General features: G+C 52.7%; 104 protein-coding genes and 1 riboswitch. Of the genes, 89 read left to right on the top strand and 15 right to left on the bottom strand.

Annotated elements, in window-relative coordinates:
- Positions 1-60: 60 nt before the first annotated feature.
- The 5 genes from PT964_RS00520 (at position 61) to PT964_RS00500 (ending at position 4,646) form a co-directional block, all read left to right on the top strand.
- Positions 61-351, top strand: coding sequence for a hypothetical protein (locus PT964_RS00520; RefSeq protein ID WP_274361345.1), 291 nt, complete (start codon positions 61-63; stop codon positions 349-351).
- A 106-nt stretch (positions 352-457) separates the two neighbouring features.
- Positions 458-1,492 (top strand): LacI family DNA-binding transcriptional regulator, encoded by a 1,035-nt coding sequence (locus PT964_RS00515; RefSeq protein ID WP_274361344.1) that lies wholly within the window; start codon positions 458-460, stop codon positions 1,490-1,492.
- Positions 1,493-1,530: 38 nt separating this feature from the next.
- Complete coding sequence (locus PT964_RS00510; protein ID WP_274361343.1) at positions 1,531-2,691, top strand: Gfo/Idh/MocA family protein; 1,161 nt, start codon at positions 1,531-1,533, stop codon at positions 2,689-2,691.
- Between the two features lie 63 nt (positions 2,692-2,754).
- Positions 2,755-3,474: a ThuA domain-containing protein gene (locus PT964_RS00505; RefSeq protein ID WP_274361342.1), complete on the top strand. Its 720-nt coding sequence runs from the start codon at positions 2,755-2,757 to the stop codon at positions 3,472-3,474.
- A 71-nt stretch (positions 3,475-3,545) separates the two neighbouring features.
- The gene (locus PT964_RS00500) at positions 3,546-4,646 is read left to right on the top strand and encodes a Gfo/Idh/MocA family protein (protein ID WP_274361341.1); all 1,101 of its coding nucleotides are present in this window, start codon (positions 3,546-3,548) and stop codon (positions 4,644-4,646) included.
- A gap of 876 nt (positions 4,647-5,522) precedes the next feature.
- Here the strand turns inward: PT964_RS00500 and spoVB are convergent.
- Positions 5,523-7,064, bottom strand: coding sequence for a stage V sporulation protein B (spoVB, locus tag PT964_RS00495; protein ID WP_274361340.1), 1,542 nt, complete (start codon positions 7,062-7,064; stop codon positions 5,523-5,525).
- 153 nt (positions 7,065-7,217) lie between these two features.
- Here spoVB and csaA point away from each other — a divergent pair, with 153 nt between their 5' ends.
- The 3 genes from csaA (at position 7,218) to PT964_RS00480 (ending at position 9,887) form a co-directional block, all read left to right on the top strand.
- Complete coding sequence (gene csaA / locus PT964_RS00490; RefSeq protein ID WP_274361339.1) at positions 7,218-7,547, top strand: chaperone CsaA; 330 nt, start codon at positions 7,218-7,220, stop codon at positions 7,545-7,547.
- A 143-nt stretch (positions 7,548-7,690) separates the two neighbouring features.
- Positions 7,691-9,514, top strand: a complete 1,824-nt coding sequence (gene htpG, locus PT964_RS00485; RefSeq protein WP_274361338.1) for a molecular chaperone HtpG — start codon at positions 7,691-7,693, stop codon at positions 9,512-9,514.
- 94 nt (positions 9,515-9,608) lie between these two features.
- Positions 9,609-9,887, top strand: coding sequence for a DUF2277 domain-containing protein (locus PT964_RS00480; RefSeq protein WP_274361337.1), 279 nt, complete (start codon positions 9,609-9,611; stop codon positions 9,885-9,887).
- A gap of 62 nt (positions 9,888-9,949) precedes the next feature.
- Here PT964_RS00480 and PT964_RS00475 read toward each other — a convergent pair whose 3' ends face one another.
- The 4 genes from PT964_RS00475 to PT964_RS00460 all read right to left on the bottom strand — a co-directional run bounded on the left by PT964_RS00475 (position 9,950) and on the right by PT964_RS00460 (position 13,639).
- On the bottom strand, positions 9,950-10,237 hold the full coding sequence (locus tag PT964_RS00475; protein WP_274361336.1) for a hypothetical protein: 288 nt from the start codon (positions 10,235-10,237) through the stop codon (positions 9,950-9,952).
- A 333-nt stretch (positions 10,238-10,570) separates the two neighbouring features.
- The gene (locus PT964_RS00470) at positions 10,571-11,542 is read right to left on the bottom strand and encodes an ABC transporter permease (RefSeq protein ID WP_274361335.1); all 972 of its coding nucleotides are present in this window, start codon (positions 11,540-11,542) and stop codon (positions 10,571-10,573) included.
- Complete coding sequence (locus tag PT964_RS00465; protein WP_274361334.1) at positions 11,535-12,482, bottom strand: ABC transporter ATP-binding protein; 948 nt, start codon at positions 12,480-12,482, stop codon at positions 11,535-11,537. The genes PT964_RS00470 and PT964_RS00465 overlap by 8 nt, the downstream gene beginning before the upstream one ends.
- 2 nt (positions 12,483-12,484) lie before the next feature.
- The gene (locus PT964_RS00460; RefSeq protein ID WP_274361333.1) at positions 12,485-13,639 is read right to left on the bottom strand and encodes a COG1470 family protein; all 1,155 of its coding nucleotides are present in this window, start codon (positions 13,637-13,639) and stop codon (positions 12,485-12,487) included.
- Between the two features lie 186 nt (positions 13,640-13,825).
- Here PT964_RS00460 and PT964_RS00455 point away from each other — a divergent pair, with 186 nt between their 5' ends.
- Positions 13,826-14,383, top strand: coding sequence for an RNA polymerase sigma factor (locus tag PT964_RS00455; protein ID WP_425262647.1), 558 nt, complete (start codon positions 13,826-13,828; stop codon positions 14,381-14,383).
- A gap of 36 nt (positions 14,384-14,419) precedes the next feature.
- Here PT964_RS00455 and safA read toward each other — a convergent pair whose 3' ends face one another.
- Complete coding sequence (gene safA, locus PT964_RS00450) at positions 14,420-15,037, bottom strand: SafA/ExsA family spore coat assembly protein (RefSeq protein WP_274361331.1); 618 nt, start codon at positions 15,035-15,037, stop codon at positions 14,420-14,422.
- A 5-nt stretch (positions 15,038-15,042) separates the two neighbouring features.
- Positions 15,043-15,178, bottom strand: a riboswitch (cyclic di-AMP (ydaO/yuaA leader).
- 156 nt (positions 15,179-15,334) lie between these two features.
- Between safA and PT964_RS00445 the strand changes: the two genes are divergently transcribed.
- The 6 genes from PT964_RS00445 to PT964_RS00420 all read left to right on the top strand — a co-directional run bounded on the left by PT964_RS00445 (position 15,335) and on the right by PT964_RS00420 (position 21,429).
- Positions 15,335-15,793, top strand: coding sequence for a hypothetical protein (locus tag PT964_RS00445; RefSeq protein WP_274361330.1), 459 nt, complete (start codon positions 15,335-15,337; stop codon positions 15,791-15,793).
- Positions 15,794-15,898: 105 nt separating this feature from the next.
- The gene (locus PT964_RS00440; protein WP_274361329.1) at positions 15,899-16,102 is read left to right on the top strand and encodes a hypothetical protein; all 204 of its coding nucleotides are present in this window, start codon (positions 15,899-15,901) and stop codon (positions 16,100-16,102) included.
- A gap of 98 nt (positions 16,103-16,200) precedes the next feature.
- Positions 16,201-17,829, top strand: coding sequence for an S-layer homology domain-containing protein (locus PT964_RS00435; RefSeq protein ID WP_274361328.1), 1,629 nt, complete (start codon positions 16,201-16,203; stop codon positions 17,827-17,829).
- A gap of 122 nt (positions 17,830-17,951) precedes the next feature.
- Entirely contained in the window at positions 17,952-19,703 is a 1,752-nt protein-coding gene (locus PT964_RS00430; RefSeq protein ID WP_274361327.1) for a stalk domain-containing protein, read from the top strand.
- 119 nt (positions 19,704-19,822) lie between these two features.
- On the top strand, positions 19,823-20,341 hold the full coding sequence (locus PT964_RS00425) for a hypothetical protein (RefSeq protein ID WP_274361326.1): 519 nt from the start codon (positions 19,823-19,825) through the stop codon (positions 20,339-20,341).
- A 239-nt stretch (positions 20,342-20,580) separates the two neighbouring features.
- Positions 20,581-21,429, top strand: a complete 849-nt coding sequence (locus PT964_RS00420) for a formylglycine-generating enzyme family protein (protein ID WP_482194164.1) — start codon at positions 20,581-20,583, stop codon at positions 21,427-21,429.
- A gap of 3 nt (positions 21,430-21,432) precedes the next feature.
- Here the strand turns inward: PT964_RS00420 and PT964_RS00415 are convergent, their stop codons facing one another.
- Entirely contained in the window at positions 21,433-22,557 is a 1,125-nt protein-coding gene (locus PT964_RS00415; RefSeq protein WP_274361325.1) for a Gfo/Idh/MocA family protein, read from the bottom strand.
- 230 nt (positions 22,558-22,787) lie between these two features.
- Between PT964_RS00415 and infC the strand changes: the two genes are divergently transcribed.
- The 3 genes from infC (at position 22,788) to PT964_RS00400 (ending at position 25,719) form a co-directional block, all read left to right on the top strand.
- Entirely contained in the window at positions 22,788-23,261 is a 474-nt protein-coding gene (gene infC, locus PT964_RS00410; RefSeq protein WP_274361324.1) for a translation initiation factor IF-3, read from the top strand.
- A 32-nt stretch (positions 23,262-23,293) separates the two neighbouring features.
- Positions 23,294-23,587 (top strand): Rieske (2Fe-2S) protein, encoded by a 294-nt coding sequence (locus tag PT964_RS00405; RefSeq protein WP_274361323.1) that lies wholly within the window; start codon positions 23,294-23,296, stop codon positions 23,585-23,587.
- A gap of 98 nt (positions 23,588-23,685) precedes the next feature.
- Complete coding sequence (locus PT964_RS00400) at positions 23,686-25,719, top strand: hypothetical protein (RefSeq protein ID WP_274361322.1); 2,034 nt, start codon at positions 23,686-23,688, stop codon at positions 25,717-25,719.
- Between the two features lie 65 nt (positions 25,720-25,784).
- On the opposite strand, the gene PT964_RS00395 is transcribed toward PT964_RS00400, so the two are convergent.
- Positions 25,785-27,659 (bottom strand): beta-L-arabinofuranosidase domain-containing protein, encoded by a 1,875-nt coding sequence (locus tag PT964_RS00395; RefSeq protein ID WP_274361321.1) that lies wholly within the window; start codon positions 27,657-27,659, stop codon positions 25,785-25,787.
- Positions 27,660-27,788: 129 nt separating this feature from the next.
- On the opposite strand from PT964_RS00395, the gene PT964_RS00390 reads away from it, so the two are divergent.
- The 10 genes from PT964_RS00390 to PT964_RS00345 all read left to right on the top strand — a co-directional run bounded on the left by PT964_RS00390 (position 27,789) and on the right by PT964_RS00345 (position 36,328).
- The gene (locus PT964_RS00390; protein ID WP_274361320.1) at positions 27,789-28,643 is read left to right on the top strand and encodes a helix-turn-helix domain-containing protein; all 855 of its coding nucleotides are present in this window, start codon (positions 27,789-27,791) and stop codon (positions 28,641-28,643) included.
- Positions 28,644-29,420: 777 nt separating this feature from the next.
- The gene (gene tnpB, locus PT964_RS00385; RefSeq protein ID WP_425262645.1) at positions 29,421-30,518 is read left to right on the top strand and encodes an IS200/IS605 family element RNA-guided endonuclease TnpB; all 1,098 of its coding nucleotides are present in this window, start codon (positions 29,421-29,423) and stop codon (positions 30,516-30,518) included.
- A 157-nt stretch (positions 30,519-30,675) separates the two neighbouring features.
- Positions 30,676-31,662 (top strand): LacI family DNA-binding transcriptional regulator, encoded by a 987-nt coding sequence (locus tag PT964_RS00380; protein WP_274361319.1) that lies wholly within the window; start codon positions 30,676-30,678, stop codon positions 31,660-31,662.
- Positions 31,663-31,769: 107 nt separating this feature from the next.
- Positions 31,770-32,369, top strand: a complete 600-nt coding sequence (locus tag PT964_RS00375) for a KpsF/GutQ family sugar-phosphate isomerase (RefSeq protein ID WP_274361318.1) — start codon at positions 31,770-31,772, stop codon at positions 32,367-32,369.
- Positions 32,370-32,400: 31 nt separating this feature from the next.
- Positions 32,401-33,327, top strand: a complete 927-nt coding sequence (rbsK, locus tag PT964_RS00370; RefSeq protein ID WP_274361317.1) for a ribokinase — start codon at positions 32,401-32,403, stop codon at positions 33,325-33,327.
- 24 nt (positions 33,328-33,351) lie between these two features.
- Positions 33,352-33,522 carry a hypothetical protein gene (locus PT964_RS00365; protein WP_274361316.1) on the top strand — a complete coding sequence of 57 codons (171 nt, stop codon included), beginning with the start codon at positions 33,352-33,354 and terminating at the stop codon, positions 33,520-33,522.
- Between the two features lie 23 nt (positions 33,523-33,545).
- On the top strand, positions 33,546-33,914 hold the full coding sequence (locus PT964_RS00360; RefSeq protein ID WP_274361315.1) for a hypothetical protein: 369 nt from the start codon (positions 33,546-33,548) through the stop codon (positions 33,912-33,914).
- Between the two features lie 20 nt (positions 33,915-33,934).
- Positions 33,935-34,927, top strand: a complete 993-nt coding sequence (locus PT964_RS00355; RefSeq protein ID WP_274361314.1) for a zinc-dependent alcohol dehydrogenase family protein — start codon at positions 33,935-33,937, stop codon at positions 34,925-34,927.
- 12 nt (positions 34,928-34,939) lie between these two features.
- Positions 34,940-36,022, top strand: a complete 1,083-nt coding sequence (locus PT964_RS00350) for a glycoside hydrolase family 172 protein (protein WP_274361313.1) — start codon at positions 34,940-34,942, stop codon at positions 36,020-36,022.
- A 210-nt stretch (positions 36,023-36,232) separates the two neighbouring features.
- Complete coding sequence (locus PT964_RS00345) at positions 36,233-36,328, top strand: putative holin-like toxin (protein ID WP_337994999.1); 96 nt, start codon at positions 36,233-36,235, stop codon at positions 36,326-36,328.
- Between the two features lie 206 nt (positions 36,329-36,534).
- Here PT964_RS00345 and PT964_RS00340 read toward each other — a convergent pair whose 3' ends face one another.
- The gene (locus PT964_RS00340) at positions 36,535-37,437 is read right to left on the bottom strand and encodes an aldo/keto reductase (protein WP_274361312.1); all 903 of its coding nucleotides are present in this window, start codon (positions 37,435-37,437) and stop codon (positions 36,535-36,537) included.
- Positions 37,438-37,720: 283 nt separating this feature from the next.
- On the opposite strand from PT964_RS00340, the gene PT964_RS00335 reads away from it, so the two are divergent.
- From PT964_RS00335 to PT964_RS00315, 5 genes are all read left to right on the top strand, one after another.
- A complete protein-coding gene (locus tag PT964_RS00335; protein ID WP_274361311.1) occupies positions 37,721-39,481 on the top strand; it encodes an ABC transporter ATP-binding protein in 1,761 nt (586 codons plus the stop codon).
- Entirely contained in the window at positions 39,478-41,154 is a 1,677-nt protein-coding gene (locus PT964_RS00330; RefSeq protein ID WP_274361310.1) for an ABC transporter ATP-binding protein, read from the top strand. Before PT964_RS00335 ends, PT964_RS00330 begins: the two co-directional genes overlap by 4 nt.
- Before the next feature lie 45 nt (positions 41,155-41,199).
- Positions 41,200-41,925 (top strand): EcsC family protein, encoded by a 726-nt coding sequence (locus PT964_RS00325; RefSeq protein ID WP_274361628.1) that lies wholly within the window; start codon positions 41,200-41,202, stop codon positions 41,923-41,925.
- Between the two features lie 80 nt (positions 41,926-42,005).
- A complete protein-coding gene (locus PT964_RS00320) occupies positions 42,006-42,533 on the top strand; it encodes a hypothetical protein (RefSeq protein ID WP_274361309.1) in 528 nt (175 codons plus the stop codon).
- A 79-nt stretch (positions 42,534-42,612) separates the two neighbouring features.
- The gene (locus tag PT964_RS00315) at positions 42,613-42,870 is read left to right on the top strand and encodes a YqkE family protein (RefSeq protein ID WP_274361308.1); all 258 of its coding nucleotides are present in this window, start codon (positions 42,613-42,615) and stop codon (positions 42,868-42,870) included.
- 24 nt (positions 42,871-42,894) lie between these two features.
- Here the strand turns inward: PT964_RS00315 and PT964_RS00310 are convergent, their stop codons facing one another.
- Positions 42,895-43,734 (bottom strand): LysR family transcriptional regulator, encoded by an 840-nt coding sequence (locus PT964_RS00310; protein ID WP_274361307.1) that lies wholly within the window; start codon positions 43,732-43,734, stop codon positions 42,895-42,897.
- Positions 43,735-43,855: 121 nt separating this feature from the next.
- On the opposite strand from PT964_RS00310, the gene PT964_RS00305 reads away from it, so the two are divergent.
- Positions 43,856-44,413: a DJ-1/PfpI family protein gene (locus tag PT964_RS00305; protein WP_274361627.1), complete on the top strand. Its 558-nt coding sequence runs from the start codon at positions 43,856-43,858 to the stop codon at positions 44,411-44,413.
- 4 nt (positions 44,414-44,417) lie between these two features.
- Here the strand turns inward: PT964_RS00305 and PT964_RS00300 are convergent, their stop codons facing one another.
- Together PT964_RS00300 and PT964_RS00295 are read right to left on the bottom strand one after the other, a co-directional pair.
- Complete coding sequence (locus PT964_RS00300) at positions 44,418-45,575, bottom strand: glycoside hydrolase family 5 protein (RefSeq protein WP_274361306.1); 1,158 nt, start codon at positions 45,573-45,575, stop codon at positions 44,418-44,420.
- Between the two features lie 6 nt (positions 45,576-45,581).
- Entirely contained in the window at positions 45,582-46,952 is a 1,371-nt protein-coding gene (locus tag PT964_RS00295) for a glycosyl hydrolase (RefSeq protein ID WP_274361305.1), read from the bottom strand.
- Positions 46,953-47,211: 259 nt separating this feature from the next.
- Between PT964_RS00295 and PT964_RS00290 the strand changes: the two genes are divergently transcribed.
- The 19 genes from PT964_RS00290 to PT964_RS00200 all read left to right on the top strand — a co-directional run bounded on the left by PT964_RS00290 (position 47,212) and on the right by PT964_RS00200 (position 73,607).
- Entirely contained in the window at positions 47,212-49,572 is a 2,361-nt protein-coding gene (locus tag PT964_RS00290; protein ID WP_274361304.1) for a glycosyl hydrolase, read from the top strand.
- Positions 49,569-49,865, top strand: coding sequence for an FIMAH domain-containing protein (locus tag PT964_RS00285; RefSeq protein WP_274361303.1), 297 nt, complete (start codon positions 49,569-49,571; stop codon positions 49,863-49,865). The genes PT964_RS00290 and PT964_RS00285 overlap by 4 nt, the downstream gene beginning before the upstream one ends.
- Positions 49,866-49,955: 90 nt before the next feature.
- Complete coding sequence (locus PT964_RS00280; protein ID WP_274361302.1) at positions 49,956-51,014, top strand: LacI family DNA-binding transcriptional regulator; 1,059 nt, start codon at positions 49,956-49,958, stop codon at positions 51,012-51,014.
- 253 nt (positions 51,015-51,267) lie between these two features.
- Entirely contained in the window at positions 51,268-52,302 is a 1,035-nt protein-coding gene (locus PT964_RS00275; protein WP_274361301.1) for an efflux RND transporter periplasmic adaptor subunit, read from the top strand.
- A gap of 28 nt (positions 52,303-52,330) precedes the next feature.
- Positions 52,331-55,213 carry an ABC transporter permease gene (locus PT964_RS00270; protein ID WP_274361300.1) on the top strand — a complete coding sequence of 961 codons (2,883 nt, stop codon included), beginning with the start codon at positions 52,331-52,333 and terminating at the stop codon, positions 55,211-55,213.
- A gap of 9 nt (positions 55,214-55,222) precedes the next feature.
- The gene (locus PT964_RS00265) at positions 55,223-56,119 is read left to right on the top strand and encodes an ATP-binding cassette domain-containing protein (protein ID WP_274361299.1); all 897 of its coding nucleotides are present in this window, start codon (positions 55,223-55,225) and stop codon (positions 56,117-56,119) included.
- 15 nt (positions 56,120-56,134) lie between these two features.
- Complete coding sequence (locus PT964_RS00260; protein ID WP_274361298.1) at positions 56,135-57,160, top strand: substrate-binding domain-containing protein; 1,026 nt, start codon at positions 56,135-56,137, stop codon at positions 57,158-57,160.
- A gap of 388 nt (positions 57,161-57,548) precedes the next feature.
- On the top strand, positions 57,549-58,925 hold the full coding sequence (locus PT964_RS00255) for an ABC transporter substrate-binding protein (RefSeq protein ID WP_274361297.1): 1,377 nt from the start codon (positions 57,549-57,551) through the stop codon (positions 58,923-58,925).
- 276 nt (positions 58,926-59,201) lie between these two features.
- Positions 59,202-62,126 (top strand): extracellular solute-binding protein, encoded by a 2,925-nt coding sequence (locus PT964_RS00250; RefSeq protein ID WP_425262644.1) that lies wholly within the window; start codon positions 59,202-59,204, stop codon positions 62,124-62,126.
- A 61-nt stretch (positions 62,127-62,187) separates the two neighbouring features.
- Entirely contained in the window at positions 62,188-63,111 is a 924-nt protein-coding gene (locus PT964_RS00245) for a carbohydrate ABC transporter permease (protein WP_274361625.1), read from the top strand.
- Positions 63,112-63,113: 2 nt separating this feature from the next.
- Positions 63,114-63,980, top strand: a complete 867-nt coding sequence (locus PT964_RS00240; RefSeq protein ID WP_274361296.1) for a carbohydrate ABC transporter permease — start codon at positions 63,114-63,116, stop codon at positions 63,978-63,980.
- 14 nt (positions 63,981-63,994) lie between these two features.
- Complete coding sequence (locus PT964_RS00235; RefSeq protein WP_274361295.1) at positions 63,995-65,455, top strand: NHL repeat-containing protein; 1,461 nt, start codon at positions 63,995-63,997, stop codon at positions 65,453-65,455.
- A complete protein-coding gene (locus PT964_RS00230; RefSeq protein ID WP_274361294.1) occupies positions 65,445-66,065 on the top strand; it encodes a Yip1 family protein in 621 nt (206 codons plus the stop codon). Before PT964_RS00235 ends, PT964_RS00230 begins: the two co-directional genes overlap by 11 nt.
- Before the next feature lie 14 nt (positions 66,066-66,079).
- Positions 66,080-68,656, top strand: coding sequence for a DUF5696 domain-containing protein (locus PT964_RS00225; RefSeq protein ID WP_274361293.1), 2,577 nt, complete (start codon positions 66,080-66,082; stop codon positions 68,654-68,656).
- Positions 68,653-69,555, top strand: coding sequence for a carbohydrate ABC transporter permease (locus PT964_RS00220; protein ID WP_274361292.1), 903 nt, complete (start codon positions 68,653-68,655; stop codon positions 69,553-69,555). Before PT964_RS00225 ends, PT964_RS00220 begins: the two co-directional genes overlap by 4 nt.
- 25 nt (positions 69,556-69,580) lie before the next feature.
- Complete coding sequence (locus tag PT964_RS00215) at positions 69,581-70,582, top strand: carbohydrate ABC transporter permease (protein ID WP_274361291.1); 1,002 nt, start codon at positions 69,581-69,583, stop codon at positions 70,580-70,582.
- A 19-nt stretch (positions 70,583-70,601) separates the two neighbouring features.
- Complete coding sequence (locus PT964_RS00210; RefSeq protein WP_274361290.1) at positions 70,602-71,651, top strand: glycosyl hydrolase; 1,050 nt, start codon at positions 70,602-70,604, stop codon at positions 71,649-71,651.
- Between the two features lie 15 nt (positions 71,652-71,666).
- The gene (locus PT964_RS00205) at positions 71,667-72,614 is read left to right on the top strand and encodes a hypothetical protein (RefSeq protein ID WP_274361289.1); all 948 of its coding nucleotides are present in this window, start codon (positions 71,667-71,669) and stop codon (positions 72,612-72,614) included.
- Between the two features lie 18 nt (positions 72,615-72,632).
- Positions 72,633-73,607 carry a glycoside hydrolase family 113 gene (locus PT964_RS00200; protein WP_274361288.1) on the top strand — a complete coding sequence of 325 codons (975 nt, stop codon included), beginning with the start codon at positions 72,633-72,635 and terminating at the stop codon, positions 73,605-73,607.
- Between the two features lie 69 nt (positions 73,608-73,676).
- Here PT964_RS00200 and PT964_RS00195 read toward each other — a convergent pair whose 3' ends face one another.
- A complete protein-coding gene (locus tag PT964_RS00195; protein ID WP_274361287.1) occupies positions 73,677-75,029 on the bottom strand; it encodes a multi antimicrobial extrusion protein MatE in 1,353 nt (450 codons plus the stop codon).
- Positions 75,030-75,465: 436 nt separating this feature from the next.
- Here PT964_RS00195 and PT964_RS00190 point away from each other — a divergent pair, with 436 nt between their 5' ends.
- Genes PT964_RS00190 through PT964_RS00170 form a run of 5 tightly spaced genes read left to right on the top strand, consistent with a single transcriptional unit; the run spans position 75,466 to position 79,432 of the window.
- A complete protein-coding gene (locus PT964_RS00190) occupies positions 75,466-76,497 on the top strand; it encodes a sulfate ABC transporter substrate-binding protein (RefSeq protein WP_425262643.1) in 1,032 nt (343 codons plus the stop codon).
- Positions 76,498-76,540: 43 nt separating this feature from the next.
- Complete coding sequence (cysT, locus tag PT964_RS00185) at positions 76,541-77,362, top strand: sulfate ABC transporter permease subunit CysT (protein ID WP_425262642.1); 822 nt, start codon at positions 76,541-76,543, stop codon at positions 77,360-77,362.
- Complete coding sequence (gene cysW, locus PT964_RS00180; RefSeq protein WP_274361284.1) at positions 77,359-78,171, top strand: sulfate ABC transporter permease subunit CysW; 813 nt, start codon at positions 77,359-77,361, stop codon at positions 78,169-78,171. The genes cysT and cysW overlap by 4 nt, the downstream gene beginning before the upstream one ends.
- A 6-nt stretch (positions 78,172-78,177) precedes the next feature.
- Complete coding sequence (locus PT964_RS00175) at positions 78,178-79,239, top strand: sulfate/molybdate ABC transporter ATP-binding protein (protein WP_274361283.1); 1,062 nt, start codon at positions 78,178-78,180, stop codon at positions 79,237-79,239.
- Between the two features lie 16 nt (positions 79,240-79,255).
- Complete coding sequence (locus tag PT964_RS00170) at positions 79,256-79,432, top strand: YezD family protein (RefSeq protein ID WP_274361282.1); 177 nt, start codon at positions 79,256-79,258, stop codon at positions 79,430-79,432.
- Between the two features lie 256 nt (positions 79,433-79,688).
- Here the strand turns inward: PT964_RS00170 and PT964_RS00165 are convergent, their stop codons facing one another.
- Complete coding sequence (locus PT964_RS00165) at positions 79,689-80,528, bottom strand: alpha/beta hydrolase family protein (RefSeq protein ID WP_274361281.1); 840 nt, start codon at positions 80,526-80,528, stop codon at positions 79,689-79,691.
- Between the two features lie 249 nt (positions 80,529-80,777).
- On the opposite strand from PT964_RS00165, the gene PT964_RS00160 reads away from it, so the two are divergent.
- From PT964_RS00160 to PT964_RS00040, 25 genes are all read left to right on the top strand, one after another.
- Positions 80,778-81,764, top strand: a complete 987-nt coding sequence (locus PT964_RS00160) for a zinc-dependent alcohol dehydrogenase (RefSeq protein WP_274361280.1) — start codon at positions 80,778-80,780, stop codon at positions 81,762-81,764.
- Positions 81,765-81,866: 102 nt separating this feature from the next.
- Complete coding sequence (locus tag PT964_RS00155; protein WP_274361279.1) at positions 81,867-82,748, top strand: sugar phosphate isomerase/epimerase family protein; 882 nt, start codon at positions 81,867-81,869, stop codon at positions 82,746-82,748.
- Between the two features lie 67 nt (positions 82,749-82,815).
- A complete protein-coding gene (locus PT964_RS00150) occupies positions 82,816-85,779 on the top strand; it encodes an extracellular solute-binding protein (protein ID WP_274361278.1) in 2,964 nt (987 codons plus the stop codon).
- A gap of 11 nt (positions 85,780-85,790) precedes the next feature.
- The gene (locus tag PT964_RS00145; RefSeq protein WP_274361277.1) at positions 85,791-86,744 is read left to right on the top strand and encodes a carbohydrate ABC transporter permease; all 954 of its coding nucleotides are present in this window, start codon (positions 85,791-85,793) and stop codon (positions 86,742-86,744) included.
- A 5-nt stretch (positions 86,745-86,749) separates the two neighbouring features.
- A complete protein-coding gene (locus tag PT964_RS00140; protein ID WP_274361276.1) occupies positions 86,750-87,631 on the top strand; it encodes a carbohydrate ABC transporter permease in 882 nt (293 codons plus the stop codon).
- A gap of 10 nt (positions 87,632-87,641) precedes the next feature.
- Positions 87,642-89,120, top strand: coding sequence for a hypothetical protein (locus tag PT964_RS00135; RefSeq protein ID WP_274361275.1), 1,479 nt, complete (start codon positions 87,642-87,644; stop codon positions 89,118-89,120).
- On the top strand, positions 89,117-89,731 hold the full coding sequence (locus PT964_RS00130; RefSeq protein ID WP_274361274.1) for a YIP1 family protein: 615 nt from the start codon (positions 89,117-89,119) through the stop codon (positions 89,729-89,731). The genes PT964_RS00135 and PT964_RS00130 overlap by 4 nt, the downstream gene beginning before the upstream one ends.
- A gap of 9 nt (positions 89,732-89,740) precedes the next feature.
- Positions 89,741-91,993: a DUF5696 domain-containing protein gene (locus tag PT964_RS00125; protein ID WP_274361273.1), complete on the top strand. Its 2,253-nt coding sequence runs from the start codon at positions 89,741-89,743 to the stop codon at positions 91,991-91,993.
- Positions 91,990-92,871 (top strand): carbohydrate ABC transporter permease, encoded by an 882-nt coding sequence (locus PT964_RS00120; RefSeq protein ID WP_274361272.1) that lies wholly within the window; start codon positions 91,990-91,992, stop codon positions 92,869-92,871. The genes PT964_RS00125 and PT964_RS00120 overlap by 4 nt, the downstream gene beginning before the upstream one ends.
- A 6-nt stretch (positions 92,872-92,877) precedes the next feature.
- On the top strand, positions 92,878-93,879 hold the full coding sequence (locus PT964_RS00115; RefSeq protein WP_274361271.1) for a carbohydrate ABC transporter permease: 1,002 nt from the start codon (positions 92,878-92,880) through the stop codon (positions 93,877-93,879).
- A 124-nt stretch (positions 93,880-94,003) separates the two neighbouring features.
- Positions 94,004-95,440 carry an ABC transporter substrate-binding protein gene (locus tag PT964_RS00110; RefSeq protein ID WP_274361270.1) on the top strand — a complete coding sequence of 479 codons (1,437 nt, stop codon included), beginning with the start codon at positions 94,004-94,006 and terminating at the stop codon, positions 95,438-95,440.
- Positions 95,441-96,014: 574 nt separating this feature from the next.
- Complete coding sequence (locus PT964_RS00105; protein WP_274361624.1) at positions 96,015-97,061, top strand: Gfo/Idh/MocA family protein; 1,047 nt, start codon at positions 96,015-96,017, stop codon at positions 97,059-97,061.
- Positions 97,051-97,950 (top strand): phytanoyl-CoA dioxygenase family protein, encoded by a 900-nt coding sequence (locus tag PT964_RS00100; protein ID WP_274361269.1) that lies wholly within the window; start codon positions 97,051-97,053, stop codon positions 97,948-97,950. The genes PT964_RS00105 and PT964_RS00100 overlap by 11 nt, the downstream gene beginning before the upstream one ends.
- A gap of 24 nt (positions 97,951-97,974) precedes the next feature.
- Positions 97,975-99,018 carry a LacI family DNA-binding transcriptional regulator gene (locus PT964_RS00095; protein WP_274361268.1) on the top strand — a complete coding sequence of 348 codons (1,044 nt, stop codon included), beginning with the start codon at positions 97,975-97,977 and terminating at the stop codon, positions 99,016-99,018.
- 44 nt (positions 99,019-99,062) lie between these two features.
- Positions 99,063-100,145, top strand: coding sequence for a Gfo/Idh/MocA family protein (locus PT964_RS00090; protein WP_274361267.1), 1,083 nt, complete (start codon positions 99,063-99,065; stop codon positions 100,143-100,145).
- A gap of 37 nt (positions 100,146-100,182) precedes the next feature.
- The gene (locus PT964_RS00085; protein WP_274361266.1) at positions 100,183-100,914 is read left to right on the top strand and encodes a phytanoyl-CoA dioxygenase family protein; all 732 of its coding nucleotides are present in this window, start codon (positions 100,183-100,185) and stop codon (positions 100,912-100,914) included.
- A complete protein-coding gene (locus PT964_RS00080) occupies positions 100,886-102,940 on the top strand; it encodes an alpha-amylase family glycosyl hydrolase (RefSeq protein ID WP_274361265.1) in 2,055 nt (684 codons plus the stop codon). Before PT964_RS00085 ends, PT964_RS00080 begins: the two co-directional genes overlap by 29 nt.
- 58 nt (positions 102,941-102,998) lie before the next feature.
- Positions 102,999-103,958 (top strand): acetylxylan esterase, encoded by a 960-nt coding sequence (locus tag PT964_RS00075; protein WP_274361264.1) that lies wholly within the window; start codon positions 102,999-103,001, stop codon positions 103,956-103,958.
- A 178-nt stretch (positions 103,959-104,136) separates the two neighbouring features.
- Positions 104,137-104,961, top strand: a complete 825-nt coding sequence (locus tag PT964_RS00070; RefSeq protein WP_274361263.1) for an alpha/beta hydrolase — start codon at positions 104,137-104,139, stop codon at positions 104,959-104,961.
- A gap of 103 nt (positions 104,962-105,064) precedes the next feature.
- Positions 105,065-105,997 (top strand): DUF3895 domain-containing protein, encoded by a 933-nt coding sequence (locus tag PT964_RS00065; RefSeq protein WP_274361623.1) that lies wholly within the window; start codon positions 105,065-105,067, stop codon positions 105,995-105,997.
- A gap of 10 nt (positions 105,998-106,007) precedes the next feature.
- On the top strand, positions 106,008-106,715 hold the full coding sequence (locus PT964_RS00060) for a 2-phosphosulfolactate phosphatase (protein WP_274361262.1): 708 nt from the start codon (positions 106,008-106,010) through the stop codon (positions 106,713-106,715).
- 99 nt (positions 106,716-106,814) lie between these two features.
- On the top strand, positions 106,815-107,063 hold the full coding sequence (locus PT964_RS00055) for a hypothetical protein (protein WP_337994997.1): 249 nt from the start codon (positions 106,815-106,817) through the stop codon (positions 107,061-107,063).
- A gap of 236 nt (positions 107,064-107,299) precedes the next feature.
- Positions 107,300-107,551 carry a universal stress protein gene (locus tag PT964_RS00050; protein ID WP_274361621.1) on the top strand — a complete coding sequence of 84 codons (252 nt, stop codon included), beginning with the start codon at positions 107,300-107,302 and terminating at the stop codon, positions 107,549-107,551.
- Positions 107,552-107,564: 13 nt separating this feature from the next.
- Positions 107,565-108,545, top strand: a complete 981-nt coding sequence (mreB, locus tag PT964_RS00045; protein ID WP_274361261.1) for a rod shape-determining protein — start codon at positions 107,565-107,567, stop codon at positions 108,543-108,545.
- Between the two features lie 169 nt (positions 108,546-108,714).
- The gene (locus PT964_RS00040; protein ID WP_274361260.1) at positions 108,715-110,238 is read left to right on the top strand and encodes a sigma-70 family RNA polymerase sigma factor; all 1,524 of its coding nucleotides are present in this window, start codon (positions 108,715-108,717) and stop codon (positions 110,236-110,238) included.
- Positions 110,239-110,257: 19 nt separating this feature from the next.
- Here PT964_RS00040 and PT964_RS00035 read toward each other — a convergent pair whose 3' ends face one another.
- Positions 110,258-111,301 carry an LLM class flavin-dependent oxidoreductase gene (locus tag PT964_RS00035; RefSeq protein ID WP_274361620.1) on the bottom strand — a complete coding sequence of 348 codons (1,044 nt, stop codon included), beginning with the start codon at positions 111,299-111,301 and terminating at the stop codon, positions 110,258-110,260.
- Positions 111,302-111,476: 175 nt separating this feature from the next.
- Here PT964_RS00035 and PT964_RS00030 point away from each other — a divergent pair, with 175 nt between their 5' ends.
- The 6 genes from PT964_RS00030 (at position 111,477) to PT964_RS00005 (ending at position 115,099) form a co-directional block, all read left to right on the top strand.
- Entirely contained in the window at positions 111,477-112,592 is a 1,116-nt protein-coding gene (locus tag PT964_RS00030) for a glycoside hydrolase family 172 protein (protein WP_274361259.1), read from the top strand.
- A 92-nt stretch (positions 112,593-112,684) separates the two neighbouring features.
- Entirely contained in the window at positions 112,685-113,086 is a 402-nt protein-coding gene (locus PT964_RS00025) for an NUDIX hydrolase (protein WP_274361258.1), read from the top strand.
- 112 nt (positions 113,087-113,198) lie between these two features.
- On the top strand, positions 113,199-113,624 hold the full coding sequence (locus PT964_RS00020; RefSeq protein ID WP_274361257.1) for a DMT family transporter: 426 nt from the start codon (positions 113,199-113,201) through the stop codon (positions 113,622-113,624).
- Between the two features lie 30 nt (positions 113,625-113,654).
- Entirely contained in the window at positions 113,655-114,353 is a 699-nt protein-coding gene (locus PT964_RS00015; RefSeq protein ID WP_274361256.1) for a Crp/Fnr family transcriptional regulator, read from the top strand.
- A gap of 35 nt (positions 114,354-114,388) precedes the next feature.
- On the top strand, positions 114,389-114,871 hold the full coding sequence (locus PT964_RS00010; RefSeq protein WP_274361255.1) for a DMT family transporter: 483 nt from the start codon (positions 114,389-114,391) through the stop codon (positions 114,869-114,871).
- Between the two features lie 132 nt (positions 114,872-115,003).
- On the top strand, positions 115,004-115,099 hold the full coding sequence (locus tag PT964_RS00005) for a putative holin-like toxin (protein WP_337994996.1): 96 nt from the start codon (positions 115,004-115,006) through the stop codon (positions 115,097-115,099).
- Positions 115,100-115,343: the final 244 nt, after the last annotated feature.

Raw genomic sequence — 115,343 nt, 5'->3', positions numbered from 1 at the left:
CTGTTGAATGGGAGTGGAGTGATTTTCAAATCGTGAAATGAGCTTCGGAGGTATGGCGACATGATAAACGGCCGATTGAAGATCACGGCTTTATCGTTTATTTATGACGAGAAAGAGCGTACGGTACAAAATTTGAAAAGCGGGACGATCAGTAAAGAGAACGCCATCGGAAGCATCGGCACGCTATACCAGATTGCGTCCCATCTGAAGGATGCCGAAACGATGAGCAAGCTCAGCAGTCTTATTTCTTTAATCCGAAGTAAGGAGCACTTCGGCGGATTTTTCGATCCGTATTTTGAGAGGGTATCGGAGGAGGAGGAGGTAGGGAAACCGTCCGGTGCGGTCGGATGAGATACGCTGTCCTTTTTTTCATTTGTTTTCCTTGACACATCTATTTACGGTATGAGACGATGTACGCGTGTACATAGTAAGCGTTTACAGGAAAGTAGGTAGAATCATGGCGACCCGCAAGGAAGTGGCCGAGCTCGCCGGCGTGTCGGAAGCGACCGTTTCCCGGGTGCTGAACGGGGTTGGGCCGATCAAGGAAACGACCCGTCAGCGCGTCATGGCCGCAGCCAAACAATTAAACTATCATCTGAATGCGGTCGCGGCCAGCTTTGCCAGAGGGAAGAGCGGGAATATCGGCGTAGTGCTGCCGTTCGTCCCGAAGGTCCATTTGTTTTCGACCTACTACTTCTCGGAGCTGCTCAGCGGCGTCGGAGAGATCGTCCGAACGAGCGGGTACGGTTTGCTGCTGTTGTTTCGCGACCCGGCGGTCCCGTTCGACTACGTGTCGCTGTTTCGGACGCACCGGATCGACGCATGCATCATTCTCGGAGCGAGCTCGCTGCCCGCGGAAACGGAATCCGTCCGTCGCCTGGCACAGGAAGGCCTTCCGTTCTGCGTCATCGACCAGCATTTCGAAGATCCCGGAGTTAGCATCGTATCCGCGGATCACGCGGCCGGCGCCCGCGACGCCGTCGCTCACCTGCTTTCCCTCGGGTACGAAAGAATCGGTTTTTTGAACGGCTCGCCGCAATATTCCGGCAGCAGCAACCGGTTCGACGGGTACAAGCGCGCGCTGTTCGAAGCGGGCGTGCCGCTGGACGAATCGATTGTGTTCGAAGGGAATTACAGCAGTACGAGCGGTTACCGGCTGACCGAGCAAGTGCTCGCGAGCCGCGGACGTCTCGATGCGGTCTTTGCAGCGAACGACCGGATGGCGATCGGGCTCATGCAGGGGCTGAGGGAACGCGGGCTGTCGCCGCCATCCGACATGCCGATCGTCGGCTGCGACGATTCCGACGCATCGCGCCTTTCCGATCCGCCGCTTACGACCGTACATGTTCCGTTTTTTCAGATGGGTAGCTTGGCTGTCGAACGGCTGCTGAAGCAGCTGGCGGAAGGTACGAGAAAGTTTTCAGTCTTTCATGAGCAACTGGCAACCAGACTTATCGTTCGAAGGTCTTGCGGTGCGATTCGTACCGAATGAGACGAATGATTTTCATTAATCTGGGGAGGGAAGGTTTCATGAAGCAAGTGAATGTCGGTATGGTAGGTTATAAGTTTATGGGCAAGGCGCACAGCCAAGCGTACAAAGAAGCGCCGATGTTTTTCCCGAAAGCGCCCAAGCCCGTGATGAGAGCGATCTGCGGACGCGACCCTGAGGGCGTAGAACAAGCCGCATCGCAGTTCGGCTGGGAGACCAGCGTAACGGATTGGAGCGAATTGGTGAACCGGAGCGATATCGATTTGATCGACATTAACGCTCCGTCGAACGTACATAAAGAAATTGCGATTGCCGCCGCCAAGGCGGGCAAACATATATTTTGCGAAAAGCCGCTCGCGCTGACGTTGGCGGATTCCCGCGAAATGCTGGATGCGGCGGAGAGGGCGGGAGTCAAACATATGGTAGGCTTCAACTACCGGTTTGCGCCCGCCGTGCAATTAGCCAAAAAGCTGGTGGACGAAGGGCGGCTCGGAACGATTTATCATTTCCGCGCCTGGTTTTTGCAGGATTGGATTATCGACCCGGAGTTTCCGCTCGTATGGCGGCTCGATAAAACGATCGCCGGCTCCGGCTCGCACGGGGATCTCGGGGCCCATCTCATCGATTTGGCCCATTTCTTGGTCGGCGACATGAAGGAAGTGATCGGCATGAGCGAAACGTTCATTAAAGAGCGTCCGGTGCCGAGCTCGATGACGGGACTGAGCGCGAAGGGCAGCAAAGACGCGCCGCTCGGACCGGTGACGGTTGACGACGCGACGTTGTTTATGACGCGATTTGCGAACGGCGCGCTCGGCAGCTTTGAGGCGACCCGCTTTGCGATGGGGCACCGCTGCACGAATTCGTTCGAAATTAACGGAAGCAAAGGTTCCGTGAAGTTTGATTTCGAGCGGATGAACGAGCTTCAAGTGTATTTCGGCGACGATGCCGACGACGTCCAAGGCTTCCGGCGCGTGCTCGCCACCGATCCGGCGCATGCGTACTTGGACGCTTGGTGGCCTCCGGGTCATACGATCGGATACGGGCAGACGTTTACGCATGAGGTCGTGGAGATGTTGAACGCAATCGCCGAAGACCGGCAGCCGGTGCCGAACTTCCATGACGGCGTCAAGTGTCAGGCGGTATTGGAAGCGGTGGACCGCTCCATTGAAGAGCGCCGCTGGGTCGGAATCGACGAGATGTAAGCAATTGTTTCGAATTGCATTGATTTTACGCGATATGCGTCGTACGGAAGGAGATTCAATCCATTGAAAAAAGCGTTGATCGTATGGGGCGGATGGCTTGGGCACCAGCCTAAAGAGGTTGCGGAAATATTCCGCGAGGTGCTTGAGAACGAAGATTTTGAGGTTGAGGTGTCCGACACGCTGGAAGCGTTCGCAGACGCCGACAAGCTGATGGGTCTTGATTTGATCGTTCCGATTTGGACGATGGACCGGATCGATCAGAAGCTTGTCAACAACGTGTCCGCGGCTGTCCAGAGCGGAGTAGGTCTCGCCGGCTGCCACGGGGGCATGTGCGATGCTTTCCGCGACAACGTCGACTGGCAGTTTATGACCGGGGGCAACTGGGTCGCCCACCCCGGCAACGACGGCACGGAGTACATTGTGAACATCGCAAACTCGTCCAGCCCGCTCGTGGCGGAAATGGAAGACTTCGCAGTAAAGTCCGAACAGTATTATTTGCACGTCGACCCGGCGGTCGAGGTGCTTGCGACGACCCGGTTCCCGACCGTACCGGGGCCGCATTCTCTGAACAAAGCCGTCGACATGCCGGTGGCGTGGACGAAGCGATGGGGCGTAGGGCGCGTTTATTACAATTCGCTCGGCCACCAGGCTGACATTATCGAAATGCCCGTCGTGAAGGAAATGATGCGCAGAGGCTTTCTTTGGTGCGCGGAGGGCAAGGCGCTCGCGCAAGGCATGAAGCAGGAGCAGGCGTATACCGGCATGGCGGATAGCCAGGTTTAGCAAAAGCGAAAGCAAAAGCGAAAGCAAAAGCAAAAGCAAAAGCAAAAGCAAAAGCGAAGGCGTGGAAACCTATGGAAAAAATTAGAGCGGGAATTATCGGTACCGGCAATATTAGCGGGATTTATTTTAAGAACGGCAAGCTGTTTGAATCGATGGAGGTCGTCGCCTGCGCCGACATCGACGTCGAGCGGGCGGTTGCGAAGGGGGAGGAGAATGGCGTGCGGGGCTGCTCCGTCGACGAGCTGCTTGGCGCCCCCGACATTCAGATGGTGATCAACCTGACGATTCCCCAGGCGCATGCGGACGTAAACTTGAAGGTGCTGGAGGCAGGCAAGCACGCTTACGTTGAAAAGCCGTTTGCGGTTGCACGGGAGGATGCGCAGAAGGTGCTCGAGCTGGCAGCGCGCAAGGGGCTTCGTGTCGGCGGCGCGCCGGACACATTCTTGGGCGGCGGCATTCAAACCTGCATCAAGCTGATCGAGGACGGCTGGATCGGAACGCCGATCGGCGCCACGGCCTTTATGGTGTGCGGCGGGCACGAAAGCTGGCACCCGGCGCCGGAGTTTTATTATCAAGTCGGCGGCGGTCCGATGTTCGATATGGGTCCGTACTACTTAACGGCGCTCGTCGCCATGCTTGGTCCGATCCGCAGAGTTACCGGGTCTGCGGCCGTTTCGTTCCCGGAGCGGACGATTACGAGCAAGCCCAAGTACGGGCAGAAGGTGAAAGTGGAAGTGCCGACGCATGTTGCAGGCATCATGGATTTCGAAAGCGGAGCGGTCGGCACGATCTTGACGAGCTTCGACGTTCGCGGCGGCTCGATGCTGCCTCGCATTGAAGTATACGGCAGCCACGGCACCATCCTGGTACCGGACCCGAACGGCTTCGGCGGGGCGGTTCAGGTATGGCGGGCAGGCGCGCAGCAATGGTCGTCCATCCCGTTAACGCACGGGTATGTCGAGAACGCGCGCGGCGTAGGTGCGGCCGATATGGCCAAGGCGATCTTAACGGGCCGCAAGCACCGCGCCAGCGGCGAGCTCGCCTACCATGTGCTGGAGGCGATGCACGGCTTCCACGACGCTTCGGAGCAAGGTGCTCATTATACGATGAAGAGCACCTGCGAGAAGCCGGAGCCGCTTCCGCTCGGACTGGCGGACTACAGTTTGGATTAAAGCGGAAAAGGGCAGGGTGTCCCCTTTGAGGGCAGCCGCCCTTTTGTGTTTGCTGGAGGGAGCGTTCCCGTAGCGAAACTATGTTCCGTAGCAAAGCGTCGGTGGTCGCCATTGCATCTTGCAGCGGAACTTTGTTCCGTAACCGAGCGGTGGATGCTACCTTTGCTCGGTGCAGCGGAACTTCGTTCCGTTGCAGAGCGGTGGAGGCTGCCTTTGCTCCGTGCAGCGGAACTTCGTTCCGTTGCAGAGCCGCTGCGGCCGCTTTTGCTCCGTGCAGCGGAACTTTGTTCCGTTCCAGAGCCGCTGCAGTCGCTTTTACTCCGTGAAGCGGAACAAGGTTCCGTTGAAGGTAACTAATTTGTTGGGTGAGGTATTGCAGCGGAATAAAGTTCCGTTCGAGGTGGTCAGTCACGCGGTGCGGAAGAGAGCAACGGAACAGGTTCCGTTGGAGGCAGCTAGTTTGTCGGTGTGGGGTACTGCAGCGGATTATAGTTCCGTTCGAGGTGGTCGATCATGCGGTACGGAAGAGACGGCTAGGTTTCGTATTTTTATACTCATGGCAAATGGAGAAACTCCCCTTGCTCGAGTCAAAATCACGGTCGAGAGGCAGAGCAACTGGAGAAACTCCACCTACTCAAGTCGAAACCGCGGTTGAGAGGCAGAGCAAATGAAGAAACTCCCATTACACGAGTCAAAACTGCGGTCGAGAGGCAGAGCAACTGGAGAAACTCCACCTACTCAAGTTGAAATCACGGTCGAGAGGCAGAGCAAATGGACAAACTCCCATTACTCAAGTCGAAACCGCGGTTGAGAGGCAGAGCAAATGGAGAAACTCCCATTGCTCAGTTCAAAACCGCGGTCTTACGCCTAGCAACGTTACCGCTGCGCAAGCATATGCTTCATCTGGCTGCGCTTGATCGTATTCGTCGCCAGCAGCGCGACGCAATAGACGATCAACGCCACGCTGATCGTGCCAAGCACGCACCATACGAGCGCAAAGCCCGAGCTTTGCATATAAGAGAAAGTGTAGTGACCGAACAGCCACATGCACCCTCCGCAAAACACCACCTTCACCATTTGCCGAATATCCAAATACAGACCGATTACGCTCGATACGGAGAAGAAATGCAGCATTGCCAGCAGTCCGATCCCGAAGCCGATCCCGACCGCAACGCCGTATATGCCGAACTCTGTGCCGAGAATAATGATGGCCGCCGCCTTCGCCAAGGTTGCTATCATAAAGTTCCACATCGCGGGCTTCGCTTTGCCGAGGCCGAGCAATATCGCGTACAGCGGATCGTCGAAATAGTTCAAGAAAAAGATCGGTGCCAGCAGCTTCAGCAGCGGTCCCGCCTCAGGCGCGTTGTAAATTAACGTCGTTAACGGCGTGGCCAGCATAAATAAAATGACCGTGCACGGCGTGCCGATCATGAGCGAAATCTGCATCGCCAAATCGATTCGCTGATGGATCAATCGGCCGTTGCGGTTCGCTCTAGCTTCGCTGATCGCAGGAATGAGCGCCGTCGTCAGCGAATGGGTGACGAAGCTCGGGAAAAACAACAGCGGAAACGCGTACCCGGCCAGCATGCCGAATTGCTTTGTCGCCACGGCGGTCGCCATTCCGTATACCGCCAAGCTTTTCGTGACGAGCATCGGTTGAAAAGCGCTATATATCGAATGGATAAACCCGTTGCCTGTCGTCGGCAGCCCGATATGCATCAGCTCAAAGAACGTTTGCTTGCCTTGACTAAGCTGGCTGAGGAATCTCCGTTTCGTCCGCTCGCTCGTTCGATACATTCGAAACTTCAAGAGCAGATACAGCAACCCGGCCGCCTCGCCCGCGACCGATCCGACCATGGCCCCCGCTGCGGCATATTCCAATCCGTACGGCAGCAGCAGCTGAATCAGCACCATAACTATGGTTACCTGCACCGCATTTTCGATAATATCGGAAAAGGCGATGGAACGCATATTTTGCTTCCCGCGGAAATACCCTTTCAAAACCGCGGACACCGCCACGACCGGTGCAATCGGAATGAGCGCGAGCATAGCGTAATAGGCTCGTTCGTCCGTCAGAAACAGCTTCGCCCACGTTTCGGCTCCCCAATAAGCAGCCGTCGTTAAAATTACGCTTAACGTGCCGGTCGCGGCAAGCGATACATAAAGGATCTTTTTTACTTTCGCTTGATCGTCCCTTACGTCCGCTTCCGCCACAAGCTTGGAGATGGCCACCGGCAGACCCAGCTGCGTGATCGTAATAATCAACGGGATCAAGGGATACGCCATCATCATTAAACCGATGCCTTCGGCTCCGAGCAGCCGGGCCAATACGATGCCGTTCAAAAAGCCTAACAATCGAGTAATCAACGCCGCCGAGGTCAATAAAACCGTTCCCCGAATAAATGACTGCTTCTGCATTGGCCTTTCCTCTCCATTAATCAAGTTGAATTGTATAAATATATTCATCTTGCGGACAGACATGCGAACAAGCAGGTAAACGTCACAATTGCGAAGAATGATAACGTGTGGCGACAGCTCCAAATAAGAACAAAATCAGGGGGAATATACGGTATGGCGACAATAGAAGATTTTGAAAAGCTCGATATTCGAATCGGAACGATTGTGAGGGCGGTGCCTTTCCCGGAAGCGCGCAAGCCTGCGATCAAGCTCGAAATCGATTTCGGCCCGCTCGGAATGAAACAAAGCTCCGCGCAAATTACGAAACGGTATGAGCCGGAGGCTTTGATCGGTAAGCAGGTTGTTGCCGTTGTAAACTTCCCGCCGAGACGAATTGCCGGGTTTGTATCCGAGGTGCTGGTGCTCGGCGGAACTCCGGACGAAGGAGACGTAGTGCTGCTTGCGCCGGAGGAATCCGTTCCCGACGGCACGCCGGTTGCCTGAGGAAGAATGCAGTATCGGCATTTTCTTATGAGAAATATTGACACTCGAAAAAAGAATATGTAAAAATAAGTATTAGCACTCTTGCAATTAGAGTGCTAATACCTTTTGAGCTATGGATTTACATACGAAAGGGGAAGCCGTTCATGGCAAAAAAACAGTTCAAAGCCGAATCCAAGCGACTGCTGGAAATGATGATCAACTCGATTTACACACAGAAGGAAATTTTTTTGCGGGAGCTTATCTCCAACGCCAGCGACGCGATCGATAAAATTTACTACAAAGCGTTAACCGACGATTCTCTCGTATTCAACAAAGAAGACTATTATATCCGGGTGACGTCCGATAAGGAAGCGAGGACGCTCACGATTGCGGACACCGGCATCGGCATGACGAGGGAAGAGCTCGAGAACAACCTCGGCGTCATCGCGAAGAGCGGTTCTCTTGCCTTTAAGAAGGAGAACGAGGCGAAGGACGGGTACAACATTATCGGCCAGTTCGGCGTCGGGTTTTACTCGGCCTTCATGGTGGCGGATAAAGTAACGGTCACCAGCAAAGCGCTGGGCAGCGACGAAGCGTTCAGATGGGAATCGTCCGGTGCAGACGGGTATACGATTGAGCCGGGCCATAAAGATTCGGTAGGGACGGAGATTGTTCTTACAATCAAGCAAAATACCGAGGATGAGCATTACGACGAGTATCTAGAAGAGTACCGGCTGAAAGCGATCATCAAGAAGTATTCGGACTTCATCCGGTATCCGATCAAGATGGGCGACCAAACCGTCAACAGCATGATCCCGATTTGGCGGAAAAACAAGAACGAGCTGAAGCCCGAGGATTACGAAAATTTCTACACGGAGAAGCGATACGGGTTCGACAAACCGCTGAAGCACATCCATATTAGCGCCGACGGCGCCGTGGTGTATAACGCGATTCTTTTTATCCCCGAGCATACGCCTTTCGACTATTACACCAAGGAATACGAAAAAGGCTTGGAGCTTTACTCCAATGGCGTGCTTATAATGGATAAATGCGCGGATTTGCTTCCCGACTACTTCAGTTTTGTCAAAGGCATGGTCGATTCCGAGGACTTGTCTCTCAACATCTCGAGAGAAATGCTGCAGCACGACCGGCAGCTGAAGCTGATTGCGAAAAACATTAAAAATAAAATCAAAAGCCAGTTGGAAGGCTTGTTGAAGGATGAGCGCGAAAAGTACGAAAAGTTTTATCAATCGTTCGGCAGACAGCTCAAATATGGGGTATACAGCGACTTCGGGACGAATAAAGACGTACTGCAGGATTTGCTGTTGTTCTATTCCTCCAAAGAGAAAAAGCCGGTAACGCTCGAAGAATACGTCTCCAGAATGCCGGAGGAGCAAAAATATATTTATTACGCCGCAGGGGAATCGATAGAACGAATCGAGAAGCTTCCGCAGACGGAGCTTGTAGCCGATAAGGGGTATGAGATTCTTTACTTTACGGATGAAATCGACGAATTCGCCGTGAAGGTGCTGATGAGCTACAAGGATAAGGAGTTCAAATCGGTATCGAGCGGCGACCTCGGGATCGAGGCGGACGCAAACGAAAAAGCGCAAACGGAAGAGAATGAAAATAAGGATCTCTTCGCGCATATGGAGCAAGTGCTCTCCGGCAAGGTGAAAAGCGTGAAAGCGTCCAAGCGCTTGAAAACCCACCCGGTATGCTTGTCCGCCGAAGGGGACATATCGATCGAGATGGAGAAGGTGCTCCGAGCGATGCCCGCCGGAGGCGAAGGCGTGTCGGCGGATAAGGTGCTGGAGATCAACACCGGACATCAAGTGTTCCAATCGCTGAAGGACGCTTATCAGAACGATAAGTCGAAGCTGGAGCTGTATACGAAGCTTCTTTACAACCAAGCGCTGTTGATCGAAGGGCTGCCGATTGAAGACCCGGTTGAATTTACGAACGATATGTGTAAAGTAATGGTATAACGAAACGAACCCACTATATCCGACGGCCAATAACCCGCCCTTCGCAAAGTTTGCATGCAGGCGGGTTATTGTATACTGTCCAAAGGAGAGCGCTATGTGCCGAAATATTAAAACGTTGTTTAACTTCGATCCGCCGGCGACCGACGATGAAATTATGGCCGCGTCGCTGCAATTCGTAAGAAAAATTTCTGGCTTCAACACGCCTTCCAAAGCGAATGAAGAGGCGTTCCTTCGCGCCGTGGACGAGGTGGCCGCCGTGGCGAAGCATTTGCTCGATTCGCTAGTAACGAACGCGGAGCCCCGCAACCGCGAGGTTGAAATCGAACGGGCGCGCGCCCGCAACGCGAAACGATTCGGCACGGATAACGGATGATCCCCTGATAAAAAACGGCCGATTTCCGAGGAAACCGGCCGCGAATAGCTACAGCGTCCCGTTTATAGTTTCGCTTTAATGCCGTATAGATAGTGAACCACCGCACCGGCTGCGCCTACATAGTAAAGAACCGTCAAGACCAAGTTTGTAGGATCGACAGGCGCCATATTTACAAGAAGGTAAAGAGGGAAAACGTGGTATAAAACATTTTGCAAAAATCCCAAGATCGGTCTGTGAAGCGAACTGAGACTGTTTGTTTTTACTAGGGCAAGAGCGAGATCGATAACCATTACGCCGAGAACGGCCCACATCGCGTAGGACATCCAATCGGAGGAAAGCTCAAAGGTCATTTATCATCTCACCTCCATATTTCTTCCTTACGTTATTCTATGTTCCAATCCAACGGTTGTACCATGACGGCCATGCCTATTTTTATCCGGGTTACCGGACCGGATGAATCCTCCAATAATAGGAAATGCTATTATCGTTGAAAGGATGATGAAGATGATTACGTGCGAACATTGCGGAAAAAAGACCGGGTATGGACCTGTCGGAGAAAGCTGGATTTGCGAGGATTGCAGAATGGAACCGCTGGAGGAAGATGAACCGGAGGCGGAACAATAATAAAGAGAGCAAACAAAAATCCCGCTGCCTTTGCAAAGAAAGGCGCAGGATTTTTTTCGTTATCTGGATCGGATTTCCTGCCTCATGAACACCATATAGGTGATCGCGAAGCAGATGACGGTGGCGGCGACCAAACAAGTAATTTGCGGCCATACCAGCAGCAGGCTTTGAGTGACCGGCAGCGGGCCGGGAATGGCTCCCAATACTTGCTCCGTTGTTAAAAAAGAGCTTAAAGTTCTGATTGACGGCATCAGCAGCGTCGTGGTGGCTTCGCTGAACAATTGGCTGGGCGAAAGCCGGTTGAGGAAGCTGATGAACTGGCTGTGCCATAGGATGGCTGCGGTGCCTGCCGACTCGCCGGGTTTTGTGCCGCTTGCGATCAAATTAATAATGAGCGAGAAGAAAATGCTGAAGAACAGCCAGACCGCAATGCCGCCGAGTGCCGAAGTAGCCGGCTGGCGAAACCGAACGGAAAACAAAATCGATAAATTTAACCAAAACGCGACGTAGCAAACGGTTAACACCCAGAACGCCAGCATCCGGATAAATTCCTCCGGAGTCGGAGGGATGCCGAGCATCAGCAAACCGAGTCCCATGATCAGAAGCATTAGCGCGCCGAACATGACCGAAATAACGATCAATCCGGCCGTAAACTTCGCGTTCAACAAGTAGTCTCGATGAATCGGCTGGGACATAATCCGGCTGAGGGTGCCTTTGCTCCGCTCCGAATTGACCGCATCGAAGCCCAAGCCGATGCCGAGCAGCGGACCGAGAAAGCTTACGAACGTAATAAAGGACGGGAGCGGCGTGCCCGAGCTCGAAACGGTAAACAGCTTCAGAAAGAAGAACGCGGTATCCGCATCGTCGGAGCCGGCCGCGCCCCGGATCGCCATTAGCGCGGAATATAACGAACCGAGACACGTCAATGCGATGATGGCGAGCAGTATGATAAAACGCCAGCTTCTGACGTGGTCGCCGATTTCTTTCACTACGATGGTCCAAAACGGATGCACGAGTTTCGACTCACGCATGAGATTCACCGCCTTCGAAGTACCGGTGATAAATTTCGTCCAAGCCGTACGATTTCTTATGCAAGGAATGCAGTTCGGCTCCGCTGTCGATTACGCACTTTGCAAGCTTGCCGGAAATATCGTGCTTGCACTGGAGGCGAATATTCTCCGCATCGGAGTGCAGACGGATCACTCCGTCTAGAGCATGCAGCTCATCCAACAGTTTGTCGGTGACGGGAGCCGCCGAAAGCTCGATCGAGATCGGCTCATCCTTGAATAAGCTTTCCGACAGCTCGGCGACGGTTCCTACCGCAACAAGCTTTCCTTTGACGAACAGTCCGACCCGATCGCAAATTTCCTGCACTTGATGCAGATGATGCGAGGAGAGCAAGACGGTAATATGAAGCTCGGTGCTCAGCCTGCGAATCAGCTCCAGCAGTTCGGAAACGCCCTTCGGGTCGATCCCGAGCGTCGGTTCGTCAAGAATAATGACCTCGGGGTCCTTGATCAGGACATCCGCGAGACCGAGCCGCTGCCGCATCCCGCGGGAATAAGCGCCGGCTCTTTTTTCGGCGTCATCCTTCAAGCCGACACGCTCCAGCAGTTCAAGCGCCTTGCTTCTCGCTTCCGATTCGGGGATCCGGTTCAGCTTGGCGGTGAAAATCAAGTTTTCCAAGCCGCTCAAATCTTCGTAAAAGCCGACGTCGTCGGGCAAATAACCGACTCTGCGCTTCACCTGAATCGGCTGGCGCGTAGAATCGATGCCGCATACCTGCACGCTGCCCGAGTAAGGCTCCGTCAGGCCGAGCATCATGAGAATCGTCGTCGATTTGCCGGCTCCGTTCGGTCCGAGAAGACCGAATACTTCCCCGCGGTTGATCGTAAGCGTCAATCGATCGACTGCCGTGAAATCGCCGTATTTTTTCGTGACGCTCTTCAGCTCGATAATGGGCTCGCTCATCATTAGCGCCTCCCGTATTTGCGGAACAGATAATAGATGCCCCCAAACACGCACACAATGATGAGAATGCCAAGCCATCCCCACAAAATCGATGTTTTCACGGCAATTCTAAAGTCTGCGCTGGAGGAAACCTCCGGGGTTCTTGCAGTAATGCTAGTTACATAGTCGCCGGGAATCGCTTTGTCGCTTGCCTTCAGCGTAGCGGTCACCTTGCCGGTTTGACCCGGTTCGATCGAGTCGATCGTCTTTTTATCGAACGTCACTTCCCAACCGATCGGAGCCGTATAATCAAGCGCTACGTCTTTCAAAGCGGTGGTTCCCGTATTGCGCACTTCCAGCTCCACTTTCGTTTTCCCTCCGGCATTCACATCCGCGCTAAGCAGCCCTTTAGGCGTCGTCAACTGCATTGCGTATTTGCCGGTAATGACAACCTCCAGCTCCGTCTCGGCGGAGGTGGAGCCCGCATTCGCCTTAATCGGAATCGTATAGGTTCCTTCCGTAATTCCTTCCGGCGGCGTAATGTCGACATTGACCGATTGCGTTGAGTTCGGTTCGACACTGGCCGAAGTAGCCTGCGTGCCGCCGACCTTAAATACGACGTCCCAACCGCGTTCCGCCTCCGAAGTCAGCGCATACAATTGTTTTTCGCCGGTTCGGTTGCGAAGATCAAGCCGATAATTGAAATTGGAATCGGCGTTTCCTTCCATATTCGGCTGGTCAACCGTCAATTCGCTTTTGTACGTGCCGGTTTCCGAAACATTGACGGTTAACGGCAAAGACGCAAGGCTGCCGGCTTCAACGGTGAAGCGGTATTCGCCCTTCTGCACCTGCAGCGGCACGTCAACCTCGATTTGCAATGACTGCGTTTCTCCGCCCTTCACGGAAAGCTCCTTCACTTCCCAAGACCCCGCAGTAATTTTATATTCCCAATCCGCGGGGAGACCCGATACGCGAATCGGGGCGCTTTGCATTTGGCCGGTGTTGTTCAGCATGTCGATCGAGTAATTGATCGTTTCTCCCGGCGGGACGGAAATATGTTTGTAAGGCGTAAACAGTGTAATTTCCCCCGCGGCGCTCGCCGGCGTCCAAGCAAGCGACGCAGTCCCGAGCAACAAAATAAGCATGATGCAAACCGTCTTTTTCCATGTACTCGACATGAATAACCCCTCCTGTTTTTTATTTCATCTTGGTTACGAACGGGAGGGTGAAATAGATTTATAACCGAGATTAAAGGAACATAAAAATTCGCTTAATAGAAGCTTAAAATGGCCGAAAACGCTTTTTTAATCAACTCATTTCTGATAAAAAAGGAGGTGAAAACAATACTGCAGAGGTGGATGAAAGTGATCAAGCGTGACGAATTGGAGCCTCTCGAACCGAATGCCGGCGGGTCTCTTTCTGCGTTCGAAAGCTTTTATGCAATCTACTCGGACTTCGTTTATCGCATTGCATTGCGCCTCACCTCCAATCGGGCGGAAGCGGAAGACATTTGTCAGGATGTCTTCATGGAGGCGCTGGAGAAGATGGATCAGTTCGATCCGGGGCGGGGCAGTGTCGAAGCTTGGCTTGCGGTGAAGACGAAATCCCGCTGCCTTGACCGTCTCCGGCGTAAGCGGCGGATTCGGATGGAGCAGCTTGAACATTATTATGAACTGCCGGCCGCCCTTTACGAGCCGGTGGAAGATACGGTCGCCTCCCAATTGATACGGGAGAGGCTGCATCAAGCGATTATGAGCATTCCCGCTCCTCAGAGGCAAGCGGTGTACGGATCGTATTTCGAGGAGCGGACTCATCGGGAGCTGGCCGAGCGGCTAAATCGGCCGGTCGGTTCGGTCAAATCGCTTATTCGGTACGGCCTTCGAAACATTCGGCGGCAAATGGCGAGCCATGAAACAGGATAAAAAAAATCCGGGGAATTCCCCCGGATTTTTTGCATGTTATCTAGCTATAAACTCTTGAACCCAAACGCCGTTGTAGTGGCTGACACCGATCGTCGTATAGTTCGGGCTTAAAATATTTTGACGGTGACCGGAGCTGTTCATCCAAGCGTTCATCACTTCTTGGGGCGTGCGCTGTCCTTTAGCAATGTTTTCGCCCGCGTACGTATAACGGATTCCATACAGGTTCATCATATTGAATGGGGAACCGTACGACGGAGACGTGTGGCTGAAATAATTGTTGTTGTACATGTCCTTCGCTTTATCGAGCGCCATCACGGACAGCGCGCTATCTTGCGCGAGCGGCTTTAATCCCGCTTTGGCCCGTTCTTGATTTACGAGCGTGACGACTTGGCTTGCGTAGGACGAAGTTGCTGTAGTAACGCCGGTAGTCGGAATGTTTATACGTAAACCCGGCCAAATGTTGCTCGGGTTAGAAATTTGCGGGTTCGCCTTAATGAGCGAAGAGAGGCTGACTCCGTACTTTTGGGAAATTTTCCACATCGTATCGTTATAAGATACGGTGTACGATGTCGCAGCGGACGCAGCCGTGGCACCTGCCAGCATGCTGACGGCAAGAGCTCCGATCAAAACAGACTTCTTAAACGTGAACCGCATGAAATATCTCTCCTTTATACGGCCTGCGAGGTTAGCTGACGGATTCGGGTCAAAGAGCAATCACCCGGCCGCTTTCGCGGCTTCACCCCAAAAATAATGTTTTCCCCCGCGCTTTTGTCAAAGCTTCGGCCTTTATTTTTTAACGTGAATCATTGTAACACTTAAAGTTTGATAGGGGGCAATGTAATGTTTGCCATGCGTACTAGGTTCGTAGAAATCAGTGAAAAAGATGGAAAAAAAGAAAGGGAAATGGTATAAGATAGGTAATAGTTTGATAGAGGCTTACGGAGGTGCGGCATGGAAAATTTTGTGAATGAAAATCAGTCGGTCCATGAGAGAAACCGTATGATCCTTAAAGACATCGAAGGCGAAGTCGTGAAACATATTTCTTTGCATGTCGAGCCTCCGGAAATCCATACCGCATTTTTGCATTTTGAAGGCTTTGTGCTTGAAGTATACTGCTCGATCGGCTCAGACTTGCTTACCTTGGAAATTGCGCCAAGAATACAAGACGAGATCGTTACGATCGCCTACGAGCCTTTGCATATATTTGAAGGCCGGCAAATCATTCAGGCGAGAACGATCGGAGAGCCGATGAACGGTTACGGATTCGAGTTAAGCTTCAAGGGGATGCTGGACAGGACGCTGCTCCTGCAGTCCGTATACGCCGGACATAAACCGGACGGATATGAGGATTGTTTGCGCATAGGCATCGGCCATTATTCGTTTCATATCGACGGGAGCGCCGCGCATTAGAAAGCATGGCGACTTCCTAGCCTTACACCATCTAACGCAAACCTTCATACCTTAGCAGTAACAGTGACGAACTGTTTGCCTAGGGAGAGGTAGGTGGGAGGGGATATGGCAGGCAAAAAAATACGAAGCAGAGACGTCCCGGCACATAATAAAAATCAGCTATATATGAAAATCGTAACCTCGGATACGTGCAGCGTGTGCAAACAGCAGTGTGCCAGAGGCATCCGGTATATGGAGCAGATGGAGCAGCCGGGAGCGGTCGGGAACGGAGTGCCGTGCATTTTGACGGCTTATAAGATGCATTCCTAGCAATAGCTAAGAAGAGGGTGTCCTAAGGGCATCCTCTTTTGCTATAATTAGTAATTAGTGTTTGCGAATCGAACAAATAGAGAGAGAGGAGCTATATGATGAAAAAGATTGCAATCGCAGGGGCGCTGCTGCTTCTGTTTTTCACCCATGCGACAGGTGCGTTTGCCTATCAATCTCGTTTAACGCCCTTTAAAGATGTGCCGCAGGGGAATTGGTCGGAAGAAAGCATCTACCTCCTGACCGCCGTCGGGGTGCTTTCGGGGTATCCCGACGGTACGCTGCGCCCGGATGCGTGGGTGTCCAGAGACGCTTTGATTAAGATGCTGACCGTATCGATGAATTTGGAAGCGTCGCCGGACGGCAAGCCGCCGATTCGGGATGTGGCTGAAACCGGCTGGGCGTATCCGTACGTTTCCGCAGCCTATCAGTACGGAATTATCGATAAGTTAATAGAAAACGACAAATTTTATCCGGCACAAACTATGACTCGCGAGGAAGTCGCCGTCGTGGCGGGGAGTTACTTGCTCAAGCAGCTTTCGCAGGAGGAGCAAGCGCAATGGATCGACGGCTGGGAGCAAGCGCAAAGCGGCGGGATGTTCGCCGATCATTCCTCCGTCAGGGAAGAGGTGCTGCCGCTCGTATACTTGACGAAGAAGCACGGGATCATGCAAGGCGACGCGGACGGCAAGCTCAGACCGAAGGAGCCGGTTTCCCGCAAAGAAGCGGCGGCCATCATTCGCAGGCTGATCGATACGAGAACCGAAGGGACCGATTTGGCGGTCAGCGGCTTTTACGCGTTTGACTCCTACCGAAACCTCGGTAGAACGGAGCTGCTGGACCAAATGATCACCGGTTGGTCGCACCTCGAATATAACGGCAGCGGCGCGGCCGAGGTCAATATGCAAACGACGGAATTCAAGCTTCCGTCCGCAGGCTGGGAAGAAGTGATCGAGACGGCTGACCGGCATAACGTCGAAAAGCTGCTCATGGTGTATTACGCGGACAACGACCTCGGATTATTTTTGCAGGATGAGCCGGCCATCGATTCGTTCCTGCGGTCGCTTTCCGCCGTCATGGACGATTCGCGCTTCGGATATTCCGGCGTGCTGATCGACTTTGAAGGGCTGAAAGAAGCGGAACGGAGCGGTGATTTCGTTCGGCTGCTGGAGAAAGTCAAGCAAACGGTCGGGGAACGCAAGCTGTCGGTCGCCGTGCAGCCGTCGTTCTGGTATAAAGGCTACGATTACAATCAGATCGGCGCCCTTGCCGACGAAGTCGTTCTGATGGCACACGATTTTACGGATTGGAAGAGCATGCTGCCTTCGGCGCCGCTGCCGCTCGTCGGCGAAACGGTTGCGGAAGCGGTGAAGCTCATACCGAAGGAAAAAATCATACTCGGCATCTCCAAGCAGGCCAATCAATGGATTCAATCCGCAGACGGAGCGGTAAAAACCGCGGGTCCGTCTCCCGATCTGGTCGAACAAAGGCTGTCGATGCCGGGGACGGAATCGTCATTCGCTTATCCGTATTTCTTAAACCGAATTACGTACACGGACGACGCGGCGAATCGGCACACGATATGGTACGAAGACTCGGAAAGCATTCGAATGAAGCTTTGGCTCGCGAAATATTTCGGCTTGAAGGGCGTTTCGCTCTGGAGGATGGGCACCGTTACGGAACAAGATTGGAGCATGATGAAAGAGGCAGTTGGAAATCCCGGTCAATGATCGGGATTTTTTTGTACGAATTGTTGCGCAAAAATTTTTCCTTAAAAATGTAAAACTTTTCCGCCGCCCCCTGCGTCTAAGTTCATGGTGTCAAAATAAAGAGGAGAGAGGAACCTTCAACAATGGCAATGAGAGCACAAAGGGTATGGATTTCGGCAGTATTGGCCGCAGCATTACTGATTTCATCGGTTTCGGGAGCGAGCGCCGCCGTTATCGGAACAACCGCGCACGTCATTCTGTATTTGGACAGCACGGATGCGTATGTGAACAACCAGCCCGTAACGCTGGAGGTTCCGGCCAAGGTGAAGGACGGGAGAACGTATCTTCCGGCCAAATTTTTGGGCGATTCTTTGGGGTTTGTAGTGGATTGGATTGCCGAAACCCGAACTGTCGTCATGGAGACGAAAAATTCGTACATCGAAATTAATCAGCAGGACAAACGTATTTTCGAGAACGGCACCGAAATTCCGTTCGATCAGTACGCCTGGTTTGTGGACGGGAAGCTGCTCGTTCAAATGGGCTGGATCGCGGACGCGATGGGAGCGAAATATCAATATTACGGAAACGAAAAAAAGGTTGAAATATCGTATTTGCAAATGCCGGTCGGAGGCGACAATTTGAATCCGTCAAAGCCGGTCGCGAAATATACGTTCCTGAAGCCGTCTTACCGAATCGGCGAGCCGGTGGAAACGATCGACCTGAGCTACGATCCCGACGGAGAAGGCTTGACCAAGAGCTGGAGCGGACTAAAGCCGGCGTACTTCCAAGCGGGAACGTACGAAGTGACCCTTACCGTAACGGATCGGAGCCAAAATGTCAGCGATCCGTTCAAGAAAACGATCACGATCACCGATGAGCTGTTTTTAACGGAGCAGGAGTATCCTTTTTATTATCAAAATACCGCCTCCTCGTTCACGACGAACCTGGATTTGCTGGCGCTGCCGCAGCTGCAAAATACGATTCGATATGACAGCAGCCGCAAGCTGCTTGTCAGCGACAGCCCGGAGCTGATTACGGAGACGGGAATTTTGTATCAAGATACTGTGAACGGCAAAGGCAGGCTGTATGCCAACCATCAAAACTTGATGGAGGAGAACGTCACGTTCGCCATTTTTGCGACGAATAATTCGGATCGGGACGTAAAAATCACGACGACGAATAAAGGCGAAGTAAATCCGTCGCCGCTGGCGAATTTAATGGGCCATATTGCCAGCGTAGATTTTTTGCTGGACGAAGATCCCGACGATTACCATACGGTAAAAGCGCATGATACGATCGTATACAAAATGTTCCCGCAATTTTTGCCGTCATTCGGCGTGAACACCTTCTACGATTTGGAGACGGACGGGGAGCTGACGTTCTCGTTCGTAGCGATGGGGAAGGACGATTCGCTGGAGACGTTCGAGCAAGGCGGTTATAACCGCTTGCCGTATGTCGATCATGTAAGAGGCACGTTCCCGACGTCGGACGTATACATCGACGGTAACGGAGGCGGAGCGCCGTTACTTGCGCCGGTTCGGCTATCCATAGGCGATGAACTGCTTGAGCCGTTCATCAAAGGTTATGACGTGTTCGAACAAAAAGAAGCGGTAAACAAAGGGAATTACGGGGTTACCTATCATTTTTCCATCCAAAATCCGGGCAAGATGGCAGTGCTGCTTCGTCCGAGAGGCGGAATTTTTAAAGGTCCGGTAAAGATCAACGGCCAACTCATTTTGGCCCCCGTCTCCGGAACGTTGTCCAAAGCTAGCGGCGTCTACCTGCTTAAGCGTACGACAGGAGAGGATGATCGATTGGATATCGAATTTACGCCGCCTGCAGGTTCGAATTTGCCGGTCGATTTGATCCTTTACCCGCTGAAGAGCTTGAAATAATTTCCCGACTTTAGTCCAGTTCCTTGCATATCGCAGGTCAGGGGACAACGATAAGCCGTTGCGTTATTCTATAATTACAAATTTTGTGAAGAATAACAGAAACGGCGGAGGAAATTTCTATGAAAAAGCAAACAGTATTCGGAGCGCTTCTCATTCTTTTGGGAGCATACCTATTCTTGAATCGGGGCGTGTCCATTGATGCGGGGACGATTATCGGACATATGTGGCCTACGATGTTTTTGCTGCCGCTCGGCGTGTTTTTCCACTGGATGTATTTCTCGGTAACGGACCGTAAAGGCGTCGGACTGCTCGTACCCGGCGGGATTGTTTTTACGGTGGGCGTCGTGTGTCAGATCGCCACCTGGTTCGACAGCTGGGGCTATATGTGGCCGGGCTTTATTATGGCGGTGGCAGTCGGATTGTTTGAGCTGTATTGGTTCGGCGGCAGACAAAAGGGCCTGCTCATTCCGATCGCGATTTTGTCCGTGCTTTCCGCGATGTTTTTTGCGGTCTTCTCGATCGGAGCGATATTCGGCAGCTTGTTCAATTCCCCGGTCGCGGCGATTATCCTGGTAGCGGCCGGATTGGCGGTGCTGTTGTTCGGCAACAAGAGCAAGGGCAACAAAGATTTTATGTAGTATGGAGAAAGAGGCTGACTCTGCAAGCGGGAAAAATCTGCATGCGGCGACAGCCTCTTTTTTGCTGAATCTAATAGGAGAGGGAGAAATGTTTATAGTATAATGAACAATTAATAACTTGTGAGAAAGGTGAGCTGATTTTGTCCGATGAATTGAAGTCATGCTGTTCGGCAGGCAGAAGCGAAATAACCGGGAGGAATGCCGAGTCGTCCTTATCTTCGGAAGGCGTCATTCCGAAGATGGTGTACATACCGGGCGGCGAATTTATTATGGGCACGGACAGCGCCGAAGGCTTCCCGTCGGACGGGGAAGGGCCGCCGCGCCAAGTAACTGTCGACTCGTTCTATATGTCGCCGTATGCGGTGACGAATGCCGAATTTAAAGCTTTTGTCGATGCGACCGGTTACGTGACAGAGGCGGAGCGATTCGGCTGGTCGTATGTTTTTCATCTGTTCGTATCCGAAACGGTAAGCGGCGCCGTCGAGCAAGTACCGCAAAGCACGCCATGGTGGTATGTCGTACGCGGAGCATATTGGGCAAAGCCGGAAGGACCGGACAGCGGCATTGCGGACCGTATGGACCATCCCGTCGTTCATATTTCTTGGAACGATGCGGCCGCTTTTTGCCGGTGGAGCGGAACGCGGCTCCCGACGGAAGCGGAGTGGGAATACGCCGCCAGAGGCGGGCTTGAACGGAAGCGGTACCCGTGGGGAGATTTGCTTAAACCGGACGGCAAGCACCGCTGCAACATATGGCAAGGAAAGTTTCCGGTCAAAAACCACGCCTCCGACGGATACCAGGGTACGGCTCCGGTTCGCGCCTATGAGCCGAACGGCTACGGTTTATACAATATGTCGGGCAACGTATGGGAATGGTGCGAGGATTGGTTTACGCCGCAATACCATACGGCGACGCCGTCGGTAAACCCGAAATTTGACAGACCTACCGGCGTCCGGTCTATGAGAGGCGGCTCCTATTTGTGCCACGATTCCTATTGCAACCGGTATCGCGTTGCCGCCCGAAATAAAAATACGCCCGACAGCTCCTCGGGAAATTGCGGCTTCCGAGTCGCTGCCGACCGTATTTGAATGCTAGAGCCGAACGGCCGTTGATTTGGACATGGCCGTAATTTCCTCGGCCGTCACTTCCCGATCGAGCGCGTTCGATAAATATATGCCTTCGCTGATCAGCATCGTTTGCAGCGCAATGTCCGCGGTCGGCAGCAGCTCGACCCGGCCTTGCAGCGCGGCGATCCAGTGATGCTGGGAGGAGTCGTACGCGTCCGTATTTTCCCTCAGCTGGTGCCAGCGATAATTCGCGGCGTTTAAATCGAACGTGGCGTCCATATCCATGTCGCTTACATTCGTATGGAAGCTGAACGGGGTTTGCACTCCGTTCGCATTGCCGGAAAGGCGAATGCCGCCTTTGCTGCCCGCTATGCTGCTTCCCTCGAAGCCGTTCAAATGGATCGCCCACGCTTCGATAATATCCAGCGTCAGCCCGTGCTCGAACCGGACAAAGCCGACGCCGAGCTCTTCAACGTCAAAGCCGGAAATTTCCCGCCGCGCCGCGTCCATATCGACCTCTTGATACGTTTTTCCCGTGACGCTTTTTACTTTCGGCAGGTCGAGCAAATACAGCAGCTGAGATATCCGGTAGACGCCCATATCGAACATCGCGCCTCCTCCGGCGGTCGACTTTCGGTTGAAATCCTTCGTCCCGTAGCCGTCGACGAACGGGCGTCCGCGCCGCCTGTGACCGGTGGATCGTGCATGATACGGCTTTCCGAGCCGGCCGTCATCGATCAAAGCTTTCGCGGCTTTCGTTTCCAACGTGTAAAGGTAGCCCAGCTGAATATGAAGCTTGTTGCCGGTTTCCTTGGCCGCATCCAGCATCGTTTTCCCGTCATGGTACGAGCCTGCGATCGGCTTTTCGCAATACACATGCTTGCCGGCTTCAAGCGCTGCAATCGTGAACGGCGCATGGAGATTGTTGTGAAGGCACACATCGACCGCATCGAGATCGTCGCGCTTCAGCATCTCCCGGAAATCCGTGTATGTATGCGGGATGTTGTACTTTTCGGCGGCAAGCTTGAGCTCCTGCTCGTTCAAATCGCAAGCCGCCACCACCTCGGCGCCGTCGATTTTCGAATACTTTTCCAGATGGTCTTTGCCGATAATGCCGACCCCGATGATGCCGATTCGTATTTTGTTCATGTTCCCTTCCCTCCGTTATATTTGAATGTAAGCGCTTCATGTGCTGTAAGTATATAATATGTCTATTTGCGCTCTATTAAAATAAGAAAAACCGAAAAACGGCACGATTTGCCAAATATTTTTTACACGGTGCTGCCGGAAGTCTATGACTGAGCAAGCGCATTGTGCTTACCGCTCTCGAAAGGTAATATGAGTTCATCACGGGAAAATGAAGGAACAGGTGCATAGCGATGATCATGAATGAGAAAATCAAAGCGTCCGAGGTATGGCTTACAGGTGTGGACGGCGAGGACTTGGGCGTCGTGCCGACGAAAGAAGCGCTGGCGATGGCCAAACAGCTAAAGGTGGATCTCGTCTGCACGTCGTTAATGAGCAGCCCGCCGCCGTGCAAGCTGATCGGCGCAGGGGCGGCCAAGGATGAGAAGAGACAGGCGGATAAGAAAAGCAGGCAGCCGAAGCTGAAGGAGATCCGGTTGACCCCGCAGATCGAAGAACACGACTACGAAACCAAAAAGCTTCAAGCCGAACGCATTCTTGCATCCGGGGACGCGGTGCAGCTCGTCGTGAAGGTTCAAGGAAAAGAGGGGGCGAAGGCGAAGGAGCTGCTTGAGCGCTTGGTGAAGGAGCTGAGCGGCGCCGGCCGCAAGCAATCCGGCATTCAGCTAAGCGGCAAGCAAGCGGCGGTTCAGCTTGACCCGATATAAAAGATACTTTCGCTTAAGGAGATGGAGAGAGGATGAACGAGGTTGTCATCGGAACGGAGCGGCAATTCGAACAGCTGCCTGCCGAGGTGCAAATTGAACGCGGCTACTATTATTTGATTAAAGACAATGAAGACAGCTACCGGTTGGTTTCCCGCTTTTGCCCGCATGCGGGGTTCTTGGTGGAGGCGGAGGGGGACGAGTTTTATTGTCCGATGCACGGCTGGGCTTTCGATCTAAAAACAGGAGCGTGCTTGAACGTTTCCGATCGGGGACTTCGCATGTATGAGGTGTACGTTCGGGATGGCGAGCTGGTTGCTTTAATATAGAGGATAGAAGTTTTGTTTTTGCCTACTAGACATGGCGAGCTCAAACCAATACGATATAGGTAAACGATTACACATCAACTGTTGGACGGGGTGGCGCTGTGGGAGAGCGAGCGATATTTCTGGATGAAGAGCTTCAATCATTTGCCAAAAGGATTTCCTGCGGAAGCATCGGTCCGGCTGGGGCGAAGGCGGAATGTCAGCGGTTACATAAAAATATGTGGAAAGTGTCTTTGACGTTCGAGCTGGATCGACCGGCAGAGCAGGACGACTGGAGGGTGGAGCTGGAGCCTGCGTTTGTGCCGACGTTTCATTGGGCGCCGCACTTGACGCCGACGGACGATCACATCATCGATCAGCACAGCTTTCGTTCGCCGGCTTTAATCGCGAAAGACGATCGACAGCTGCTGATTTTGATTCCGGATTTGGATGTCATGCTCGGCGGCACACCGGTTCGGTGGTATTTGGATCTTGACGCTTCAAAGAACGTAATGACGCTCGGGATGAGCGAATACGAAGTAAAGGAACATGTCCTATATCGAAGAAAACCGGGAGCGGCATACCCGGCGGGCGACGTGCGCGTCGGGTTTTATCTCATGGCGTATGACGATGCGCAGACGCTGAAAAATCCTTGGCGGCCGGTGTTATCTTTCCTTTGGGAACGATGGGGGTCGCCGCTGTTTCGCAGCGGCGCGCCGCTGGATGTGCCTTTTATGAATTTGGTGAGGCACACGTACCGCTGGGCGTTCGAGACTTGGGGCGAGGCCGTGTGGCAGCAATTTAAACTGGACGGCAAAGAGGTCGGCGCGGCCGCCTTCATCGTGAACGTGACGCAAAGTCCGAACTACCCCGGGCTTGTGAACGAGCGGGAGTTTCGTTCGATATGGAACCAAGCGTGGTTCAGCTCGCTGCGCTCCGCTCACGGGATATTCCGGTACGGCTTGGAAACGAACGATCAGGCCATACTCCGCAGAGCGGCGCTCACGAAAGAGCTTGCGTTAGCCGCTCCGCAACGAGACGGGATATTTCCGACGGTGATCGCAACGGAGATGGAATCCATAACGGTCGACGGCACGACGGTGAACCGCTCCAAAGGATGGGAAACCGCCTTCTGGGGAAATTCCAACCGGAATCCGGCGCGTCCGTGGCAATCCGTCAAAGGCGCTCCGTACCATGTGCTCGATATGAGCTGGACCGCGCTATGGATGCTTCGGTGGTACGAGGAGCTGGAGAGGGACGAAAGATTGCTGGATTACGCTTGCCGCTATGCCGACGCGTTAATCCGGCTTCAGGACGACAAGGGGTATTTTCCGGCATGGCTCGATTACGACACGCTTCGGCCGCTCGGCATACTGGACGACTCTCCGGAAACCGCGGTTTCCGTAACGTTCCTGCTTAAGCTTTCAAGCTTAAAGGGCGGTTCTAATCCGTATAAAGCCGCGTCATTACGGGCGGCGGACATTCTCATCGATGAGATCGTCCTTACGGGCCGCTGGGAAGATTTCGAAACGTACTGGTCGTGCTCGGCGTACGGCAATACGGAATATGTCGGCCGCAAGTTTGCGCGCAACAATATGTACAAGCAATGCAACTTCTCGGTGTTCTGGTGCGCCGAAGCGTTCCTTGCGTGCTTCCGGGAAACCGGGGAGAACAAGTACTTATCGGCCGGCGAGCGCTGCATGGACGAACTTCTGATGTCGCAAGCCTCCTGGCAGCCGCCGTACATTCATGTGAACGCGCTGGGCGGCTTCGGCGTCATGAATTGCGACGGGGAATGGAACGACGCACGCCAAAGCTTGTTTGCGGAAATCATTTTGGAGTATGGAAAAGAGCTGAACCGGACCGAATATATCGAGCGCGGGCTCGCCGCGCTGCGCTGCGCGTTCGTCATGATGTACTGCCCGGAAAACCCGCGAACGAAAGAGCAGTGGGAGAAGGCGCATCCGTTCTTTAACGAAAAGGACTACGGCTTTATGATGGAAAATTACGGCCACTCGGGAGAGGTAAACGACGAAGGGCTCGGGATCGGCGAGTTTACGATATTCGATTGGGGCAACGGCGCAGCGGCGGAAAGCTATTTGCGGATCAAAGCCCATCATAGGGAGCTGCTTGCACGGTACGGGATGCAGTCATAGCGAAAATAGCTTCGGCGGAACTTCAGCAGTTCCGCCGGAGCTTTAATTAAGTTGCTTCGTTAAACTTAAACCAAAGGCATTTCCGTCAAACGCAAATTCGTGCAGCCGTAAGGGATCAGCGTCAATTGCTCCTCTTCCTCCGATACCCACTGCATGCGCGGGGCGGGTGCGGCGCAGCCGTTCACGAGCTCCCAGTCGACTTTCCGGCCCTTGACCCGCGCGACGATCGGTGCGCCTTCGGGCGAGAACACCCCGCGATCCCCGACCGGCCGTTCCTCGAACATAATATCCTTCTCCGGCTCGTCTTTACGAATTGCCAGCCCGTAATTCCACGGCGTCGTCGGGTATATCTCATAATCGCAATGCGGATGCTCGCGCCCCGGAACGTCGCAATTCGTCTGCTCCCAGCGTTCGCCGATCGGCAAAGAATAGACGAGCGGACCGCGCGTGACGGCCGCGAGTGCGTTCGGACGCGGAATGACGGCCGTCTTCATCGGGAGACGAAGCGTAAACGACGTCGTTCCGCTCCACAGGTTCGTAATCCGGTGGTAGCCCCCCGGCGTTACCGGAACTTGCCGGCCCCCGACGATCAGAACGGCCTCCTCGGTCGTCCACTCCGGAATGCGCAGCGACAATGTAAATTCGACCTCGCGATCCGTCTCCACCGTAAACTGAAGCGTCTCTCTGAACGGATACAGCGTATCCAGCGCCGCGCGCACACGCGCGCCGTTGATTTCCGTGGTCGCCTCGCACGGAGCGTAGACGGCCGCCGCAAGCCCGTCCTCGCTGCGGAGGAAGGTCGAAAGCGCGAGCTTCGGCCAAGGCTGGCTTAAGTTTGCGGTACAGCAGCCGAAATTCGGCTCCAAGCCGAACAGGTGGGACTCGCCGCTATTCGTATTGAAAATAGGCTCCTGCTGACGGCTGCACTGCACTTGATTAATTTGCTGATCGTATTGATGGCTCCACATATCGGGGCTGAACGTCGCCGGCAAAGCATTGTAAGCTATTTTTTCCAAGCGGTCGCCCCAAGAAGCCTGATCGGTGTATTCCATCAGATGCTCGAGGGAATACATATATTCCGCGACGGCGCAAAGCTCCGTCCCTTGAACGGGGCTGGTACCCGCCAAACATTCATCCCCGGTAAACACGCCCGTCACCATTCCGTGGTATCGGTCCAGCAGCTCCACCATAGCCTTCGCGCTGTCCAGATGCTCCTGCTCGCCCGTCATACGCCAAAGCAGCGCGCCGGACTTAAGCATCATCGCATTATTGACGACGTGGCTCATAAAGCTCCAGCGCCCTTTGCCGTCCGGCTTGCGATAAGGCCAATGTTTAAAAAACGAAATCCAGTCGAAGCCTTGCGCTTGTAGCTTCGAGGCGAGGTGGAGCAGCCATTCGCCGCCGGTCCGCTCGTACAGCCACCAAATCGGAATCAATGCCTCGAACCATCGGAACTGTCCCCAGTTAAACAGCGACGTTCCGTCGATATGGCGGTCAAGGGCAATGAATCCCTTTCTGACAACCTCTTCAATTCTGTCATCGCCGGTCGCTTCATAATAAACGACGAGCACTTTCAGCACGAGAATATGCGCCCACATATCGTATTGGTGTCTGGGCCCGGTGTCGGGACAAATCCATCCGTCCTCGCCCTGATGCTCGATCATATAGTCTATGTAACGCTGAGCGCGCTTTTTTAAATCGGGGTCATCGAGCAGCCATGCCAAAGGAATGAAGCCGTCCAGCCAGTAAGGAACTCTTTCCCAGCCTTCTGCGGCTCCTCCGATCCAGCGGCTGTCTTTAATATCCGGCCAAAACCGGTCGAGGTTTCCGGACAGCCCGGCAGCCTGCGTCTTTAATTGCTCCAAGAGCCAACCGCGCGGTTTGATTTCGTTCACCGTCATATGTCTGAACAAAGGGGAGCGGAGCTTGGTCTGTATCATGAGCACGCAACCTTTCTTTTTTTGGATACAAGTTTTATTTACACAATTCATCGTATCAGCTATTCTTTAGGGTAATCCACTGCAAGGTGAGACAAAAACATTGCAAATTTACGACTGTTGGAGGCGCTTATGTTCGAACGTTCACCGGAAGCCGTCCTCATGACCGTTCCGCCGTGGCCGACTTATCTGATCAGCAATTTTCGGCAATTTGAGCCGAACGAACGGCATATCACCCGTATTAGCTCGGATTACGTGCTGCTTTTCATGCTTGAAAATACATTGCATTTTACCGAAGCGGGGACGGATGTAGAATTGAGGGCCGGAGAGTGGTACATTCAGGTGCCCGGCTTGCGGCAGGAAGGCGGAAAGGGGAGTCCTGCGCCTTTTTATTATTACATTCACTTTTCCGCCGCTTCCGTTCCCTATACCCCGGAGCAACTTTCTTCCGATGCGGAAGGAGAATCGGCGAACGATCGGACCAACCGGCTTGTGCTGCCGGTTCGCGGCCGCTTCGAGCCGAACCGCATGCGTCCGTGGCTAGACAGGCTGGATGAAGTGTCGAAACGTAGACCGACCGATTTCCTGGGGGCGCAGAGCGTATTTCTTGATTTGCTGAGTCGGATTTCCTCGGCGGAGCTGTCTTCCGAGATGCCTTCCCGTCGGATCGCCCATGAAATTATCGGCTACTTGTCGGCGAATTACAATCGTCATCTGAACGGGAATCAGCTGTCGTCGCATTTTCACTATTCCTACGATTACATCCAGCGCCTTCTCAAAAAATATTTCAACGTCACGCCCGGTCAATACATTCAAGAGTACCGCGTGAAAAGAGCGCAGGAATTGCTGGAAAACTCGGATTTGTCGATACCGGCGATCGCGGCGGAGGTCGGCTATAACGATGAAACCGTGTTTTATAAAGCGTTTCGGAAGCTGACAGGGGATGCGCCCGGAGTATGGAGGAGAAAAAAACGAGGACTTATGTAATTAAATGTAATATCGTTTACACATAAACGTTCAAAAGGAGGGGAATTATGGAGCGGGAACTTTTCAAAATAGGGGCGCTCAATTCAACCGCACATCGATCGGCCATCGGTCTTTGAGTCAGTGCTCCGAGTAGTAGGATGTGCCGATGTGTAAAACAGGGATATTTTTTAGAATCACTTTACCGTTAAAGTGAATGTTAAACACGCTTTGCGCATTTAAACCCAGTAATGGTGTGTTATCGTTTACACAAAATTAAGCGCTTATATGTTACCGTTTTCATTTTACCGTAGGCTCTCCCATTAATGCGACTTGGAGTTTCTGGCGCCGCATGTACATGACCTGAAAGTATTGGTGCGTTCGCTCGGTCAAAAACGTATATGCAGCAGGTCGTTCATATGTATGTTGATCCTTATCGTGAAGCCATCCCTTTGGAATCATTTGTTATCATTTTAGAGGAATATGGAAGGGCATAAATTAGTTAATGAACTTGTTGAAGCTTGTATAAATGCTTTTGAAACCAATGGACTGTTGGAAATTGAAAGGTCATTTATTCAGAGAATTATTAAGCTTTATATTAGGCTACCGACAATTCAAGAAGAATAATATTGGGGAAATGAATTTTGTTTAGTGAAACTGGACTTCTCCGATTGGCAGACATATAATTTATCATGAAAAAGCCGAGAATACTCCTACTCAATAGGTGGGGGATGAATCAGTGGTTTTGGGTGTATAAAGCGAACATATGTGCTATAATAACCATATCCTTCAAGAAAGGGGTTGTGTCGCATCATTCATCACAAAGCGTTTCGCTTTCGTTTGTATCCTACCAAAGCTCAAGAATTGCTATTTCGTAAAACGCTTGGCTGTACGCGTTTTGTGTTCAACAACTTTCTTGCTCATTGGAACGAAAGCTATGAAGCCACAGGCAAGGGCTTGTCTTATAACGCTTGTGCGACACAACTGCCTTCATTAAAAAAATCCCTGCCTTGGTTGAAAGAAGTGGACAGTATCGCGCTTCAAAGCGCAGTGCGTCATCTGGCAGACAGCTTTGATCGTTTCTTTCGAAAGCAGAATGATGCGCCACGCTTCAAGTGCAAACGGAATCCGGTGCAAAGCTTCACCACACGATTTACCAATGGCAACATTGCTGTCGAAGGCAACCGTTTACAACTTCCCAAAGCAGGCATGGTGAAGTTTGGAAAATCCCGCCATGTCGAAGGGCGCATCCTCTCTGCCTCGGTGCGGCTCGCGCCAAGTGGAAAATGGTTTGTTGTGCTTACTTGCGAAGTAGATATTGCGCCCCTTCCTGCAATCAATCGCGACATTGGCATTGATGTCGGTATTTCCTCGCTTGCCGTTAGTTCGGACGGTGAAGTGATTGAAAATCCCAAGTCCTACGTGCGGCATGAAAGACAGCTTGCCAAATGGCAACGTCGGCTATCCCGGCGCAAACCTGGCGGACGTAATTACCAAAAAGCCAAACGACACATTGCCCGCATTCATGAGAGAATTCGTAATCGTAGGCAAGATGCATTGCATAAGCTCACAACGAAGTGGATCCGTGAAAACCAAACGATCTGCATCGAAGACTTACGCATTGCAAACATGCTTCAAAATAGAAAACTGGCAAAGCATATCGCAGACGCATCGTGGGGTGAACTTCGTCGGCAACTGGAATACAAAGCCGTATGGTACGGGCGCACAATAAAACATGTGCCGACGTTTTCGCCATCAAGTCAAATGTGCCATGTATGCGGAACTGTGAATCAGGAAGTGAGGGACTTACGCATTCGCACATGGACATGCTGCCATTGTCATACGACACATGATCGAGATTCGAATGCTTCGTACAATATTAAAGTAATGGCGGTATAGCTTGGTTACGGTGGGACACACCGTGTTCGCTTGCTAAAAAAGAGGCTATAACGCCTCTGTTCGCAAGAATCCCCCACTTCAAGACTCGAACGGGGCTATGTGGGGGAGTGTTCAATCAAATTCAAACAAGTTTGCCATTCGAGAGGATAGATCGCAGTTGAAGAAATTGACAGTGAAAGATATTGCGAAGGAGGTTGGCGTATCGACCGCGACGATTTCGCGAGTATTGAACAACAGCGGCTATGTCAGCGAGCAGGTCCGGGAGCAAGTGCTTCAGACCGTCGAAAAATTAAATTACCAGCCGAATTCGATCGCGCGAAGCTTAAAGCAGAAAAAATCGCGAAGTGTGGGCATTGTGCTGCCGGATATGACAAATCCGTATTTTATGTCGATTGCGAGACAAATCCGCAGAAAACTGTTAACCGCAGGATACCACTTGCTCTTTATGGATTCCGAGGAGGATCCTGTTAAAGAGAAGGAAGCCTTGGATTTCTTAATGGAGAAACGGGTCGAAGCGCTGGTCGTTGCGGGAACGGGGGCCAATAAAGAGAAACTGGAAGCCGTTCATGCGTCAGGCATTCATGTCGTGCTCATCGACCGGATGATTAAAGGCTTGAAAGTCGATGTCGTCGCGGAAGACAGCCGCACCGTGTCCGAGGAAGCCGTTGCCTATTTACTAGAGAAAGGGCACCGCCATATCGGCATTATTAGCGGTCCTAGAGACGTCGTTACGGCACGGGACAGATATGAAGGGGCTGTCGCCGCATTCGACAAGCTGGGTGTTGCGGTTGATCCCCGCTATGTATATGAAGGGGATTTTTCCAGACGTTCCGGCATGGAAGCCATCAAATATTTGATGCAGCAGTCGCCGTGTCCTACCGCTATATTTTCGGCCAATAACGAGATGTCGTACGGATTGTATCTCGGCTTACACGAGCTTGGAGTCAGGACGGATCATATTGAAGTGTTGTCCTTCGGCGATTTGGAATTTTCTCCGCTGTTCCAAAATAAACTGTCTGTAATCAAACAAAATCCGGAACAAATCGGAGACGCCGCAGGAGAGCTTGTGCTGAAGCGATTGGAACAATCGGTAAAAGAATATGAAACAAGAATGTTTACGCCTCAGCTTGTGCCGAAAATCTAATTTTTTTTCGAAAAGATGTAATCGATAACATAGCAAAATTAGGGACTTTCAAGTATAATATGGAATGTGTAAACGTTAACACATATTACTTTAAAGGCGGGATTGCTATGGTAAAAGATTATGTTCGGGAATCGCTCCGAACCGAGGCGACAGCGCTCCTGGATTTAAGCAAACACATCGGAGACGAGTATGAAATGGCGATCCAGCTCATATCCGGCTGCCAAGGAAAGGTTGTCGTAACGGGAATCGGCAAATCGGGGCATATCGGCAAAAAAATCGCCGCGTCGTTATCCAGCACGGGAACGCCGTCCTTCTTCGTGCATTCGGCGGAAGCCGTTCACGGAGACAGCGGCATGATCGAAAAGCGCGACGTCGTCATCCTGTTATCCAATAGCGGCGAGACGTCGGAGGTGCTGAATGTGCTCGGCATCGTTGAAAAGATCGGCGCTGCCCGGATCGCCATTACTAGAAATTCGAAATCGTCGCTCGCCGTCCGAAGCGACGTTGCGCTCACTTACCAATACGAGAGCGAAGCGGACCATCTCGGCTTGGCTCCTACAACCAGCGCTTTGCTGCAGCTTGCGATCGGCGACGCGCTCGCGGTCGCATTGTGCCGGATGAAAGGGTTTACGAAAGAAAGCTTTTATTTATATCATCCGGGCGGCAGTTTGGGCCAACAGTTGTCCCAAAAATCAAATCTCGCATAAAATTAAAGCGCTTACCGGGAGGGGGATGGCTGTGAGCATTTTGGTAATTGGAAGCTTCATGATGGACTTGGTCGTTCGAACGGACCGTGCGCCGGCAGCCGGCGAAACGTTGATCGGCGAAAGCTTCGGAAGATTTCCAGGGGGGAAGGGAGCGAACCAAGCGGTAGCCGCCGCGCGTTTAGGCGGAGAAGTAACGATGGCCGGGAAGGTCGGGAACGACTTGTTCGGCGACGAGTTTTTTGCCGTGCTCGCGGAGAACGGCGTCGGAACGAAGCATATTTTAAGAGACGATGCGGCGTCTACCGGAGTAGGATCGATCGTGGTAGAAAAATCCGGACAAAACCGCATTATCGTCGTGCCGGGCGCCAACCTGAATTTTACGCAGGAAGAGACGGACGAACTGGAGGACGTCATTCGGCAGGCCGATCTGTTAATGATGCAATTGGAAATGGACATGTCGGTTGTAGAGCGGGCGGCGGCCATTGCCGCAAAGCATCGCGTGCCCGTCATTCTTAATCCTGCGCCGGCGGCTGCGTTAAGCGATCAACTGCTCGGCAACGTAACGTACCTTACTCCGAACGAGACCGAGCTTGCGCTGTTGTCCGGCATGAAAGTGGAATCGATCGACGATGCGAAGCTGGCGGCGTTGTCGCTCCTTGACCGCGGCGTTCACAATGTCGTCGTAACCTTGGCGGAAAAAGGCGCGCTGCTCTGCACACCGAACGGCTTCCAGCATGTGGAAGGGTTTCCGGTCGAGCCGGTGGATACGGTCGCCGCGGGCGATTCGTTCAACGGCGCGCTGGCGGTGCAGCTGGTGAACGGCGTTACACTTGCGGAAGCGGTGCGTTTTGCCAATGCGGTAGGGGCTTTGACGGTTACGAAGCAAGGAGCGATTCCGTCCTTGCCGCGGCTGGAAGAAGTAAACTCATTTATGCAAATGAGGCTAGGTTCGAATTAAGGAGGTATGGGAGGTGAACCATCAATGATTCAACTGGAGAACAGCAGATTGGTCGCAACGATCGACAAAACGAACGGGAGCATTTGCAGCATCTATGACAAAGCTAGAGAAATCGAGTTTCTTGCACAACGTCCCCGGCCGGAGGCATTTCGAGCTCGGAAGCGGGAGAGCGGACGAAGCAGCGACAGCTCATAGCCTCTCGGTTCGAAAATGTAATAATGCTCCTGCGGATTGTTCTCCACGACTCCAAGCAAGTCGAGCTGAAATGGTTTCATTACAATTGCGACAAAAACTTCAAGGAGTATAACGAAAGCGGCACGTATGCGGCGGACTCGGTTATCCATTCCGCTTGGCAGTACCGCGATGAGAGCCTTGGCTTCTTCTTTGCCAATATAACCGATGAGCCGGAAACGATCGCCGTCGAGCTCGACTTGAAGAAGTACGGACTTCCGGATCGCGGGTACAGCGTGCGCCGAATCGCCGTCGGACGTTCGAACGAGGAGCTGTTCGAAATGAAGAGCAGCGAAGCGAAGAGGCTGAACTTAAGCATTCCGGGCAAGTCGGTTGTGATCGTTGAGGTTTTATAAAAATAGGGAGGTGAAAAACGATGAAGGCGCTCGTCATTGAGAAACCGGGGCATGCAATCGTAAAAGAGGTTCCCGATCCGGTGCCGGGTCCGGGTGAGGTCGTCATCAAAGTGAGCCATGTCGGCATTTGCGGCACCGATTTTCATATCTTTGAAGGCGAATTTATTTCTCCGTACCCGATCATACCGGGCCATGAATTTTCCGGCACCGTTCACTCTGTCGGACCCGGCGTAATCGGGTTCAAAGCGGGAGACCGCGTCACGGCGGATCCGTCGTTGTTTTGCGGGGCATGCAAATATTGTCTGACGAATCGGGGCAATATGTGCGAAAACTGGGGGGCGCTGGGCAACACGGTTGACGGCAGCATGGCGGAATACGTAGCGGTTCCGGCGCGGAACGTCGTCAAGATGCCCGACGACATGCCCTTCGAAATCGGAGCTTTCGTCGAGCCGATGGCTTGCGTCGTGCATGCGATGAACCGGCTGCAGCCGAATGCGGGCAATTCCGCTATTTTGTTCGGTGCAGGAGCGATGGGACTGCAATTGGTCCAAGCTCTCGCCAGATTAGGCGCATCGAAGCTGACGGTCGTCGACGTATCGGAATCGAAGCTGGCGCTGGCGAAGTCGCTTGGGGCCACTCACACCGTGCTCAGCCGGCAGCTCGATCTCATCGAATCGGAGCGGTTCGATATTGTCGTCGATGCGACCGGCATACCGGCGGTCATTCAGAAGGCGCTATCGTTTATGGGACCGACCGCCAAATACTTGCAGTTCGGGGTAACCCCGGTCGATGCCGAGGTTCGCTTGAACCCGTTCCAATTGTATAACAAGGATTGGACGATTCTCGGCTCGATGGCGATTAACTGCACGTTTCTTCCCGCTTTCGAATGGGTGAGGGAAGGGCGCGTCGAGTTAAAGCCTCTTATTTCGAAAATCATTTCGTTGGAAGAAGCGGTTTCGTTCCTGGCCGCACCGAAGGACCCGGCATTATTTAAAGTGCAAATTAAAATATAGGAGGACTTATCAATGTACTCATTTAACGGACTGGACATGGGATTGGGCAATTTGATGCGGCTGTCGAACGCCAAAACGAGATCGATCAGCGCCGAGAACTTTACTGGGGAGAAAGGAAAAGCCGGAATGGCCACAACGGGTACCGGCGCCAATTGCGCCCGCGATCTCGGGCAAGGCTGGAAGGTATCGCCTTCGATCGAGATCGAGGCCGGCACTACGTTTACATTGGCTGAAATCGACGGCCCCGGCGCCATTCAGCATATTTGGCTCACTTGCTTCCCCGGCAGCTGGCGCCATCTCATTCTGCGCATGTATTGGGACGGGGAAGAGCAGCCTTCCGTCGAAGTGCCGATCGGGGATTTTTTCGCCAATGGCTGGTGCGAGCGAAGCAACGTCAATTCTATGCCGGTCGCCGTCAACCCGGCCGGCGGGATGAACAGCTATTGGGTGATGCCGTTCCGCAAGAAGGCGAAGATTACGGTCGAGAACCGTTTGGCGGAAAAGACGGTCTTATACTACCAAATCGATTATACCTTGACTGAGGTTCCTGAGGACGCGGCTTATTTCCACGCGCAATGGAGACGCAGCAATCCCGTTCAATATAAAGACGTTCATACGATTATTGACGGAGTGCAAGGGAAAGGCCATTACGTCGGAACGTATCTCGCATGGCAAGTAAACAACAACGGCTGGTGGGGCGAAGGCGAAATTAAGTTTTATATGGACGGCGACAAAGAGTTTCCGACGATTTGCGGTACCGGCACGGAAGATTACTTTGGCGGCGCTTGGAACTTCGAGCATCCGAAGGGCGAATACGGCACGTTCTCGACGCCGTTCCTCGGGCTCCATCAAATCATTAAGCCGGATGGCCTGTACCGCAGCCAGCAGCGCTTCGGCATGTATCGCTGGCACATTATGGATCCGATCCGGTTCGAGGAAGATTTGCGGGTGACGATTCAAGCGCTCGGCTGGCGTTCCGGGGGTCGCTACTTGCCGCTTCAGGACGATATCGCGTCCGTTGCGTATTGGTATCAATCCGAGCCGCATGCCTCGTTCAAGCCGCTGCCGGATAATGACGGGCTGGAAGTGATTTAACGGCGTTAATGAAATCCCTCGTTGACCTTTAAGCTGCGGAATCGGCTTAGGTTGGCGGGGGCTTTTTTGCGAAAAGGAGAAAACGTGAAATCGGATAATCGAAAATTAACGAACATATGTTCTTTTAATAGTAGGATAATGTTGGTATAATAGAGGAGTACAATTGAATCTTGGGTGGGTAGGTTTCCCTTCCGATAAGGAGGTGAAGCCATGGAGTTGAAGGATGCAATCACAATCATGATTTTATTTGCCGGATTTGTCGTTGCTCTTTTAACATACATCGGGAATAACTACAAGAGAAAGTAAGAACCCACCCTAAGGTTGACCGCCGAAGGTGGGTTCATTTGCCGCTGAAACTTAGAGGGGAGTAACCCATCCAAGCCGATTGTACAGCCGAGTGTTCGCAGCACTCGGCTTATTTACTTCCTATGATAACACAAAGCAAATCAGAATTGAATGAGGAATTAACCGCGAGATTCGGGTATTTATGCGATCTGCGGCCCTTTTGCAGCCTAACGATGGAGCTCGTACCGGTTCGCTTTGCTAAACCGGCGGATCGCTGCGATCTCGTCTGCTGTTAACGGCGCCGCATCCGCAGCTTTTACGTTATTCAACAGCTGCTCCAAGGAACTGGCACCGGGGATGACCGTTGCGACCGCCGGGTGCGCAAGCGAGTACCGGATCGCAAGATGTGACATGCTGCGTTCATCGCCTGCCAAGCTTTGCAGCTCATTGCGGAGGCTCTGCAGTTCTTCAAGGCTGTAGTCCAAAACCCCTTTGACCGGCTGCTTGCTTTCCGCCAAAGCGCCGCTCGCAAGCGGTCCGCGCGCGATCACGCTGACGCCATGGCTTTCAAGCAGCGGCAAAACTTCTTCCTCGGACCGGCGGTCCAGTATGCTGTACTGATTCATGACGCTGACGATCGACGAGCGCTTCACATATTCCCGGATCACATTCGGACGTATGGAGGAAATGCCGTAATAACGAATGACGCCTTCCTTTTTTAACTGTTCGAAGGCTTCAATCGTCTCATCGATAGGGTCGTCGAGCGTTCCGCCGTGAAGCTGGTACAAGTCGATATAGTCGGTTTGGAGCCTCCGCAAGCTTTCTTTGACGGCGGACAAAATGTAGCGCTTCGACGGGTCCCAAACCCACCCTTCAGTACCGGGAACCCGGCGATTGCCTACTTTTGTAGCAACGATCACGCTGCTGCGGCGGCCCGCAATCGCTTTGCCGACGAGCTCCTCGTTGCGGCCCGCATCGTACAAATCGGCCGTATCCAAAAAGTTAATCCCTTGGTCCAACGCTTTATGTATGATAGAAACGGCTTTATGTTCCTCCGTGCCGAGCGACATGCAGCCGAGTCCGATTTCGCTGACCGTCAGGTCGGACGATCCTAACCGATTTTTCTTCATAAAACCCGCCACCTTATCATCGTATAATGGTTCCATTATGGTAAATTGCCGCGCCAAAAACAAGGCGTTCGTCCGGCAAGGAAATAATGGTTGACGGATACGGCCCGAATGGATAAACTTGTAAACAGTGTTGCATTTCCAGTGAATAGAGGCTCACGTATGGTAAAATACAGCTTCCGTTTCATTAAGTTGAGGTAACGAGCGTATTGCCCAATTTCAACCTTCGCTGAAGGTTATATTGTGCTGCGTTGATTCCAATCAACAATGAGATGGAGGCTTTTCTATGCCCAAAAACAGAGCTCAGCGGGATTCGTCCGTTCTACTATTCCTCTTCCAGGCAATTAAACCTCATAAACAGTGGGCTGCCGCCGGCGCGTTCCTATCGCTTGCCTCTGCGGCAACAGCGCTGATGCTTACCTACTTTACCCAACGGCTGGTAACACAAACGATCCAAGGCGTCATACAGCCTGTAACCGTTTGGCTATTTGTGCTGCTCGTCATCGTATCCGCGCTCACCGGCGGGATATCGGGAGCGTCCTCGGGCAGATTGGGAGCGCTCGTCGGACGCGATTTGAAGCGGTCCGTCGCAGATAAGACGATGCAGGCCGAATACAGGTTCGTACGGGACATTTCCGCCGGCGATGCGGTTTCGGTCGTCAACAGCGATTGCAACCGAATATCGTCATTCGTATCGAGCGACTTGTTTTCGCTTGTAACGCAAACGTTGACCGCCATATGCGCCTTCATTTATTTGCTTACGCTTCATCCGACTGTCGGATTGCTTACGTTCGCCTATACGCCTGTCGGAATGGTTTTGGCGGGAACCATCAACCGTCGCTTGAACGCGCTCTATCCGGCATCGGCCAGGCAAAAAGGCGAAGCGCTGTCTGCCGTCGAACAGGCTTTGGCATCGCTTCCGGTCATCAAATCGTTCACGATGGAGCGGTCGATCCGAAAAAGACTCGATCTCACGTTTGAAAAGCTGTACGAAACGGACAAACGGATCAAATGGTGGGATTCGCTGCTTCAACCCGCATGCCTTTCCGTCGCAAACGCGCCTCATCTTATTTTTACGGTTGCCGGGGGCTTGTACGCTCTCTCGGGACAATTGGAGCTGGCTGTCTTTATCGCGATCGTCCAGCTGCTCGGATACATTATTCCTCCGACTGTGATGCTCCCTTTTATGATCAATAACTTGAACCAAGCCGCCGCGTCCATGAAAAGAGTCGAACGCCTTACGAACCTGCCGTCGGAAAGCGGCAACGACAATCGTATTTCAGCAGAAGCTGCAGCGAAGCCTTCCGTCGAATTTAGAAACGTATCCTTTGCGTACGATGCGGAAAACCCGGTGTTAATGGACGTATCCTTCGCCGCGGAACGTCCGGGCATAATCGCCGTCGTTGGCGGGAGCGGGAGCGGAAAAACGACGATCGGTTCGCTGCTTTCCGGTTTATTTCGCCCTGACGTAGGAAGCATTGTTTATTGCGGTCAAGACGGCGCATCGCTGAATGCCGGCGAGTTCGGAAAGCTTGTCGCCGTCATGCCGCAAGATATTTACTTGTTCTCTGCTTCTATACTCGATAACGTACGGATGGGGAAAGAGTCGGCGGAGAGAGGCGATATCGTTGCCGCTGCACGAGCAGCCGGCGTCAGCGATTTCAATTCGCACGATGAGCATGGCCTCGATACGCCGATCGGCGACGGCGGGGCTTCGCTCTCCGGCGGGCAAGCTCAGAAGCTTGCGCTCGCGCGGGTGCTTCTTAAGGATTCGCCGATCTGGTTTCTGGACGAACCGACATCGGCATTAGACGCCGCCTCTGAACAACTAACGCACGAGCTCATTCGGACGATGGCTTCGACAAAGCTGATCATGATCGCTGCGCACCGGATGTCAACGATCCGTCTTGCCGACCGGATTATTTATGTGAAGGACGGGAAGGTTGCCGCCGACGGCGCTTGGGAACAACTGACGAATAACGCCGAACTGATGAAGACGATCCGCGCGGATCGCGATTCGGAGGAAAGCGGGGTGCTGGCGGGATGAATCGATTTTTTCAATGGAACGTATTGTTAAGGAGCCTCAGCTTGATGGGGCGAAGAAAGACGATTTATTTCGGATGCTTGGGAATGGCGCTCGTCTCGACTGTGATCGGCATTGCAGCCGGTCCGATCATGAACAAACGGGTCATTAACTCTATTGAATTTGCCGACGGTTCCCTTTTTTACAGTGCGCTCGTGTTGTTGATTATAACGACCGTGCTCAGCTGGGCGGTATTTCCGGTTTCCTGCTATTTCGCCGCATGGGCCAGCAAAAAAGCGATGCTTGACGTTCGCAGCCGGTTGGCGGGACACATCGTGAAGCTGCCGTCCTCGTATTACGATACCCATGCCAAAGGGGAAACGCTTTCGCTGCTATCGAACGATCTCGATTGCTTGGAAACCGTTTATGACGGGCAGTTTTACAAAACAATGGAAAATTTCTGCGTCGGCTTCACAGGGCTCGTCATGCTGTTCGTCATCGATTGGCGGCTGGCGATCGCCGCTTCGGCATTGGGCTTCTTATCGACATGGATCGCCGGCAGGTACGGCGCGCCGATCGCCGACCTAGGCAAACGGCTGCAAGACAGTTCCGGAAAGACGACGACGGTGTTTCTGGATATTCTCAAGGGGGTTCGTACCGTCAAGCTGTTTAACCTCGGCGCGCTGATGGGGGAGAAGCTGTTTAGATCCGCAAGCATGGAAGCGGATTTGCGGATCCGGCTTTCCGATCGCCAAGCGGAAATGAACGCGATCGTCGGATTGATGAACGGTCTCTCCAGCTTCGGAATTATTATTATCGGCGCGTTCATGGTGAATGCGGGGTTGACCGATTGGGGCTCGGTCATCGTCGTATCCACACTGCAGTTCGCCACCGGCGACTTGTTCTCGCTCTTCCCGATGAGCCTTGCAAACATGCAGGCGTCGCTGTCAGGCGTGCAGCGCATCTTGCAGGTGCTGGACACTCCGGTGGAAACGATGGACGAGAGACGATACCGGTTCGTGCCGGCGGACGGAAGCGGCAATGTGCTTGAGCTGCGGAATGTTACGTTCGGTTATTCAAGAGAGGAACCGTTCCTTAAGGGCATATCGCTCAGTTTGAAGCAAGGTGAAATCACCGCGCTGACCGGCGAGAGCGGGGGAGGAAAGTCGACGCTGGTCAAGCTCATTCTCGGGCTTTATGCCCCTTCGGAAGGGGTTGTTACGCTCCAAAGCGATGAATATGAGGTAAGCGCCTCCTCATGGAGAAACCAAATTGCATATGTGCCGCAGCAGCCTTATTTATTTAGCGGGACCATAGCGGAAAATATCGCGTTCGGTTCGGAGGAAGCGGGTGCGGACGAGATCGAATCCGCCGCCAGAGCGGCCGGAATACACGAATTTCTCGCGAAGCTTCCGAACGGCTATCAAACGGTGCTTGCGGAGGATGGGAGCGATCTTTCGGGCGGGCAAAAGCAGCGGATCGCGATTGCCAGGGCGCTGCTGAAGAAGGCTGACGTGCTGCTGCTTGATGAGCTTACCGCTTCTCTTGACGGCGACAATGAAGCGTTGATTATGCAATCGATCCGCAAGCGCGTTCAAGACCGCGGCATATTGGTCGTTACGCACCGGGAAACGACCGCAAGCTTTGCGGATCGGATTTACAAATTACAATCGGGAGTGCTGACTTCCGTCCGATAAGGATGTGAATCGGTTTTGGAACCGTTGACTTTATACGAGGAGCAGATGCTGAAGCAGTTAAGACGATGGGAGAAGGAGCTGCTGAAGCCGCCAGGTTTTCTCGAAAATGCGTCGAAGGGCCTGCAAACGCGCATTAACCATATGATTCCCGAGAAGGTACACGATACGATCACAACGACGGTGAAGGGCATCTTCCAAACTGCGTTGTTCGGAGCGGAATATTTACCTAAGGGAGAACCGATGAGGGGCGCTTCATTAGCGGAGAGCGACGAGAAGGCCGAACAGCTTATTTCCGTTTACAAAAAGCTCGCTGCGGCGGAAGGAGCCGGCACGGGCGCAGGCGGCATATTGCTGGGGCTTGCCGATTTCCCGCTGCTGATCGGCATCAAGATGAAATTTTTGTTTGAGCTCGCTCAGGTGTACGGCTACTCGACCAAGGATGTAAAGGAGCGTTTGTTTATACTTCACGTATTTCAGCTCGCCTTCTCGAGCAGCGGCAAGAAGCAGGCTCTGCTTGACAAAATCAAGAGTTGGGATGTGCACATGCGCAGCGTTTCGCCGGCCGAGTCTTATGCCGACCATGTGGATTGGCAGCAGCTGCAGCAGGAGTACCGGGATACGATCGATTTCCGCAAGCTGCTTCAGCTCGTTCCCGGCATTGGCGCCGTTGTAGGCGCATGGGCGAATTACGGGCTGCTTGACGAGCTGGGAGAGGTAGGAATGAATTGCTATCGCGCAAGAAGAATCAGTGAGAAATGGGATATGCTTTAGCAGCAGAAGAAGGCGGCCATGTCTAAATATCGCGTTCTCAGGCGGATAATAGAAATAGTAAAGCAGAGGACGTGATATGTTTGTCTTACGAGCTGGACCTGATCGGCAATACCGCCCAAGGCATAAGCTATCTTGTTTATATTTCTATTAACGGGAAGAAGCTTTGCATCGGCCAACTGATTCGCCGCAGCGGTGAGCATTCGTCCCATCGCGGGACGTGGACCGCGCTAGTGAACGGAACGGAGCTCACTACGGTTATTAATGAGCATGAAGCCGTAACGAAGCTGTGGGAGACATACTGCATACAGCATCCCGACAAAACGGGGCAAAGGTTGAAGCCGATTCGGGAGTGCGCAATAGAAGAACGATTGTATCGGGTTCGGAGGAGAATTCCTAAGTTTACGGGCATGTCGGAATTCCCATCTATTGAGGCGGAGCTGAAGCTCATCCCGCTTCACCGGCGGGCTATGCTGCGAGAGGAGCTGGATGAGCTGATTTGTGATTTGCATGCGCAGCTTATGCTTTGGAGAAAGGTAAGATCCGAGTTGGATACAAAGCCGGCAATCACATTGGTTGTAAACGATAGCCGGCAACGAAACAGTCGATAAACGCCCTCCTTATATCATTATTTTCAATTAGGAAGGCTGCCTTATATTGATATAATAGTAACAGATAGAGGTGAGAAGCGTGAAAAAAAATAAGGCGAAAACCGCGCCCAAGCCTGTTCCCCAAGAAAAGGCGGCAACGCTGAAGGACCTGTTGAAACCGGAGCTGGTCGATCGATTGAAGGCTCAGGCGGATGCAATGAAGGCGGAGCAGGCGAGGAAAGAGGAAGAAAAGCGCAAACAAGCGGAAGAGGCGCGGAAAGCGGAGCAAAAGAGGCTTGAGAACGACTTCGAATATTTGCTTAACAACAGCAGCGCCGATTGGAAAAAGTTTAAATAGGAACAAGACAAAGACCCGCCGTTATTATGGCAGCGGGTCTTTGTTGTTTGATAATAAGTGATTGATCATGAGCCATAAGCTCTTTTGGATTTTTTCGGCGGGGCGGGTCAAAACAGAAATACAAACGTCCGCCAGTGTCTCCTGTGCAACGAGCAGTCCTTGCTCCAGCTCCCGCTCAATGGCGCTTCGCAGCATGACGGCAAAACCGCTGCCCGATATCGCAAGCTGTTTCGCCAACTCCGCTTGCTGCATCCTCCGAACCGCTCCTCCGAACGGAATGCGTGCCGCTAGCGCATCCGCTTCGTCATTGGTTGTAAATATCGGAAGCTCCGGACGTGCATGAGCGGTGATCGATGCGGCCAACACCCAATGATCCGTCTTATACCGAGTCACTCGGCAGCCCATATGATCGATCTCCATTCCGGCAATAAAGCCGATGTCGATTTCACCCCGTTTGACCAACGATTCCATATTCGCTTCCTCAACGATTCGGATCTCTACTTCTATGCCCGGATGAATGTCCATGAACCCGGAAATTGCCCGAACAAGCTCATATTGTCCGATTTCCTGCGGAGATCCTGCAACAATATAGCCTTTGTCGCCTTGCTTGTATTCGTTCATAGAACGGTCAAGCTGCCGGTAAAGCGAAACAATATGCTCCGCATAATGCAGGAACGTTTGACCGGCATCGGTAAGCATAACGCCTTTGGGATGAGCGGCGAAGAACGGCAAGCCGTATTGTTCTTCCAGTCTTTTGATTTGCATCGATACGGCAGGCTGGCTCATGTGCAGCCGTTTGGACGCTTCCGATATGTTGCCTGCGGAAGCTGCCTCGATAAATATTTCCAAATGTCGTACGTTCAAGCTATCATCTCGCTATAACAAAAATGTGATAGTAAATCAACGGAATATATATTGGAATTATAATGCGGAACATGCCAAAATCTCAATATCGCAAAAAAAAATAGGAGTGAGAGAGATGAGCGTGAATATAGTAATCGTTGCATTCGATGATTTTACCGATTTGGATGTGTTTATGCCTTGGGATTTGATTAGCCGGGTAAAGCGGGTGATGAAGCGGGATGACTGGAATGTAAAAATCATCGGCACAAAACCGACGCATGTATCAACTGCAGGTCTTGAAATCCCGATGCATGCCGGATTGGATGCGTTGCCTGCTGCGGATGCGGTGGTGATTTCGAGCGGGCCGGGCATTCAGCGGCTGATCGCGGACGCTGATTATTTATCGAAGCTGTCTATCAATCCGAGGCATCAGCGAATCGGTTCGATGTGTTCAGGGTCGCTGCTGCTCGGGGCCAAAGGTTTGCTGAAGGGAAAAAAAGCGACGACCTATCCGACAGCCGTCAAGCAGCTTGCTCAGTTTGGAGTGGAAGTAGTGAATGAAAGCTTCGTACTGGTAGGCAATATTGCAACAGCTGCCGGTTGCCTTGCAGCCCAGCAGCTGTCATGGTGGATTATAAAAGAGCTTGCAGGGGAAAGTGCGGCAAGGCAAGTGCTGGATTCTGTGCAGCCTGTATCTTAACCGTTTATGGCTGCTCTTCAGCCCCTCCGACTAAGGCTTGGTGCAGCCCGGCATTCCACTGCGAACGGGAACGGTCATAGACGCCGAAGCCTGCTCCGAACTCCCAATACGCCCAAGCGATTCCTCTTTTTTCCGCTTCGGTTCGCACATATTCCGTCCAGCGCACGCGCGATTCCAGATCGGCTTTGCCGTACGCGCCGAATTCCCCTAACCAGAGCGGTCGGTTATGCTCCTTGCCCCAAGAGGCAGCTCTGTCCAAATCCAGGCTTACGAACTTTTTGCCGGCCGGATTCGTTTCAGGCGGCAAGGTGTTGTACTGTCTAAACCAGCGCTTCACCCAAAGTGTTTTTTGAGCCGATTCGCTCGGCCGTACTTCCCGGTCCGGCGGCCCCGGCCAAGTGACTCCCACGGTGCCGGTTTCCGGCCCGCCCCATTCCGCGCCTTGATGCGTAAACAGAAACGGTTCGTAATAATGGAACGTTACAATGACGTTCCGTTCCTCTTCCGGGACGACTAATTTATCCAGACCTGCGATGCCGCCCCAATCGGACGTGCCGATGATTAACGTATGCTTCGAATCGATGGAGCGGATTTGTTTGATCGTTTCCGCCAGCAGCGCGTTCCATTCCTCGGAAGTCAGGTTCCCGTGCGGCTCGTTCAGCGGCTCGAAATAAACGGACATCGGGCGGGTGCCGTAACGCTCGGCGAGCTGTTTCCAAATGCTGAGGAATCTTTCCTTATGCTCGTGCGGCGACTCAAACAGCTCATCATAGTGATGAACGTTAATGACTGCATTCAAGCCTTGGGCTTCAGCCTGGTCGAGAACCCAGTCGATGCGCTGCGCAAACGTCTCGTCGATCGTATAAGGCGGTTCGGTTAAAGCGTGCGCGGACCACTTGATCGGAACGCGAATCGTGTCAAATCCGCCTTCCTTAATAATGCGAAAGTAGGATTCGTGCAGCGTGACGCCCCATTCGCCTTCCTTGGGCGCTTCCAGCGCATTGCCCAAATTTACGCCCTTGCCTAACTTTTGCAGCTGAGCAAACGGATCCGGCGCTTGTTCATCCTTTGACTTATTTTGATTCGGGCTGCAGGAAACGAGCAGAGCCGCAAACAAAATGACAGTAAAACAAGCGGCCAAAAATAAGCGGACCTTCAACATTTGAGCTCACCTCGGCAAATCCGTAAGGGTTACGGTATAAGGATGTTCATAAATACGCTTAAGCTGATTTTGGCTCGTACTGTCCGTACAGTGCTCCCCGTACCATGGCATATACCATAACCACGGCGTATGGCTTTCGATCAGCTTGCCGGGATCGGGAATCGGTCCGTTTTCCGTTAAAGCAATCGGTTTGGCGGTAATTGACGAGCAGTAATCGAAGGCACACTTTAACGGACCATAATTTCCGGGAGCGACATAAATATCCATCCCGGCAATATCGACGACATCGTCCCCGGGGTACCAATCGGGATGCGGAGCGTTCCATACCCAGATTAAATGATGGAGCTTGTGGCAGCTCGTAAATCGCTCATACATCCAGCGATATAGCTTTTTGTAAGGCTCGGGACCTTTGGCTCCCCACCAAAACCACTTGCCGTCGGCTTCGTGCAGCGGTCTCCACAAGACGGGAACCCCTTCCTGCTGAAGGCGCCGAAGCTGAACCGCGATTTCATCCATATCGGCAAGCAGCGCCTTATGTTCGTTAGATTCCGGATCGAACGCTTTCGTTAAATCAAAGTCGGTATGCTTCGTATAAAAAGATTTGTCTTCGCCGCCTGTCGGCGCATACCAATGCCAGCAAAAGGCGACGATTCCGTTATGCTTTTTGTGCCATTCGATCGCTTGCTCGACAGACCCTTTGTTTGCCTCCGTCTCCCAAATTTTATGCTCACTCGGGTTTCTAGTCTCCGTAGCGTGCGAGTAGCTGAGGAAGTCGAAGCCGCGAAGCGCCGGCAGTTTGCCGGTAACGCTCCGAATATATTCGAGCTCGGGGCCCTCCGCTGTGGCGGTGTGCTGTCCGGTTATTATTTTTTTGCCGTATATATCTTTGAAATATCGCATCAACGATCGGACTTCAGCGCCAGCTTCAGGATTGACAGGATCGAAATCCGCTCTGATCGGGGCAGGCGAAGTAGAAGGACGGAGCTTGATGCAGTCCACATCGATGTTTCCCCAGCTCTTCGCTATGGTAACCGTATGCACGCCGGCGTTGAAATACAAAGTACCGACTTCGGCGTCAATAAACCCTTCGGTTTGAGGAGAGATCAGCTCGCCGTACGCGTCTCCGTTCACGAACAGGTGGTTCCGCTTCGGTCCTTGAAGAGAGGCATGACGAACGATGAGGGCGTAGTGGCCGTCTTCGGGGATCCGAACCCGGACCTCTACTTGATCTCCGTCATTGTCGAAGGCCGTTACATATCCGCTGCCGGAATATCCCGCTAAATCGCTGGCAACGCTCGTTCCTGCGTTGATACCGTCCTCCGCTTCAAATACAAGCACTTTATCGTTATTGGCAAGCCGCAAATCACGTAAGCTCATTCGTCTTCTCCTCCGGCCGTTTCGTTTGATTTGAATATCATTATAGAAGTATGAGTGCCGGAAAGAAAGAACAATATGCTAACAGCAATTAAAAAATATTTTAGGTTTCGCTATTTTGTTAGCTATCATTTAGCTATCCCGTTGTATATGATGGAAATGGAAGCAATGACATAAATAGAAAGGAGGCAATGTAACCCGATAGACGAAATGCTTTATTAGCCTCGCAAACGTAAAGTTTTTTGGGGAGGAGTAATGAAACATGGTAGTCATAACAAAACGAAAAACGTTATTGATTGTTAGTCTGATCGTCGCCCTGATCGTGACAATGAGCTCATTCCAAGTAAGCAGAGCGGAAGGAGATCGAGCAGCGGACGTTACGGTCAATTTTGAAAACGGTTCCATTGAAGGCTGGCAAGTCGGTCAATCGGCAGGCCTTGGCTCTAATCCTCTGGAGTACAGCGAGGATTTGGCCAGAGAAGGAAATCACGGCGCCTTGAAGCTGAATGTGAAATACAAAGGCGGGGGCTGGGACGAAGCCGCTCCTAAATATGTATTATCCGGCTCTACGATGTCCGATTACAATCAAATCAGTTATGACATTTATGTACCGATCCGCTTCGACGGGGCGCTGCAGGTACAAACGATCGTCAACTGGCCGTGGAAAGAGCTCGGTTCCTTGGACCGATACTCGATAAGCGAGTATGCCGGCCGAGGCTATGAGACGAAGACGATCAACGGCACCACGTACGTTGTCATTCATAAGCAGGACGAAGTGAGCGGCAGTGGGCAGCCTGAGCTATGGATCCGGCTCGCGGGCTCCGGCAGCAATTATGACGGAGGCATTTACATAGACGATGTAGTGCTGAAGAGGGCCGATTCCGAAGGACCCCCGCCGGATCCGGAAACGCCGGCAGGAGTCGTCTATGAGGCGGAGGAAGCGGAACTGATCGGTACCGAAGTTTCTACAAGCACGCCCGGTTATACGGGAACGGGCTACGTTACAAGCTTTACCGATGACGGAGATCGGGTTCGATTCACAGTTACTGTCGCAAGCGGAGGGGCTTATCCGCTGCATGTGCGGTATGCCGCTCCTTACGGATATAAGGCAAACCATATCGTGGTTAACGGAAGCACGGCAGGAGAGCTTTCCGTCAACCAAACGGCAACGTTTAAATATGCGGCGTTCGGCAATGTTTTGTTGAACGAAGGAGCAAACACTATAGAAATCGTAAAAAACTGGGGATGGTTCGAGGTTGACCATATCGTTATCGGAGATAAGCAAGGCAGACCTCCCTTGAAGGAGGTAGCCTCAGACTTGGTCAATCCGCACGCGTCCCAAAGCTCCAAAGCGTTGATGGCTTATTTGACAGAAGCATACGGCGAAAGCATCCTATCAGGCCAGCAGACGGGAGTGCTGTCCGAACTGGGATTCATCTACAGCTTAACCGGAAAGCTTCCGGCCATTGCGGCCTTCGATCTGGACTCGAGCAACGACGAGGATGCGATACAGTGGGCCCGGTACGGAGGAATTGTTGAGTATTCGTGGCATTGGCGGGCGCCGATGGGCGGGCATGATTTCTATACTTCCAATACAACGTTCGATGTAAGCAAAGCGGTTACCCCCGGAACTCAGGAATATGAACTGATCATTCAAGACATCGATGAGATGGCGGCTAGGCTAAAGGCGCTGAGCGACGCGAACGTACCGATCTTGTGGAGACCGCTTCACGAGGCGGAGGGCGGATGGTTTTGGTGGGGGGCGAAAGGTCCCGAACCTGCTAAAGCGTTATATCGTATCCTGTTCGATCGATTGACGAACGTTCATCGGCTGGACAATTTAATTTGGGTATGGACCTCGTATACCTCGGAGCAATCGCCGCAATGGTACCCGGGCGACGATGTTGTCGACGTGATCGGAATGGATAAATATTTGTCCGAGGGGGATTACAGTCCGGTAATCGCCGATTTCGACAAGCTGGTCGACATGGCGGGCGGCAATAAGCTGGTTGCTTATTCGGAGAACGGGCCGATTCCGGATCCGGATTTGCTTCGGGATAATCAAGTCGGCTGGCGCTGGTTCAATACGTGGTCCGGCCATTTCATCATGAACGGTAAAGTGAACGAGGAGCAGCATCTGATCCGCGTTTACAATCACGACTACGTAATTACGCTCGATGAGCTGCCGTCCGCCGACATTTACGGCAGGGCGCCGGATCCGTTGCCTGCGCCGGAACCGCTGCGGACTCCCGAACCGGTTCCGGATGGATATACGTTGACTGAGGCGGAAACAGGGACGCTGCAGGGCACTTTCGTGGATACAAGCGTGAAAGGGTATTCCGGAACGGGGCATGTGACCGGCTTCGACCAAAGCGGCGATTCGCTCACGGTTTCCGTCGCGGCAACGGAGGCGGGGCCTTACAGCTTGCTCATTCGTTACGCGGCGCCTTACGGGTTCAAGAAAAATCATCTTTACGTGAACGGCGATTATCTCGGAGAGATTGACTTTGAATATACGAACCGCTTTAAGGACACGAATGCGGGAATTGTGCTGCTGAAAGAAGGCGCAATACGATCAAGCTTGAACACAGCTGGGGATATTTCGAAGTCGACGCCGTCTTGATCCGGCCGATCAATATCGACACGCTGCTCTCTCGTACGGAAGCGTATGCTGATGCCGGAAAGCTGCAAAACCCGTTGTACAAACAGTTAAGCGAATCGCTCGCTCAAGCAAAGCATCACGAACGGAATGGGAACAAAGAGCAGAGCTTGCATCATTTGCAAAAGTATTCCGAACAATTGGCGAATGCTCCGATGTCCAGATTCATAACCGTTGATGCCCAACATACGCTGCTGCAAGAGATTGAAGCTCTGTTAGCATTCCGTCATCTTTCATTGACTCCGGTAAAATATTGAATTATAGTAAGAGTGCTTGACGCCTAACAAATATGCTAACATAATTTGTGCCTTGGGTCTTGCTTTCTGACATTAATGGAGTGAACAGCGTTGGCGAAAAAAGTGACGATGCAGCAAATAGCCGACTATCTTGGAGTTTCGAAATTTGCCGTCTCCAAAGCTCTCTCGGGGAAAACCGGGGTAAGCGAAGATACTAGGGAACGAATTTATAAAGCTGCCAATGAACTGGGATACTTCTCCCAAAAACCCGGAAAACCCGAACAGATGCCGATCAAACCGAAAACAGCGTCGTCCGGAGTCATTGTCGTTCTATTTCCCGATATACGGTACCAGACGCAGGAGTCATCGTACTGGGCACCGATCGTGGAAGGAGTTACGCAAGAGCTGAAGGCTAACGGGTTGGATATGGTCGCACTAACGGAAATTAGCGGCGACAGCGCGCTAAGAATTATTAATACGGCCAATATGGACGGAATCATCAGCGTCGGTCCCGTAAGCAATACGCTGCTTGCGGAGCTCGGGCAATGGGGGATACCGATCGTATGCATCGATAATGAACCTTCCGAGGTCGAAGCGGATTGTTTATTTGTAAACAATTTCGATGCCGTTCGCCAGTTGACCGATCAGCTGATCGGCCTCGGGCACGGATCGTTCCAATTCGTCGGAGATATTCATTTTGCCAAAAGCTTTTACGACCGGTGGTTAGGATTTCGCGCCGCTTTGGATGATCACGGTATACCGTTTTCGCCCGATCAACGGCTGCTCCGGTTAACCGAAAACAGCTTCCATAGACCGGAAGAACTGGTCGAGGCAGTATCCGGGTTAATGGAGCGGAAAGAACTGCCCAGCGTGTTCGTATGCGCTTGCGATAAATATGCAATGATGACGATTGAGGCGATGCGGCAGCTTGGATTGAACGCTCCGTCAGACTGCTCGGTTACGGGATTCGACAACATTGTTGAGTCCGCGAAGGTTTCTCCGAAGCTAACGACGGTGAACGTCCCGAAGCAATGGTTAGGAATACGGGCGGTCCAAATGATGATATGGAGAACCCGCTATGAAAGAACCCCGCCGGAGAAAATATTTTTGCCTGCAGAAATCGTGTTTCGCGAATCAACGTCGCTTCCGGCAATAAAAAACAATCGCTAAGCCGTGGATAACAAACCGCGGCTTTTTTTGCGCGCTTTAATGGCTCGTACCAAACCTTTAAATAACAAAAATCACTTTTTTTATTTTTTTATTTGCTAACTGCCAATGTTTTGTTATGATATCAATTGAAAGCGTATACATTTTGCGGCCAAGCAGCGCAGTATAGCGCAAGCGCCTCTTATGGCGCATTCGCGCATTATGGATTCGGATCACTTAGACGGCCGATGACAACTTGCAATGGAGGAAGAAGCCTATGAGGCAAAAAGCGTTTCATTTGTCTTTCGGACGTGTGACCGCCCTCGGCGCGTTGATCGCCGCATGCGCCTTCTCCGGCGGCTGCAGCCTGCTCCCGGAAGAAAAAGGTCCGCTGAAACCGCCGCTCGTCAAACCGGCCCAAGCGACCGCAAGAACCGTCGATGCGAAGGTAGGGAGCATTATCCGGCAAATTTCCGGGTCCGCTTATTTCGTACCGACACGAATCAGCTATCATCCGCTTGCAGGGAGCGGGAACATCGAATCCGTCAATGTTTGGGCAGGAAATACCGTTAAGAAAGGCGATGTTCTCCTAGTGTTAAACAACGGGGATATCGATGTCGAGCTGCTTCAGCGGGAGTTGGAATACGAAAGGAAAAAGGCAGCGCTGGAGGATGCGGCAAAGCTCGGCGACGATCGTACGCTCCGGATCGCGAAGCTCGACTTCGAGCTGGCGAAGCTGCTGTTCGACAAGACGAAGGCAAAAGCGGAGAAGGCCGTTCTACGGGCACAAATCGACGGCATTGTAACGTTCGTTGCCGAGCTGAAGCCGGGCGATTGGGTGGAAGCGGGCCGGCCGTTAGTCGCGATTGCGGATCCGGAAGGTATGAGACTCGCATTGAACGCCAGCGGAAATCCGGTAATGGCGGACGTTACCGTAGGCATGGACGCGAAAATCGATTTCAAAGGGAAAACATACGAAGGAAAAGTCACTCAAACACCGAGATCGGCTCCGGCGACAGAGGATGCTCGCCTTCGCGATGAATATGCGAAGACGATTTATATTGAATTGTCCGAGCTTCCGCCGGATGCGGAGCTTGGTGCATTGGCAGATGTGGCCGTAACGGTTGCCAAACGCGAGAACGTGATCGTTCTGCCTAAACGAGGCATCCGCAGCTATTTCGGACGAACGTTCGTGCAAATTATGGATGGCGAAAAAAGAAGAGAAATCGACGTAGAAACCGGGCTTGAGAATGCGACGGAAATCGAAGTCATAAGCGGACTCGATGCCGGAATGAAAGTCATTCTTCAATAAAGCCGACGGAAAAAACGAGGGGATGCGTATGTCCGTTCTCATTATGCTGCTTCGCAAAATGGCCAAAAACCGGTGGCTTGTCGCCAGTTTGTTTACAGGCATGCTTTTTTGCATCGCATTGACCTCCAGCATGCCTATATATAAAGACGCCGTACTCCGCTATATGCTGGTGAAGGATTTGGAACGGAGCTACGCTTCGACCGGTCATCATCCCGGCGTTATCTCCGCGGATATTACGATGCGCACATCCGTCCCGGGCGAGCAGCGGAACATCGTCGAACGCTTTGAGCGATATTGGTCGAATCGTATCGTGAATTCCGGCGATTTTTTCTCCGTGTCGGATCAACGGATATATGAAACGGTTCGGTTCAATCTATCGCCTGCCGATCCGACGCGCATCAATCCGAACTACAAGAGATCCGCGAAATTCGCCATGCGTTCGGGTTTGGAAGATCACGTACGAATCGTGGACGGCCGGCTGCCGTCCGATAAGCCGGTCGACGGTGTGTATGAGGTCATGGTAACCGACAATGCATTAGTAGAGTTGAATATGCTGCTGGACCAGGAGTTCATTATTGACGATCCGTTCGTCTCCGCCGAAATCCGGATCAAGCCGGTTGCGGTCATTTCGGAGAACGATCTGTCGGACGTCTACTGGAACCGCGGCGGCATTCAGGCGGAACGAAACGCATTGTTCATAAACGAACGCTTGTTTGCGCAAGAGCTGCTGCATGACGGACCGATAACGTTAAGCAAGGTCGGAGGCCAGTTCGTTGCCGATTATACGGAGATCGATCTGCAAGCGGCGTCGAAAATGCTGTATATGAAAGCGAATATGGCTGCCGACATGCTGGGCGGATATAACTACTTGGTCAGCACATCGATCTGGATTCCCGGAGATTCGGCGATGAAGGCGTACGGGGATCGGGAACACACGCTTCGGAACTTGTTATGGTCGCTGAACGTGCCGTTATTTCTTTTAATTGCGTTTTATCTTTATATGGTGACCGGTATGCTTGTCGAGCGGCAGAAAGGCGAGATTGCGGTGCTTCGCAGCCGCGGAGCGTCGAGACGTCATGTCGTGTCCGTGTATGCTCTTGAATTCGGGCTGCTCGCGTTGGCCGCTTTTGCGGCCGGGCCTTGGCTCGGCGCCGTGTTTACACGCGTGCTCGGATCAACGAGCACGTTCATGAATTTCGTCAACCGCGGTTCGCTGCGCGTTGAGATCACCTCGGAAAGCTGGATGTACGCCCTGATCGCGGTCATCGCCTCTTGGGTGCTTAATTTGGTTCCGGTCGTTGTTGCGACGAGGGCGACGATCGTCGACCAGAAGCGGCAGAAAGCGCGGGAGATGAAACGGCCGTTCTGGCAGACGTTCGGAATCGATATCGTGCTCATTGCATTGGCGCTGTACGGTCTCTATACATACCGGCAGCGAATGACGGATTTGATCAAGCTCGGGCTTGACGGCAAGATGCTGTCTTCCGATCCGCTTTTATACGCGGTGCCTTCGCTGTTCATTCTTGGGGCGGGGCTGCTCCTGATCCGCATCTACCCGCTGTTAGTCCGTCTTGTGTATTGGATCGGACGCAGCCGGTGGTCTCCCGGGAACTATTCGACTTTATTGCTCGTAAGCCGCCGAAGCCATTTTTACCACGGAATGATGGTATTTTTCATTCTTACGATCGGTACGGGAATATACAATGCAAGCACCGCAAGGACGATCAACGGCAATATGGAGGACCAAATATGGTATTCCGGAGGGAGCGATATCGTCCTGCGGCAGCATTGGGTGAACGACGCGCCGGCTCAAGTATCCGCCCCGATGGGAGGTCCGCCGCAAAGCGGAGCCGCAACCGGCGCGGCGGATCGGATCAGTTATTTGGAGCCGCCGTTCGAGGCGATCGAATCGCTTCCGGGAGTACAAGACGCCGCTCGCGTCTTCGTCAAGGAGGATGCCGAGCTGTGGGCGGGCAATAAGAGCGCATCCGTTACACTGATGGGCATAGATACCGACGCATTCGGGCGAGCTGCTTGGATGAAAGACGGGCTGCTTCCGTATCATTTCTACGACTATCTGAATCTTATAGCGCCCGACACTCATGCGGCGCTTGTTTCTTCAACGCTTGCCAAGCAGCTTGAAGTTAAAGCGGGGGATATACTGGATATCGGCTGGGAAGGGATTCGGCCTACCAGAGTGACGGTGTTCGGCATCGTTGATTATTTCCCGACCTTTAATCCGAATCCTGCGGCGGAGACCGCAAACGAACGCCGTACGAACGTACCGCCGATGCTTGTCGTTGCCCACTTGGATACCGTTCAAAACGAGCTTGCGCTTGAGCCTTACGACGTTTGGGTAAAACTGACGTCCTACGATGCGCGACAATCGTTGTTGGATGCCGCCGCGGAACGAGGCGTCACGTTCGAACGATTCGAAGATACGTACGGGATGATCGAGGAGAGCCGGGCCGACCCGTTCCGAATGGCCATTAACGGCGTCATGAGCCTCGGGTTTATCGTATCGCTCATCGTCAGCTTTATCGGATTTCTGCTGTTCTGGATGTTATCGCTTCAAGGGCGCATGCTTCAGCTGGGCATATTCCGTGCGATGGGCGTTTCGTTCCGTCAGCTTCTCGGAATGCTGTTTCTTGAACAGCTGCTGACGACAGGAGCCGGCTTCGCTATCGGCATAGCGACGGGTCTTGCGGCAGGACGCATCTTCGTGCCGCTGTTTCAGCTCTCGTTCGACCCGGGCAAGATCGTGCCGCCGTTTGAGGTTGTATCCGACGCCGGCGATGTAACGAACCTCGCGGCCGCAGCCTTGTTCATGCTGGCGGCGGCATTGCTCCTGTTAGCTTGGCTTCTGAAGCGGATGAACGTTTATCAGGCCGTCAAACTGGGGGAGGACTGAGCTAAAGACGTGATTACGTGCGAAAATCTGGTCAAGATCTACAAAGCGGCGGACATTGAAGTCGTCGCGCTGCAGGGGCTGAATCTGATTGTCGATCGCGGGGAAATGATGGCGATTATCGGCAGCTCCGGCAGCGGGAAGTCGACTCTGCTCAATATGTTAGGAGGTCTCGATCGTCCGACCGCCGGGCAGCTCGTCATCGACGGCAAAAATATGTTGAAGATGAGCGATAAGGATTTGACGGTTTACAAGCGGGAGACGGTCGGTTTCGTTTGGCAAAATAAAGCTCGCAATTTGATCCCTTATTTAACGGCACGCGAAAATGTCGAAATTCCGATGCTGCTGCACGACAGCCGTTCGAAGCGGCTGCGCGCGCTGGAGCTGCTCGACGCCGTCGGCTTGGGACACCGTGCGGGCAATACGCTCGAGCAGCTGTCCGGCGGCGAGCAGCAGCGCGTCGCCATTGCCATCGCGCTTGCGAACCGCCCCAAGCTGCTGCTCGCGGACGAACCGACGGGGGCGCTGGATACCCGCACATCGGCCCAAATTATGGAGCTGCTAAATAAGCTGAACTCCGAGATGGGGTTAACGATCGTCATCGTTACTCACGATCTGTCGCTTGCAAAGCAAGTAAAGCGCGTTGTGTCCATCCGGGACGGAATGACATCCAGCGAGTACATTCGCATGGTTTCGGCCGATGAAGCTTCGGCGGCGGACGAACCGGATGCCGAAGAAGATACCCATATCGAATACGCAGTAATGGACAGGTCCGGCAGAATTCAAGTGCCGGAGTCGTATTTGGAAGCGGTCGGAGCCAAAGATGCGGACAAAGTGCTTCTCAGATTGGAAGAGGATCGGATCGTGCTTCTTCCGACGCAGTCGCAGATGCGAAAATCAAAACGGTAATCGAGGATGATACGCATGAGGAGAAAAGTGACCATTCAGGAGATTGCCGAGCTTGCGGGAGTTTCCAAATTTGCCGTTTCGCGAGCGTTGACCGGCAAGTCGGGCGTTAGCGCACAGACAAGAGAAATGATACTGAGAACTGCAGGTCAGTTAGGTTACTTTAGAAACAACGCGTTGGCGGGACAAGAATCGGCGGACGCCAACAGTTCCGGAACGATTGTCGTGCTGTTTCCGAACATACGGTATCAAAACAAAGAATCGATATATTGGGGACCGGTCTTCGACGGGATCTCCAACCGGCTGAACCAGATGGGGCAAGATATCATCACGTTAACCGAGCCTTCGGGAGATCACTTTTTTTCCGTGCTGAAGCCGGAAGCCATCCGTGGAATCATTACGATCGGCTACATTTCCACGCAAATATTGCTGGACATCAGAAAGCTGAACATCCCGGTCGTTATGGTCGACCATGAGGACCCGGCATTTCATTGCGATACCGTGTTCTCCGACAATTTCAACAGCATGCGGGAGATTATGGTCAAGCTGATCAGCAAGGGCTTTCGGAAATATCAATTCATCGGCAGCATTCGCGACGCGCGGAGCTTTTACGATCGGTGGCTCGCCTTCAAGACGGCTCTCGAGGAGCATGGGGTCGAGCATAACCAGGATCCGATGCTGATCGGACCGTTAGCGGACGATATGTATAAGCTCATCCCGAATGTGTCGTTAGATCCGTTGCCGGAAGTATTCGTATGCGTGAACGACTCTATTGCGTCGAACTTGATCGATGAGCTTCGCAAGCGAGGACTGGAAATTCCCGATCGCTGCGCCGTGACCGGGTTCGATAATACGATCCATACGCATCCGATTTTAGCGACGGCTAACGTCAACAAGGAAGTGATCGGGATGCGGGCCGTCGATCAATTGATTTGGCGGATCGATAACCGGAAATCTCCTTACGAGCGTAAGCAGATAAGCAGCGAAATCGTCGTTAGGGAAGAGCATACCCTTAGACTTATTGTGCAAACAGGACGGCAATGATCCGGAACATGGCAAATACTATCGGATTATTGAAGTTTTTGTCGAACATTTACGTTAGGCTAACAAACTTCGTTAAACCACCATTTGTTCATAAATTTTAGTAGATTAACGAACTAGACTTGATGATGGTTGATAACAAAATATAAAAACAAAATCATAATTTTTAGCAAAATGTAATTGACGGTGTCTATTTTTGGGTGCTATGATTGTTTTGAAATCGGCAAATGTTAGTATTTATAAACTATACAGCGGTGGTGATGCGGGCTTTTCGAGGACTTGTTAACGAAAGTTTGTAAGCGGTTTCTTGGGGGATTTGACCGGAGAGGAATCGGTTGTGAAGACAAAACCAGTCCGAAAGTCCGGTATTAAAAAAACGGGAGGTTTGGCAATGAAGAACATGAAAGTGCTTTCAATTCTTCTGATTGTGTTTATGCTTGCGCTTACAGCTTGTGCTGGAGGCGGAGGCGGCAGCAAGAATAATGCCGACGACAATGGAACGACCACCGAAACCCCTGCTGACGATTCAGGCTCCAATGTTGCGGAAGAAGAACCTCCGGCCGATGAGCCCCCGGCTATGGACCTCGGCGGACGTACGATCCGCATGGCGGCATGGTGGGATCTGAAGCCGGCAGGCAACACGGCCGGCGAGAAAGCGGCGCTTGAGAAATATGCCGAGCTGGAGAAAAAATACAACTTTAAATTCGAATTCCTTAACGTTCCGTGGGATGAGTACTGGGACAAATTTACGACTACCGTGCTTGCGGGCGAGCCTTTCGCAGACGTATTGATTTACGAATTAAAGCGGGCGATCGTACCGATTCAGCAGGGTCAGATGCTTCCGTTAAGCGAGTTCACAAAGCCGACCAGCGACATCAACAACGAACAGAGGCTCGCAAAGCCGCTGCCGGCGATCGGAGGCGTTGATTACGGCTTCACCACGCCGGGCGTCTCGGTCGTAGGACTTCACTATAACCGCGACCTGTTCAAGAAGCTGGGTCTTCCGGATCTTCAAGAGCTGTATAACAACGGCGAATGGACTTGGGAGAAATTCATGGATGTGGCAAAGCTGGCAACACGTGACACCGACAACGACGGCAAACTCGACACCTACGGCTTCGCCGGCTGGCCTGCCGACGTAGCCCGCCACTTCGCCGCCGCCAACGGAGTTTCCTTCGTGAACCCGGACACGCTGGAGGATATGTCCAACGATCCGAGAATGATCGAAGCGCTCGAGTTCGTTAACCGCCTCTTTAACGTTGAGAACGTAACGAAAGTGAAAACAGGAAACAAGATGGATTGGAACGAATCGAACACGTTTAAAGACGGCGACGTCGCCATGTTCATTACTTATGACTGGAATATCGGCGACCTAACGTTCGAACCGGGCGTCGTTCCTGTTCCGCTCGGACCATCGGGCGACCCGAAATTTACTCATGCCAGACCGGACCTCAACGGCTGGTTTATTCCGAAGGGCGTAAAAGATCCTCAAGTCGTGTATCAAATTTTTGAAGAAATGCGCGACCTGCCTCCGACGGAAGAATACATGGGCCAAGACTGGCTGGAGTCCCGTTATAAGACGGAAGAGGACATCAAGATGGCGCTCGAGCACATTAACGGAACGGGCTTGGTTGCGATCGAAGAAAGCGTGCCTGAATATCCGTTCTATACCATCATGGATGAAATTATCGTACAGAACAAATCCGTAACTGCAGCGGTAGAAGGCAATAAACAAAAAGCTGAAGCCGCAGTGGCCGGTATTAAGTAAGACTACAAGCATTGGAAGGGAAGGGGTGTACCGAGCATACCGGTGCACCCTGTCTTATTTATAACGATAAAGGTAGTTTGCAATAAAACAAAATAACAAAAAGAAAAACATATAGCCTAACATTTTTGGATAAATTATTGACTGTTGTTTGGTTCGATGTTACGATCACTTTACAAATATTTGCTCTTCATCGAGTGCCTGCGGAAATGTTTGGCGAATATTTTCAATGGCGGGTAAGCCTGCACAATTGCCGCATAGTTCTTAGGGGGGCTGACAGTGAGAACAAAAACACGGCTCAGGACATTGGCGTTATCAGCGATGAGCATTTCGATGCTTGTCGGGCTATTGGGATCCGGACCCCTGACGCGAGCCGAAAGTGAAGCAACAGTATACGAAACGGAAGCGCAAGCCGACGCGTTATTCGAAATGCTGCTGGATCGTCACGGTTATTCGGACTACATCGCCCAGTTTGAAAGCGCTTCCCCTTCTGATCATGAAATTGTTATTGACGCTTCCCGGTTTTCCGCCATGGAGGGGGATGCGTTTGAAATTGTCAGCAATTTCGAAGGAAGGGAAGGCGATTCCCTGCTGACGGGCGAGAAGGGGACTGTGGAATGGACCGTCACTGTGCCGGAAAGCGGGTTGTACCACATTTCGATGCTTTATTATCCGGTTGCCGGAAAAAGCTCAAGCATCGAACGCTCGTTGTTGATTGACGGTGAAGTGCCGTTCGAGGAAGCGGCTTACTTGCAATTCGACCGAATTTGGGACAACGAGCAGGAGGAAGTAAAACAAGATAACCGCGGCAACGACCTTCGTCCGCAGCAGGTTGAGAAACCTGCCTGGCGGGAGATGATGTTTAAAGATTATGAAGGGTATTACGAGGAACCGTTCCAATTTTACTTCACGGCCGGAACCCATAAGATTACTCTCGTATCGCAACGGGAGCCGATGGTCATCGGTCAATTGAAGCTGTTTCAATACAAGGCCCCGGAACCGTATGCAGAGACAGTAAAGCGCTATCAAGAGAAGGGGCTTAAGGAGGCGAAGGACGTATTCATTACGGTTCAGGGCGAAGACGCCGTCGCAAAGTCGTCGCCGACCTTGTATCCGCAAACCGAGCGCTCCTCGCCGGCGGTTTATCCGTACAGCCCTTCGCTTACCAAGGTGAATACGATCGGCGGCTACAACTGGCGTATTCCGGGACAATGGATCGAATGGGAGTTTGAAGTTCCCGAAACGGGCCTTTATAAAATTGCTTTTAAATCGCAGCAAAACTTTGTTAGAGGCATCTACTCGACCCGCAAGCTGACGATTGACGGCCAAGTGCCGTTCAAGGAAATGGAGCGGGTGCCGTTTACATTCAAGAACGGTTACCGTATGGATGTGATGGGCGGGGAAGAGCCGTTCTTGTTCGAATTGGAGAAAGGCAAGCACATTTTGCGGATGGAAGCGAGCCTTGGAGAATTCGCTCCGTTAATTCGCGAGGTGGAGGAAAGCTTGTTCAACCTCAACTCGATGTACCGCAAAATTTTAATGATAACCGGCGCAGCGCCGGACCAGCTCAGAGATTATCGCGTAGAGCAGCAAATTCCGAACTTGCTCGAAACGTTCGCGGCGGAGAGCAAGCGCCTTAACGCAGTGAGCGCGGAGCTTCGCAAATTGTCGGGCGGAAGCAGCGATTCGGAAGCGCTTTTAAAAACGATGGCGATTCAGCTGCAAGAGATGATCGACGAGCCTGATACGATTCCGAGACGCCTAGGTTCCTATAAGACAAATACCGGCGGTCTCGGCACTTGGCTTCTGGATGCCCGTGAGATGCCGCTGGAGATCGATGCGATATACATCGCTTCACCGGACCAAAAGCTGCCAAAGGCCGGCATGGGCTTCTTTGCGGAGCTGAAACATGAGATCGTAACCTTTTTTTACTCGTTCATTATCGATTACAACCAGATCGGCAACGTATCCGGCAATGAAAATAAACGGTCGATAACGGTATGGATCGGAAGCGGACGCGATCAGGCGAACACGCTGAAGGCGATGATCGACGAAACGTTCACGCCGGAGACAGGCATTAACGTCAATTTGAAGCTTGTACAGATGAGCACGCTGCTGCCGGCGACTCTTGCAGGGCAAGGACCCGACGTCGCGATGCAGATCGGCAACGATATTCCGGTCAACTATGCGATGCGGAACGCTGCCGCAGACCTGACCCAATTCGCCGATTTCGAGGACGTCGCCAAGCGGTTCAGGCCGAGCGCTCTCGTACCGTATACGTACGAGAAAGGCGTATACGCGTTGCCCGAGACGCAGACCTTCAACATGCTCTTTTACCGAAAGGACGTATTGAACGAATTGGGATTGACCGTCCCTAATACGTGGGACGACGTTTCCAATCTGCTCGCCATCTTGAATAAGAACCATATGGAATTCGGTTTGCCGCTCGTGATCCAGCCGTCGTACCCGGGCGAAAATATTCCTCCTAACTCGGTTTACGCCATGCTGCTCATGCAGAACGGAGGACAATTTTATCGCAACGGCGGTAAAGAATCCGATCTGGATTCCCGCATCGGCATTGAAACGTTCAAGACGTGGACCGAGTTTTACACGGATTACAAGCTGGAAAGAGAGTTCGATTTCCCGAACCGCTTCAGAACCGGACAAATGCCGATCGGAATCGCGGATTATACGGCCTATAACCAGTTGTCCGTCTTTGCTCCGGAAATTCGCGGCATGTGGGGCTTCGCTCCGGTTCCGGGCACGATGCAGCCCGACGGAACGATTCGCCGGGAAGCGCCGAGCGGCGGAAGCGGAACGCTTATGCTTAACAACGCCAAGGATAAGGAAGCTGCGTGGGAATTCATGAAATGGTGGACCGACAGTCAAACGCAGACCAAATTCGGCCGGGAGATGGAAAGCTTAATGGGAGCGGCGGCGCGCTATCCTACGGCGAATATTGAGGCGCTGGACAGCTTGCCGTGGCCTGTTACCGATTACGAAAATTTGAAAGCGCAGTTCGAATGGGTGCGAGGCATACCCGAAGTGCCGGGCGGATATTTCACAGGCCGTCATTTGAGCAACGCTTTTTATAAAGTGGTTGTGAACGCACAGACGGAGCCAAGGGAAGCGATTGTGGATTACGTTCAATACATTCAGGAAGAAATTCGCGCGAAGCGAAAAGAATTCGGCCTGCCGGAATAAAGGGAGGGAAACGCAAGTGCCTGAAGTCATTCCAAATCAACCGAACCCGGCCGCTTCAGCCTTGAAGCCCGTCGTCCGCAAGGAGACGTGGTGGGAGATAAAAAGGCAGGCCATTAAAGCAAATAAACATTCTTATGTTCTTTTGGCGCCTTATATGCTGCTGTTCGCTATGTTTACGGTGCTGCCGGTCATTATGTCGATTCTGATCAGCTTCACTTATTTCAACATGCTGGAATTCCCGAAATTTATCGGTTGGCAAAATTATTCAAGGTTGTTTCTGGAGGACGATATTTTCTTGATCGCCGTCAAGAACACCTTGTTGTTCGCCGCGATCACCGGACCGGTCAGCTATTTGGCTTGCTTTCTGTTCGCCTGGATCATCAACGATTTGCGTCCGAAGATGCGCGCATTCATGACACTTGTATTTTATGCGCCTTCCATTTCGGGAAACGTCTATTTTATATGGCAAATGATATTTTCCGGCGACAGATACGGTATCATCAACGGTTTATTGATTCGGCTTTCGATCATTCTGGAACCGATTCAGTGGCTGAAAACGGAGGCTTACATTCTAGGCATCATTATTCTCGTACAGCTGTGGTTAAGTCTCGGAACCGGATTCCTCGCGTTTATCGCCGGCTTGCAAACCGTCGATAAGACGCTGTATGAAGCGGGCGCCGTGGACGGCGTCAAAAATCGCTGGCAGGAGCTTTGGTTTATTACGCTGCCTTCGATGAAGCCGCAGCTGATGTTCGGCGCGGTCATTCAGCTGACGACGTCGTTCGCGGTGGCGGACGTATCGATCAACTTGGCCGGATTTCCGAGCGTCAACTATGCGGCTGAGACGATCGTTACGCATTTGATCGATTTCGGAACGATCCGCTTCGAGATGGGCTTCGCTTCGGCGATCGCAACCGTGCTCTTTACGATCATGGTCGGTTCGAACCTGATCATTCAACGACTTCTGCGGAGGGTGGGGGAATAGCGATGAATTTTACATTCCAGCTTCGCAAAAAACGCGTGAACCGCTCTTCCATGGGAAGCTTTTCGATGTTCGCGTTTCTGGCGTTCGTCGGCGCGTTCATGGCGCTTCCGCTCGTATATGCGATAAATGCGGCGTTCAAGCCGCTCGACGAAATATTTTTGTTTCCGCCGACGCTGTTTGTACGCAACCCTACCCTTTCCAACTTCGCGGATCTCATGACATTGCTCGGCAACTCCTGGGTACCGTTTTCGCGATACATTTTCAACACGGTATTTATTACCGGCATGGGCATACTCGGTCACGTCACCTTAGCTTCCGCGGCCGCGTTTCCGCTCGCCAAACACCACTTTCCGGGCAAGAAAATCATGTTCACGACGGTCGTCTTATCCCTCATGTTCACTCCGGCCGTCACGGCCATTCCGAACTATATGATCATGTCCTGGCTCGGCTTTATCGACACCTATTGGGCGGTGATCGTTCCTGCCTTCGCATTCCCGCTCGGACTGTACCTCATGAAGCAGTTCATGGAGCAAATTCCGGATGCGCTGCTCGAGGCGGCCAAGATCGACGGGGCTTCCGAATATCGGATATTTTGGCAGGTTGTGATGCCGAACGTGAAGCCGGCTTGGCTGACGCTGATCATTCTTCTGTTTCAATTGCTATGGGGGACCGACGGCAACGGCTTCATCTACAGCGAGCAGTTGAAGACGCTTCACTTCGCGTCAAACCAGATCATACAAGGCGGAATTGCCCGTGCCGGCGTCGGCGCCGCCGTGGCGTTAATATTAATGAGCGTGCCGATTACGCTGTTCATCTTCTCTCAAAGCCGGATCATCGAAACGATGGCTACGTCCGGCATGAAAGATTAGGGGGGGGGAGAGACGTGAAACTGAAGAAATGGCTTCTCATGATGGCGATCGTTACCGTTGCTGCGGCATCCTCCGTTCCGATCGTCTACGCCGGAGCGCCTTACGAGGCGTATACTTACAATTTTTATCGGGATGCGGTTCCGCTTCCGGCGCCGTTCTTGCCGGACCGCTCCGTATCGGGCAACGATTTGGGGGTCGGAAGCTTCAAAAATCCGAATGACATGTATGTAACGGAGGACGGGTTCATTTATATTCTCGACAGCGGCAACAATCGAATTGTCGTCACTGACGAGCAGTGGAACGTCGTCCGGACGATTACGGCCTTCAACAACAACGGCAAGGAAGATGCATTCAATAATCCCGGCGGCCTGTTCGTAACATTAAACAAGCAAATTTATGTTGCAGATACGGATAACGGCCGGATTATCGTTCTGACGAACGAAGGCGAATTTGTCAAAACGATTGAGAAACCGCAATCCGAAATATTGCCCGCCAACTTTAAGTTTGCTCCGGTCAAGCTGACGGTAGACAAAGCGGGCCGGGTGTTCGTAGTGGCGCGCGGCGTCTTCGAAGGCTTGATGCAGTTTGACGATAAGGGCTTGTTTTTAGGTTACGTCGGTACGATCAATGTGACGTCCAACTTTGCGGATCAGCTTTGGCGCCGGATTGCGACGGATGCGCAGCGCTCACAGATGCAGCTGTTTATTCCGACCGAATTTTCGAGCGTCGACATCGATCATAAGGGCTTTGTTTACTCGACCAACATCGATAAGTTCACGCAAACGCCGATCAAGCGGCTGAATCCTTCTGGCCAGGACGTCATTAAGCGGTTCGGCTATTATCCGAACATGGGCGACGTACGGTTTCGGCAGTTCGGAAACAACGCGGGCCCGTCCAAGCTAACCGATATCAAAGTGATCGGCGGCGGGATGTATACGGTGCTCGATTCGTACCGCGGACGGCTGTTTACGTATAACGACGAGGGCGAGCTTCTGTACGCTTTCGGCGGAAAGGGAACACAGCTCGGATTGTTCAATACGCCGGTTGCAGTAGAAAGAATCGGCGAAAAGCTCGCCGTTCTCGACCGGGGCAGAGGCAACGTCGTCGTGTACCGTCCGACATTGTTCGGAAAAGCGGTTCACAACGCAGTAACTCTTCATTACAACGGAAATGACGATGAAGCGGTAAAGGTTTGGAAAGAAGTGCTTCGGTTGAACTCAAACTATGACATCGCTTATCTCGGGATCGGCAGATCGCTTCTAATGGAGAAGAAAAACAAGGAAGCGATCGAATACTTCGAGCTTGGCATGCAGCGCAAATACTATTCCGTTGCGTTCAAGCGATACCGCAGAGAAGTGATGCAGGAGCACTTCGGTACATTCATGTCCACGCTGACGGTGCTGGCCGTCGCTCTTGTTGCGTTCCTTATCGCTAAGAAATGGAGAATGAGGGGGACTGCGAATCGTGAAGCCTGAGCATTATAAATTTCCGTTCCGTGTCATCCTGCATCCGTTCGACGGATTCTGGGATCTGAAGTATGAAGGAAAAGGCAAAGTAAGAATCGCCCTTATCATACTGGCGCTGCTTGTTCTGAACGTCATCCTTCAAAGGCAATTTTCAGGGTTTCTCGTAAATTTCAACGATCCGCGAAATTTAAACAGCTTGGACGACATTCAATTTACGGTCCTGCCGTTCTTCCTGTTCTGTATCGCCAATTGGTCTATAACGACACTCATGGAGGGCGAAGGCAAGTTTAAGGAAATTGTGATGGCGACCGGCTATGCGCTGCTGCCGCTCGTGATCATCAATATTCCGCTGACCTACATCAGCCGGTTTATGACGCAGGAAGAGACGGCCTTTTATTACTTGTTGAACAGCTTCGCCGGAACATGGTTCCTATTCCTGCTGTTTGTCGGCATTATGACGGTTCATCAATATACCGCAGTCAAAACCGTTATTACGCTGGGGCTTAGCGTCATAGCGATGGGAATCGTCGTATTTTTGGGAACGCTTGCATTCAGTATGGCTACCCAAATTTATTATTTCATTCTGAACATTTACCGCGAACTTATATTCCGGATGTAAAGGAGGCCGCCCACTTGAGATCACGGACAAAATGGTATGCGGCACTGGCTTTCGTACTGGTTGCCGGCATCGCTGCCTTATTGATCTACTATATAAATAAAGGCGTTCCGGCAATCCAAACGGCTTCCTACATCGAAAGGACGGCTGAGCCCGTACAGGCGACGGAGCTGACGTTTAAGCCCGATCCATCGAATGCGGTGCCGGGCATGAAGCTTGTCGCGGATAATGATGCGCTCGCTCTTTACTTCCATCCGGAAACGACCGAATTTGCCGTGATGGACAAAAAAAGCCGTAAAGTTTGGCGGAGTAACCCGGAAAACCGGAATGAAGACAGCTTGGCGTCTCCGTTCGAGAAGGAATCGCTCTCATCGCAGCTCGTCATTACGTACAGAAATTCCATGGGGACGATTTATACGTTCTCGAACTTCGCGCAAAGCATCAATCGGGGGCAGTTTCAAGCGGAGAGCATCGAGAACGGAATACGCATTACCTATACGCTCGGCGATCTGTCGCTCGGCATCGACGCTCTTCCGAAGCTGATCAGCAAGCAGCGGATGGAGGAAAAGGTGCTTAGCAAGCTGGATAAAGCAACGGCGGATTATGTAATGAACCGGTATTACCCGCTGGAATCGAACCCGGACGTTCTGGAGCGGCTCGATACGGCCGTCGAAAGAGCGCTTGTGTTGAAGAGAATGCTCCAAGCATTCGAGAACGCAGGGTATACGGAAGAGGACCTCGCGGTTGACAATGATGAGAACGGAATCGGCGGAGGGGCCGGCGGGAACAAGCCGAAATTTACGATTCCGCTTGAGCTTCGGCTGGACGGGGGCTCGCTCGTCGTTACGGTTCCCGCCGGACAAATTGAAGAGAGCCAAGGATACCGAATCCGCATGATAAGTTTACTCGGATTTTTCGGAGCGGCAGGCACGGATGAGCAAGGCTACATGCTCGTGCCTGACGGAACAGGCAGCTTGATCTATCTAAATAACGGAAAGACGGGTCAAGAGGTTTATGCGCAGCGTGTATACGGCGAAGACGAGAACGATAACAGCGGCCGGAGAGGCCAAGTAGCCGAAACGGTGCGGTTGCCGGTATTCGGTCTGAAATCCGGCGACAACGCTTGGTTCGCCGTGATCGATCAAGGCGATGCCATTGCGAGCATCAACGCGGATATTAGCGGGCGCAACAATTCTTACAACAACGTCTACCCCGGCTTTGCAATTCGCGGCGAGGATGAGCTTGAGCTTTACAAGGGCACCAAAGTGGAAGAAATTCAATTGCTCACCGACAACCGATATGAAGGAAACCTCCAAGTTCGTTACAGCTTCCTTTCCGGCAAAGAAGCGAGCTACTCGGGCATGGCTAAGCATTATCGGGAAGCACTGGAGAAACAAGGAAAGCTGAAGCCGCTTGAATCGGAAGGCGATATGCCGTTTTTCCTTAGCGTTCTCGGCGCGGTCGACAAGCGCAAAACGTTTCTCGGCGTTCCGTATAACGGCATGATTGCGATGACGTCATTCGAGGATGCCGGCAGCATCGCCGACCGTTTGAAAGCCGACGGGGTTTCCAACCTCCGCATGCGTTATGTCGGGTGGTTCAACGGCGGAATGAATCATAAAGTGCCGGACAAGGTGAAGGTAGACGGAGTGCTAGGCGGAAAGAAGGCGTTCGAAACGCTCGCCGGAAAGCTGGAGTCGATGGGAGGCAAGCTTTACCCGGACGTTGCGTTCCAGCATGTGTACCGGGATACTCTCGGCTTCTCTCCGGCAGCCGATGCCGCACGATTTGTGACCCGCGAAGAAGCGATGAGAACGCCATACAATCGCGCATTCAACTCGATGGATTACGACTTGGGCACTTATTATTTAATGTCGCCGGCGAAGCTGCCTTACTACGTGGACCGATTCATGGACCGATACAAGGGATTAGGCATTGATGCGGTTTCGCTTCGAGACTTGGGCGATCTCGTGCATGCCGACTACCGCGTCGACCGCGTCATCTTCCGTGAAACGTCCAAAGCGATCGCGGAAGAGCAATTAAAGAAGATGAAGGAGCAATACGATGATGTGCTGATTGCCGGAGGAAACTCGTATGCGCTCCCCTTTGCCGATCAGCTGGTCAACGTTCCGACCTCAACGAGCATGTTCAATATTACGGATGAGGAAGTGCCGTTCTACCAAATGGTCGTTCACGGTTATGCGGATTACGCCGGGGCGCCGATCAATTTGAATGATGAGCAAGACGTTCATGCGCATTTGCTGCGATCGATCGAGCTTGGAGCGGCGCCGCATTTCCTCTGGTCCAACGAATCGTCGGCAAAGCTGAAATTTACCCGATACGATACGATGTACTCGACCCAATACTCTTCTTGGTATGACCAGGCGGTCGATATGTACAAAAAAGTGAACGAAACGCTTTCGGGTCTTCGCAGGGTGAAAATCGAAAACCACATCCGTCATGCCAATGGCGTGGTGGAAGTGCAATATGAGAACGGAATCTCCTTGTATATCAACTATACGGACCGGCCGGTAACGGTTAACGGAACAAGAATCGATGCACAAAATTTCACGGTAGGCGGTGAAAGCCAATGAAGGTGAGAAGAATCACACTAACGCATAAAAGAGCGCTTCTCGGGTTTTCCTTTATCCTACCTTGGTTCATCGGCTTCATATTTTTGTTTGCCGCGCCGCTCGTACAGTCGATTAACTTCAGCTTAAACGAGCTGATTATTGCGCCGGGCGGGTATGAGCTGAAATTTATCGGGCTGAAAAACTTTACGGATGCCTTGTTCGTCGACGCCAACTTCAACCGAATTTTAACCGAATCCGTAACCCAGATGGCTTGGAGCGTGCCGATGATCTTATTTTTCAGCTTGTTTTCAGCTGCATTGCTGAACCAAAAGTTTAGAGGGCGGCCGCTTGCCAGAGCGATTTTCTTCCTTCCGGTAATTTTGGCTTCGGGTGCGATCGCTTCCGCAGAATCGTCGGGTTTGATCAGCATGACGGGCAGTTCCCAGGTTGCGGAGGAGCTCGGCAAGATGCAAAGCGGCTTCGACACGCTGTCGCTTGTGTTTCTATTAGACAACGCTGGCTTTCCGGGATGGTTTATCGACTACATCGTCGATGGAGTCATGCAGATTTATCAAATCATCCGGAGTTCGGGGGTTCAAATATTAATATTCCTTGCCGCGCTGCAATCGGTTCCCCAAGCGATGTATGAGGTTGCGAAGATTGAAGGAGCGACGCCGTATGAATCGTTCTGGAAAATTACGTTTCCGATGGTAAGCCCGCTCATTTTGACAAATGTCATTTACACGATTATCGATTCATTCTCCAACAGCAAAGTGACTCAAACGATTTATTCGACGGCGTTCCAGGCGCAAAACTTCGGGCTAAGCGCGGCCATGGCCTGGCTTTATACTTTAGTGGTCAGTGTGATTCTCATCGTTATCGGAGTGCTGATTTCCAGAAGAGTGTTTTACTACAACTGATAATCGTCGAAGGGAGGGATTGACCATGGAAATATCAAAAACGAAACAAAACGCAATGCTCGTTTATCGGCTGCAAAGGACAAAAAACAAATCGTTCGACTGGTTGTGGGCGATCGCCCGAGCCGTTCTAGTTATAGGGATTTCGTTCGTCATTGTATACCCGCTGCTAAATAAAATTTCCGTTGCGTTCAAAGATAAGCAAGACATCTATAACCCTACGATTTACATGGTGCCGGTCCACTTCACGCTTGAGAACTTCAAGCTGGCGATCCAGGTGCTCGATTATTGGTCGTTGCTCGGAAATACGCTGCTGTTCGTAGTCGTGATGACGCTGCTGCAAACAGCCTCCTGCGCGCTGGCCGGGTATGGGTTCGCTCGGTTTGCGTTTCCGGGCAGCAATATTTTGTTTACGCTCGTTGTTCTGACGATTCTCATTCCGATGAGCACGTTGATGGTGCCGATGTACCTGCATTTCCGCAGCTTTGACATTCTTGGCATCGTTACGCTCGTCACCGGCAAAGATGGAATCAGCCTGCTCAATACGTATTGGCCGTCCATGATTACGTCGGCAACCGCGAACGGGTTGAAGTCCGGCTTGTACATCTATATTTTCCGGCAGTTTTTCAGAGGGCTTCCGAAGGAGATCGAAGAATCGGCTCTGATCGACGGAGCAGGCGGGTATAGGACGTTCTTCAGCATTATGCTGCCGAATTCGATTCCCGCACTGATGACCGTCATGCTGTTCGCCTTCGTATGGCAGTATAACGACACGTTCTATACGTCTTTGTTCATGAGCGAAAGCGCCTTGATGTCGATCAAAATCGCTGCATTTCCCGCCAATGTCGGCCAGTATTTGCCGGGCATCCTGGGAATCGCTTCAAACCCCGAGATAAAGGCGGATCCGAACCATGTCGCCATGATTGTCGATACGGGAATATTGCTGGCAATTGCGCCGCTCATCGTCATGTACTTGTTCGTCCAGCGATACTTCGTAGAGAGCGTAGAACGTACGGGGGTAGTAGGTTAATCAAAGGAGAGACAAAGCGATGACACAACAAAAGGCGGCATGGAAAAATCGGTTTCAAGTAAAGCCGAAATTGATTAACCCGAATGCCGACGATTGCGCCAAGCGATTGATGGCTTACTTATGCGACGTGTACGGCCGGCGTATGCTGACAGGGCAGCAAATCGGCGTTCTCTCGACCCCGGAGATGGATGTGATTCGCCGCGAAACGGGCAAATACCCGGCCGTAGGCGGCTTTGATTTCATGAACGATTCTCCGTCCAGAGTCGAACGGGGAACGAAGGGAACGGATACGGAGCTGGCGCTGAAATGGTGGCGGGACGGGGGGATCGTCACCTTCTGCTGGCACTGGAACGCGCCGAAGCATTTGATCGACCGCCCGCCCGACAACGGTTGGCATCGAGGATTTTATACGAGCGCAACAACGTTTGATATCGCTAAAGCGATGGATGATCCGTCATCCGAGGAATACGGATTGCTCATCCGGGATATCGACGCGATTTCGGCTTGCTTAATCCGTCTACGGGAAGCGGGGGTGCCGGTGCTTTGGCGGCCGCTGCACGAAGCGTCCGGCGGCTGGTTTTGGTGGGGAGCGAAGGGGCCGGAGCCGTGCATCAAGCTTTGGAAGCTGATGTTTGACCGGATGACGAACGTGCATCGGCTGCATAACTTGATTTGGGTTTGGAACGGCCAGCATAAAGACTGGTATCCGGGAGACGAATTTGTCGACATCATCGGGGAAGACATCTATCCCCCCGAAAGGAATTACGGCTCGAATGTCGAGCGGTTCCGACAAGCTCTTTCCTATACAAATACGAACAAAATTATCGCATTGTCGGAAAACGGGCCGCTTCCGGATCCGGACCGATGTGTAGAGGACGGAGCGTTATGGGCGTGGAATTGCACATGGTACGGCACATTCGTGCACCGTCAAGATGAAGCGGGCCGAACCGTGCTCTCCGAGCAATATACGGAGCGTCATATGCTGCTCAAATTTTACGAGCATCCTTTCACGGTGACGCGCGACGAGCTGCCCGATCTGACGTCGTATCCTTTGCACGACATAAAGTAATGGGAGGTTATTATAGTGAATTATCGCGTATTGACGGCAGAAGACGTTGAACATTTTATCGAATACGGCTGGGTGATGCTGAAGGAGGCATTTGCGCGCGAGGACGCGTTGGCCGCCCAGGATTATTTGTGGAATAAGGTGGAGGAGAGAGGCGTTCTGCGGAACGACCCTTCCACCTGGACGCAGCCGATGGTGCAAATCAATGAAAACTACACCGACGGCCCGTTCCCGCGCTGCAACTCCAAGCGTCTCGGCGACGCGATCGAGGATTTAATCGGGCACGGCCGCTGGGCGAACCGGACGGTTTACGGCGAGACGGACACGTTAAGCGGCTTCGGGTGGTGGCCGGTCAATTTTTCGCGTGATGCAGACAAACCGTGGACCGTGCCGGTCGGCGGCTGGCATTGGGACGGCATCCACTTCCGCCATTATATCGATAGCCCCGAGCAAGGATTGCTCTGTCTTTGTCTCTTCTCCGACATCCGCCATCAAGGAGGAGGGACGTTCGTAGCGGAAGGCTCGCATAAGGTAGTCGCTAAATTTCTGGAACGGTATCCGGAAGGTTTGGAGCTTAACGAAGCGATCGGCATGCTGAACCGCGAGCATCCGTGGTTGGCGGATCTGACAGGCGCCAACAAAGAGCGCGAGGAGCTTTGCATGCCGCCGGAGGAAGCGGCCCGGTATCGAATCGATAAGTTTATGAATCGGGTAACTGTCGATGAGAACGGCTTTCGGCTTCGTGTGATCGAAACGACCGGAGAACCGGGTGACGCGATTTTGTGCCATCCGTTCCTGTATCATTCCGCCTCCCAAAATAAGCTTCGCGTACCGAGGTTCATGTGCAACCGCACGACTCCGCTGCGCGAGAAGCTTGAGCTGCGGCGGGAATCCCCCGATGAGCATTCGCCGCTTGAACGCAGCATCCGGCTTGCGCTAGGGTACGAAGCGGCGTCGTTAGCATAGAAGGGGGAACCGGATAAGATGAGGGACTTGTTTATTAAAGGGATGACGTGGGGCTGGGGAGGCAAGCGCAACGATTACCGGACGCCGGAGGCGGCGGATTCCTTGAAGAAGCTGCGGGAGATGGGCTGCGAATGGGTGGCGCTGTCGTTTTGGACGTGGCAGGATTCGGTTCATTCCACATCGATTCCGTTCGATTACGGCTATACGGTGACGGACCGCGACTTGACCGCTGCGGTGCAAGAAGCGAAGAGGCTTGGGCTCAAGGTTTGCTTGAAGCCGGTCGTGAACTCGCGGGACGGGATTTGGCGGGCGCATATCGGCTTCCCCGCGGAGGAAAGCGCCTCGCATCCGTATTGGGATCAGTGGTTCGCTTCGTATACGAACTTCCTTGTCCACTATGCGGAGCTTGCCGAGGAGCTCGGCTGCGAGATGTTTTGCGTCGGCTGCGAAATGGTGAAGACGGAGCCGCAGTCCGAGCGGTGGCGTTCTACGATTGCCCGCGTTCGGGAAGCTTTTTCCGGACCGCTGATCTATAACGCAAATCACGGGAAAGAGGAAGGCGTGGCGTGGTTCGATGCGGTGGACGTAATCGGTACGAGTGCTTATTATCCGGTCGGAAGCGTTCCCGGCGACACGGAGGAAAACATGATCGCCAAGTGGCTGCCGGTACGCGAGAAGATGGAGCGTCTCCACCGCAAATTCAACAAACCGGTCGTCTTTATGGAAATCGGCTGCCGCAGCGCGCACGGCTGCGCCACGATGCCGTGGGATTTTACGCATCGGGACCTTCCTTTCGACGAGGAGGAGCAGGTGAACTTTTACAGCTCCGTGCTTAAAGTATTCTGGGATCAGCCTTGGTTCGGAGGCTTCTTTTGGTGGGATTGGAGCGTAAAGCTGTACCCGCTGGAACAGGCCAAAACCAACCGGGGATTTGATATTTACGGGAAAAAGGCCGGGGAAATAGTGGAGCAATGGTACGCAAAGCAAGCGTAATTTAATTATATAAATTATTAATAGAATAAAAAATAAAACTAGTTAAGCGACTGCTGCCAGTCTTATTTTTTATAGTTTAATATTAATGTTATTAAGTTTTTGTTTCCTCTGCTTGTAGATGGCCGTCCAGACGATCGATAATTCCCCGGTAAAGCCCGCCGTTACGGCAAAAACGCCGATCAATCCGTTCCAATGCGGTACCGCGGCGACTAAAGAGACAAGGGTAACGATTGCGAATGAAGCGTTGGCGATTTGCGACCAAACGAAGATGTTTGTTTTTCGGAGGAGCATTAGCATGCCGTTGCCGAAGTCAAGCCAGGGCAGAACGACGGCAAGCAATAAATACGCTTTGAGCACGGCGGCTGTCGCAGTCAGCAAATTTCCCTGCAACCCAAGGATGCCGGATAATATGATCGTTTCGAGCGGAGTCCAGCTGATGACTGCCAGCAATGCAATAGGAATTACGCTGACAATCGCTTGAAATCTACGGACAAGCTCGGGCGAGCCGCTATAAAAGTTCAAGACAATTTGATGGATATAAGTGAAAAAGCTCATGACCAGGTTGAACAGACTCGATGCAACGGCGAAGGAAGCGACGGCAAGCTCGATATTCGAAGTTTTGCCCAGCAGCGCATTGACGGCGGGCTGTATCGTAACGGCGATGAATGAGGAGTACAGCAGCGGCTTATAAAAACCGAAAATATGCTTTTTGCTCGTAACCGTGTGGCGCTCCAGCCGTTCGGGCAGCTTGCGGACAAGAGATTTCCCCTCAATCGAGCTGACCAGCATTTCAATGCACATGCCCGATGCAAATATAATCGCACCGACCGACGCGCTGTTCACTTGATTCGTATGTATAAAATATTGCGATAACGCGAACATGCCGAGGAGTCGTACGGCCATGCCGATCGTGAGCCATTTCGTCCGCATATGGGTAATAATGACGCCGTGGTATAGGCAGCGCATGGCCGAAAACACGCTAACCCACATAAAGAAGCGGTACCCTTCCAAGACGGCGGGAACCTTTTCCGCCCCGATGCCGTACAAGTAGCGGAAAATGAAGTAGCCGACAGGGGTATAGCTGACGACCGCGCCGAAAGCGACGGTCGACGCGATCAGGATGTAAGTAACCCCCGACATCGCCCGAAACGACAGACGGTCTCTGACTAAAGCGGAGCACGTTTGCCTGACCAGTACGGCCGGCCGTTCCGTGAGCAGAAACAAGCTGTTTCCGATCGCATAGCTCGCAATGATCAATTCGGGATGCGCCGCCTTCGATAAGGTGGCATTGATGATGACGTGCGAGATCGTAACTAAACAGGAGGAAAGACCGAGCGGCAGGAAAAAGGCGATCAACGTCGCCATCGTACGCGACTGTCCGGTTGGCAGCTTCTCGGTTTGGCGGATCGTTTGAGCGGACATTGGCAGCTTCCTCCGGTTCGCAATCATTCATGCGTTGTTTTCATTCCATCATTGTATCATGAAATGGTCCATTATGGCGGTTTAGGCAGTTGTCACCATTTTAAACGGATGGGAATATGGTGTTTTCGTGGGCATGGAAATCCGATAAAGGAAAGGCAGTGAGCGATTTATAAGGAAAACATATAAATAATTGAAAATTTTCTTATATGCTATTGACAGTACGGGATGAAACATGGTAAAAAATGAACATAATACCCACTGAACCAATTGGAATTATGGGTATTAATAATGTCGACCGGACCACTGGAGACATAATCACGCGCCGTTCCTATGTGATTATGTTTTTTTTATACCCGCAGCAAGGAACCGCGCTTAACTAAACCTTGAGGGAGTGTAAAAGAGAATGATAAGAAGTTTCCGTCCGGTGGTCTGGTTGATGATGGCATTACTTATGGTGTTGACGGCATGCGGAACGAATGAGAAACAATCCGCTTCCGGCGCGATTTCAGCAAAGGAAGAACCGACCGCTCAATCGAAGCCTAAAGTCGAATTGTTGAATGTTTCTTATGACCCTACGAGAGAGTTGTATGCACAATTCAATGCGGCATTCGCGAAGTATTGGAAGGAGACGCAGCATCAGGAGGTCGTAATCAAACAGTCGCACGGCGGCTCCGGCAAGCAAGGCAGGGCGGTGATCGACGGTCTGAAGGCGGATGTCGTAACGTTGGCGCTCGCGTACGATATCGACGAAATCCGCAATGCGGGACTCATTGAAGAAGGATGGCAATCGGAGCTTGAAAACAACAGCTCGCCTTACACCTCTACGATTGTGTTTCTTGTCCGCAAAGGGAATCCGAAGGGGATCAAGGATTGGGACGATTTGATCAAGGACGGCGTTGAGGTGATTACGCCGAATCCGAAGACGTCGGGCGGCGCCCGCTGGAACTATTTAGCCGCTTGGGGGTACGCGCTCCGCAAAAACGGCGGCGACGAGGAGAAGGCGAAGGAGTTCGTGGCCGCACTGTTCAAAAATGTGCCCGTGCTTGATTCGGGCGCAAGAGGCTCCACCACGACATTCGTTGAGCGCGGAATCGGCGACGTATTGATTGCTTGGGAAAATGAAGCGTATTTGTCGCTAAACGAGCTCGGCAAAGACGAGTTTGAAGTCGTCGTGCCGACGATCAGCATTTTGGCGGAGCCGCCGGTTGCCGTCGTAGATAAAAATGTGGACGGAACAAGAGAGGTCGCGGAGGCGTACTTGAACTACTTGTACACGGAGGAAGGCCAGACGATCGCCGCCAAAAACTATTACCGTCCGACGTTAGCTTCGGTGGCGGAACAATTTGCCGATCAGTTTCCGGCAATCGACATGCTGACGATCGACGGCGATTTCGGCGGCTGGACGGAAGCTCAAAGCAAGCATTTCAGCGACGGAGGAATTTTTGATCAGATATATACTCCGCAATGATATGAAATGAGTAATGCTACAAAGAAAGATCGGGGTGCTCCGGTTGAATAACAAATCTACGAAGAGAGTTATACCGGGTTATAAATTATCTTTAGGCTTTACGCTGTTTTATTTGTGCTTGATCGTTCTTATTCCGCTGGCCGGCGTGTTTATCAAAAGCGCCGGTTTATCGGCGGAGCAATTTTGGGCGGCGGCCACGCATCCGCGGGTATTGGCATCATATCGTATCAGCTTCGGTACGGCGCTGGCGGCGGCGCTGATCAACAGCGTATTCGGACTGCTGCTCGCTTGGGTCATCGTCCGTTACCGTTTCCCGGGAAGGAAGATCGTGGATGCCATGGTCGATTTGCCGTTCGCGCTGCCTACCGCAGTGGCGGGCATCGCGCTTACGTCCATCTACGCCAAGAACGGGTGGATCGGATCGATTGTCGAACCGTTCGGTTTCAAAATCGCATTTACGCCTTTAGGCATTACGCTGGCGCTCATGTTCGTTGGGCTTCCGTTTATCGTTCGTACGGTGCAGCCGATTTTACAGGACTTGGAGAAAGAGATGGAGGAAGCTTCCGCGACGCTTGGAGCCGGCTCGTGGACAACGTTTCGGAAAGTGATTTTTCCGGAGCTGCTGCCCGGGTTGATTACAGGGTTTGCTCTGGCGCTGGCGCGGGGGATCGGCGAATACGGATCCGTTGTGTTTATTGCCGGCAATATGCCGATGAAGACGGAAATTGCTCCGCTGCTCATTATTACAAAGCTGGAGCAGTATCAGTTTGCCGAGGCGACGGCCATCGCGTCCGTTATGCTTGTCGTTTCATTTCTGATGCTGTTTCTCATTAATTGGCTGCAATGGAGGGTTGCGAAGCGATGACGAATGGAAAGGTTACACGGGGTTTGTTAATCACGGCCGCACTTCTGTTCTTTGCATTCATGCTTCTTCTGCCGCTCGTTACCGTCTTTGTTGAAGCGTTCAAGCAAGGGACTTCCGTGTTTGCCGCCGCCATTTCCGATCCGGATGCCTTGTCGGCTGTTAAACTGACGCTGGCCGCGGCTTCTGCGGCGGTGTTTTGCAATACGTTGTTCGGCGTGGCGGCTGCATGGGCGATCACGAAATTTCCTTTCCGATTCAAAGGCTTGCTGACAACGTTGATCGACCTACCTTTTGCCGTCTCGCCTGTCATATCCGGATTAGTGTTCGTGCTGTTGTTCGGAGCTCAAGGCTTTTTCGGACCTTGGCTTGCGGAGCGGGGGATTCAAATTATTTTTGCCGTGCCGGGTATAATTTTGGCTACGATATTCGTAACGTTTCCGTTCGTCGCCAGAGAGTTGATCCCATTGATGCAATCCCAAGGCACGCAGGAAGAGGAGGCGGCCGCAACGCTTGGGGCAAGCGGTCTGCGGATGTTCTGGAAGGTTACGCTGCCGAACATCAAGTGGGGACTCATTTACGGCATGATTTTGGCAAACGCAAGGGCGATGGGGGAATTCGGCGCCGTTTCCGTAGTATCGGGGCATATCCGGGGGCTCACAAACACACTCCCTTTGCACATTGAAATTTTATATAACGAATATCAGTTTGCCGCATCGTTTGCGGTTTCGGTTCTGCTCGTCGCCATGGCGCTAATTACATTGGCGGCGAAAAGCGTCAACGATTGGAAATATCTTGGGAAGGGGAGTTGACGGACGATGCACATCGAAGTGGAGCGCCTGACGAAACGGTTCGGCGGCTATACCGCGACCGATTTTGTCACTTTCGGCATCGAGCAAGGGAAGCTTGTCGGGGTGCTCGGGCCCAGCGGCGGCGGAAAAACGACGCTCATGCGGATGATCGCGGGCTTGGAGCAGCCGGACTCCGGGACGATCGCGATCCACGGCCATCGGATGGACGGCGTGCCGCCGCAGCGGCGAAACATCGGGTTCGTCTTTCAAAATTATGCGCTGTTCCGTCACATGACCGTGTTTGACAATATCGCCTTCGGTTTGACGGTGAAAAGAAAGAAAAAGGAGGAGATTCGCGGGCGCGTTCACGACTTGTTGGAGTTGATCGGGTTGAAAGGACTGGAAAACCGCTATCCGAGCCAATTATCCGGCGGGCAGCGGCAGCGGGTCGCATTTGCCCGCGCGATCGCCCCGCAGCCAGAGCTGCTGCTGCTTGACGAGCCGTTTGCCGCCATGGACGTAAAGGTCCGGAAGGAGCTTCGGGGATGGCTGCGGGAGATGATTAGGCGGATCGGCATTACTACATTATTTGTAACGCACGATCAAGAAGAAGCGATGGAATTGGCGGATCAAATTTTAATCATTCACGAAGGACGGCTGGAGCAATCGGGCGCGCCGATTGAAATTTTCAGGCAGCCGGCAACGCCTTTTGTGGCATCGTTCATCGGGGATTCTGCTTGGATTCGAGAGGGGACCGTCATTTACGGCTTTGAAGACGCCCTTGCCGGAGGAGGAACGGCTCTGCTTCGGCCCGATGCCGTTCGGCTTGAAAAGCCGGCGGACATCGGCCGTCTTCGGCCGTATCCTTGGATGCGGTGCGAGGCTTCGGACGTTACGTTCGGCGGAGACAAACTTAAGATTGAGCTTAGCATCGGAACGTCTACATTGTTCGGGTACTTTCCGATCGAGGAAGGGATTATTGCAAAAGGCGAACCGGTAGACGTCTATGTCGAACGGCTGTTTCGGTTCGACGAATCCGGAAGAAGCGTTGTAAACAACAAGCTGCAGCCGCAAGCTTTGACCATATAAGGGAGGAGAGAAGGTTATGGAGCATTTTGCCGAAGGTGACGACGTTTGGGTGGAAAGAATCAAGGATGCGTTGAAAAACATGAGATTCGGAAGCGTTCATATTATTGTGCATGAGGGAAACATCGTCCAAATCGAACGGACGGAGAGACGCAGATACGATACGGAACGCGAACGCAGCCAGCGGCAAAAGTAAAGCTTATGCCCGAGGGACGTTAGCACCAATATTTGGTGCTAACCCCGGGTCACCGGGCACGAGACCCGCCTCGGATGCTCTAGCTTCACCCGCTGCACTCCACCGCGCCGCATGATCGACCGCCTCGAACGGCACTTTATTCCGCTGCAGCCGCCACACTGCCAAACTAGCTGTCCCCGCCGCATGACCGACCGCCTCGATTAAAGGGTGGTGTCAGCAAGAGCATAAGAGTATTTAGTGCTACAAACCCCGCCGTCTATGTCTTCAACCAATCGACCATCCGTTCGACGGCCGCCTCGTGAACCTGCAGCGCCATGTGGTGTCCGTAACCTTCGTATCGGTGCATGGACACGTCCCGGCCGAGCTGCAGCAACCGGTCGTACATCCGCTCGCCGTGGCTGATATCGACCTGTTGATCCACCGTACCGTGCACAATGAGAACCGGACAGCGGATCCGGTCGGCCCAATAAAGCGGGGAGCGGGCTTTGTATGCTTCCGGGTTGTTGGAAGGCGTACCGCCGATGACGCGCTTCAGCATTCTTCTAAGGTCCACTCTTTCCTCGTAAGTCTTGACCAAATCGGATACGCCGCCCCAAAGAATCAATTTATGAATACCCTCGATTTCCGCCGCCGCCTTAGCCGCGTTAATCGCGCCGCGGGAAAATCCCATCACGGAAATTCGCTCCGAGTCGACAAACGGCAGGCTTCGAAGCAAATCGTAAGCAGCCCGCACATCTTGCTGCTCGGCGCCTCCGAATTCATCGCGTCCTTCGCCTCCCTCGTTGCCGCGGTAGGAGGGGGCGAATACGACATAACCTAATCCGGCGAATTGCTCCACCCAATTTTGTTTGACCATGCCTACCTTTCCGATGCCGCCTCTACAGTAAAGGAATGCAGGCAGCTTCGCACCTGCGATATCCGTGCCGGAGCGAATGGAGCAGGCCGTGAGCGAAACCGGTAGATGGGCGTCCGTATGCGCAAAGCATCTGCGAACGAGCTCGCTTACGCCGGAGCTTTGAAATATATATTCGGGCGGCAGTCCCAGGTACCCCTTAACCTTGAATCCGTCCGACAAGTAGGTGACGTGATAGATCATGACGGTCCTCTTTCAATAAAAAAATCGGTTAAAGCTACTATACCTCGATTACCGCACAATTCAAAAATCGCCTCGTAAAAATATTTTTTATTTTTCAGAATTTTCGACATTTTTCTTGGTAGCCCATTCAGTATAATGTCTGTAAATATTACGGTAAACGTTTTTACAGATGATAAATTGAATGCGCTTTCGAAACGCCGGCAAATAAGGATAAGCCTAAACGAGCTGCTTGTAAGGGGGAGAACGAGGATGAAAAGAGCTGCAATTGTTGGAGAACGATTAGCCGGATTAGTGGATGCCGAAATGCCGAAGACGCCGGAAAACGGAGTGCTGATTAAGGTGACGGTTGCACCGATGTGCGCGGAGTACAAAGGGTTTATTTCAGGGAGCAAAACGGACTGTCTCGGTCACGAAGCGGTCGGAGAAGTCGTCGAATCGAATTCGGGCATGTTCCGTTCCGGAGACCGGGTTGTGGCGATGCCGCTTACCGCTTGCGGGGAATGCGAGTTGTGCTTGACCGGCAGCTTCATTTACTGCAACAAAAACACGATGCACGACGCCGCAATGGCTCAATACATAGCAAAGCATGCGCTGCTCGTTAAGAAAATACCCGATGACATTCCCGATGAGAAAGCCGCTTTGGCACTGTGCGGGTTAGGCCCGTCGTTCGGCGCGTTCCATACGATGGGAGTGGACGCCTTCGATTCGGTGCTGATTACCGGGCTCGGGCCGGTCGGTCTCGGCGCGGTCGTCAATGCAACGTTTCGGAATGCAAGAGTCATCGCCGTAGAATCCAATCCGTACCGGGCACAGCTCGCGAAAGACATGGGCGCCGCGGCGGTATTGGACCCGAGTGATCCCGACATTTTGCGGCAAATCGCAGAGTTGTGCGGAGGAACAGGCCCTGATTACGCTCTCGATTGCTCCGGAGCGGTTTCCGCCCATCGGCTTTGCATCGATGCGGTTCGCCGTTTAGGCAAGGTGGCGTTCGTCGGCGAAAGCCACGCGGAAACGCCTGTCGTCGTTAGCAGAGATTTGCTCCGCAAAGGAATTCATTTGATCGGCTCCTGGCATTACAACACCAACGTGTACCCTGAACTGCTTCAGGTAATCCGACGCTCTTCGAATGTTGAAAAGTTAGTATCGCACGTATTCCCGATGAGCGCCATTCAAGCGGCGTTCGAAGCGGCGGCAGCCCAGCAAAGCGCTAAAATATTGCTCAAGCCTTGGGAGTAAAAATAAAAACGTTTTTACAATACGTCATAACTCACGGCTGAAGGCATATCAATGTAGTAACAAAAGAAAGGGCTTACAAATGGCGTAATAGGATTTTCCGGCATGAACCGAATAAGAGAATTCATCCGATCGGAGCTGATGATCATGATTCCAACGTTTAACCCGGTGACCCCCGGTTTCCACGTTTCGTTTGTCGATTTTTTGGATGCAGCGGCTGCAGGCGGATTTCCGGCGATCGATTATTATATTCCTCCGTTCGCGAAAGTTGCCCGGGAACAATCGGTAGAAGAGGCGAAGCAGCTGTTAACATCCAGAGGTTTGGAACTTGGCGTGTTCGGCCTTCCGGTCGAATTCCGCAAAGACGAGGAGACGTTCCAAGCGGAACTAAAGCAGTTGCCGGCGCTGGCGGAGCTTGCGCGAGAATTGGGCTCGACGCGCTGCTGCACCTGGTTGCTGCCTTCGACGGACGAACCGGTGGCGGAATATACGAGCCGGTTTATTCGCAGACTTCGCGAATGCGCCAAATTGTTGAATCATTACGATATTACATTCGGACTGGAATGGGTCGGTCCGAAAACGTCGCGGACGATGAAACACGAGTTCATTCATACGCTTCCGGGAATGTTGGAGCTTGCTGCAGCGATCGACCAGCCCAACGTCGGAGTACTTTTCGACAGCTTTCACTGGTTTACCTCGCATGCGACGATCGACGATATTTTGTCGCTGACACCCGATCAAATCGTTCTTGTACATATTAATGACGCCCCCGATAAGCCGGCCGACGAGCAAATCGACAACGAGCGGCTCCTGCCGGGAGAAGGAATCATCGACTTAACCGGAATGCTAAATGCACTAAGAACGATAGGCTATGACAGCTATGTATCGGTAGAGACATTCAGCGCGGAGCTTCCGAAGCTGGATCCGAAGACGGTGGCGGTCCGAACGAAGGCTGCGCTAGACTCCGTTTTTGCAAAGATAAACTAAAAATTTTTAATTTACAGTGAAAACGTTTTTATTTCAAACGCCAAGTTGTATACGGGAGGGTGTAAGCGTGAAGGCAGCCATTCGCAAGGCCATCGTTCGGCTGTTCGTCTTAACCGTCGTCATTGCCGCTGCAGGATATTGGTACCAATCGCGCGGATTTGACGGCGGCGTGATGGCGGACATTCCGGATTACGGGCAAATCGACGAAGAATCCGTATTGTCAAAAGACGACGTACGCTCGAAGCTCGAACCCTCCTACTACACTTATTTGGCAGCCGCAAAGACCGAAGGTGCCGCAGACACCGAAGGAATCGAAATCGTCATTCCTGCGACGAAATTTTCGAAAACCAGCGATCGGGGGGTTCGGACAGAGGCGGCATTGGGCGGCAGCACCGAAGCCTCGCTCGTACTCGAGTCGGAGGACAGCTGGGCGGAATATACCGTAGACATTCCGGTTACCGGATTTTATCAAATGGGCATGAGCTATTACGCGCTTGAAGGAAAGAGAGCCTCCGTCATCCGAAGCGTCCAAATCGACGGCGAATATCCGTTTTTTCAACTGAAAAAGATGGAATTTCAACGGATGTGGCGGGAAGCCGGGGAGCCGTGGAAGGACAATCAAGGCGACGAATACAATCCTCGCCAGGAAGAAGCGTTCGGATGGCAATACCGGGAATTCCGCGATATGGACGCCAAAGTGTCCGAGCCGTTCCGCTTTTATTTGACGGAAGGACAGCATACCGTTCGAATCAACGCCATTCGCGAGCCGGCGGCGATCGGTCGCATCGACATATTTTCTCCTGTCCGTCTTCCCGCATATTCGAAGGTTGCGGCGGAATACAAGTCAAAAGGTTATAAGGTGACGGCAGACCGCTTTATAAAGATTCAAGCGGAAAGCGCGGTGCTAAAGTCCGACCCGACGCTGCGAAGAATTCAAAACCGCGAGCCGCTTACCGAGCCTTATAACAAGAATGGCGTCTCTTTGAACGCATTCGGCGATCTTGCATGGAAAAGAGGCGGGCAATGGGCCGAATGGGAGTTCGAGGTTCCCGAAAGCGGACTGTACGAAATCGGCTTCCGCTTTGGCAGCTGGTGGCTGAACGGAATACCGGTCGAGCGCATCGTAAGCATCGACGGCCGGATTCCGTTCAAGGAGCTGAACAATGCAGCGTTCCCGTACGAGGAGAACTGGCAGGTTGAACCGCTCGGTTCCAGGGAAGACCCGTTCTTGTTCTATTTGGAGAAGGGTACCCATCGAATCCGGATGGAGGTGCAGGTAGGCTCGCTGGGCGAAGTGTTCGAGAAGGTGCAGGACGTATCCCGCAAAATGTCGCTCCTAACCCGAGAGATTATACTATATACCGGCACAAATCCCGACCCGAACCGGGATTGGGAGCTTGAGCGGCATATCCCGAATTTGATCCCTCGGCTGCACCTGATGGCGAAGTCGCTGGACGATTCGATGCAGATGCTGTACGGCATGGGTGTCGACAAATCGAGCGCGGAGCTGGGACAGCTAGGGATCGCCCGCGATCAGCTGCTCAACATGGCGGAAGACGTGAATACGATTCCGGGACGGCTGGCCTCGATGACGGATACCCAATCGTCGCTCGGCGTATGGATTTCCGCGTTAAGCCAGCAAGCGCTCGATTTGGACTATATCATCGTAAAATCGCCGGATCGGAAGTGGCCGAAAGCGGAGGCGAACCTGCTCGTCAAGCTTTGGTACACAGTAAACGATTTCCTTATTTCCTTCAAAAAGGATTACAGCAGCATCGGCAACGTTTACAAGGACAAGGACGAGAAGACGCTTGAGGTGTGGGTCGCCCGCGGACGGGATTGGGTCGAGATTATTAAACAGATGGCGGATGAGGATTTTACGCCTGAAACGGGTATCAAAGTGAACATTAACGTCATTCCGGCTCAAGCGATGAATTTGCTGATGCTCTCTACGACTTCCGGCCGTCAGCCCGATGCGGCGCTCGGAGTGGAGCCGGAAATTCCGATCGATTTCGCGATTCGTAACGCCATCGTCAAGCTGAACGACTTTCCCGACTACCCGGAGGTCGCGGCGCGCTTTCGTCCCGGCGCTCTCATTCCGTACCGGTATAACGGCGCGGATTATGCCCTTCCGGAAAACCAAAACTTCACCATGCTGTTTTATCGTACGGACATCATGAATGAGCTGGGAATCGATAAAATTCCGGATACATGGGATGAAGTGCTGGACATTATTCCGATTTTGCAGCAGAACGGCATGGATTTTTACTATCCGCACGCATCCAATGCGCCGCAGCTTGCGATCAACGAATTTTCGCCGTTCCTGTTTCAATACGGCGGCGAGTATTACCGGGACAACGGGCAGCGGTCCGCGCTCGACTCGCCGGAGGCGCTGGAAGCGGTCAAGATGTGGACCGGATTGTACACGAACTACAAGATCAATAAGGACGCGAACTTCTACAATCGCTTCCGCACCGGAGAGATGCCGATCGGCGTCGCCGATTACTCGACATATGTGCTGCTCTCGACGGCGGCGCCGGAGCTTTCCGGCTGGTGGGAAATGAAGCCGACCCCCGGGGTGCGGCAGCCCGACGGAAAAATCAACCGCTCCACGGGAGGCTCGGCGCAAACCGGGATGATTTTCAAAAATACGGGCATGGAGCGAGAAGCGTGGGAATTTCTCAAGTGGTGGACCAGCGCTGACGTGCAGGAGCGGTTCGGCAGCGAGCTGGAATCGATTATCGGCGTAGAAGCGCGGTGGAATACGGCGAACGTCGAGGCGCTGCAGCGGCTGCCGTGGCCCTCGAAGGATATCGACGCGATTATGGAGCAGTGGGAATGGTTTAAAGAGCGCGAGGTCGTGCTCGGCGGATATTATACGACACGCCATATCGCGAATATATGGAACGAAATCGTGTTGAACGGAAAAAACCGCCGCGAGGCGGTGGAGGACGGAGTCAAGGAAATCAATAACGAACTTCGCAAGAAGCGGGTAGAATTCGGGCTTCCGACCACGGCGCCCGGAGAATAGGAGGAGAGACGATGAATCAAGCTTCCGTTCAAGGAGCTGCTGCTGTCCGCCCGGCTAGGGAAAACAGGCTCAAGCTGCTGCTCAGAGCGATGTACGCTTACCGCGGATCGTATATGTTCTTGGCTCCCTTCTTGCTCTTCTTCGCCTTGTTTACGATCATCCCCGTCCTGACGTCGATGGTCTTAAGCTTCAGCTACTACAATATTTTAGAGCCGCCGCGTTGGGTCGGGCTCGGCAATTACCGGTCGTTGTTCGTCGATGACGATATATTTCTAACGGCGATCGGCAACACGCTGAAGTTCGCCGTCGTTACGGGCCCGATCGGCTACATTATGGCTTTCCTGCTAGCGTGGCTCATCAGCCAAATTCCGAACAAGTACCGTTTCCTGTATACGTTCTGTTTCTATACCCCGGCTATTACAAGCGCCGTAGCGATGACGGTCGTATGGACGTACTTGTTCTCCGGCGACCGGTACGGCTTGATCAACAAATGGCTGATCGAGCTGGGCATTCTCCATGAGCCGTGGCTGTGGCTGCAGGAGATCGACACCATCATGCCCGTCCTGATTCTCGTATCGCTGTGGATGAGCATGGGCATCGGCTTCCTCGCTTTCCTGGCCGGTTTGCAGAACGTCCCTCGCGATTTGTATGAGGCGGGAGCCATCGACGGGGTGAAATACCGTTGGCAAGAGCTGTGGTATATTACGATACCTTCCGTGAAACCGCAGCTTCTGTTCGGAGCCGTGATGCAGGTCGTATTCTCGCTGCAGGTGTTCGACGTCAGCGTTCAATTGGTCGGCATTCCAAGCCCTCTGTATGCCGGCCATACCATCATGACGCACCTGTTCGACTATGCGTTCATCCGTTTTGAAATGGGGTATGCGTCCGCGATTGCGGTCGTGCTGTTCCTGCTCATGGTCGGACTCAACCGCCTCATTTTTAAGATTCTGGGTCATAGGGAGTGAGCACGTTGGCCGCAGTCTCATCCGCAATAGTAAAAGGGGAACGGTTCGATTGGGGCGGATTGATGCTTTATTCGTTCCTTACTGTCTTGGCGCTGTTCATGCTGGCCCCGCTCGTGTACATGGTGTCGACGGCCTTTAAACCGATCTCCGAGCTGTTTCTGTTTCCGCCGAAATTTTTCGTCATGAATCCGACCTTCAAAAATTTCCAAAACCTGCTTCTCGTATCCGGCACATCGTTCGTACCTTTTACCCGCTACGCGTTCAACAGCTTTGTCGTCTCCTTCTGCATCGTAGTCGGCGGCGTCGTGATTTCGGCGATGGCAGCGTTTCCGCTCAGCAAGCATCTGGATATGCCGTTTCGCAAAGGAATTTTCAATATGATTATTCTGGCGCTTATGTTCGCTCCCCAGGTCACGCAAATTCCGCAATATTTAGTCATCAATAAACTGGGGTTAATGAATACGTACTTTGCGCTCGTCATCCCGTACTTGGCGTATCCGGTCGGATTGTTCCTCATGAAGCAGTTTTTGGATCAAATTCCGGACGCGCTGCTTGAGGCGGGAAAGATGGACGGCGCGAAGGATTGGACGATCTTCTGGAAAATCATCATGCCGCTGCTGAAGCCGGCGTGGTCGACGCTCGCGCTGTTCGTCTTCGTTGCGGCCTGGAACGATCCTTGGTCTTCTGCGGTGTATACGACGACCGAAGATATGAAAACGCTGCCTTACGCGCTGACGACGATCAACGGCGGAACGGCGAACGCGATCGCTACAGCCGGAACGTTAGGTGCTGCAAGTCTGCTGATGATCATACCGACGATCATCGTGTTCGTGGTGACGCAGAAGATGGTGCTGGAAACGATGGCGCATTCGGGAATCAAGGAATGAGGTGCCGGCCGTGAGAAACAAAAAAAACATCCGGATCGGTATGGCCGTTCTCCTGCTTCTATGCCTGCTTCCGACGACGGTCTACGCGGACAGCCCATATGAAGGTTATATATACGACAGCTTGAAAAACACGCCGCAATCGATCAACGGTTATTTGTACAAGGATTCGATCGACGGCTACGACCTTGAGAGCGGGCCGTTCAGCGAGCCGCAGGATTTGTTCGTGGCGAAGGACGACACGCTGTACATCGCGGATACCGGCAACGACCGGATCATCCGCATGAACGCAAACAAACAAGTGCTGCAGATCGTCGCCCCGGAGGAAGGGCCGGGGAAGCTGTCAACGCCGAAGGGTGTGTTCGTCACGGAGGACGGTAGCATCTTCGTCGCGGACACCGGCAATCAACGGGTCGTCCAATTCGACGGCGCCGGGCGATTCGTGAAGGAGTTCAAAAAGCCGGATTCGCCGCTGCTTGAGGCCGGGTTCAATTTTGCCCCTTCCAAGGTCGTATTCGATAAACGCGGCAATTTATTCGTTGTCAGCGAGGGCGCCCACCAAGGCTTGGTGCAGCTCCGCCCGGACGGAAGCTTCTCCGGATTTTTCGGCGCCAATCACGTCGATTTCAGCTGGACGCGGCTGCTGGTCAAATATATCGCGACGAAAGAGCAGCGGGAGCAGCTGGCGGCCGTCAGACCGCCCGAATTTTCCAACCTGTTCTTAGATGAAGAAGGGTTTATTTATACGACGACCTTCGGCATCCGGAACAATCAAATCAAGCGGCTCAGCGCGGTCGGAGTCGATATTTTGAACATCAACGAATCGCGGCGGTACGGGGATCTCCAAATGCCGATCGAGAAGTGGACCACGCTGTACGAAGCGTTCGTGGACGTCACGGTGGACCGCAACGGAATGATTACCGCCGTGGATCAAACGACCGGCAAGGCGTTCCAGTATGACCAACTGGGAAATTTATTGTTTGTTTTCGGAGGGCTCGGCAATCAGAACGGCTTGTTCGTTACGCCGGCCGCCATCGGGCAAACGTCGGACGGCACGATGTACGTCGTCGACAAAACCCGAAACCGGATCGACCGTTTCCGCACGACGCCGTTCGCGGACAAAGTGCATGAGGCCGTGAAGCTGTACGTGGATGGAAAATACGAGGAGGCGTCCGTGCCGTGGCAAGAAGTGATCCGCATGAACAGCAACTACGATCTGGCCTACAAATCGATCGGGAAAGCGCTGTTCCGGGCGGAGCGCTACGAGGAGGCAATGGTTTATTTCGAGGCCGCCAAAGCCAGGGCCGATTACTCGGAGGCGTACTTGGAGTATCGGAAAATATTTGCGAGAGAGCATTTCGAGTGGTTTTTCGCGGGAATCGTGGCGGCGTTTGCGGTTTATAAAGGCATTGCATTCCGGCTTTCCAAGCGGCGCCGTGCGGCGGCGGACCGAAGGCGCGGACTGAATGCGAAGGGGGACGCGGGGACGTGAACGTATTCCGACAGTCAAAGCACGTGCTGCTGCATCCGTTGGATTTCTTCTATGATATTCAGTTCGCCGGCAAGTCCAAGCTTATAAGCGCAGCCATCATTATCGTGCTGACGGTGGCCGCCCGGGTCGTGTCGCTGATGGCGACCGGCTTTTCCTATCAAACGCGGGAGCCTTACCAAATCTCGTTCATCATGCAAGCGGTATGGATTATCGTGCCGTGGCTTACCTGGTCGATTGCGAATTGGGGAGTCAGTACGATTATCGACGGCGAGGGCAAATTTATCGATGTGCTTACCGGCAGCGCGTTTGCGTTCGTTCCTTATGTTCTGTGCATCGTCCCGATCGCGATCATTACGAACCTGCTCAGCTTAAGAGAGAGCATGATCGTGACGATGCTGACGTGGGGAGTTTATGTATGGGTCGCTTTCCTTGTGTTTGCGAAGGTGAAGGTCATTCACGATTTCGAGCCGGGAAAGGTCGTGTGGATCACGCTCCTCACCATCGCCGGGATGTTCATCATGTGGTTTATCGGGCTTCTGTTGTTCGGATTGATCAACCAAGCTTTTACGTTCGTGATCGGTCTTTACAAGGAAATCACTTTCAGGCTATAGGGGGTAAAGATGAAAGCCTATATCGGAAGAGTTATAGGGTATGCAATCGTTGCGGCATTGACGACCGTCTTTATCCTCATTATCAGCCAGCCGCCCGCCGAACCGGAAGCAGCCAAGGAAACCGCGAAAGAGGAGGCTCCTAAGGAGCTCGATCAATTTACGGCGGAAAGCTTACAGCTGGAAAATGACCGCTTTGCCCTCCGGTTCGACGGACGATACGGGAGCGTGCATTTGACCGACAAGTCGACGGGACAAACGTGGGACAGCGTGCCCGAGCTGGATAAATCGGTGCCTCCCAACAATCAGCGGTTTATTCATTCGCCGGTATTGGTCCGTTATACGGAGGGGAAAGGAAACACACAGACATACCCCTTCAAAGAACAAGGGACGCTCAAGGCGGAGCTGATCGACGGCGGGAAGGCGATCCGCGCGGACATCGAGCTTACCCGGATCAATATTGCGTTCGCGCTAGTGTATCGGCTAAATAAAGACGGATTAGAGGTGAAGATTCCGTTCGATTCGGTCAAGGAAGGGGCCAATAAAAAGCTCGTATCGATCGAGGCGCTTCCGTTCTTCGAGGCGGCGAAGGAGACGGACGAAGGCGCGCTCGTCATACCGGACGGATCGGGCGCTTTGATCGGCTTTAAGGAGAAGCATCCGCAATATTTCGAAATCTACAGCGAATTCGTGTACGGCGGCGACCACGCTTTTCAGAAGAACGTCTATCAGAAGGTCACGGAAAATAAGCGGGAGATGCTGAGCTACGGACCGCGGGAATCGGCGGCGCTGCCTATATACGGATTGTACAAAAAGGACAAAGCGTTTCTCGCCGTGCTTCATGACGGGGAGGAGGACGCGAAAATAAACGCCACTCCGTCAGGCGTGCGTAACATTAAGCTGTATCGGGCTTCCGCGGAGTTTATATATCGAAATGACGACGTTGTGTTTCTGGGCGGCTCGGGAGAAATTCCGCTGACGAGCAGCGCTATGATTCCGGGAGACCGGACCGTCCGCTTCGTCCTCCTACAGGAGCCGAATGCGAATTACGTCGGGATGGCGACCGCTTACCGAAACTACCTCATCGAGGAGAAGGGGCTGAAGCCGGCGGCGGACCGCGAACCGACGTACCAGCTGCATGTTTTCGGCGGGGTGCTTCAGACCGAAATTATCGGACGGAAATTCGTGACGCTGACCACCTTCAAGGAAGTTAAGGAAATGATCGACCGTTTGATCGGGAAGGGCGTCCGCAAGCTCGAAGTGACGCTGGAAGGCTGGTCGGACGGCGGAGCGTTCGGAAATCAGCCCGCTCACCTGCCCGCGGACCGGCATCTGGGCGGAACGAAGGACTTGCGGCAACTAAGCGAATATGCCAAATCCATAGGCGTGCAGCTTTACGTAAGCACGAATTATGTGAAGCCGTACAAGAAAAGCGGCGCGCTGAGCAGAACGAGGGATACGATCCGCGGATTGAACAAAGAGGTGCTCGAGGTCTACAAGCCTTACGTTACGACGCGGCAGGCATCGTATGAGCTGTACTATTTGCTCAAACCCGGCCGAGTGTACGACCGGTTCGTCTCGGAGGAAGCGCCGAAGTTCGCCGATCTCGGAATTTCCGGCGTTCGGCTCGGTTATATGGGGAACACCCTGTACTCGGATCCCGGATCGAAGATAAGCGCTTACCGGAAGGATACGCTGGAGGCTTGGGTGAAGTCGATGGATTTGATGCGCGAGTCGGTCGGCCGCGCCGCCGTCGAATACGGCTTCGGATATGCGCTCGGCCATGTCGACCGCATCGACGGCATACCGCTCGAATCGAGCCATTATGTGTATGCGGATGCATCGATTCCGTTCTATCAGATCGCAATTCACGGCTTGATCCCGTATACGGCAAAGCCATCGAATTTGCGGGACGATCCGAGAACGGAAATGCTTAAGGCACTTGAATACGGCGCCTTGCCGAGCTTCGCCTTGACGTACCGCGATCCGGTGCTGCTCAAGCGGACGATGGTCGACGATTTATTCAGCTCGGAGTTTTCGAAGTGGGTCGACAGCTCCGCCGAGGAATACGCCGTATTCGAAACGATTTTGGGTCGGGTAGCGGATCAGCCGATCGTGGATCACGAGATGCTGGCCGAAGGGGTGTACAGGACGACATACGGCAACGGCGTGCAGGTTCTGGTGAACTATAACGATGCGCAAGCTGTCGCCGAAGACGAAACGATCCCGGCGTACGGATACGCCGTAAAGGGGGGAGACGAGTGAGGAAGAGCGCAAAGCTATCGATGCGGACACAACATGTGCTGGAGGGCTACTCCTTCGTACTCCTGTGGGTTATCGGCTTTCTCGTCTTTATGGCCGTCCCGCTCGGCCGGTCGCTGTATTACTCCTTTAACAAAATGACGCTCACCAAACAAGGGCTGCAGGCTACCTTCCACGGCACCAGGTACTACCGCGACGCATTCACGGTGGACGTAGATTTCGTTCCGAAGCTGATGTCTACCGTCACGACCATGGTGATCCACGTGCCGCTCATCATTATATTTGCGATGTTCAGCGCTCTGCTGCTCAACCGTCCCTTCCGCGGAAGAATGATGTTCCGCTCGATTTTCTTTCTGCCGGTCATCATTGCCTCCGGGGTCGTACTTCAGAAGCTTCTGGATCAAGGGGCCGCGACGCTGCCGATTTTCGTGCAGTACGATTTGGCGCGAATCCTCATCCAGTACGTCCCGAGCGAGGTGCTGCTGCCCTTGCTGAAGATGATGGATTCCTTAACGCTTGTGATGTGGGACTCGGGAGTGCAAATTCTCATTTTCCTGGCGGGCTTGCAGTCGATTTCCCCTCAGCTGTACGAAGCGGCCAAGTGCGACGGCGCCACGCCGTGGGAGAGCTTCTGGAAGGTAACGTTCCCGATGATTACGCCGATGATATTGGTCAACGTGCTCTTCAGCATCGTGAACTCGTTTACGAAGGTGAACAACGCCGTCATGACCTACATTTACGATATCGCCTTCAAGAAGAACGAATTCGGTTACGGGTCGGCGCTGGGCTGGATATATTTCGCAATCATTTTTCTCATTATTTTGCTGGTCATGTTTTTGTTTAAAAACATGGATAACCCGTATGCCCGGGAAGGACGGTGAGCCGTTATGCAATCGGAACCTAGAGTGCGGCATGAAGCTAAGCTTGACGCGGTTGCGGAACGGTGGAGCTCCAAGCTGGCGGCTTATGCCGATTCCCGAACGTCCCGCCGTACGAGAGAGTACGCCGGGCTTACGTTCCACTATATCGTGCTGTGCAGCCTGTCGTTCGTCTTCGTATATCCCATTCTATATATTGTGAGCCAATCGTTCATGCAGGCTCCCGACATTACGGATGCTACCGTGCAATGGATTCCGAAGGAGCTGTCGTTCGAGCATTACCGTTTCGCGTTCGACAAGATGAAGTATTGGCACAGCTTCGGAAACAGCGTCATGGCCACGGGCGGCGCAGTAATCGCGCAGCTCATCAGCTGCTCGATCGTCGGTTACGGGTTGGCCAGGTATCGCTTTCCAGGCCACAGGCTATTGCTGTTGCTCGTTTTGTTCACGTTTTTGGTCCCGCCGCAAACCATTGTCGTTCCGCTGTTCATTTTTTTCAGCGACCTGCACTGGCTCAACACGTATTGGCCGATTGTCGTGCCCGGTATATTCGGTCAAGGTCTCAGGGGCGCTTTGTTCGTTCTGATTTTCATGCAGTTTTTCCGCGGCTTGCCGCACCAATTGGAGGAGGCCGCCAGGATCGACGGCGCGGGCGCTTATCGAACCTTCTTCCAAATTATGCTTCCATTATCCGGTCCCGCGATTCTGGTCGTGTTTCTGTTTTCCACGGTATGGCACTGGAACGACATTTTCGAACCGAATTTGTATTTTATGGTCGAGTCGCATTATAACTTGCCGCAGCAGCTTGCGATCCTGGACGTACAAGGCGCCTTCCGCGTACAGCAGGCCAAGATGCTGATGGGAGCCAACATGCTCGGCTCCGTCCCGACCAGCTACAACCGGAATATGGCGGGGGCACTTATCACGATCTTGCCTCTTATGCTTCTGTACGGCTTCGCCCAACGCTATTTCATAGAAAGCGTAGAACGGACCGGCATTGCCGGCGATTAAGGAACGGTCCGTTCCGAAGGGAGCGTGGTGACTTTGAGCAAATCACAAGACATGCGGCGGTTTTGATGTTTCAAGGGTTCGCGAAGGCATTACTGAAGAAAAAAACTAAAAAAGGTGGATGTGTATGAAAAAAGCGGTATCCGTTTTACTCATTCTCACTTTCGTCCTGACCATACTGCTGGCGGGCTGCAGCGGCGGCGGCAGTCTCTCGGATTCGACGAGCGAAGACCCGTCATCTTCGGACACAACAAATAAAGATGCGACCGAACCCGAACCCGAACCGAGCGATGAAAGCGGCGATATTGCCATAAACCCGGTAGTCACCGACGACCCGAACAACTTCAAGCCGGCGCTTCCGACCGATACGAAGGGAGAGCTCACGCTATGGGTGGCGTGGCCGCTCGATTCTTGGGTCGGCATGTTCAACTCCGTCTATCCGAATGTCAAAGTCAACCTGCTGACGGTGGACCCGATCGAGGAAAAGCTCAAAACCGCTCTTGCCGCGGGTTCTGGCGCGCCGGACATCGCATTTCTTGACGGCGGATTGATGGGCAACTACAACACGGTCGAAGGGTTCGAAGATTTGCTGCAGCCTCCGTATGACGCCGGCAAATACGAGAAGTATTTCCCGCCGGCCGTATGGCAGCGTTTCATGTCGCTCGACGGCAAGCGGCTGATCAGCATTGCGACCGATACCGCTCCCGCCGTAACGTTCTACCGGCCGGACATTATGGAGGAGAACGGGTTTCCGACCGACCCGGCGGAATTCGGGCAATATATTTCCGATACGGAAAACTTCATCGGGCTTGCCAAAACATTGAAGGCGCAGGACAAATACGTCATTCAGTGGGATTCGGAGCCGCTCAGCATATACACGTTCGGCATCGGCTTCTTCAACCGGAAGCTGGAATGGCAGCGCAATAACGAGAAATTTGTTACAGGGCTCGATTTGGCGAAACGATTCAGACAAGAGAAGCTTGCTTCCAACATTAACTTCTGGGATGACGAAGGGTCGCAGGCGGTGGCCTCGGGCAAGCTGGCGATGGTATTCCTGGGCAACTGGGGCGCGGAGGAAATCAATAACAAAGCGCCGGATACGGCGGGCAAATGGCACGCGACCAACCTTCCGTTCGGAGCGTTCGGCGGTTGGGGCGGCGCATCGCTGGGCATTACGACGCAAAGCAAAAATAAAGAGATGGCGTGGGAGTTCATACGGATGATTTTGTTAAACAGCGTCTACGCCAATAAAGAAAACATTCAGTACGGCGGTACTCCCGCTTATTTGCCGGCTTACGAATTGCTCGATCAATTCGAGCAGCCGAACGAGTTTTTAGGCGGGCAAATGACCGGAAAAATGTATCAGGAGTTTATTACGAAAATTCCGGAGTCGATCAGCACGCCGCTGGACGGCAAAGCTCAAGAAATTTGGGATAAGGGCATTCAGGAAGCGATCGAGAAAAACATCGATTCCAAAACGGCGCTTCAAAACATTCAGGATGAGGTCGAAAGAGTGCTGGCGATCGACATTCAAGCTTTGAAGCAGCAAATCGGCATTGAGTAGAAGCAACCGCTGTTGGGTCCGCCGGCGGATGGGGAGCAGGGTTAGCAACGAATATTGGTGCAAAGTCGGTCCCGCCGGTGAAGATATAGCAGGGTTAGTACCAAATATTGGTGCAAAGTCCGGCTGGGCCGGCTGCCCACGGGGCGTTTGCACCAGCTTTTAGTGCTAACGCCGGGCGTCCCCGTTAACCGGTTTCCGCCGCCGGAGTTAACGGAACGAAATGTCCGCTAAACACTGCCGTACCCCTAAAAGCTGCGAATTAACGGAACAAGTTGTCCGCTAATCGCCCGAAAACCGCCAATTCCCGGCGATTCAAGCGAATTAACGGACATCCGGTTCCGCTAATGAGCCCTTTTTCCCGGTTTCGACAAAATTAGCGGACATCCGGTTCCGCTAGCGCCAAAGCGATTAGCGTCAGTACCGGAAGCAGTAGTGACCGGCGATACCGACAGCATCGGCAGTTGCCCGCATGGACATGAGAGTTTTAGGTGCAAAGTCGGTCAAACGGCGTAAATGTGGCAGGGTTAGCAACAAATATTGGTGCTAAGGAGGAATTGTAGGCTTGAACGAATCTATGGAGCAGCCTTCGAGCTGCAAAGTGCGCTGGGGCATTCTCGGCTGCGCGGACATCGCGCTGCGTTGGGTCATACCGGCGATCCAGCAATCCGAAACCGGCGTCGTCGCAGCCATCGCAAGCCGCGATCCGCGGAAAGCGGCCGATGCCGCTCAAGCGCACGGAATCCCGATTGCGGCCGCTTCCTACGAGCAACTGATCGGGCTCGAGGAAATCGATGCGGTTTACATTCCGCTGCCAAACCATCTTCACTGCGAATGGACGGTAAAGGCGGCTCAGGCCGGAAAACATGTGCTGTGCGAAAAGCCGTTGTCGTTGAACGCCGCGCAAGCGGAGGAGATGGCGGCCGCATGCCGAAAAGCGCAGGTGCATCTGGCCGAGGCGTTCATGTACCGCCATCATCCGAGATACGAATTCTTGAAAGAGACGATTCGCTCGGGCGAAATCGGCGAAATTCGCGCTTTTCACGGTTCGTTCACCTTCGACATCAGCATGCGGAAGAACGACGTCCGGTTCCGTTCCGAGTTCGGCGGGGGAGCGTTCTACGATGACGGCTGCTATCCGGTCAGCGCGGCTCGATTTTTGCTCGGGGAAGAGCCCGAAGCGGTTACCTTCCACTCGTTCCGCTCCTCCGAGCATGACGGCGTCGACATGATGAACAGCGGACTCATGGAATTTCCGAAAGGCGTCGGGGCTACGCTCCAATTCGGTATGTGGTGCGACGGGACGAACGAAATCACAATATTGGGAAGCAAAGGCAGCATCTATGTACCGTCCGCTTTCTACTATGATCCCCCGGCCGAAACGGCCGTCGTCGTGAAGTCGGGGGGCACTACGAGGGAGGAACGCTTTCCTCCGTTAAACCATTACATGATTCAAGCCGACGATTTCGGCAGGAGCGTTCTCGAGGGGCGGCAGCCGTTATTTGGCTCGGCCGATGCCGTGAACAATATGCGCGCGCTCGAGGCTTGCATCCGTTCCGCCCGCGAGCGTTCGCGCGTGCCGGTCGAAAGCTTGAGCGCGGGGAATGAGAGCCATGGGATGTAAAGTGCTGACGCAAGAGCAGGTTGAACAATTCATGGAGCTAGGCTGGTGCAGGCTGGAATCCGCTTATTCCGAGCGCGATGCGCTTGCCGCGCAAGACGTCGTATGGCAGCGGCTGGAGTCGAGAGGCGTGTTCAAAGAAGACCGCTCAACCTGGACGCAGCCGATGGTACGTATGAACGAAAATTACGATACGCCCGAATTTCGAAGGTGCAAGACGGATCGTCTGAGAGACGCCGTTGAGGATTTGATCGGCGCGGGGAGATGGGCGCTGCGGGAGAAACCGATCGGTTGGGGCTGGTGGCCGGTCAACTTTTATTCCGGTGCCGACCGGCCGTGGGATGTACCGGTCGAAGGATGGCACGTCGACGGCATTCACCACCCTCAATTCGTGGACAGCAACGAGCAAGGTCTGCTGCTTCTGTGCCTGTTTTCGGAAATTAAACCGCGCGGAGGAGGGACGCTCGTTGCGGAAGGCTCTCATAAGGTCGTTGCTAACGTGCTTGCCGATCATCCCGAAGGCTTGTCCGTCAAGGACGTCAACCGGATGACGAAGGAGCAGCCTTGGTTCGACCGTCTGACCGGCGCCGTCCCGTTGGAACCGTCTGTAAGCAGGATCGATTTCTTTATGAACAACACGTACACGGACAGCCGTCGGGGGTATTCGCTCAAAGTCGTCGAGACGACCGGTGCGCCGGGGGATGTTATTATCGGCCATCCGTTCTTATTCCATGCCGCATCCCAGAATCATTCCGGCATTCCGCGATTTATGTGCAACAATCAAGCGCCCTTGACGGACAAAATCCTTCTCGAGCGGGAGGACGGAGATTACACGCCGTTAGAAACCAGTATCCGTAACGCACTGCGCGCACACGGAACGAAGAGTGATTAAATACATTTGGGCAGGGTGTTTCGGATGAAGATCACGATAAAAGATGTAGCCAAGGAAGCGGGCGTTTCCATCGCGACCGTCTCCCGCGTTCTGAACGGGAAGGATAAAATCAAGTCTTCCACCAGACAAAAGGTAGAGAAAGTGATAGAACGGCTGAAGTTTAAGCCCGACGTCACCGCCAGAACGATGATTATGAAGCAATCCCAAACCGTCGGTCTGATCGTTCCGCAGCTGACTAACGAATACTACGCCCAGCTTGCCGAGGCGATCGAGGAGGAGCTGTGGGAGCAGGGCTACACGCTCGTTCTATGCTTGACCTCCAGCATCAACGAGAACGGCGAGCAAAAGGAATTGGCGTCCCTCGCATCGCTCGTCGATCGAAAGGTGGACGGAATTATTTACAGCTCCTCCCGCTCGGCGTCTGAAGAAACGCTTTCTTACATTAGCGGCATTGTCGATCAGGGCATCCCGGTAGTCGCCTTCGACCAGCAAATTGCCGGTATCAGTCAAGTGAGCGGCAATCATTTGAAAGGCGCCATGGATGCGGTGAAGCATTTGATCGAGCTCGGCCACACACGCATCGCCTATCTCGGAGGCCCGCTCGTCAGCCCCGAACGGGAGCTTGGCTACCGCAACATCCATACGCTGCACGGTTTGCCGGTCGACGAAGCGCTCATTCGCCGAGGAAAGCCGGGGTTTAAATTCGGCTTCGAGGCGATTGAAAGCTTGATCGGAGCGGGCGAGCGGTTTACGGCGGTGTTTTGCGGCAACGACTTGATTGCGATGGGAGCCATCCAGGCGCTGGACCATTCCGGTAGAAAGGTTCCTCAGAATATCGCGGTGGTAGGCTATGACGACATTTCGATGGCGAGTCTCTTGAAGCCGCGGTTAACGACGATGCGTCAGCCGATTCGCCGGATGGGGGCGGCGGCCGTCGAGCTTTTGCTTGAAAACATTGCAAAAAAGAAAGCCGAACATATCCCGAAGCAGCTCGTATTTTCTTCGGAGCTGATCGTCAGAGAAACATGCGGTAAAAGGCTCCATACAGAAACGATTACGAGCCGGTAGATTGTCATGAACTAAACATTCCAGGAACATAGGAGATGGAGTATATGAAACGATTGAAAATCGGTGTCATCGGTCTGGGCGAGGTAGCGCAAATCATACATCTGCCGATTTTGCGGCAGCTGTCCGACAAATTCGAGATTGCCGCGCTTTGCGACATTTCGTCGTCCCTGCTGACTGAGATGGGAGAGCAGTACGGGGTGACGAAATTGTACACGGACGCCAAAGAGCTGACTGAGCAAGAGGATCTGGACGCCGTCTTTATTCTAAACAGCGATGAGTATCATGCGGAATGCGCTTTATGGGCTGCGGCAAACGGAAAGCATATCCTCATCGAAAAGCCGATGTGCCTCACGCCTGCGGATGCGGACGCCATAATACAGGCACGCGACGCGGCGGGCATTCAAGTGATGGTCGGCTACATGAGAAGGTTCGCTCCCGCCTTCCTTCAGGGCGTGGAAGAAGTGAAGAGCCTTCCGGCGATCCGCTATGCGAAAATTCGGGACATTATCGGCCAAAATCGGCTCATTATCGAGCAATCGAGCAACGTGAGACGGTTTAACGATATTCCGAAGGAAGCGATGGAGGACCGCTGGAAGCGGGGAGCCCGGATGGTCGAGGAGGTGCTCGGAGACGCGCCGCAGCACGTGAAAAATTCGTACCGCCTTATGTGCGGGCTGAGCAGCCACGATCTGTCCGCGATGCGGGAGTTGATCGGCGTACCGAAGCGGGTCGCATCCGCGGCACACTGGAAGGACGGGTACTATATTACCGCCACGCTCGAATATGACGGCTTCTATGCCGTGTTCGAGACGGGCGTGGACGATCAGAGACGGTTCGACGCGCATATTGAAGTGTTCGGGGATACGAAAGCGATTAAAGTCCAATATGACACGCCGTACATCCGCCATTTGCCTACAACGCTGCGCATTCAGGAAACCGTCGGCGATGCGTACAACGAATCGGTCATCCGTCCGACCTTCAAAGATCCTTACACGCATGAGGTCGAATATTTCTACGAGGTTGTCGTGAACGGCAAACAGCCGAAGACAACGCCGGAGGATTACAAGGAAGATTTGAAGCTGTTCAAAATGATCGCGGACAGCCTGATGAAGCAATATGAAACGTAGAAAACGCAGTAAGCGCGAAAAAAAGGGAGGATCGGTCATGAGCGCTTTAACGCAAGCGGAAGTGAAGCAGTATGAAGAACAGGGCTATGTGCTCTATAAAAGGCAGCTGTTTTCCGAAGAGAAGCTCGCCCGGCTGACGGATATATTTGAGGAGCATCTGGCGGAGAAGGGGAGCAAGCTGTCGGATGAGCTGGACACGCCGCATTTTCGGGACGAACGGTTGCTGGAATTTCTTCTGAGCAAGGAAGCGCTTGATGTTGTGGAGGATGTAATCGGCCCGAACATCGTGCTGTGGTCGAGCCATTTTATATGCAAGGACCCATACGTCGGGCGCATAACGCCTTGGCACGAGGACTCCGCGTATTGGAACGGACGATTCAGCAGATACGACAAGATCGTCACAATTTGGCTGGCGCTGGACCGAAGCAATAAGGAGAACGGCTGCATGAGGGTCATTCCGGGCACGCATCGGAACGGCTTCTCGGATTATGAAGCCGTCGATAAGACCGTAAACACGTTTCACGCACAAGTGAAAAATATCGACGAGTCCCAAGCGGTGTACTTCGAGCTGGAAAGAGGGGAATGCTCCTTGCACGATTCGCGCATCATTCACGGCGCTACGGCGAATACGAGTCCGTATCGCCGATGCGGGTATACGATGCGTTATATTTCCGCGGATACGAAGGTGAATCCGGAGAAAAATCCAGGGTGGAAATTTTGGCTGGCCCGGGGAGAAAACATTGCCGGCAACCCTTGCGAGAATGGATAAGCAAACGATTCGTTACTTCCATGATGGGACGGAATGCGTCTTCGATCGGACGACCGGCAGGCTGCTGCGCATTGCAAACGACTACATGACGTTACCTGTCGGAGAGCTCCTGATCGACGTCGGGATCGACGGGCATTTCGTCCTCGGCCGGCTTCGGTATCATTCGCTCGATCCGCTGCATACATGGGAGACGCCGCCGATCGTCCCGCTCATCGGGCAAGAGAATGCTTGGGAATTCACGGGCTATAACGACCGGTTGGATGCGCTGCAGATGTTCTACAAGGTTTCCGATTTGGAGGTGTCCGTTCGGTATGCGGTGATTTCCGGTACGCTGGAAATCACCGCATCGATTACAAATTTGCGGAACGAGAAGCGGCTCATAAACGGCGTCGGCTTCCTGCTCCAGCTTCAATCGAACGGAGAAACGAGCTTCGATTTTCCGGGCAATGTGCCGCATCCCGTATTCCGAAGCTCCGAGCTGCAAAGCTTTCAACCGGTCGTCGCTGGTCTGGTGAATCCGGTCATTCACTCCGAATGCGCTGACGGGCATCTCAATGTGCTGTTTCTCGACGAGGAGGAAAAATGGGGCACCGGTGTGTACGCGGATGAAGCAGGCGGTCTTTGCTATGTGAATTTGGCGGGTGTAGAGAGCTATCTTGATGTGAACGAGTCGTTTTTCTGCGGTACCTTATACGTTCAGCCGCTCGGCCGGCGTGACCGCTTTGAGCCGATTCGCGATTTGTACCGGCGCAAAGGATGGAACCCGCCTGCAAACGGTCATACGGAAGGGGTGCTGTATTCCTGCCACCCGTTCGGCACGATGGATTCCGGTTTTCCAACGGCCAGAACAATGCGTGAATTTGCCGAAGATTTACCGGCACTGAAGCGGATGGGCATCGATCACGTATGGGTGCTGCCGATCTTCGAGCATCTAAGCCGCGGGGTGTACCATCCGACCGATCAGCGGATCATCGATTCGAGATACGGAACGGACGAGGATGTCGCCTTCTTCAGCCGTAAGCTGCATGATCTCGGCATGACGCTGCTGTTCGATTACGTGCCGCACGGTCCGGAGCTTGACGATCCGATCGGTATAGAGTACAGGCGCTGGGCGGCGGTCGATCGGGATGGAAAGCCGAAGATCGAATGGAACTGCTTGTCGTTCGATATGACTAATCCGGAATACCGGGAATATACGAAGGGGCTCGTGATGGAGCATGTCGACCGCTTCGATATCGACGGCAGCCGCATCGACTGCGCGATGGGCGGGCTGTCGAACTGGAATCCCGTCACCGGCAATCGGCCCAGCAGCTCCAGCGTAAGAGGCGGGGTCTCGATATCCAAAGCAATTCGGGACGGTATTGTCGCTAAAGGGAAAAAACCGATCGTCACGCCGGAAAATTTTAACCCGCTGCCGTTCTATGCGCCCTATACCGATATTTTCTATGACTTTCCGCTGTACCGCGTATTGTTCGAGCTTGAGAACGCAGATGTGACGGAGGCGGAATATGTGTTCCGTCTCACTCGCTGGCTGCACGCGGAAATGATGAGCGCGCCGGAGCGTTACTTGAAGCTGCGGTTTTTGGGCAATCACGATACCGTCACTTGGGTGTGGCAAAAAGCGCGGGCGACCGCCGTTTACGGCATGGAAAAGGCAAAAGCGCTTTGGGTGCTGATGAGCTGCATTGACGGCATCCCGATGATTTATCAAGGGGATGAGGATGCGTCGATTTATAATGGGAACGGGCCGGATTTGAGGTCGTTTTTTACGGAGTTGTTTCAGGCGCGAAAAACATGGCTCGGAAACGAATATAATGTTACGTATCTGTTCACGGGGACGCCGATCATGGCATTTACGAGAGAGCATCTTGGAAATAGGCGGTTGATCGTTGTGAATCTTTCCTCACAGAACCGGGAATGCGCACTCGATTATGCATGGGACGAAACAGTGTTCGGACAGCCTCAGCCGGAAAGCGGCAAAATTAGGTTGGACAAATATGGTTACTCCATCTTAAAATTGCTGTAAGTGTTTTCATTCCTAACGTTCTCGCAATAATCCGGCTATTTCTAGGAGGATCTGTCGAATGCCATTAGTAGATATGCCTTTAAGCGAATTGCACAAGTATCAAGGAACTAATCCGAGACCTGACGATTTCGACCGATACTGGGAGCGGGCCGTTGCCGAGATGAAACAGACGGACCCGAAGGTGGAGCTCGTTCCGAGCGAGTTTCAAGTTCCGTTCGCGGAATGCTTCGATTTGTATTTCACCGGGGTGCGAGGCGCACGAATTCACGCGAAATATGTCCGCCCGAAGCATGCGGAAGGGAAGCATCCCGCCGTGCTTCAGTTCCACGGCTATTCCGGACATTCGGGCGATTGGGCCGACAAGCTGATCTATGCGTCTTTGGGATTTTCGATTGTCGCCATGGATTGCCGCGGTCAAGGCGGAAGCTCGGAGGATACGGGCGGCGTGAAGGGAACGACGCTGAGGGGACACATTATCCGCGGACTTGACGACGATCCGGACCAGCTGCTGTTCCGGCATATGTTCCTCGATACGGCTCAACTGGCCGGCATCGTCATGGGCTTCCCCGAGGTGGATCCGGAGCGGGTCGGCGCCATGGGCGGCTCGCAAGGCGGCGGATTGACGCTTGCATGCGCCGCGCTTGAGCCTAGAATAAAACGGCTCGCGCCGAACTACCCGTTCTTGAGCGATTACAAGCGAGTTTGGGAAATGGACCTGGCGAAGGATGCATACGACGAATTGAAGGCGTTCTTCCGTTTCCATGACCCGCAGCATAAACGGGAAGAGGAGATTTTCTACAAGCTCGGATATATCGATGTTCAGCATTTGGCCGAACGAATTCGCGGCGAGGTGATGATGGGCGTAGGGCTGATGGACACGGTTTGTCCGCCTTCTACGCAGTTTGCCGCCTATAACAAAATTCAATCGGAGAAATCGCTTGAAATTTATCCGGATTACGCGCACGAATATTTACCCGGCATGAACGATAAGACGATTCAATTCATGCTGAAGTTATAAAAGGATCCCCTCTGTATTTCCGACGCTTCGGAAATCGGAGGGTTTTTTTTACGCTTACTTTCTCCAAATCGAGAATATGTCGCCGCGCCATTGACACACGATATAAAAGCGTCAATAATATATATAAAACCAAGTAAATTAGTTGGAATTAATCGCCCAAGATGGAGAGGTAGATGGTATGGAACGGCATATCCAGTTTCAATTCGGCAAAATCAATATCGCGGCGACGCTTCATTACCCCGGCGGCGAGCTGCTGGAGAGCGGCAACCCGCGCTTGCCCGTGGTCGTCGTTTGCCACGGCTTTGCGGGGAATCGGATCGGACAGGAGCGGCTGTTTGTGAAAGCGGCCAGGGAGCTCGCCGATCAAGGGTATGTGGTGCTGCGGTTTGATTATGCCGGGTGCGGAGAGAGCACGGGGGATTATGGAGCATCAGGTCTGCAGCATATGATCGACCAAACTCGTTATGTTCTGGATTACGCGCTTGATTTGGATTTCGTCGATCCGACCCGAGTGACGCTGCTCGGACACAGCCTTGGGGGGGCGGTCGCTTTGCTGACGGCCGCAAGGGACAAGCGAGTCACTTCATTGGTGCTTTGGGCTCCTTCGGCGCATCCTTTTCAAGACATCGTTCAAATTACGGGAAAAGAAGCTTACGAAGAAGCGATTACGAGGGGCTCTTCCGAATACTTGGGCTATACGCTGCATAACGCCTTTTTCGATTCGCTGTCGGAGTTTCATCCGCTGAAAGAGGCGACTCAATTTCAAGGCGATGTATTTCTGGTGCATGGAACCGCCGACACGGCCATACCGGCCGATTATAGCTTTTTGTACCAAAAGGTGTTCTGGACAAGAATTCAAGGTCAATGCGATAAAGAAATCGTGCATCAAGCGGATCATGCGTTCTCAACCAAAGGCCATGCCAAGCACGTCATAAAAGCGACGATCGATTGGCTGGAGCGGGCAAAAAACCAGAAAGACGCTTGGTTCGGTTGGGGGATATAACATTAAGCTGCCGGAGGGCGGCTTTTTTTGTTACGCTTTATTGCGAAAACATGGTAGTTTAGTAGATATAGTTTGAACGTGCGGAAGAAGAGGTGATACGGTGATGAAGCTATCGGAAGAGGAGAGAGACTTATATAAGTCGGGCTTGGACGACAGCCAACGAGTGTATTTGGAAGAAGTGATGGCGCGGGGTAGAAGAACGGTCTTTGCAAATACGATCGCCAAACAGAAGGGGCATGCGATTACAGAGAACGCCTCTTTGGAAGAGGTCGAGCGATTGATCGATTCGTGGGTTTATGAAGGGTTCATCGATGCGGGAAAAGTGGATCCGAGGCAAACTTGCGAGTGCGGACGGGCTTTGCGATATCAGCATATCGTTAAATATAAACCGACCGGCGAGTATAAAAAATTCGGGATATCGCATCTGGAGCTGCATACCGGCATCGACGCAAAAACCGCCCACCAAATCATATCCGGCTTTAGTTTGATTGACTTCGAATTGGACGAAATATTGATGAAGCTGCAGTCCGGTTGGAGCATCGGCGAGCATGTTCCTGCCATTCCAAGCGATCTGGAAATACCCGAAGATATAATGGAGCTTATTCGATTAAATCTTCCATTGTTGGACCGGCAGCTGCTGCGGCTTAAAAAAATGATCCGGAGTTGGGAGGTCGGCCGGGTGATGAAGCAATCGGGCACAAGACGGAATCAACCGCTGCAGGGCGGCGAAGACGGGGGCCAATTGCTTTTTTCATTCGAGCAGGAGACCGCAGTTGCAGAGAAGGTAGACGCGCCTGCCGCATTGACCGATGCGCAGCAAGAAGCTATACTGGGCTATCTTTATGACGGGATCGGAAGCGCAAGAGAGCTATGCGAGCTGCTCATTAAAGAGCACGGAGCATCGCCCGATAGGCTTTCGACCGGCAAGCCCGATATTTATCCTTTGGTTTGCCGATACTTAGACATGATTTGCGGCAACGGCAAAGTGAGGCTTGCGCGTAAGGATTATCAAGACCGAATATATTCGTGGATTTGAGGGGATATCGATGGAAATCAACATATTGCAGCTGATTGAAGGGGCTAGAGAAGCGAGAGGATTGACGGTGATCATCGATGTGTTCCGTGCGTTCTCCGTCGCTTGCTATGTGTCTGCGAACGGAGTGGAAAATATGATTCCCGTCGGCCGCATCGAAGAAGCTTACCGTCTGAAAGAGGAGCATCCCGACTATATATTGATGGGAGAACGAGGCGGCGTCATCCAGCCGGGCTTTGACTACGGGAATTCGCCCAAGCATGCGGAGCATGTCGACTTCACGGGAAAAACGGTAGTCCATACGACCAGCGCCGGAACGCAAGGCATCGTGAATGCGGTCCATGCGGACGAAATCGTCACAGGCAGCTTCGTCAATGCAGGCGCGATCGTTGAATATATCCGCAGGCGAAAGCCGGAGCAGGTTTCGCTCGTTTGCATGGGCTGGAACGGTACGGAGCATGCGGATGAGGACACACTGTGCGCGGAATATATAAAGAACGCTTTGGAAGGCAAGGAAAATCGTTTTGACGAAATCGTTCGATATTTACGCGAAGAGAGCCGGACCGGCAGCTTTCTGGATGTTAGAGGGGAAGCGTCCGAGCTTTCCGCGCCGCGGGAAGATTTCGACTTGTGCTTACAATTGGACCGGTTTTCTTTCGTGCTGAAGGTCGAACGGGATGATGACGGGACGTTGAGCTTAAGAAAGATTCCGATCTTATAAAATAAGGAGGCAGGGACTCGCTTACGAGCCGGTTGCCCCCGATTGGGATATAAATCCTCTTTATACCGCACACTAGTGCAGAAGAAGGAGGGGATATCAGTGAAGGATTCGAGCTTACAATCGCAAAATCCAATTTCTCAGGCGCAAGAGTCCGTTGTCACAGCGCACCATGCAGTGAAGCAGGCGCAGACGCATCCTGCCGAGAGAATGATTGCGCAAGCGGAAAATTCGATCGAGCATGCGGAGCGATCGATCGCCCAAGCCGGAGATGCTGAGTTAGAGCCGGTTCAAAGAGCTCAGCAGGATTTGGAAGAAGACAAAAATTCGTTAAACAGCTTAAAGCAATAAAAAGGAATGCGGAGCCTGCAGTCTAGTGCGGCTCCGTTATTTTTTGTCCTTTTTTGAAAATGAGTTTTTGATGCTTTAGTGTGCCAATCGCTTTTTTTTGAATTCGTCCGAGACCGCGAGCGCAAGGCTTTCCATCTCTTATACTGATAATATATCGTGCAGCCGATGCAATAGCCAAAAATTGCGACCGTTGCGGCTAAGCCCAATACACTATAGAGGAAGCGAAAGACAAGGTGATGCATCTGCCGAACGCATCCGTCACCTTGCTTCAAGGCTATCCTTCGCAGGAAATTATTGAATACGCCGAAAACAACGGCTGCGATCTGATTGTCCTTGGCAGTAGAACATTCTCGTATTCCGATATTGGTAGTGAAATAGCAATATTTCTCAGCTGCCGCTTCCCCCGAAAACCGCACATCGATTACGAATACTGTACATTATATTTATTTTTCAACTCCGAACTTCGCAGCCGGATGATTACGAAATAAAGAGGAGCGGGTTATGTTTAAGAGATTTGAAAAAGTGTACGGGATTGATCTTGGGACGTCTAACACTGTTATTTTCGAGCGGGGAAAAGGCATTGTCCTCAGCGAGCCGTCCGTTGTCGCCTTTCATCAAGGCACCGGTGAAATACTGGCCGTCGGGGCGCAAGCGCAAGCAATGATCGGAAGAGCTCCCGATCATGTGGAAATCAGTTACCCGCTCCGCAACGGAGTGATCGCGAATTTCGATATGGCAAACAGCATGCTTAAGCAATTTATGAATAAAATTCGCAGACGCACATGGTTCGGACGTTCGCAGGTTTATATTTCCGTGCCTTGCGGCATCAGTAATGTTCAAAGACGGGCGGTGGAGGACACGATCGTCCACAGCGGCGCCAACAAAGCGATTGCGGTGGAAGAACCGGTCGCCGCCGCAGTCGGAGCGGGATTGCCGATCAACGAGCCGATCGGCCACTTGGTGCTCGATATCGGCGGCGGCAGCTGTCAAACGGCCGTATTGTCGCTCGGCGGTATCGTGGCGAGCCATACGCTTTCCCGTGCAGGCATATCCATAGACCACGACATCAAGGAATATGTAAAACGTAAACATAATTTGGAAATCGGTGAACGAACCGCCGAAGAAATTAAGAAACAGATCGGCACGGCAGACCCCAAAGCGGAGGAACGGTTTCTTGAGGTGCGTGGCCGGGCGATGGTTGACGGGCTGCCGCGCTCGATTCGGCTTTCTTCCACTGAGATCCATACGGTTGTCGATGATTTCGTTAGACTGATAATTGAGGCCATTCGCACGACGATGGAGCAAGTTCCGCCTGAGCTTGCCGGGGATGTGGTCGAGCAAGGCATTATGCTGTGCGGAGGCGGCGCATTGCTGCACGGCATCGATGAGCGGATTCGGAGAGAGGCGTTGGTTCCGGTGCACATTGCCGACCGTCCGCTGGAATGTACAGCCTTGGGTACGGGAATGATGATAGGATCATAGGGAATATGTTAGGATAGAAATCGGTCGCATATTGGGTGCGGCCGATTTTTGGTGTGCGGGCGTTTCTGCTGACGATTCGGTAAAATAGTAAAAATGGTGCGGGTTGCGTAACCTTTTGTACATAAAAAGGCACTTAGTCTATGAACACGGAAGAAAGGAGGCGAGAGGAGTGGAACGATGGGTAGAGGACGCTAAAAAAGGAAATTCGGCCGCTTTCGAACAGCTTGTGAAGCATTATCGCGGCATGGCTTTCGCTGTGGCATACCATAAGCTCAGGGATGCGTATTCGGCAGAAGACGCGGTGCAGGAATCGTTTATGGAAGCATTCGTTCATTTGCATCGGCTGCGCGAAACGAACGCGTTTCCGGGATGGTTTCGAACGATCGTCGAACGGCAATGCTATCGTATGCTTAGACGGAAGAAGCACCGGACGGTTTCCTATGATGCCGTCAGTCACGAACCATTGGAACAGGATAGCGTATCGGAAGAAATTGAGAAGAGAGAGATGCAACGCAAGCTGCTTGATTCCGTTCAATCATTGCCGTTACACCAGCGGATTGCCGTTCAGCTGTTTTATTTTCACGGTTATTCCATTAAAGAAATATCAAGCTTTTTGGGGGTTTCGGCACCCGTATTAAAGAAGCGGCTCTTTGACGCCCGTTATCGATTGAAGCACTCGCTTCCCGTTGCGGATCTCGTTTCCGTGTTCAACGATCTTAAAGAGGAGGCTGCAAGCATGCTGCATATCGTGAACGGCGATTCAGTCGGAGATAAGCTGAAGCAAGGGGGGATAGAAGGGGATATTCTCGTTTGGAGGGAAATCTATACGGTCGGACCGGTATTCGAGAACATGTCGGAAGACGCTCACCGATCGGAGAGAGCCGCCTATCTGGAGCGGGCTATGGGAATCCCGAGGGATACCTTTATGGAGTATTGCAGATCGCAAGAGCAAGTGCTCGGCGGATTCCAAAAATATCGGGAAATTGTCCTATGGTTCGAACACGACCTGTATGACCAAACAATGCTCGCTTATTTGCTGAACTGGTTTTCCGGGCAAAAGCTTGGCGACACGAAGCTCAGCTTGCTTACTATCGGGGAGTTTCCGGGAATACCGTTGTTCCGGGGACTTGGGCAGCTTACTCCTAAGCAATTAATGTCGCTATCGGGAACGTGGAAGGCGATCGGCCGCCGGGAGCTGGAGCTAGGCAGAAAAGCGTGGACAGCTTATGCATCCGAACGGCTTTCGGATCATGTCCGGCTGCTGCAGGAGGATTTATCGGCTTTGCCGTTCTTGAAGGAGGCCTTCGAAGCGCATCTGTCCAGGCTGCCTTCGCCTGCCAACGGTTTAGGGGCCATTGAGCAAGCGACATTGGAGTCGGTTGCGGCGGGTATCGTCGAGCCGTATGAGCTGTTTCGCGCGGTTGGCGACCGTTTGCATTTGTTGGGAATGGGGGACTTGGAATATTGGCATCGTATGGCGATCATGTCGGCGGAACCCGGCGCCTTGCTGCACATACAGGGGATGGAGGCGTTCCCGAGCTTTACGTCTCCCGTTCCTCCGTTTCGGAATTGTAACGTTGATTTGACGGAGCTCGGAAAGCGAGTCTTGGATGGGAAAGAAAGATGGTCGTCGGCGAAGCGAGACGAAGAACGGTTAGGCGGATTGCAAATAAAAAAGTGTGAGGGCTACTAAAGCCTCTCACACTTTTTTCTCATTTGCTTTCTCGTTCAAGCTCCTTGCGCACGATCGGCGCGACCTTCGTGCCGAGCAGCTCGATGCAGCGCATCATCAAGTCATGCGGCATCGTGCCGACATTGATGTGAAGGAAAAACCGGGTGATTCCGAGATTTTTGCGCAGCAGTAAAATTTTTTCCGCTACATATTCGGCATCCCCTACATAGAGGGCGCCTCGAAGACTGCGCGCCTGATCGTAGGCTGCCCGGCTGTAATGTCCCCAACCCCGCTCGCGCCCGAGAACGTTCATCTGGGCTTGGGTGGGAGGGAAGAACAAGTCGGCTGCTTGCTCGGTCGTTTCCCCGACAAAGCCGTGCGAATGCGTCGCGATAGGCAGCTTGCTCGGATCGTGCCCGCCCTTCACGGCCGCTTCCTTATAAAGCTCAACCAGCGGAGCGAAGTTTTCCGGCATGCCTCCGATGATGGCGAGTGCGATCGGAAGGCCGAGCAAGCCCGCCCGAACGACCGATTGCGGGGTTCCGCCGGAAGCGATCCAAACCGGCAGCGGGGTTTGCACGGCCCGAGGGTAAACGCCCAAATTGTCGATCGCGGGACGGTGTCCGCCGCGCCAGCTTACCTTCTCCGAGTCGCGAATTTTCAGCAGCAGCTCCAGCTTTTCATTAAACAGTTCGTCATAATCGTCCAAGCTGTATCCGAAAAGCGGAAACGATTCGATAAACGATCCCCTTCCCGCCATAATTTCAGCCCGCCCGTTCGAGATGCCGTCAAGGGTGGCGAAATGTTGGTACACTCGAACCGGATCGTCCGAGGACAATACCGATACGGCGCTTGTGAGCCGGATTCGTTTCGTCATGGCGGCGGCGGCAGCCAGAACGACGGCGGGAGCCGAGCTCGCGTAGTCGGCCCGATGGTGCTCGCCGACCCCATAAACGTCAAGTCCGACCTGGTCCGCCAGTACAATTTCTTCCACCGCATCGCGCAGCCGTTCGGCATGAGTAATCGCTCGTCCTGTCGCCGGGTCCGGCGTCGCTTCCAAAAATGTGCTGATTCCTATTTCCATGCTCGCAGTATGATCGGTCATCCGGATGATTCCTCCTTTATTAACTCCAGTTTACTTAGTTACGGATTATTTCACAAACGCGAGCCGGCAGCAGGAGATTTGAACCGAACCTCGTATTTATTATAAGTGTGCGTTATGTAAACGATAACTTATAAGAGGACGCTTTCATTTTAACATGCCAGGTCCATTGAGCAACATCCATACGCTCCGATCGGGAGTGCGTACGAAGCGGATTTCCAGCTATGACCGTACCGGCGGAAACGCGGACAAAATCGTGATCAAACCGGGAGAAACCGCTGAAATCGCCGTCATTTCCGGCGCTGGTATAATTAAGCACATCTGGATTACAATAAGCACCAAGGATTCGTTTATTCGCCGCAACGCTGTCATTCGCATGTATTGGGACGGCGAACAAGAGCCCAGCGTGGAATCGCCGATCGGCGACTTCTTCGGGCAGGGCTGGGGGGAAAATTACAATTTTTCCTCGATGCCGCTTGCCGCTGCGCCGGCCGAAGGACGGGCGTTGAATTGCTACTTCCCGATGCCTTTCGGAGATGGGGCGCGAATTACGGTGGAAAACCAGTCCGAAGATGAGATCGATTCCTTCTACTATTATGTCGACTATGAAGAGCACGATCGGATTCCGGATGACGCAGGCAGATTTCATGCCTGGTGGAACCGCGAAATTACCGGGGTTCATCCGGACGAGGGTGAAACGGAATGGGGCGTGATCGGGCCGCAATCTCCGAACCAGACGGATAAGCACAATTATTTATTTGCCGATATTGAAGGCAAAGGTCATTTTGTCGGCGTAAATTATTATGTCGATAATCCAGGACCGATGTGGTACGGCGAAGGCGACGACATGTTTATGGTCGACGGGGAGCCATGGCCGGGTTCTTTGCACGGTACGGGAACCGAAGACTTTTTTAACGGGGCTTGGTGCCCGAATGAAGTATTTGCGCATCCGTATTTCGGTTACGCCAAGGTTCCGAATAAGCTCGGCTGGATGGGGCGCACCCACTGCTACCGCTTTATGCTGGAGGATCCGGTTGTGTTCGAGCGCTCGCTCCGCGCCAGCATCGAGCATGGACACGATAACAGCTTGACGCTTGATCTCAGCACGGTCGCGTACTGGTATCAGTCGGAGCCGCACAAACCGTTCCCAGCGCTTCCTCCGAAGGAACAGCGCGTAAACATGCCGGAAATATCGTTTGTCGACGTACACAGATGGCGTCATGAGTGGCGCAAAGCGCGAGGGTCTTCTCCGACATTGTGGGGGAACGAATAATCGATTGCCGAGCCGCTCCGGTCAAACCGACCGGGGCGGTTTTTTTTCCGCTGCAATGATATGATAATGAGAAAGCATAGGGGGACGATTTCATGAGCACTGCCATTGATAAGATTGCGTGGCTTCATATTGTGGACGGCCGAATGTTATGCGCGCGTTCCAAGGGGAAGGATTCGTATTATATTCCTGGCGGCAAGAGGGAGCCGGGTGAAACCGATATAGAAACGCTCGTGCGGGAGACGGAAGAGGAGCTGTCCGTTCGAATCAAGCCGGAAACCGCCGTATATTTCGGAACGTTCGAAACGCAGGCGCACGGCAAATCGGAAGGGGTTCTTGTATCCATGGCTTGTTATTTTGCGGAGTATGAGGGCGAGCTGCGCCCCGCTTCCGAAATCGATGAGCTGGCATGGTTCGCCCATAAAGACAAGGAACGGGTATCTCCCGTCAGCCGGCTTGTCTTTGATCGACTGCATGCGGAAAAGCGGCTTACTTAAGAACCGGCATACGATGCGGCCGCTTTATTTATGCTTGTTTGGGACATATGTCCTTCCCAATGAAGGTGCGGTTATCTTTTAATAATAGAAAACCGTATCGGGGAGCGATAGCATGAAAGGCAGTTTATTCGCAATGTTAGGCGGGGCGTTTATAACATTGCAAGGAGTGGCCAATACGCGGATCAGCGAAAATATAGGCACCTGGCAAGCGGCGACGATTACCCAGCTGACCGGGTTTGTCGCGGCAATGCTCTTATGTTTGTTCGTACGGGACCGAAGCTTTCAACGATTGAAGCAGGTAAAACCGTTGTATTTGAGCAGCGGCGCTTTGGCGGCGGTGATCATCTTCAGCAATGTAACGGCTTTTCAGCAGATTGGGGCTACTCTAACGATTTCCGTATTGCTGATAGCGCAGTTGTGTCTCACCTTTATGATCGACACCAACGGATGGTTCGGCGTTGCGAAGCAGAAAGTGAAGCTGCCGCAGCTTATCGGGATCGGCTTCATGGTAGCAGGCGTGGCGATATTAAGGCTTTGAGACGAGATCAAAGACAGGAATGAACGGCTAATGAGAGAGATCAAGGATCGCGACCTGTTGGGTCGATATTTGCGCGACTTTCAAATCGAATCCATTTTTAACGAATCGTTATATCCGTATTTGTCGCTGTACAGCTTCAATCCGGGCGAATCCGTCTGTTCTCAAGGAGAGCGTGCCGAAACCTTGTTTGTGCTCGTTAAAGGGAAAATAAAAATATTTACTTCCTCTCCCGAAGGGAAGACGCTGATTCTCTCTTTTAAGACGCCGCTCGAGGCGATCGGCGATTTGGAATACGTACAAGACATTGACTTTATCAATACGGTTGAGGCCGTGACGCATGTCGTCATGGTCGGCATTCCGTATCGTTGGTTAAGAAAATTCGGAAGCGACTATGCGCCGCTGCTTAATTTTTTATTGGATATTATTACGCGCAAGTTTTATGTGAAATCCAACTCGATGAGCTTCAATTTGATGTATCCGGTGGAAGTGCGGGCGGCAAGCTATTTATTATCGGTCTCTTACGATCAATCGGACGATCAATTTAAAGGAAGACTGGAAACGGTCCATTTGAAAGACGCGGCGAACTTAATCGGAACGAGCTACAGGCATTTAAATCGAGTTCTTAAACGGTTCAGTAATGAAGGACTGGTTGAACGTCAAAGAGGGTTCATCCTCGTTAAGGACAAGGAAGGCTTGAGCGCATTGGCCAGTCGAAACATCTATGAGTAGATCGTAAAAAAATGGTATCGGAAGGAGAGAGGTTCGTGATCCAAGGGTTATTGTTGGCGCTGATTGCCGGATCGTTGGTCAGCCTGCAAAATATTTTTAACAGCAAAGTTAGCGAACGCGCCGGCAATTGGGCGACAACGGTGTTGGTGCTGGGATTAGGCTTCCTCGCTTCATTCGCAATCGGACTGGTTTTGGAAGGGAAACAGTTATTCGACTTGTCGAATATGCAGATTTGGTTCTGGTTCAGCGGACTGCTCGGAGTCGGGGTGGTGACCTGTATGATACAAGGGATCAGGCTGCTCGGGCCTACTTTTGGGATTTCCGTTGCACTGGCTTCTCAGCTTGTATTCGCCTTATTATGGGACTCGATCGGATTCATGGGACTTGAGCGGATTCCGTTCACGTTCCAGCAGCTCGTCGGCGTAATCGTCATTATTTGCGGCATCGTTCTTTTTAAATTTGGCGGCCAACATGACATATGGAGAAGTCTTCTTAAAAGTGCCGGACGTAATTCATAAGTTTATACGCGATGCGAAGAAAGAATGAATTCCGAACGAATGTTCTATCCTTTAAAGGATAAAGTTGGTATAATAGGGTAGTACAATTGAATCTTGGGTGGGCATGGTTTCCCTTCGAGAGGAGGTGAGGCCATGGAGTTGAAGGATGCAATCACAATGATGATATTATTTGGAAGCTTTGTCATTGCCCTTTTAACATACATCGGGAATAATTACAGAAGAAAGTAAGAACCCACCCCAAGGTTGACCGCCGAAGGTGGGTTCTGTTCTCGTTCTGACTAGGAAGGGAAAACCCGCCCAAGCCGATTGTGCAGCCGAGTGTTACCAGCACTCGGCTTATTTACTGATATGATACCACAAAGCAAATCAGAATTGAATGGAAAACTGAGTATGGTTTTCGTATTTGATATCGGAGGCACCTTTTTTTAAACTACAACTGACCAATTAACGTACAAAACTTAGTTTCAGCCTC

It is taken from the genome of Paenibacillus thermotolerans, assembly GCF_028745515.1.
GTDB lineage: Bacteria > Bacillota > Bacilli > Paenibacillales > YIM-B00363 > Paenibacillus_AE > Paenibacillus_AE thermotolerans.
Note: the sequence above shows the minus strand (reverse complement) of the source record. Positions and strands in the feature narration are given on the sequence as shown.

Excerpts from the sequence above, each read along its gene's own strand:
- PT964_RS00440 (WP_274361329.1), top strand. The coding sequence starts at position 15,899 with ATGGCAGGCAAAAAAATACGAAGCAGAGACGTCCCGGCACATAATAAA.
- PT964_RS00445 (WP_274361330.1), top strand. The coding sequence starts at position 15,335 with ATGGAAAATTTTGTGAATGAAAATCAGTCGGTCCATGAGAGAAACCGT.
- PT964_RS00105 (WP_274361624.1), top strand. The coding sequence starts at position 96,015 with ATGGAGCAGCCTTCGAGCTGCAAAGTGCGCTGGGGCATTCTCGGCTGC.
- PT964_RS00190 (WP_425262643.1), top strand. The coding sequence starts at position 75,466 with ATGATGGCATTACTTATGGTGTTGACGGCATGCGGAACGAATGAGAAA.
- PT964_RS00255 (WP_274361297.1), top strand. The coding sequence starts at position 57,549 with ATGAAGAACATGAAAGTGCTTTCAATTCTTCTGATTGTGTTTATGCTT.
- PT964_RS00300 (WP_274361306.1), bottom strand. The coding sequence starts at position 45,575 with ATGTTGAAGGTCCGCTTATTTTTGGCCGCTTGTTTTACTGTCATTTTG.
- PT964_RS00375 (WP_274361318.1), top strand. The coding sequence starts at position 31,770 with ATGGTAAAAGATTATGTTCGGGAATCGCTCCGAACCGAGGCGACAGCG.
- safA (WP_274361331.1), bottom strand. The coding sequence starts at position 15,037 with ATGCGGTTCACGTTTAAGAAGTCTGTTTTGATCGGAGCTCTTGCCGTC.
- PT964_RS00070 (WP_274361263.1), top strand. The coding sequence starts at position 104,137 with ATGGAACGGCATATCCAGTTTCAATTCGGCAAAATCAATATCGCGGCG.
- PT964_RS00060 (WP_274361262.1), top strand. The coding sequence starts at position 106,008 with ATGGAAATCAACATATTGCAGCTGATTGAAGGGGCTAGAGAAGCGAGA.
- PT964_RS00430 (WP_274361327.1), top strand. The coding sequence starts at position 17,952 with ATGGCAATGAGAGCACAAAGGGTATGGATTTCGGCAGTATTGGCCGCA.
- csaA (WP_274361339.1), top strand. The coding sequence starts at position 7,218 with ATGGCGACAATAGAAGATTTTGAAAAGCTCGATATTCGAATCGGAACG.
- PT964_RS00480 (WP_274361337.1), top strand. The coding sequence starts at position 9,609 with ATGTGCCGAAATATTAAAACGTTGTTTAACTTCGATCCGCCGGCGACC.
- PT964_RS00050 (WP_274361621.1), top strand. The coding sequence starts at position 107,300 with ATGCATCTGCCGAACGCATCCGTCACCTTGCTTCAAGGCTATCCTTCG.
- PT964_RS00160 (WP_274361280.1), top strand. The coding sequence starts at position 80,778 with ATGAAAAGAGCTGCAATTGTTGGAGAACGATTAGCCGGATTAGTGGAT.
- PT964_RS00390 (WP_274361320.1), top strand. The coding sequence starts at position 27,789 with ATGTTCGAACGTTCACCGGAAGCCGTCCTCATGACCGTTCCGCCGTGG.
- PT964_RS00460 (WP_274361333.1), bottom strand. The coding sequence starts at position 13,639 with ATGTCGAGTACATGGAAAAAGACGGTTTGCATCATGCTTATTTTGTTG.
- PT964_RS00340 (WP_274361312.1), bottom strand. The coding sequence starts at position 37,437 with ATGAAGAAAAATCGGTTAGGATCGTCCGACCTGACGGTCAGCGAAATC.
- PT964_RS00290 (WP_274361304.1), top strand. The coding sequence starts at position 47,212 with ATGGTAGTCATAACAAAACGAAAAACGTTATTGATTGTTAGTCTGATC.
- PT964_RS00100 (WP_274361269.1), top strand. The coding sequence starts at position 97,051 with ATGGGATGTAAAGTGCTGACGCAAGAGCAGGTTGAACAATTCATGGAG.
- PT964_RS00470 (WP_274361335.1), bottom strand. The coding sequence starts at position 11,542 with ATGCGTGAGTCGAAACTCGTGCATCCGTTTTGGACCATCGTAGTGAAA.
- PT964_RS00355 (WP_274361314.1), top strand. The coding sequence starts at position 33,935 with ATGAAGGCGCTCGTCATTGAGAAACCGGGGCATGCAATCGTAAAAGAG.
- spoVB (WP_274361340.1), bottom strand. The coding sequence starts at position 7,064 with ATGCAGAAGCAGTCATTTATTCGGGGAACGGTTTTATTGACCTCGGCG.
- PT964_RS00145 (WP_274361277.1), top strand. The coding sequence starts at position 85,791 with ATGAATCAAGCTTCCGTTCAAGGAGCTGCTGCTGTCCGCCCGGCTAGG.
- PT964_RS00175 (WP_274361283.1), top strand. The coding sequence starts at position 78,178 with ATGCACATCGAAGTGGAGCGCCTGACGAAACGGTTCGGCGGCTATACC.
- PT964_RS00165 (WP_274361281.1), bottom strand. The coding sequence starts at position 80,528 with ATGATCTATCACGTCACCTACTTGTCGGACGGATTCAAGGTTAAGGGG.
- PT964_RS00360 (WP_274361315.1), top strand. The coding sequence starts at position 33,546 with ATGCTCCTGCGGATTGTTCTCCACGACTCCAAGCAAGTCGAGCTGAAA.
- PT964_RS00325 (WP_274361628.1), top strand. The coding sequence starts at position 41,200 with ATGCTGAAGCAGTTAAGACGATGGGAGAAGGAGCTGCTGAAGCCGCCA.
- PT964_RS00260 (WP_274361298.1), top strand. The coding sequence starts at position 56,135 with ATGAGGAGAAAAGTGACCATTCAGGAGATTGCCGAGCTTGCGGGAGTT.
- PT964_RS00350 (WP_274361313.1), top strand. The coding sequence starts at position 34,940 with ATGTACTCATTTAACGGACTGGACATGGGATTGGGCAATTTGATGCGG.
- PT964_RS00520 (WP_274361345.1), top strand. The coding sequence starts at position 61 with ATGATAAACGGCCGATTGAAGATCACGGCTTTATCGTTTATTTATGAC.
- infC (WP_274361324.1), top strand. The coding sequence starts at position 22,788 with ATGATCATGAATGAGAAAATCAAAGCGTCCGAGGTATGGCTTACAGGT.
- PT964_RS00335 (WP_274361311.1), top strand. The coding sequence starts at position 37,721 with ATGCCCAAAAACAGAGCTCAGCGGGATTCGTCCGTTCTACTATTCCTC.
- PT964_RS00075 (WP_274361264.1), top strand. The coding sequence starts at position 102,999 with ATGCCATTAGTAGATATGCCTTTAAGCGAATTGCACAAGTATCAAGGA.
- PT964_RS00035 (WP_274361620.1), bottom strand. The coding sequence starts at position 111,301 with ATGGAAATAGGAATCAGCACATTTTTGGAAGCGACGCCGGACCCGGCG.
- PT964_RS00015 (WP_274361256.1), top strand. The coding sequence starts at position 113,655 with ATGAGAGAGATCAAGGATCGCGACCTGTTGGGTCGATATTTGCGCGAC.
- PT964_RS00095 (WP_274361268.1), top strand. The coding sequence starts at position 97,975 with ATGAAGATCACGATAAAAGATGTAGCCAAGGAAGCGGGCGTTTCCATC.
- PT964_RS00200 (WP_274361288.1), top strand. The coding sequence starts at position 72,633 with ATGAGGGACTTGTTTATTAAAGGGATGACGTGGGGCTGGGGAGGCAAG.
- PT964_RS00275 (WP_274361301.1), top strand. The coding sequence starts at position 51,268 with ATGAGGCAAAAAGCGTTTCATTTGTCTTTCGGACGTGTGACCGCCCTC.
- PT964_RS00065 (WP_274361623.1), top strand. The coding sequence starts at position 105,065 with ATGAAGCTATCGGAAGAGGAGAGAGACTTATATAAGTCGGGCTTGGAC.
- PT964_RS00365 (WP_274361316.1), top strand. The coding sequence starts at position 33,352 with ATGATTCAACTGGAGAACAGCAGATTGGTCGCAACGATCGACAAAACG.
- PT964_RS00170 (WP_274361282.1), top strand. The coding sequence starts at position 79,256 with ATGGAGCATTTTGCCGAAGGTGACGACGTTTGGGTGGAAAGAATCAAG.
- cysW (WP_274361284.1), top strand. The coding sequence starts at position 77,359 with ATGACGAATGGAAAGGTTACACGGGGTTTGTTAATCACGGCCGCACTT.
- PT964_RS00465 (WP_274361334.1), bottom strand. The coding sequence starts at position 12,482 with ATGAGCGAGCCCATTATCGAGCTGAAGAGCGTCACGAAAAAATACGGC.
- PT964_RS00405 (WP_274361323.1), top strand. The coding sequence starts at position 23,294 with ATGAACGAGGTTGTCATCGGAACGGAGCGGCAATTCGAACAGCTGCCT.
- PT964_RS00270 (WP_274361300.1), top strand. The coding sequence starts at position 52,331 with ATGTCCGTTCTCATTATGCTGCTTCGCAAAATGGCCAAAAACCGGTGG.
- PT964_RS00395 (WP_274361321.1), bottom strand. The coding sequence starts at position 27,659 with ATGATACAGACCAAGCTCCGCTCCCCTTTGTTCAGACATATGACGGTG.
- PT964_RS00005 (WP_337994996.1), top strand. The coding sequence starts at position 115,004 with ATGGAGTTGAAGGATGCAATCACAATGATGATATTATTTGGAAGCTTT.
- PT964_RS00125 (WP_274361273.1), top strand. The coding sequence starts at position 89,741 with ATGAAAGCCTATATCGGAAGAGTTATAGGGTATGCAATCGTTGCGGCA.
- PT964_RS00025 (WP_274361258.1), top strand. The coding sequence starts at position 112,685 with ATGAGCACTGCCATTGATAAGATTGCGTGGCTTCATATTGTGGACGGC.
- PT964_RS00415 (WP_274361325.1), bottom strand. The coding sequence starts at position 22,557 with ATGAACAAAATACGAATCGGCATCATCGGGGTCGGCATTATCGGCAAA.
- PT964_RS00155 (WP_274361279.1), top strand. The coding sequence starts at position 81,867 with ATGAACCGAATAAGAGAATTCATCCGATCGGAGCTGATGATCATGATT.
- PT964_RS00110 (WP_274361270.1), top strand. The coding sequence starts at position 94,004 with ATGAAAAAAGCGGTATCCGTTTTACTCATTCTCACTTTCGTCCTGACC.
- PT964_RS00420 (WP_482194164.1), top strand. The coding sequence starts at position 20,581 with ATGGTGTACATACCGGGCGGCGAATTTATTATGGGCACGGACAGCGCC.
- PT964_RS00020 (WP_274361257.1), top strand. The coding sequence starts at position 113,199 with ATGAAAGGCAGTTTATTCGCAATGTTAGGCGGGGCGTTTATAACATTG.
- PT964_RS00115 (WP_274361271.1), top strand. The coding sequence starts at position 92,878 with ATGCAATCGGAACCTAGAGTGCGGCATGAAGCTAAGCTTGACGCGGTT.
- PT964_RS00030 (WP_274361259.1), top strand. The coding sequence starts at position 111,477 with ATGCCAGGTCCATTGAGCAACATCCATACGCTCCGATCGGGAGTGCGT.
- PT964_RS00240 (WP_274361296.1), top strand. The coding sequence starts at position 63,114 with ATGAATTTTACATTCCAGCTTCGCAAAAAACGCGTGAACCGCTCTTCC.
- PT964_RS00195 (WP_274361287.1), bottom strand. The coding sequence starts at position 75,029 with ATGTCCGCTCAAACGATCCGCCAAACCGAGAAGCTGCCAACCGGACAG.
- PT964_RS00210 (WP_274361290.1), top strand. The coding sequence starts at position 70,602 with ATGACACAACAAAAGGCGGCATGGAAAAATCGGTTTCAAGTAAAGCCG.
- PT964_RS00510 (WP_274361343.1), top strand. The coding sequence starts at position 1,531 with ATGAAGCAAGTGAATGTCGGTATGGTAGGTTATAAGTTTATGGGCAAG.
- PT964_RS00345 (WP_337994999.1), top strand. The coding sequence starts at position 36,233 with ATGGAGTTGAAGGATGCAATCACAATCATGATTTTATTTGCCGGATTT.
- PT964_RS00085 (WP_274361266.1), top strand. The coding sequence starts at position 100,183 with ATGAGCGCTTTAACGCAAGCGGAAGTGAAGCAGTATGAAGAACAGGGC.
- mreB (WP_274361261.1), top strand. The coding sequence starts at position 107,565 with ATGTTTAAGAGATTTGAAAAAGTGTACGGGATTGATCTTGGGACGTCT.
- PT964_RS00500 (WP_274361341.1), top strand. The coding sequence starts at position 3,546 with ATGGAAAAAATTAGAGCGGGAATTATCGGTACCGGCAATATTAGCGGG.
- PT964_RS00330 (WP_274361310.1), top strand. The coding sequence starts at position 39,478 with ATGAATCGATTTTTTCAATGGAACGTATTGTTAAGGAGCCTCAGCTTG.
- PT964_RS00295 (WP_274361305.1), bottom strand. The coding sequence starts at position 46,952 with ATGAGCTTACGTGATTTGCGGCTTGCCAATAACGATAAAGTGCTTGTA.
- PT964_RS00425 (WP_274361326.1), top strand. The coding sequence starts at position 19,823 with ATGAAAAAGCAAACAGTATTCGGAGCGCTTCTCATTCTTTTGGGAGCA.
- PT964_RS00515 (WP_274361344.1), top strand. The coding sequence starts at position 458 with ATGGCGACCCGCAAGGAAGTGGCCGAGCTCGCCGGCGTGTCGGAAGCG.
- PT964_RS00090 (WP_274361267.1), top strand. The coding sequence starts at position 99,063 with ATGAAACGATTGAAAATCGGTGTCATCGGTCTGGGCGAGGTAGCGCAA.
- PT964_RS00475 (WP_274361336.1), bottom strand. The coding sequence starts at position 10,237 with ATGACCTTTGAGCTTTCCTCCGATTGGATGTCCTACGCGATGTGGGCC.
- htpG (WP_274361338.1), top strand. The coding sequence starts at position 7,691 with ATGGCAAAAAAACAGTTCAAAGCCGAATCCAAGCGACTGCTGGAAATG.
- PT964_RS00435 (WP_274361328.1), top strand. The coding sequence starts at position 16,201 with ATGAAAAAGATTGCAATCGCAGGGGCGCTGCTGCTTCTGTTTTTCACC.
- PT964_RS00220 (WP_274361292.1), top strand. The coding sequence starts at position 68,653 with ATGAAGGTGAGAAGAATCACACTAACGCATAAAAGAGCGCTTCTCGGG.
- PT964_RS00215 (WP_274361291.1), top strand. The coding sequence starts at position 69,581 with ATGGAAATATCAAAAACGAAACAAAACGCAATGCTCGTTTATCGGCTG.